Annotated in this window: 112 protein-coding genes and 1 tRNA gene (2 of these 113 cut by a window edge); 57 read left to right on the forward strand and 56 right to left on the reverse strand. The window is 61.7% G+C overall.

The features are described 5' to 3' along the window. Positions 1-1,297, forward strand: partial view of a monovalent cation:proton antiporter-2 (CPA2) family protein gene (locus HFC70_RS19605; protein ID WP_168474985.1) — the 3' portion only. 509 nt of this gene lie to the left of the window's left edge; only the last 1,297 of its 1,806 coding nucleotides appear in the window; its start codon lies beyond the left edge, outside the window; the stop codon is at positions 1,295-1,297. A gap of 9 nt (positions 1,298-1,306) precedes the next feature. On the opposite strand, the gene HFC70_RS19610 is transcribed toward HFC70_RS19605, so the two are convergent. The 3 genes from HFC70_RS19610 to HFC70_RS19620 are packed head-to-tail and all read right to left on the reverse strand — an operon-like array spanning position 1,307 to position 4,717. Then, complete coding sequence (locus HFC70_RS19610; protein WP_168474986.1) at positions 1,307-2,194, reverse strand: patatin-like phospholipase family protein; 888 nt, start codon at positions 2,192-2,194, stop codon at positions 1,307-1,309. 27 nt (positions 2,195-2,221) lie between these two features. Continuing rightward, positions 2,222-2,782, reverse strand: coding sequence for a 16S rRNA (guanine(966)-N(2))-methyltransferase RsmD (gene rsmD, locus HFC70_RS19615; RefSeq protein ID WP_168474987.1), 561 nt, complete (start codon positions 2,780-2,782; stop codon positions 2,222-2,224). A gap of 6 nt (positions 2,783-2,788) precedes the next feature. Next, a complete protein-coding gene (locus HFC70_RS19620; protein WP_168474988.1) occupies positions 2,789-4,717 on the reverse strand; it encodes a pseudouridine synthase in 1,929 nt (642 codons plus the stop codon). A gap of 68 nt (positions 4,718-4,785) precedes the next feature. On the opposite strand from HFC70_RS19620, the gene HFC70_RS19625 reads away from it, so the two are divergent. Further along, positions 4,786-5,238, forward strand: a complete 453-nt coding sequence (locus tag HFC70_RS19625; RefSeq protein WP_168474989.1) for a nucleoside deaminase — start codon at positions 4,786-4,788, stop codon at positions 5,236-5,238. Here HFC70_RS19625 and HFC70_RS19630 read toward each other — a convergent pair whose 3' ends face one another. The 5 genes from HFC70_RS19630 to HFC70_RS19650 all read right to left on the reverse strand — a co-directional run bounded on the left by HFC70_RS19630 (position 5,239) and on the right by HFC70_RS19650 (position 11,940). Beyond that, positions 5,239-6,027, reverse strand: coding sequence for a GGDEF domain-containing protein (locus HFC70_RS19630; protein WP_168474990.1), 789 nt, complete (start codon positions 6,025-6,027; stop codon positions 5,239-5,241). Positions 6,028-6,086: 59 nt separating this feature from the next. Continuing rightward, the gene (locus HFC70_RS19635; RefSeq protein ID WP_168474991.1) at positions 6,087-6,584 is read right to left on the reverse strand and encodes a GNAT family N-acetyltransferase; all 498 of its coding nucleotides are present in this window, start codon (positions 6,582-6,584) and stop codon (positions 6,087-6,089) included. Between the two features lie 90 nt (positions 6,585-6,674). Beyond that, complete coding sequence (locus HFC70_RS19640) at positions 6,675-7,304, reverse strand: hypothetical protein (protein WP_168474992.1); 630 nt, start codon at positions 7,302-7,304, stop codon at positions 6,675-6,677. A gap of 137 nt (positions 7,305-7,441) precedes the next feature. Further along, complete coding sequence (gene ileS / locus HFC70_RS19645) at positions 7,442-10,417, reverse strand: isoleucine--tRNA ligase (protein ID WP_168475088.1); 2,976 nt, start codon at positions 10,415-10,417, stop codon at positions 7,442-7,444. 302 nt (positions 10,418-10,719) lie between these two features. After that, positions 10,720-11,940, reverse strand: a complete 1,221-nt coding sequence (locus tag HFC70_RS19650; RefSeq protein ID WP_168474993.1) for a GGDEF domain-containing protein — start codon at positions 11,938-11,940, stop codon at positions 10,720-10,722. A 59-nt stretch (positions 11,941-11,999) separates the two neighbouring features. On the opposite strand from HFC70_RS19650, the gene HFC70_RS19655 reads away from it, so the two are divergent. Further along, positions 12,000-12,209, forward strand: a complete 210-nt coding sequence (locus HFC70_RS19655) for a hypothetical protein (protein WP_168474994.1) — start codon at positions 12,000-12,002, stop codon at positions 12,207-12,209. Here the strand turns inward: HFC70_RS19655 and HFC70_RS19660 are convergent. The 4 genes from HFC70_RS19660 to HFC70_RS19675 form a co-directional block, all read right to left on the reverse strand. After that, positions 12,162-13,142 (reverse strand): bifunctional riboflavin kinase/FAD synthetase, encoded by a 981-nt coding sequence (locus tag HFC70_RS19660; RefSeq protein WP_168474995.1) that lies wholly within the window; start codon positions 13,140-13,142, stop codon positions 12,162-12,164. The genes HFC70_RS19655 and HFC70_RS19660 overlap by 48 nt on opposite strands. 11 nt (positions 13,143-13,153) lie before the next feature. After that, positions 13,154-14,005, reverse strand: coding sequence for a TIGR01459 family HAD-type hydrolase (locus HFC70_RS19665; protein WP_168474996.1), 852 nt, complete (start codon positions 14,003-14,005; stop codon positions 13,154-13,156). Between the two features lie 107 nt (positions 14,006-14,112). Continuing rightward, positions 14,113-15,480: a chromate efflux transporter gene (gene chrA / locus HFC70_RS19670; RefSeq protein ID WP_168474997.1), complete on the reverse strand. Its 1,368-nt coding sequence runs from the start codon at positions 15,478-15,480 to the stop codon at positions 14,113-14,115. After that, positions 15,480-16,304, reverse strand: coding sequence for a sulfurtransferase/chromate resistance protein (locus HFC70_RS19675; RefSeq protein ID WP_168474998.1), 825 nt, complete (start codon positions 16,302-16,304; stop codon positions 15,480-15,482). The genes chrA and HFC70_RS19675 overlap by 1 nt, the downstream gene beginning before the upstream one ends. A 297-nt stretch (positions 16,305-16,601) precedes the next feature. Between HFC70_RS19675 and groES the strand changes: the two genes are divergently transcribed. The 4 genes from groES to HFC70_RS19695 all read left to right on the forward strand — a co-directional run bounded on the left by groES (position 16,602) and on the right by HFC70_RS19695 (position 20,716). Then, positions 16,602-16,898: a co-chaperone GroES gene (gene groES / locus HFC70_RS19680; protein ID WP_168474999.1), complete on the forward strand. Its 297-nt coding sequence runs from the start codon at positions 16,602-16,604 to the stop codon at positions 16,896-16,898. Positions 16,899-16,963: 65 nt separating this feature from the next. After that, on the forward strand, positions 16,964-18,604 hold the full coding sequence (groL, locus tag HFC70_RS19685) for a chaperonin GroEL (protein ID WP_168475000.1): 1,641 nt from the start codon (positions 16,964-16,966) through the stop codon (positions 18,602-18,604). A gap of 902 nt (positions 18,605-19,506) precedes the next feature. Beyond that, the gene (locus tag HFC70_RS19690; protein WP_168475001.1) at positions 19,507-19,953 is read left to right on the forward strand and encodes a hypothetical protein; all 447 of its coding nucleotides are present in this window, start codon (positions 19,507-19,509) and stop codon (positions 19,951-19,953) included. 319 nt (positions 19,954-20,272) lie between these two features. Further along, positions 20,273-20,716 carry a DoxX family protein gene (locus HFC70_RS19695; protein WP_168475002.1) on the forward strand — a complete coding sequence of 148 codons (444 nt, stop codon included), beginning with the start codon at positions 20,273-20,275 and terminating at the stop codon, positions 20,714-20,716. A gap of 85 nt (positions 20,717-20,801) precedes the next feature. On the opposite strand, the gene HFC70_RS19700 is transcribed toward HFC70_RS19695, so the two are convergent. From HFC70_RS19700 to hisS, 5 genes are all read right to left on the reverse strand, one after another. Next, on the reverse strand, positions 20,802-21,401 hold the full coding sequence (locus HFC70_RS19700) for a class I SAM-dependent methyltransferase (RefSeq protein ID WP_168475003.1): 600 nt from the start codon (positions 21,399-21,401) through the stop codon (positions 20,802-20,804). A 17-nt stretch (positions 21,402-21,418) separates the two neighbouring features. Continuing rightward, positions 21,419-22,114: an ATP phosphoribosyltransferase gene (hisG, locus tag HFC70_RS19705; RefSeq protein WP_168475004.1), complete on the reverse strand. Its 696-nt coding sequence runs from the start codon at positions 22,112-22,114 to the stop codon at positions 21,419-21,421. Then, on the reverse strand, positions 22,111-23,232 hold the full coding sequence (locus tag HFC70_RS19710; protein ID WP_168475005.1) for an ATP phosphoribosyltransferase regulatory subunit: 1,122 nt from the start codon (positions 23,230-23,232) through the stop codon (positions 22,111-22,113). Before HFC70_RS19710 ends, hisG begins: the two co-directional genes overlap by 4 nt. Before the next feature lie 155 nt (positions 23,233-23,387). Beyond that, positions 23,388-23,753, reverse strand: a complete 366-nt coding sequence (locus HFC70_RS19715) for a glyoxalase (protein WP_168475006.1) — start codon at positions 23,751-23,753, stop codon at positions 23,388-23,390. A gap of 434 nt (positions 23,754-24,187) precedes the next feature. Beyond that, positions 24,188-25,777 carry a histidine--tRNA ligase gene (gene hisS / locus HFC70_RS19720; protein WP_168475007.1) on the reverse strand — a complete coding sequence of 530 codons (1,590 nt, stop codon included), beginning with the start codon at positions 25,775-25,777 and terminating at the stop codon, positions 24,188-24,190. A 144-nt stretch (positions 25,778-25,921) separates the two neighbouring features. On the opposite strand from hisS, the gene HFC70_RS19725 reads away from it, so the two are divergent. The 5 genes from HFC70_RS19725 to HFC70_RS19745 all read left to right on the forward strand — a co-directional run bounded on the left by HFC70_RS19725 (position 25,922) and on the right by HFC70_RS19745 (position 28,076). Further along, on the forward strand, positions 25,922-26,155 hold the full coding sequence (locus HFC70_RS19725; RefSeq protein WP_168475008.1) for a DUF6290 family protein: 234 nt from the start codon (positions 25,922-25,924) through the stop codon (positions 26,153-26,155). Further along, positions 26,139-26,408, forward strand: a complete 270-nt coding sequence (locus HFC70_RS19730) for a type II toxin-antitoxin system RelE/ParE family toxin (RefSeq protein WP_168475009.1) — start codon at positions 26,139-26,141, stop codon at positions 26,406-26,408. Before HFC70_RS19725 ends, HFC70_RS19730 begins: the two co-directional genes overlap by 17 nt. Positions 26,409-26,412: 4 nt before the next feature. Further along, complete coding sequence (locus tag HFC70_RS19735; protein WP_168475010.1) at positions 26,413-27,168, forward strand: hypothetical protein; 756 nt, start codon at positions 26,413-26,415, stop codon at positions 27,166-27,168. A gap of 65 nt (positions 27,169-27,233) precedes the next feature. Further along, positions 27,234-27,620 (forward strand): hypothetical protein, encoded by a 387-nt coding sequence (locus tag HFC70_RS19740; RefSeq protein ID WP_168475011.1) that lies wholly within the window; start codon positions 27,234-27,236, stop codon positions 27,618-27,620. 75 nt (positions 27,621-27,695) lie between these two features. After that, positions 27,696-28,076: a DUF305 domain-containing protein gene (locus HFC70_RS19745; protein ID WP_168475012.1), complete on the forward strand. Its 381-nt coding sequence runs from the start codon at positions 27,696-27,698 to the stop codon at positions 28,074-28,076. A gap of 281 nt (positions 28,077-28,357) precedes the next feature. On the opposite strand, the gene HFC70_RS19750 is transcribed toward HFC70_RS19745, so the two are convergent. Continuing rightward, positions 28,358-29,248 carry a LysR family transcriptional regulator gene (locus HFC70_RS19750; RefSeq protein ID WP_168475013.1) on the reverse strand — a complete coding sequence of 297 codons (891 nt, stop codon included), beginning with the start codon at positions 29,246-29,248 and terminating at the stop codon, positions 28,358-28,360. Between the two features lie 101 nt (positions 29,249-29,349). On the opposite strand from HFC70_RS19750, the gene HFC70_RS19755 reads away from it, so the two are divergent. Next, positions 29,350-30,357 (forward strand): YeiH family protein, encoded by a 1,008-nt coding sequence (locus HFC70_RS19755; RefSeq protein WP_168475014.1) that lies wholly within the window; start codon positions 29,350-29,352, stop codon positions 30,355-30,357. 10 nt (positions 30,358-30,367) lie between these two features. Here the strand turns inward: HFC70_RS19755 and HFC70_RS19760 are convergent, their stop codons facing one another. After that, positions 30,368-30,625, reverse strand: a complete 258-nt coding sequence (locus HFC70_RS19760; RefSeq protein ID WP_168475015.1) for a hypothetical protein — start codon at positions 30,623-30,625, stop codon at positions 30,368-30,370. A 366-nt stretch (positions 30,626-30,991) separates the two neighbouring features. Between HFC70_RS19760 and HFC70_RS19765 the strand changes: the two genes are divergently transcribed. Further along, complete coding sequence (locus tag HFC70_RS19765; RefSeq protein ID WP_168475016.1) at positions 30,992-31,696, forward strand: HAD family hydrolase; 705 nt, start codon at positions 30,992-30,994, stop codon at positions 31,694-31,696. Here the strand turns inward: HFC70_RS19765 and HFC70_RS19770 are convergent, their stop codons facing one another. Further along, positions 31,697-32,329, reverse strand: coding sequence for a DNA-3-methyladenine glycosylase I (locus HFC70_RS19770; RefSeq protein ID WP_168475017.1), 633 nt, complete (start codon positions 32,327-32,329; stop codon positions 31,697-31,699). 196 nt (positions 32,330-32,525) lie between these two features. Between HFC70_RS19770 and HFC70_RS19775 the strand changes: the two genes are divergently transcribed. The 3 genes from HFC70_RS19775 to HFC70_RS19785 all read left to right on the forward strand — a co-directional run bounded on the left by HFC70_RS19775 (position 32,526) and on the right by HFC70_RS19785 (position 34,969). Next, a complete protein-coding gene (locus HFC70_RS19775; RefSeq protein ID WP_368669756.1) occupies positions 32,526-33,269 on the forward strand; it encodes a L,D-transpeptidase in 744 nt (247 codons plus the stop codon). Positions 33,270-33,407: 138 nt separating this feature from the next. Beyond that, positions 33,408-34,097 (forward strand): L,D-transpeptidase, encoded by a 690-nt coding sequence (locus HFC70_RS19780; protein WP_168475019.1) that lies wholly within the window; start codon positions 33,408-33,410, stop codon positions 34,095-34,097. A gap of 194 nt (positions 34,098-34,291) precedes the next feature. After that, positions 34,292-34,969, forward strand: coding sequence for an outer membrane protein (locus tag HFC70_RS19785; protein WP_168475020.1), 678 nt, complete (start codon positions 34,292-34,294; stop codon positions 34,967-34,969). A gap of 66 nt (positions 34,970-35,035) precedes the next feature. Here the strand turns inward: HFC70_RS19785 and HFC70_RS19790 are convergent, their stop codons facing one another. From HFC70_RS19790 to HFC70_RS19805, 4 genes are read right to left on the reverse strand one after another with little or no spacing between them, the layout of a single operon-like run. Further along, on the reverse strand, positions 35,036-35,497 hold the full coding sequence (locus tag HFC70_RS19790) for a hypothetical protein (RefSeq protein ID WP_168475021.1): 462 nt from the start codon (positions 35,495-35,497) through the stop codon (positions 35,036-35,038). 55 nt (positions 35,498-35,552) lie between these two features. Further along, positions 35,553-36,860 (reverse strand): glycolate oxidase subunit GlcF, encoded by a 1,308-nt coding sequence (glcF, locus tag HFC70_RS19795; protein WP_168475022.1) that lies wholly within the window; start codon positions 36,858-36,860, stop codon positions 35,553-35,555. 54 nt (positions 36,861-36,914) lie between these two features. Then, complete coding sequence (locus HFC70_RS19800) at positions 36,915-38,117, reverse strand: FAD-binding protein (protein ID WP_168475023.1); 1,203 nt, start codon at positions 38,115-38,117, stop codon at positions 36,915-36,917. After that, positions 38,114-39,565, reverse strand: coding sequence for an FAD-linked oxidase C-terminal domain-containing protein (locus HFC70_RS19805; RefSeq protein ID WP_168475024.1), 1,452 nt, complete (start codon positions 39,563-39,565; stop codon positions 38,114-38,116). The genes HFC70_RS19800 and HFC70_RS19805 overlap by 4 nt, the downstream gene beginning before the upstream one ends. 152 nt (positions 39,566-39,717) lie before the next feature. On the opposite strand from HFC70_RS19805, the gene HFC70_RS19810 reads away from it, so the two are divergent. Then, complete coding sequence (locus tag HFC70_RS19810; RefSeq protein ID WP_168475089.1) at positions 39,718-40,614, forward strand: LysR family transcriptional regulator; 897 nt, start codon at positions 39,718-39,720, stop codon at positions 40,612-40,614. Between the two features lie 3 nt (positions 40,615-40,617). Here the strand turns inward: HFC70_RS19810 and HFC70_RS19815 are convergent, their stop codons facing one another. Continuing rightward, entirely contained in the window at positions 40,618-42,030 is a 1,413-nt protein-coding gene (locus HFC70_RS19815; RefSeq protein ID WP_168475025.1) for a DUF6880 family protein, read from the reverse strand. A gap of 128 nt (positions 42,031-42,158) precedes the next feature. Between HFC70_RS19815 and HFC70_RS19820 the strand changes: the two genes are divergently transcribed. Together HFC70_RS19820 and HFC70_RS19825 are read left to right on the forward strand one after the other, a co-directional pair. After that, positions 42,159-42,413 carry a type II toxin-antitoxin system ParD family antitoxin gene (locus HFC70_RS19820; RefSeq protein WP_168475026.1) on the forward strand — a complete coding sequence of 85 codons (255 nt, stop codon included), beginning with the start codon at positions 42,159-42,161 and terminating at the stop codon, positions 42,411-42,413. A 3-nt stretch (positions 42,414-42,416) separates the two neighbouring features. Further along, a complete protein-coding gene (locus HFC70_RS19825) occupies positions 42,417-42,743 on the forward strand; it encodes a type II toxin-antitoxin system RelE/ParE family toxin (RefSeq protein ID WP_168475027.1) in 327 nt (108 codons plus the stop codon). On the opposite strand, the gene HFC70_RS19830 is transcribed toward HFC70_RS19825, so the two are convergent. After that, complete coding sequence (locus tag HFC70_RS19830) at positions 42,715-43,986, reverse strand: DUF3422 family protein (protein WP_168475028.1); 1,272 nt, start codon at positions 43,984-43,986, stop codon at positions 42,715-42,717. The two genes, HFC70_RS19825 and HFC70_RS19830, sit on opposite strands and share 29 nt — an antisense overlap. A gap of 176 nt (positions 43,987-44,162) precedes the next feature. Between HFC70_RS19830 and HFC70_RS19835 the strand changes: the two genes are divergently transcribed. The 11 genes from HFC70_RS19835 to HFC70_RS19885 all read left to right on the forward strand — a co-directional run bounded on the left by HFC70_RS19835 (position 44,163) and on the right by HFC70_RS19885 (position 55,826). Then, positions 44,163-45,005 (forward strand): FadR/GntR family transcriptional regulator, encoded by an 843-nt coding sequence (locus tag HFC70_RS19835; RefSeq protein ID WP_168475029.1) that lies wholly within the window; start codon positions 44,163-44,165, stop codon positions 45,003-45,005. Next, positions 45,002-45,781 carry a (Fe-S)-binding protein gene (locus HFC70_RS19840; protein WP_168475030.1) on the forward strand — a complete coding sequence of 260 codons (780 nt, stop codon included), beginning with the start codon at positions 45,002-45,004 and terminating at the stop codon, positions 45,779-45,781. Before HFC70_RS19835 ends, HFC70_RS19840 begins: the two co-directional genes overlap by 4 nt. Before the next feature lie 11 nt (positions 45,782-45,792). Further along, complete coding sequence (locus tag HFC70_RS19845; RefSeq protein WP_168475031.1) at positions 45,793-47,241, forward strand: LutB/LldF family L-lactate oxidation iron-sulfur protein; 1,449 nt, start codon at positions 45,793-45,795, stop codon at positions 47,239-47,241. A gap of 2 nt (positions 47,242-47,243) precedes the next feature. Further along, positions 47,244-47,915, forward strand: coding sequence for a lactate utilization protein (locus tag HFC70_RS19850; RefSeq protein WP_168475032.1), 672 nt, complete (start codon positions 47,244-47,246; stop codon positions 47,913-47,915). A gap of 129 nt (positions 47,916-48,044) precedes the next feature. After that, on the forward strand, positions 48,045-49,382 hold the full coding sequence (locus HFC70_RS19855; RefSeq protein WP_168475033.1) for a glycosyltransferase: 1,338 nt from the start codon (positions 48,045-48,047) through the stop codon (positions 49,380-49,382). Further along, entirely contained in the window at positions 49,379-50,134 is a 756-nt protein-coding gene (locus HFC70_RS19860; protein WP_168475034.1) for an HAD-IIB family hydrolase, read from the forward strand. The genes HFC70_RS19855 and HFC70_RS19860 overlap by 4 nt, the downstream gene beginning before the upstream one ends. A gap of 186 nt (positions 50,135-50,320) precedes the next feature. Then, positions 50,321-50,830, forward strand: a complete 510-nt coding sequence (locus tag HFC70_RS19865; protein ID WP_168475035.1) for an NUDIX hydrolase — start codon at positions 50,321-50,323, stop codon at positions 50,828-50,830. Positions 50,831-51,010: 180 nt separating this feature from the next. After that, the gene (locus HFC70_RS19870; protein ID WP_168475036.1) at positions 51,011-52,516 is read left to right on the forward strand and encodes an inorganic phosphate transporter; all 1,506 of its coding nucleotides are present in this window, start codon (positions 51,011-51,013) and stop codon (positions 52,514-52,516) included. Positions 52,517-52,532: 16 nt separating this feature from the next. Then, a complete protein-coding gene (locus HFC70_RS19875; RefSeq protein ID WP_168475037.1) occupies positions 52,533-53,270 on the forward strand; it encodes a 16S rRNA (uracil(1498)-N(3))-methyltransferase in 738 nt (245 codons plus the stop codon). A gap of 142 nt (positions 53,271-53,412) precedes the next feature. Continuing rightward, positions 53,413-54,786: a glutamate--cysteine ligase gene (locus tag HFC70_RS19880; protein ID WP_168475038.1), complete on the forward strand. Its 1,374-nt coding sequence runs from the start codon at positions 53,413-53,415 to the stop codon at positions 54,784-54,786. 140 nt (positions 54,787-54,926) lie between these two features. Beyond that, complete coding sequence (locus HFC70_RS19885) at positions 54,927-55,826, forward strand: DUF937 domain-containing protein (protein WP_168475039.1); 900 nt, start codon at positions 54,927-54,929, stop codon at positions 55,824-55,826. Positions 55,827-55,965: 139 nt separating this feature from the next. Here HFC70_RS19885 and HFC70_RS19890 read toward each other — a convergent pair whose 3' ends face one another. Further along, the gene (locus HFC70_RS19890) at positions 55,966-56,265 is read right to left on the reverse strand and encodes a DUF1127 domain-containing protein (protein WP_168475040.1); all 300 of its coding nucleotides are present in this window, start codon (positions 56,263-56,265) and stop codon (positions 55,966-55,968) included. Positions 56,266-56,464: 199 nt separating this feature from the next. Between HFC70_RS19890 and HFC70_RS19895 the strand changes: the two genes are divergently transcribed. Next, the gene (locus HFC70_RS19895) at positions 56,465-57,418 is read left to right on the forward strand and encodes a LysR substrate-binding domain-containing protein (RefSeq protein ID WP_168475041.1); all 954 of its coding nucleotides are present in this window, start codon (positions 56,465-56,467) and stop codon (positions 57,416-57,418) included. A gap of 16 nt (positions 57,419-57,434) precedes the next feature. Here the strand turns inward: HFC70_RS19895 and HFC70_RS19900 are convergent, their stop codons facing one another. Together HFC70_RS19900 and katG are read right to left on the reverse strand one after the other, a co-directional pair. After that, positions 57,435-58,058 (reverse strand): TetR/AcrR family transcriptional regulator, encoded by a 624-nt coding sequence (locus tag HFC70_RS19900; protein ID WP_168475042.1) that lies wholly within the window; start codon positions 58,056-58,058, stop codon positions 57,435-57,437. Between the two features lie 272 nt (positions 58,059-58,330). Beyond that, positions 58,331-60,502 (reverse strand): catalase/peroxidase HPI, encoded by a 2,172-nt coding sequence (gene katG / locus HFC70_RS19905; RefSeq protein ID WP_168475043.1) that lies wholly within the window; start codon positions 60,500-60,502, stop codon positions 58,331-58,333. Between the two features lie 110 nt (positions 60,503-60,612). Between katG and HFC70_RS19910 the strand changes: the two genes are divergently transcribed. Beyond that, the gene (locus HFC70_RS19910; RefSeq protein WP_168475044.1) at positions 60,613-61,587 is read left to right on the forward strand and encodes a hydrogen peroxide-inducible genes activator; all 975 of its coding nucleotides are present in this window, start codon (positions 60,613-60,615) and stop codon (positions 61,585-61,587) included. On the opposite strand, the gene HFC70_RS19915 is transcribed toward HFC70_RS19910, so the two are convergent. The 4 genes from HFC70_RS19915 to HFC70_RS19930 all read right to left on the reverse strand — a co-directional run bounded on the left by HFC70_RS19915 (position 61,552) and on the right by HFC70_RS19930 (position 65,760). Continuing rightward, a complete protein-coding gene (locus HFC70_RS19915; protein WP_168475045.1) occupies positions 61,552-62,334 on the reverse strand; it encodes a 3-hydroxybutyrate dehydrogenase in 783 nt (260 codons plus the stop codon). The genes HFC70_RS19910 and HFC70_RS19915 overlap by 36 nt on opposite strands. Before the next feature lie 74 nt (positions 62,335-62,408). Beyond that, positions 62,409-63,530: a patatin-like phospholipase family protein gene (locus HFC70_RS19920; RefSeq protein WP_246735880.1), complete on the reverse strand. Its 1,122-nt coding sequence runs from the start codon at positions 63,528-63,530 to the stop codon at positions 62,409-62,411. Between the two features lie 122 nt (positions 63,531-63,652). After that, positions 63,653-64,678 (reverse strand): alcohol dehydrogenase AdhP, encoded by a 1,026-nt coding sequence (gene adhP, locus HFC70_RS19925; protein ID WP_168475047.1) that lies wholly within the window; start codon positions 64,676-64,678, stop codon positions 63,653-63,655. Between the two features lie 206 nt (positions 64,679-64,884). Beyond that, positions 64,885-65,760 (reverse strand): dienelactone hydrolase family protein, encoded by an 876-nt coding sequence (locus HFC70_RS19930; protein WP_168475048.1) that lies wholly within the window; start codon positions 65,758-65,760, stop codon positions 64,885-64,887. Between the two features lie 290 nt (positions 65,761-66,050). On the opposite strand from HFC70_RS19930, the gene HFC70_RS19935 reads away from it, so the two are divergent. After that, entirely contained in the window at positions 66,051-67,337 is a 1,287-nt protein-coding gene (locus tag HFC70_RS19935) for a low temperature requirement protein A (RefSeq protein ID WP_210259351.1), read from the forward strand. Positions 67,338-67,362: 25 nt separating this feature from the next. On the opposite strand, the gene HFC70_RS19940 is transcribed toward HFC70_RS19935, so the two are convergent. Continuing rightward, positions 67,363-67,779 carry an MAPEG family protein gene (locus HFC70_RS19940; RefSeq protein WP_168475049.1) on the reverse strand — a complete coding sequence of 139 codons (417 nt, stop codon included), beginning with the start codon at positions 67,777-67,779 and terminating at the stop codon, positions 67,363-67,365. Positions 67,780-67,879: 100 nt separating this feature from the next. Continuing rightward, positions 67,880-69,370, reverse strand: coding sequence for an IMP dehydrogenase (gene guaB, locus HFC70_RS19945; protein WP_168475050.1), 1,491 nt, complete (start codon positions 69,368-69,370; stop codon positions 67,880-67,882). 401 nt (positions 69,371-69,771) lie between these two features. On the opposite strand from guaB, the gene HFC70_RS19950 reads away from it, so the two are divergent. The 3 genes from HFC70_RS19950 to HFC70_RS19960 all read left to right on the forward strand — a co-directional run bounded on the left by HFC70_RS19950 (position 69,772) and on the right by HFC70_RS19960 (position 71,410). Then, positions 69,772-70,386: a LysE family translocator gene (locus HFC70_RS19950; protein WP_168475051.1), complete on the forward strand. Its 615-nt coding sequence runs from the start codon at positions 69,772-69,774 to the stop codon at positions 70,384-70,386. Beyond that, entirely contained in the window at positions 70,386-70,859 is a 474-nt protein-coding gene (locus tag HFC70_RS19955; RefSeq protein WP_168475091.1) for a GNAT family N-acetyltransferase, read from the forward strand. The genes HFC70_RS19950 and HFC70_RS19955 overlap by 1 nt, the downstream gene beginning before the upstream one ends. Positions 70,860-71,098: 239 nt before the next feature. Beyond that, positions 71,099-71,410 carry a DUF1476 domain-containing protein gene (locus tag HFC70_RS19960; protein WP_168475052.1) on the forward strand — a complete coding sequence of 104 codons (312 nt, stop codon included), beginning with the start codon at positions 71,099-71,101 and terminating at the stop codon, positions 71,408-71,410. Positions 71,411-71,496: 86 nt separating this feature from the next. Here the strand turns inward: HFC70_RS19960 and HFC70_RS19965 are convergent, their stop codons facing one another. Beyond that, on the reverse strand, positions 71,497-72,489 hold the full coding sequence (locus HFC70_RS19965) for an MBL fold metallo-hydrolase (RefSeq protein ID WP_168475053.1): 993 nt from the start codon (positions 72,487-72,489) through the stop codon (positions 71,497-71,499). A 208-nt stretch (positions 72,490-72,697) separates the two neighbouring features. Here HFC70_RS19965 and HFC70_RS19970 point away from each other — a divergent pair, with 208 nt between their 5' ends. Further along, positions 72,698-74,104, forward strand: coding sequence for a DHA2 family efflux MFS transporter permease subunit (locus HFC70_RS19970; protein ID WP_168475054.1), 1,407 nt, complete (start codon positions 72,698-72,700; stop codon positions 74,102-74,104). Positions 74,105-74,327: 223 nt separating this feature from the next. Here the strand turns inward: HFC70_RS19970 and HFC70_RS19975 are convergent, their stop codons facing one another. Beyond that, the gene (locus HFC70_RS19975; RefSeq protein WP_168475055.1) at positions 74,328-75,224 is read right to left on the reverse strand and encodes a DMT family transporter; all 897 of its coding nucleotides are present in this window, start codon (positions 75,222-75,224) and stop codon (positions 74,328-74,330) included. A gap of 107 nt (positions 75,225-75,331) precedes the next feature. On the opposite strand from HFC70_RS19975, the gene HFC70_RS19980 reads away from it, so the two are divergent. Beyond that, positions 75,332-76,186, forward strand: coding sequence for a LysR substrate-binding domain-containing protein (locus HFC70_RS19980; RefSeq protein WP_168475056.1), 855 nt, complete (start codon positions 75,332-75,334; stop codon positions 76,184-76,186). A 331-nt stretch (positions 76,187-76,517) separates the two neighbouring features. On the opposite strand, the gene HFC70_RS19990 is transcribed toward HFC70_RS19980, so the two are convergent. The 3 genes from HFC70_RS19990 to HFC70_RS20000 are packed head-to-tail and all read right to left on the reverse strand — an operon-like array spanning position 76,518 to position 79,295. Further along, positions 76,518-76,901, reverse strand: coding sequence for a VOC family protein (locus tag HFC70_RS19990; RefSeq protein ID WP_168475057.1), 384 nt, complete (start codon positions 76,899-76,901; stop codon positions 76,518-76,520). A gap of 16 nt (positions 76,902-76,917) precedes the next feature. Continuing rightward, complete coding sequence (locus HFC70_RS19995) at positions 76,918-77,703, reverse strand: RlmE family RNA methyltransferase (RefSeq protein ID WP_168475058.1); 786 nt, start codon at positions 77,701-77,703, stop codon at positions 76,918-76,920. 14 nt (positions 77,704-77,717) lie between these two features. Beyond that, the gene (locus tag HFC70_RS20000; RefSeq protein ID WP_168475059.1) at positions 77,718-79,295 is read right to left on the reverse strand and encodes an exopolyphosphatase; all 1,578 of its coding nucleotides are present in this window, start codon (positions 79,293-79,295) and stop codon (positions 77,718-77,720) included. Positions 79,296-79,578: 283 nt separating this feature from the next. On the opposite strand from HFC70_RS20000, the gene HFC70_RS20005 reads away from it, so the two are divergent. The 5 genes from HFC70_RS20005 (at position 79,579) to HFC70_RS20025 (ending at position 83,473) form a co-directional block, all read left to right on the forward strand. After that, positions 79,579-79,652: transfer RNA gene (locus HFC70_RS20005), tRNA-Gln, on the forward strand. A gap of 88 nt (positions 79,653-79,740) precedes the next feature. Next, positions 79,741-81,471, forward strand: coding sequence for a DUF6538 domain-containing protein (locus HFC70_RS20010; RefSeq protein WP_168475060.1), 1,731 nt, complete (start codon positions 79,741-79,743; stop codon positions 81,469-81,471). A 501-nt stretch (positions 81,472-81,972) separates the two neighbouring features. Beyond that, complete coding sequence (locus HFC70_RS20015) at positions 81,973-82,251, forward strand: hypothetical protein (RefSeq protein WP_168475061.1); 279 nt, start codon at positions 81,973-81,975, stop codon at positions 82,249-82,251. 172 nt (positions 82,252-82,423) lie between these two features. Next, positions 82,424-82,732, forward strand: coding sequence for a hypothetical protein (locus tag HFC70_RS20020; protein ID WP_168475062.1), 309 nt, complete (start codon positions 82,424-82,426; stop codon positions 82,730-82,732). 330 nt (positions 82,733-83,062) lie between these two features. Then, positions 83,063-83,473: a hypothetical protein gene (locus HFC70_RS20025; RefSeq protein WP_107340618.1), complete on the forward strand. Its 411-nt coding sequence runs from the start codon at positions 83,063-83,065 to the stop codon at positions 83,471-83,473. 90 nt (positions 83,474-83,563) lie between these two features. On the opposite strand, the gene HFC70_RS20030 is transcribed toward HFC70_RS20025, so the two are convergent. Together HFC70_RS20030 and HFC70_RS20035 are read right to left on the reverse strand one after the other, a co-directional pair. Next, positions 83,564-83,782 carry a hypothetical protein gene (locus tag HFC70_RS20030; RefSeq protein ID WP_107340619.1) on the reverse strand — a complete coding sequence of 73 codons (219 nt, stop codon included), beginning with the start codon at positions 83,780-83,782 and terminating at the stop codon, positions 83,564-83,566. A gap of 12 nt (positions 83,783-83,794) precedes the next feature. Then, the gene (locus HFC70_RS20035) at positions 83,795-84,439 is read right to left on the reverse strand and encodes a hypothetical protein (RefSeq protein WP_107340620.1); all 645 of its coding nucleotides are present in this window, start codon (positions 84,437-84,439) and stop codon (positions 83,795-83,797) included. A gap of 182 nt (positions 84,440-84,621) precedes the next feature. Here HFC70_RS20035 and HFC70_RS20040 point away from each other — a divergent pair, with 182 nt between their 5' ends. Continuing rightward, positions 84,622-85,977 (forward strand): DNA cytosine methyltransferase, encoded by a 1,356-nt coding sequence (locus HFC70_RS20040; RefSeq protein WP_368669757.1) that lies wholly within the window; start codon positions 84,622-84,624, stop codon positions 85,975-85,977. A gap of 99 nt (positions 85,978-86,076) precedes the next feature. Here HFC70_RS20040 and HFC70_RS20045 read toward each other — a convergent pair whose 3' ends face one another. The 4 genes from HFC70_RS20045 to HFC70_RS20060 form a co-directional block, all read right to left on the reverse strand. Continuing rightward, positions 86,077-86,487, reverse strand: a complete 411-nt coding sequence (locus HFC70_RS20045; protein ID WP_157951580.1) for a hypothetical protein — start codon at positions 86,485-86,487, stop codon at positions 86,077-86,079. A gap of 581 nt (positions 86,488-87,068) precedes the next feature. Then, entirely contained in the window at positions 87,069-88,394 is a 1,326-nt protein-coding gene (locus tag HFC70_RS20050) for a plasmid recombination protein (protein ID WP_168475064.1), read from the reverse strand. A 6-nt stretch (positions 88,395-88,400) separates the two neighbouring features. Beyond that, entirely contained in the window at positions 88,401-88,805 is a 405-nt protein-coding gene (locus HFC70_RS20055; protein WP_168475065.1) for a hypothetical protein, read from the reverse strand. Positions 88,806-89,193: 388 nt separating this feature from the next. Beyond that, a complete protein-coding gene (locus tag HFC70_RS20060) occupies positions 89,194-90,414 on the reverse strand; it encodes a hypothetical protein (RefSeq protein ID WP_107340625.1) in 1,221 nt (406 codons plus the stop codon). Here HFC70_RS20060 and HFC70_RS26825 point away from each other — a divergent pair. From HFC70_RS26825 to HFC70_RS20085, 6 genes are all read left to right on the forward strand, one after another. Then, positions 90,406-90,660, forward strand: a complete 255-nt coding sequence (locus tag HFC70_RS26825; RefSeq protein WP_107340626.1) for a hypothetical protein — start codon at positions 90,406-90,408, stop codon at positions 90,658-90,660. The genes HFC70_RS20060 and HFC70_RS26825 overlap by 9 nt on opposite strands. A gap of 214 nt (positions 90,661-90,874) precedes the next feature. After that, a complete protein-coding gene (gene dcm, locus HFC70_RS20065) occupies positions 90,875-92,119 on the forward strand; it encodes a DNA (cytosine-5-)-methyltransferase (protein ID WP_368669754.1) in 1,245 nt (414 codons plus the stop codon). 1 nt (position 92,120) lies between these two features. Further along, positions 92,121-92,597: a very short patch repair endonuclease gene (locus tag HFC70_RS20070; protein ID WP_107340627.1), complete on the forward strand. Its 477-nt coding sequence runs from the start codon at positions 92,121-92,123 to the stop codon at positions 92,595-92,597. After that, on the forward strand, positions 92,569-93,816 hold the full coding sequence (locus tag HFC70_RS20075) for a type II restriction endonuclease (RefSeq protein WP_107340628.1): 1,248 nt from the start codon (positions 92,569-92,571) through the stop codon (positions 93,814-93,816). Before HFC70_RS20070 ends, HFC70_RS20075 begins: the two co-directional genes overlap by 29 nt. Before the next feature lie 91 nt (positions 93,817-93,907). Beyond that, a complete protein-coding gene (locus tag HFC70_RS20080) occupies positions 93,908-94,954 on the forward strand; it encodes a DUF262 domain-containing protein (RefSeq protein WP_107340629.1) in 1,047 nt (348 codons plus the stop codon). A 989-nt stretch (positions 94,955-95,943) separates the two neighbouring features. Continuing rightward, a complete protein-coding gene (locus HFC70_RS20085) occupies positions 95,944-96,606 on the forward strand; it encodes a DUF4145 domain-containing protein (RefSeq protein WP_168475067.1) in 663 nt (220 codons plus the stop codon). Positions 96,607-96,920: 314 nt separating this feature from the next. Here HFC70_RS20085 and HFC70_RS20090 read toward each other — a convergent pair whose 3' ends face one another. The 3 genes from HFC70_RS20090 to HFC70_RS20100 form a co-directional block, all read right to left on the reverse strand. After that, positions 96,921-97,580, reverse strand: coding sequence for a hypothetical protein (locus tag HFC70_RS20090; RefSeq protein WP_168475068.1), 660 nt, complete (start codon positions 97,578-97,580; stop codon positions 96,921-96,923). Between the two features lie 223 nt (positions 97,581-97,803). Continuing rightward, positions 97,804-98,196 carry a GFA family protein gene (locus tag HFC70_RS20095; RefSeq protein WP_168475069.1) on the reverse strand — a complete coding sequence of 131 codons (393 nt, stop codon included), beginning with the start codon at positions 98,194-98,196 and terminating at the stop codon, positions 97,804-97,806. A 309-nt stretch (positions 98,197-98,505) separates the two neighbouring features. Next, positions 98,506-99,039, reverse strand: a complete 534-nt coding sequence (locus tag HFC70_RS20100; protein WP_246735881.1) for a DUF992 domain-containing protein — start codon at positions 99,037-99,039, stop codon at positions 98,506-98,508. 317 nt (positions 99,040-99,356) lie between these two features. Here HFC70_RS20100 and HFC70_RS20105 point away from each other — a divergent pair, with 317 nt between their 5' ends. Continuing rightward, on the forward strand, positions 99,357-99,545 hold the full coding sequence (locus HFC70_RS20105; protein ID WP_168475070.1) for a hypothetical protein: 189 nt from the start codon (positions 99,357-99,359) through the stop codon (positions 99,543-99,545). A 204-nt stretch (positions 99,546-99,749) separates the two neighbouring features. On the opposite strand, the gene HFC70_RS20110 is transcribed toward HFC70_RS20105, so the two are convergent. Next, the gene (locus tag HFC70_RS20110) at positions 99,750-99,917 is read right to left on the reverse strand and encodes a hypothetical protein (protein ID WP_168475071.1); all 168 of its coding nucleotides are present in this window, start codon (positions 99,915-99,917) and stop codon (positions 99,750-99,752) included. Between the two features lie 177 nt (positions 99,918-100,094). On the opposite strand from HFC70_RS20110, the gene HFC70_RS20115 reads away from it, so the two are divergent. From HFC70_RS20115 to aguB, 4 genes are all read left to right on the forward strand, one after another. Beyond that, complete coding sequence (locus HFC70_RS20115; RefSeq protein WP_168475072.1) at positions 100,095-101,348, forward strand: FAD-binding oxidoreductase; 1,254 nt, start codon at positions 100,095-100,097, stop codon at positions 101,346-101,348. 284 nt (positions 101,349-101,632) lie between these two features. Next, positions 101,633-102,991, forward strand: coding sequence for a glutamine synthetase family protein (locus HFC70_RS20120; RefSeq protein WP_168475073.1), 1,359 nt, complete (start codon positions 101,633-101,635; stop codon positions 102,989-102,991). A 1-nt stretch (position 102,992) separates the two neighbouring features. Then, positions 102,993-104,300 carry an FAD-binding oxidoreductase gene (locus tag HFC70_RS20125; RefSeq protein WP_168475074.1) on the forward strand — a complete coding sequence of 436 codons (1,308 nt, stop codon included), beginning with the start codon at positions 102,993-102,995 and terminating at the stop codon, positions 104,298-104,300. Positions 104,301-104,315: 15 nt separating this feature from the next. After that, complete coding sequence (aguB, locus tag HFC70_RS20130) at positions 104,316-105,188, forward strand: N-carbamoylputrescine amidase (RefSeq protein WP_168475075.1); 873 nt, start codon at positions 104,316-104,318, stop codon at positions 105,186-105,188. Between the two features lie 8 nt (positions 105,189-105,196). Here aguB and HFC70_RS20135 read toward each other — a convergent pair whose 3' ends face one another. From HFC70_RS20135 to rirA, 6 genes are all read right to left on the reverse strand, one after another. Beyond that, complete coding sequence (locus HFC70_RS20135; protein ID WP_246735882.1) at positions 105,197-105,856, reverse strand: TetR/AcrR family transcriptional regulator; 660 nt, start codon at positions 105,854-105,856, stop codon at positions 105,197-105,199. 19 nt (positions 105,857-105,875) lie between these two features. Beyond that, positions 105,876-106,532 carry a TetR/AcrR family transcriptional regulator gene (locus HFC70_RS20140; protein WP_168475076.1) on the reverse strand — a complete coding sequence of 219 codons (657 nt, stop codon included), beginning with the start codon at positions 106,530-106,532 and terminating at the stop codon, positions 105,876-105,878. A gap of 268 nt (positions 106,533-106,800) precedes the next feature. Beyond that, entirely contained in the window at positions 106,801-107,334 is a 534-nt protein-coding gene (locus tag HFC70_RS20145) for a gluconokinase (protein ID WP_168475077.1), read from the reverse strand. Between the two features lie 31 nt (positions 107,335-107,365). Continuing rightward, complete coding sequence (locus tag HFC70_RS20150; protein ID WP_168475095.1) at positions 107,366-108,403, reverse strand: AbrB family transcriptional regulator; 1,038 nt, start codon at positions 108,401-108,403, stop codon at positions 107,366-107,368. 110 nt (positions 108,404-108,513) lie between these two features. Then, positions 108,514-110,124 (reverse strand): GMC family oxidoreductase, encoded by a 1,611-nt coding sequence (locus tag HFC70_RS20155; RefSeq protein WP_168475078.1) that lies wholly within the window; start codon positions 110,122-110,124, stop codon positions 108,514-108,516. Positions 110,125-110,364: 240 nt separating this feature from the next. Further along, positions 110,365-110,847, reverse strand: a complete 483-nt coding sequence (rirA, locus tag HFC70_RS20160; protein ID WP_168475079.1) for an iron-responsive transcriptional regulator RirA — start codon at positions 110,845-110,847, stop codon at positions 110,365-110,367. A gap of 187 nt (positions 110,848-111,034) precedes the next feature. Here rirA and HFC70_RS20165 point away from each other — a divergent pair, with 187 nt between their 5' ends. Further along, positions 111,035-111,788 carry the 5' portion of a Fe(3+) ABC transporter substrate-binding protein gene (locus tag HFC70_RS20165; RefSeq protein ID WP_168475080.1) on the forward strand. The gene runs 290 nt beyond the window's last position, so 754 of the gene's 1,044 nt are visible here — the first part of the coding sequence; it begins with the start codon at positions 111,035-111,037; its stop codon lies off the right edge, out of view.

Below are 111,788 nucleotides of genomic sequence, written 5' to 3' on the forward strand. Positions count from 1 at the left end.
TCTCGGCAATCGGCAGGATCCACAGGCCGGATCGGTGCTGATCGACATTGCGATTGCCGCCGCCACCGTGTTCGGCATGGTGATGGTGGGGCGCTACCTGCTGACACCGATGTTCCAGATCATCGCCCGTACCGGGGCGCGGGAGGTGATGATCGCCGCCGCGCTGTTCATCGTGCTCGGTTCGGCCATGCTGATGCAGGCCAGCGGCATGTCGATGGCGATGGGCGCCTTTCTGTCGGGCGTGATGCTGGCCGAATCCTCCTATCGCCACGAGCTCGAGGCGGATATCGAACCGTTCCGCGGCATTCTGCTGGCGTTGTTCTTCATGGCCGTGGGACTGTCCGTCGAGCTTGATGTGATCGTCGAGAACCTGATGTTCATCCTGATTGCCGTTCCGACCGTGATGGCCATCAAGGCCGCCATCATCTATGTCATCTGCCGTTTGGCCGGATCTCCCCATGACGACGCCATCCGGATTGCCGCCCTTCTGCCGCAGGGCGGCGAGTTCGGCTTCGTGCTGTTCACGACCGCCGTCGCATCGGGCGTGTTTTCTACCGGCACGGCCTCGCTGCTGATCTCCATCGTGACGCTGACCATGGCGCTGACGCCGATCGCGGCGGCCCTTGCCTCGCGGGTCATGTCGAGCGAAAGCCGCGAGGAACTGGACGAGGATTTCGAAGGAGCCGGCGCCGACGTGCTGATGATCGGCTTTTCGCGTTTTGCGCAGATCGCCGCGCAGATCCTTCTGGCGAGCGGCCGCGAGGTGACGATCATCGACGACAGCGCCGACCGCATCCGACAGGCGGCGAACTTCGGCTTCCGCATCTATTTCGGCGATGGCACTCGGCTCGACGTGCTGCGGGCGGCCGGCATAGAGCGGGCGAAGATCGTCGCGGTCTGCACCCAGAAACGGGAGGTGACCGACCGCATCGTCGATCTGGTGGCCGCCGAGTTTCCCGAAGCGCGCCTGTTCGTGCGCGCTTACGACCGCATCCACAGCCTGTCGCTCCGGGCCCGCAATGTCGAATACGAGCTCCGGGAAACGCTGGAATCCGGCCTGCTGTTCGGCCAGAAGACCATCGAGGCGCTCGGGGTGGCTGAAGACAGGGCCATCGCCATCAGCGGCGATATCCGCCGGCGCGACGAGGAACGGTTGCAGATCCAGGCGGTGGACGGACTTGCCGCCGGCCGGCACATGCTGCACAACCGGCCGGTCAGGCCGGAACCGCTGATGAAGCCGAAGCGCGGTGCCGCTCCGGTCGAGGAAGCCAGCGAGGACACGGCGGAAGGCGTTTAGAAGCTGACATCAATCCATCTTCGACAGCAGCGCGAATTGCGCGTCGAGGGCGTGCTTGAGGTCGTCCTTGACCCCTTCGGAATGATCGAGGATCTGGCGCGCTTTGAGGAAATCCAGCACGCCGAAGCCATTGACGGCGGGGCGAAGGAAGATGGCCGGCGCGCCGAGCTTCAATTTCAGGGCAATATGGGACTGCATCATCAGTTGCGAGGCGCCGAACAGGCTGTCGAAACGGGCCGGCACGTTCTGGCCATCGCCATCCGGCGCTCCGACCACGTCGATGCCGATGACGATATCGGCAAGGCCGAGCAGATGCTCGTAAGGGACAGGATTGAAGATGCCGCCGTCGATCATGATCCGCCCATGCAGCTTGACCGGCATGAACAGGGCGGGAATGGCCGCCGATGCCGCCAGCGCCTCGTTGAGATCGCCCTCTTCGCAGACCACCTCGGCCTGTCCGTAATAGTCGGTGGCCATCACTTTCAGCGGGATCTTCAGCCCGGAGAATTCGGCCGGGATCTGCGGCGGCAGGAAGGCCTTGAGGATGCGTTCCAGATTGAACTGGCCAAGACGGAAGCCGCCGAGCTTGTCGCGCATGGTGTTGGGGCCGAGGCTCCACAGCCGGTTGGCGACCGTCGCCCGCTTGCCGACCGTTTCCAGCGCATAATCGCGGATTTCCGCGCCGCTCATGCCGGCCGCCATGCCCGCCCCCATGATGGCACCGATCGACGAGCCGGCAATGGCCACCGGCTCGATGCCCAGTTCGTTCAGAACCTCGATGACATGGATATGGGCGAAGCCACGGGCACCGCCGGCGCCGAAGGCCACGGCGACCGTGGGCTCGGATCGGTCGGAGCGCACCAGGGCGGCGGCAGTGGAGGCTCTTGCATCTTGCATGTCTGACGAACTTTCAATCGAAGGATGTCAAACTGGCCTATAGGAAAAGAAGTACATTTTCGTGTCACCGAACAGGCGATCTTCCAGCAAGGTGAAATTGCGGTCGACCTGGACGATGACATCGGCGCGCTCTTCGAGAATGGCCAGCGCACCCTGAACCAGCCAGCCGCCCTCATGGGCTGCTGCAAAGGCCTTTTCGCCAAGGCCCTGGCCGTAGGGCGGATCGGCAAACAGCAGATGGAAGGGCTCGATGGTGTTGCTGCTGCCCAGCGACGTGGCGTCGCGGCGCAGGATGCGCGCCCGGCCATGCAGGCCGAGGCTGTCGATGTTCTCCCACAGCAGGCTGCGGCCCTCGACGCTGTTTTCGACGAACAGCGCCGACCGGCAGCCGCGCGACAGGGCCTCGAGCCCGACTGCGCCGGTGCCGGCAAACAGATCGAGCACCCGCGTACCATCCAGACAGTCCGGATGGGCATGGGTCAGGATGTTGAACAGGCTCTCGCGCGTCCGGTCGATGGTCGGCCGGATAGCGTTGGATTTTGGCGCGGCCAAAGGCCGGCCGCGAAATTCACCGCCGACGATCCGCATTGCGCGTCAGCCCCTGCCCTTGCCGCCGCCGCGCGGACCGGATGGCTTACCGCCGCCTGGTCGATCACTGCTCGGCCGGCCCGAATAGGGCCGTGCACCGCCCGGTTTCGCCCCACCGGGCTTGGATCCGCCAGGCTTGCCGCCGAACGACTTTCCGCCGCCGGGCTTTGCCCCGAAGGGTTTTGCACCGGCCGGCTTGTCGCCGAAAGCGCGTGCGCCAGCCGGCTTGCCATAGGGCTTGCCGCCGGCGGGCCGGCTATCGGCCGAGCGATCGCCGCGCGGCTTGTCGCCCCAGGTCTTTTCGCCCCGTGGCCGGTCTTCGCGCGGCCGGTCATCCCGTGGACGGTCGCTGCGTGGCCTGTCGTCTCTCGGCCGATCACTGCGCGGCCTGTCGCCAAACGAGCGGGCTTCGCGCGGGCGGTCATCGCGCGGCGGACGGTCGCCGAAGGATTTCTTGTGGCCGAAGCCTTCGCCGTCGCCGCGTGGCTTGCTGGTGTCCGGGCCGTCGGCGCGGATCCAGTCGCGGTCTTCGGCTGCCCGATTGACCACGACGCGCGGACCTGGATCGGGACGGGCAAAGCCCGCGCCGCCTGAGCTGCGATCCGGATCGAATTTCTTGAAGCTCTTGGTCGGCGTGCCGTCCTTGCTGCGACCGTAGCGCTTGGTCTGCGGCGCACCTTCCGGCCGGGGCCGCGGCGTACGCTTCTCGGTCTCGTCCTTCTTGGCGGCTGTCTTTTCCGAGACCGGACGAGCGCCGGGCGCCATCCAGACATTGGCGGTGCGGGACTTGCCCATGGGCGGACGGCTTGGACGGTCGGCGCCGAAGGATGCGCCCTTGCGGTCGCCGTCGCGCTCACCGCTGCGCGGGGGCCGTGTCTTGGTGTCGTCGCGGCGGGTGTCGAGACGGCCAAGCGCCCGTTCGCGCTTGTCTTCCGGCTTGCTCCACTTTGGCCGTTCGGCGCGCTCAGGCGCGCGCTGCGAGGGCTTGGCAGTTGCTTCTTCTTCCTCGTCGTCGGGCGAATTGGTGAAGATCGGCGCGTCGAAATTGGCCTTGGAATCCTCGATCAGGCGAGGCCCGAGCTGGTCGCGCAGCATGCGGCCGCGCACTTCGACGACCTTGGTCTCGGGCAGGTCGCCGAGCTGGAACGGACCGTAGGAAATGCGGATCAGGCGGTTGACCTCGAGACCCAGCGCGCCGAGCACGTTCTTGATTTCGCGGTTCTTGCCTTCGCGCAGGCCCATGGTGATCCACACATTGTGGCCCTGGGTGCGGTCGAGCGTCGCCTCGATGGAGCCGTACAGCACACCGTCGACGGCAATGCCGTCCTTCAGCTTGTCGAGGCCGGCCTGATCGATCTCGCCATAGGCGCGGACGCGATAGCGGCGCAGCCAGCCGGTGGTCGGCAGTTCGAGAACGCGGGCAAGGCCGCCGTCATTGGTCAGCAGCAGCAGGCCTTCGGTGTTGATGTCGAGACGGCCGATCGACATGACGCGCGGCAACTCGTCCGGCAGGTTGTCGAATACGGTCTGGCGGCCTTCCGGATCGGAATTGGTGGTCACCAGGCCGGCCGGCTTGTGGTAGAGCCACAGGCGCGTGCGCTCGATACCGCGGATGGCAACTTCGTCAACCTCGATCTTGTCGGCCATCGTGACGTTGACCACCGGGGTATCAAGCACCTTGCCGTTCAGCTTGACGCGACCTTCCATGATCATGCGCTCGATATCGCGGCGCGAGGCCACGCCGACGCGGGCGAGCAGTTTGGAGATGCGCTCCGGCTTCATGGCGTCTTCGCCCGAGGTCGAGGGCTCGGCCCGCTTGCGGGGCGCTTCCGACGCGGATTTGTCCGCCGTCCGTGGCGATTTCGCCGGGGACGGCTTTCTGTCGCGATCGAACGGCTTGCCGGCGGGTCGCGTGGGCTTGTCTTTGGATGTCATTTTTGTTTGCCTGTCGTTTGGCGTGTCGTATCAGTTCGCGCGGCAAGGGTTAAGAGGAAAAGTGTCATATGCCGGAGACAAATCGCTTCATGGATGCAGCGCTTGACGCCGCGAGGGCGGCAGGCGCGCGGGGCGAAGTGCCGATCGGCGCCGTTCTGGTGCTGGAAGGCGAGATCATCGCCTCGGCCGGCAACGAGACGCGGGCGGCAAACGACATCACGGCGCATGCCGAAATCCTCGCCATCCGCCGGGCCGCCGAACGGCTTGGCCAGGAACGGCTGACCAGCGCCGATCTCTATGTGACGCTCGAGCCCTGCACCATGTGCGCGGCGGCCATCTCGTTTGCGCGGCTGCGGCGGCTCTACTACGGCGCCGAAGACCCGAAGGGCGGTGGGGTGGACAATGGCGTGCGCTTCTACGGTCAGCCGACCTGCCATCACGCGCCGGAGGTCTATTCCGGCATTGGTGAAACGGAGGCGGCCCGCCTTCTCAGGGATTTTTTCGGACAACGACGCGGCTGATCAGGCCGCGTCCACGCGGCCGATAACGACCCGGTTGCGGCCGGCGTTCTTGGCCTCGTAAAGCCGGCGGTCGGCGATGCCGAACAGCGTCTCGGGGCTAAAGACATCGTCGGCGCAGGCGATGCCGAAGCTCATGCTGACGGGCACGCGGCGGTCGGCGACCATCAGCGCGATGTCCAGAACCGCGCGGCGGATGCCGTCGGCGATCGACAGGGCCGTATCCGAATCCGCGCCGTCGAGAAAGATAATGAACTCCTCACCGCCGATGCGACCCCAGAAATCCTGCGGCCGGATTGATGCGGCAATCGCCGCCGCGATGGCGCGCAGAGCCCGATCGCCGGTTTGGTGGCCGAACGTGTCGTTGATGTTCTTGAAGTGATCGGCATCGCCGATCAGCAGGGCGCAGGGGCGTGGCGGTCGGCAACAGGCCTCGGCCAGGCGGGCAAAGACCGTCTCGCGGTTGAGGCCGCCGGTCAGGCTATCCGTGGAGGCTTTTTCCTGCAAAGCGGCATGCAGCGATGTCAACTCCCGATGGGCCTGGTGAAGCTCGCCATGCATGCGCAGGATCTGGTCGCGCGCGATGCTGATCTGTTCCTTCTGATGGAATTGATAGGCGCTGGCAGGGGCTGCGATCAGCAGCGGGCAGAGCACGCTCATCCAGAAGCCGGGACCATCCGGATGGCCGCCGAGAAAGGGCACAAGCAGCAGGACGATCGCCACGGACACCACAACGGAGAGCCCGGTTGCGATAGCGGCCTTGACGACGGTTTTCTGACTGAGCCCAAACATGGCCGGCAGTTAACCGACCGCCCGTTAACAGGGCGTAACGGGCGCCATATTGTTTTTCGTCAGCCAGAGCTGCCTGGTTTATCCTGCGCAAAGTCCTTCAGCGCATCGCCGGCCATGCGGTAGCGGATCCATTCGGTCTGCGGTGCGGCGCCGATGGCGTCGTAGACGCGGATGGCGGGCGTGTTCCAATCCAGCACGCTCCATTCGAAGCGGCCGCAGCCTTCCTTAAGCGCGCGCCTTGCCAGGTAACGCAGCATCAGCTTGCCGGCGCCGGAGCCGCGATATTCGGGGGCGATGTAGAGATCTTCGAGATAGAGCCCCTTGCGGGCCTGCCAGGTGGAGTAGTTGTAGAACCAGATGGCAAAGCCGGCAGCCGCCCCATCCTTTTCCAGAATGACGGAGCCGGTGACCGAGCCCGGGCCGAACAAGGTTTCGGTCAGGCTTTCGACCGTTGCCTCGACCTCATGCTCGGCCTTCTCGAAAATGGCCAGATCGGTGATGAAGCGCAGGATGGTGGCGGCATCGTCGGGGCGGGCGTCGCGGATGGTGAATGTCATTGGCTCTACCCAAGAGAACGGAGTCTTTGCCCAAAAAGAGAGGCAGGCCGCTGCCGGCCTGCCCTGATGTTCTTCAATCTGTCAGAATGCTTATTGGAAGGGCATCCACCAGGACGACGTCTGGCTGGCAGCCTTGGCTTCCTTCTTGCGGCGCTTGGCCTTCTTGTCCTCGGGCTCGCCCAGATCGTCGAGTACAGCCGGATCGCCGGCCTGACGGTATTCGGTCGGCGGCTCGGACAGGAAACGGCGTTGGTCGAGATAGGCGCCCTTCTGAATCTTGCGGGCGTCGCGGAAAGCTTCCCATTTCTGCGTTTCGGTCATGGTGCCATTGCTGCCATAACCGGCCAGCAGCGGCGAACGGTAGCGCGGATTATCGGCATTGGCGTCGGCTTCGGCGACCAGGCGCTTGCGGGTTTCTTCCGGCGATTCCAGCCATTCCGGATTGTCCTTGCTGGCCAGCGTCTGCTGTGGCGCCACCAGGTCGGCCTTGGCGGTTTCCGGCGGCATGACCAGGTCTGGTCGGGGATTCTGCTTGATATCGCCGCCCTTGTTGGGATTGGAGCCGATCGACGCCATCGAACCGACGTCATCCACCAACTGTTCGGCGGCGGTCTTGTCCGTGCCGTAAGTCGGGCTGCCGACGCAACCGCTCAAGCCCAGGCAAGCGATGAGAATGCCTGCCGCACCGGCACCAACTCGAAACATATCTGCCCTAATCATCAAAACCTTCCAGCCTCGCCGGTCATTCCATCATGTTTCGACCACGTCTTGCCATCGCCTGACAGAGAACTTCGGCCAATTTCAGGCAGGTTTTACCGGATGGCGCGCAAAAGCGCAAACCATCCGGTCATATTTCGTTAATCAGCCAGACCGAGCTCGCGAAGCGCTGCCGCATCGCGGGCCGATACATCCGGAAAGGCCGGATCGGAGCCGACATCGGTGGTGATCCGCCACGAGCGGGCGCATTTCGTGCCCTCCGCCAGCTTCGGCTCGACAGCGACATTGGCGACGTCGTCGAGGCGGAAGGCATCCGCCGGGCCGGCACCAGTGACAATGGTGATGGCGGAGGTGATGCAGATCTCCTCGAAGTCCTGACCTTCCAGCGCCTTGGCCAGGTCCGGATCGGCGATATGGACGACGGGGGCAGCCTCCAGCGACGAGCCGATGCGCTTGTCCTTGCGCTCGATTTCCAGCGCGCCGGTGACGACGCGGCGCACGGTGCGGATCTTCTTCCACTTTTCGACCAGGGCGTCGTTCTTCCAGTCAGCCGGAATGGTCGGGAACTGTTCCAGATGCACGGAGACGGCGGACGGATCGCGCGACAGCCAGGCTTCTTCTGTGGTGAACGGCATCATCGGCGCGAACCACAGAACCAGGCAGTCGAACAGCTTGCGGATGACATGCAGGGCGGCGCGCCGGCGCAGCGACGACGGAGCGTCGCAGTAAAGCGCGTCCTTGCGGATATCGAAATAGAAGGCCGACAGCTCGACATTGGCAAAGTCGGTGAGCGCGCGGGCGATCTTCTTGAAGTCGAACTCGTCATAGCCGTCGCGCACGATGGCGTCGAGTTCGGCCAGGCGATGCAGGACCAGCTTTTCGAGTTCGGGCAGCTCGGCATAGGCAATCTCTTCGCCCTTGTCATGGGCGAGCGTGCCGAGCATCCAGCGCAGCGTGTTGCGGATCTTGCGGTAGGAATCGATATTGGTCTGGATGATCGTCTTGCCGACGCGCAGGTCCTCGGCATAGTCGGACGACATGACCCAGAGGCGCAGGATATCGGCACCGGCATCGTTCATGATGGTCTGCGGGGCCGTCACATTGCCCTTCGACTTCGACATCTTCTCGCCCTTCTCATCCATGATGAAACCATGGGTGACGACGGCGTTGTAGGGCGCGCGACCGCGTGTCGCGCAGCTTTCGAGCAGCGACGAATGGAACCAGCCACGGTGCTGGTCGGAGCCTTCCAGATAGACATCGGCCGGCCATTTGAGATCCGGGCGATCCTCCAGCGTGAAGGTATGGGTGCAGCCCGAGTCGAACCAGACGTCGAGGATGTCGGTGACCATGGTCCACTGTTCGGCGTCATGGGCATTGCCCAGGAAGCGTTCCTTGGCGCCTTCGGCAAACCAGGCATCGGCGCCTTCCTTCTCGAAGGCTTCGAGGATGCGCTTGTTGACTTCCTCGTCCTGCAGAACATTGCCTGATGCATCGGCAAAGACGCAGATCGGCACGCCCCAGGCGCGCTGGCGGGACAGGACCCAGTCCGGGCGGCCTTCGATCATGGCGCGCAACCGGTTCTGGCCGGCGGCGGGCACGAAGCGGGTGTCGTCGATGGCCGACAGGGCTCGACTGCGCAGCGTCGTGCCATCGCCCAGTTCCTTGTCCATATAGACGAACCATTGCGGCGTGTTGCGGAAGATGACCGGTTTCTTGGAGCGCCAGGAATGGGGATAGTCATGCTTGACGCGGCCGCGGGCAAACAGATTGCCGGCCGCGATCAGCGCATCCATCACCCGCTTGTTGGCGTCGCCCTTCTTACCGTTGTCGTCGATGACGCGAGCGGCACCGCCCTCGGCCGACGGGCCAAAGCCCGGCGCGTCCTCGGTGTAGAAACCGGCATCATCGACCGTGAAGGGGATTTTCGACGAGATGCCGCGTGCCTCGATCTCGCGGGCCTTGGCCATCCAGATGTCAAAGTCCTCGCGACCGTGGCCGGGGGCCGTGTGCACGAAGCCCGTGCCGGCATCGTCGGTGACATGGTCGCCATCGAGCAGGGGGACGAGGAAGTCGTAGCCGAGCGAGGCCAGTGGATGGGCGCAAGTGATCGCGCCGAGTTCCGCGCCGGTGACGTCGCGAAGCAGCTTGAAAGTGACCTTGGCCTTGGTGGCGCAATCCTCGGCCAGACGCTTGGCGAAGATCAGCTTTTCGCCCGGCTGCGGGCCGAAGTCGTTGGTGGCTTCCGTGACCTCGTAGAGGCCGTATTCGATCCGGGAGGAGAAAGAGATCGCGCGGCTGCCTGGGATGGTCCAGGGCGTAGTCGTCCATATGACGACACTAGCATGGGTTAGGCTACCGGCCGGAGCGATGACGGTAAAACCGTCCGGCTCGCCGCTGTCTGGGTCGATAAATTCGATAAAAGTATCCGAAGCGGAGTGCTGAATCGGAAACTTCACCCAGATCGTATCGCTTTCGACCTCGTGATATTCCACCTCGGCCTCGGCCAGCGCCGTGCGCTCGACGACCGACCACATGATCGGCTTGGAGCCGCGATAAAGCTGGCCCGACATGGCGAGCTTCAGCAGTTCGCCCGCGATGCGGGCCTCGGAATGGAAGTTCATCGTGGTGTAGGGGCGCTCGAAATCGCCCTCGATGCCGAGGCGGCGGAATTCCTCCGACTGGATGTCGATCCAGCCTTGCGCGAATTCGCGGCATTCCTGTCGGAATTCGTTGACCGGAACCTCGTCCTTGTTCTTGCCCTTGGCGCGATAGGCTTCCTCGATCTTCCATTCGATCGGCAGGCCATGGCAATCCCAGCCGGGCACGTAATTGGCGTCATAGCCACGCATCTGGAACGAGCGGGTGATGACGTCCTTCAAAACCTTGTTCAGCGCATGGCCGATATGGATATTGCCGTTGGCATAGGGAGGGCCGTCATGCAGGACGAATTTCTCGCGGCCGGCGGCAGAGGCGCGCAGCTTCTTGTAAAGCTCCATGTCCTTCCACTTCTTCGCCATTTCCGGCTCCTTCTGGGGAAGGCCGGCGCGCATCGGGAATTCGGTTTCGGGCAGATAGAGGGTCTTGGAATAGTCAAGCTTTTCAGTGCTGTCGGTCATGGTATCGCCATTGGCTGGGGCGCTGGTGGCCAGCCGCCCGATCATACGGATTGTCTTTAAAGGCAGACGCGCGGGCTTGACCCAGCGCGGAAATCCCGGACCTTCGGGCGGGCTTTTAAAAAGCGCCTCAGAAGGCCGGGCCCATAATTCGGGATAGGATCATCAACCGGTATTGGGTCATGGTGCCGGTTGTCTAAGCGTTTTTGCGAGAAAATGAAAGAGGCGGCGCCCAAGAAGTTTGCGTGTCGCTGCCGAGATGCCGCGGGTCTCCGGGCGACGCCGTCGCTCGACGCAGACAACCATCACGCCATGAGGCGCGACGGCTCCTCCATGGGTGATGCAGCTCCGGTCGCAGGCGTTGCCATCACGCACAGTGCCATCTCCGGTCTGTATGCAATCACGCAGTTGCGACCATTGTTCTTGGCGGCGTAAAGGCCCATATCGGCATCTGCCATCCACGCATCCAGGCTGCGAATGCGGCCATCTGTGACCGTGTAGCCACAGGACATGGTCAGCCCGAATTTGTGATTATCCGACCGGACCTCCATGCGCGCAATGGCGTCCCGCACGGCCTCAAGGACGCCCCGGGCCGCGTTCCGATCATGTCCAGGCAGACATATGCCAAACTCCTCGCCGCCGAGGCGGCCGAAGACGGCGCCCGCAGGCAAGTTCACTCCGACGCGGGCAACGAACTGGATCAGCGCGTCGTCACCCCCCTTGTGGCCAAAGGTGTCGTTGATCACTTTGAAATGGTCGAGATCGATGATGGCGATGGCCATCTCGCCCGCCTTTTCCAGCCTTGCCGCCTCGCGCAGGAACGTTCGTCGATTGGCGACGCCCGTCAACGCGTCTCGCTCGGCCAGTTGGCGCTGGATCTCACCGCTGCGCTCGAGCTTCAGAACCATGACCATCAGAAAGGACAGGACGTTGAAGATCAACAGCAGGATGCTGGTATAGGACATCCAGTCGGAGACCGGAATCCGACCGACGAATTGCACAGGATATAAAATCGCAAGCGGGGAAATCAGGACGTTGGCGCCGGCGTAAACGGCAAGGATGAAAACGGCCAGCCGTCCAGACGGCAAACGCTCGCCCTGCCCCGCCCGCCAGAGAACCTGTGCGCAGAGCGCCAGATTGATCGCCGAACCGAGATAGATCAGCGAGATGCGCGTTGGGCTCGGATCATCGAGAGCGCTGGCCCCGATAAGGACCGCGAGGACAGGAGCCGAGACATAGAAGGCCTCCCGCAGCTTGTGGGACTGACCATAGAATGCCTTGAATCCGAGGCACATGAAGCCGGTTTTAGTCACATAGATCGTCCCGCCGACATATCCGAGGATGTTGTAGGGCAAGAGCTCGGTCATACTGGTGCAGACCGCGCCAAGGACCATAAACCACGTGGTCAGCAACCAGTAGATGATGTCCTTCTGCTGGCGGTGACGCCACCAGGCAATGGCTGCGATGATCGCGATCACCAAGTTGATCACGGCGTTGTACGTTACGATCGTCAGCAAATCCAACATGGGGGCGAACGCTTCCTGAACACGGCCTCGACGAAGTGAATCACCCAAGTGGTCTCAGAATGATTAAAGATCGCGATATTGCCGGTATTCTGGACGATCTCGGTAAAGGTCTCGTGAATCACGCGGCCGCCGACAGGGCACAAGCCTCTGGCGGCTCTGGTCTGGTCCGCTTGACCGGCGGCTGGCAGCGTCTCGTCGATGCCGACCAACTGCCGGGGACTTCAGAACGCTATTCTGCGGTCCAGCTCGCCGATCGGCTTGACACCTGACAGAAGTGCCCTTGCCTCTTCTTCATCCCGCCTGATCTGGGCGACCAGGGCGTCGAGGCCATCGAATTTCAGTTCGGGGCGCAGATAGCCGAAGAACGAGACCGAGCAGATCTCGCCATAGAGATCGCCGGAGAAATCGAAGACGAAGGTTTCGAGCAGGGCGGCGCCGTTGTCGGTGACCGTCGGGCGATAACCGAAGCTTGCCACGCCATCATGCATGCGGCCATCGGCGCGGCGCAGCTTGACCGCGTAAATGCCGGGTTTCAGCTCGGCCTCCGGCGGTAGCGCCATGTTGGCGGTCGGATAGCCCAATGTGCGGCCGAGCTGCTGGCCCTTGATCACTTCGGCTTCCACCGTGAAGCGGTAGCCGAGCAGACCGGCGGCTTCCGCCACGTCGCCATGGGCCAGAAGGCCGCGAATGCGGCTCGAGGAGACGACATCCGTGCCCTCGTCGCGGAAAGCGTCGATCAGCGTCACGCCGAAGCCGTTCCTGCCGCCGGCCTCCATCAGGAAGGCCGGCCCGCCTTCCCTTCCCTTGCCGAAATGAAAATCGAAACCGGTGACGACCTCCGAGGCGCCGAGCCACTCGACCAGGATCGACTGGATGAACTCCTCGGCGGAGCGCTGCGAGAAGTCGCGGTCGAAGGGATATTCGATGACCGAGTGAAAACCGAGCGCCTCCAGAATGCGGGCGCGCAGCGGCGCCGGCGTCAGGCGGAAGACCGGCCGGTCGGGGTTGAACACCGAGCGCGGATGGGGCTCGAAGGTCAATACCAGCGCCGGCACGCCGCGCTCTGTGGAGATTTCCAGCGCGCGGGCCAAAACCGTCTGGTGACCGCGATGCACGCCGTCGAAATTGCCGATGGCAATCACGCCGCCCTTCAGGCTTTCCGGCAGCGGGTTCTTCTTTTCGTTGCGGTGAAAGACGGTCATCGTATTCTTCTTCAGGCCAGGCGCGGCATCCAGAAGCGGGGATCGACGCCCTCGCTTTTCAGCCAGGCATTGAGGATCGCCTCGTCCGGCTTGCCGTTGACGGTGTATTCGGCCGCATGGATGCCGCCGCTGATATAGAGCAGGTCGAGGCCGGCATCGACGGCACCGCGCACGTCGGTCGGCATGCCGTCGCCGATGGCCATGACGCGGCTGAGATCAATCTCGGTGCCACGCTGTTCACGCGCCTCGGCCAATGCGGCCTGATAGATCGGCTTATGCGGCTTGCCGGCGATGCGGATTTCGCCGCCGAGCTGCTGATAATAGGCGGCAACGGCGCCGGCGCAGGGGATCATGCGGTGGCCGCGCTCGACGATCAGGTCGGGATTGGCGCAGATCAGCGGCACGCCGCGCGTCTGGAAGGCCAGCAGCATGTCGTGATAATCTTCCGGTACCTCCGTCTCGTCATCGAACAGACCGGTGCAGACGATGGACTGGGCCGCCTCCGCTGCCACGACCTCGACCTCCAGCCCGTCGAGCAGCGGCATGTCGCGCTCGGGGCCGAGCAGGAAGACCTTGGCCGGGCCTTCGGCAATCAGCTTGCGGGTGACGTCGCCCGAGGTGACGATCCGGTCATAGGCGGTATCGGCCACGCCCATCATGCGCAGCTGGGTGATGACGCCGGGCGCCGGGCGCGGCGAATTGGTGATCAGGACGACGCTCACGCCCTTTTCGCGGGCCGCCGACAAAGCATCCGAGGCATGCTGGAACACATCGACCCCGTTGTGCAGCACACCCCAGACATCGCAGAGGAGAACGTCATAGAGCGTGCTGACGTCGCTGAGGGTGGAGATGCGCTCGGCCATGGGTGGTTCCTGTCTTCAAATTGCGTCCGGCTGACATGGCAAAGGAATGCCGGCAAAGCAAGGGTGTTTGCGCCGAGTGGCGCAAATAGCGCACCGATCCCGAACGATCAGAAGGCGGCGCGCAAGGCAAGGCCGACGATGGCGCATGTGACCAGTGTGCGCCCGACGCCCTGGTGAAACCGGAAGATCATCACCGCCGCCAGCAGGGATATGGCAAGGGCTGCGGGGTCGAGCGTCGCCCAGTCGGGGACGGAAATCGACAGGGAGAACAGCGCGGGCGCGCCGGAACCGGTGTCCGTCCGCGGCCAGAGCGCCAGCCGATCGACCCTTGCAAACAGCACATGCAGGGCAAACCAGACGGCGAGGTTCAGAATGACGCCGACCACGGCGGCGGTGATCGCCGACAGCGCGCCCGACAGCAGCCGGTTGCCGCGCAGCCGCTCGATATAGGGCGCGCCGGCAAAGATCCAGATGAAGCTCGGCACGAAAGTGGCCCAGGCCGTCAGGATGCCCCCCAGGATGCCGGCCAGAACGGGATCGAGCCCCATGGACTGGCGAAAGCTGGCCAGGAACCCGACGAAGGACAGCACCAGGACGAGCGGCCCCGGCGTGGTCTCAGCCAGCGCCAGCCCGTCCAGCATTTCGCCGGGCTTCAGCCACTGATATTGCTCGACCGCGACCTGCGCGACATAGGCCAAAACCGCATAGGCACCGCCGAAGGTCACCAGCGCCATTTTCGAGAAGAAGGCAAAAAGAGCGGTAAAGCTGCCCGGCCCAAGCGTCAGCCACAACACCAGCAACGGCGCCTGCCAGACAAGGATCCAGAAGATGAGGCTCACGAGCGAACGGCCGAGATGCGGGCGGGAAAGGATCTTTTCACCATCCTGCAGGGTAGCGGGCGGCTGATCTGTAGCCCGTTCGGACCGGGCGGCCATGTAGCCGGCAAATCCGGCCAGCAGGACGACCAGCGGAAACGGCATGGAGAGCAGGAACAGAGCGAAAAACGCCACGGCAGCGATGATCCGGTGCGTCTGCGTTTTGAGCGCCCGCTTGCCGATGCGGATCAGCGCCTCGACGACAATGGCCAGCACAGCCGCTTTCAGGCCGAAGAACAGGCCGGCGATCCAGGTGGTATCCTGGAACAGCGCATAGGCCGCCGATAGGCCGATGATCACGGCCAGACCCGGCAGGACAAAGAGCAGGCCCGCGACGATGCCGCCGCGTACGCCAAACATCAGCCAGCCGATATAGGTGGCAAGTTGCTGGGCTTCCGGCCCCGGCAGCAGCATGCAGTAATTCAGCGCATGCAGAAACCGGTCCTCCGACACCCAGCGTTTTTCATCGACGACGATGCGATGCATCAGGCCGATCTGTGCCGCCGGGCCGCCAAAACTCATCAGGCCGATATGGCCGAAGACACGGATGACCTCGGAGAAGGTGGGGGTGTCGGCGATCTCTGCCGGATGGTCCGTCATTACTTCGGCCTTTTCGGTGCGTGGGCGACCCAGTCATGCCGCTCTTCGCTCGCGTCGCGTGCCCAGCGAAACAGGCTGTCATAGAGGATCATGCCCGCATCGAGCTGTTCCAGATCCCTGGAATACATCCGCGACAGGCCAAGCGACATGGCAAGGAGGCCGGCGGCTTGCGGCGCCAGATCGAGACGATCGGTATCGGCGGCCCGCACGATGGTTGCAACGGTCTGCAAAGCCTCGATGTTCAATTGAAACTCCTCCACCATCGTATCGAAGGTACAGAACTCGCCACGGTGGCTCCAGAAGACGCCATCAACGTCAAAGGCCGTGGCGCCGAAACGCTCCGCAACGGCTTCCACCTCGGAAGGTGCTACGAACAGGAATGTCGCCTTAGGATCGATGAACCGGCGGATCAACCAGGGGCAGGCAATACGGTCGATTTTCGGCCGGCTGCGGGTCACCCAGAGAGTACCGCCATCGGGCTTGGCCGGCGGGATCGCCGACACCGGCACGAGCGGCAGGCCGGCCTGCTGCCAGGCATCCGTGCCGCCTTCCAGCACCTCGGCCTCAGTGCCGTGGTGGCGCAGATAGGCCGCCACACCTTCGCTCAGTTTCTTGCCACGCCTGCAGATAACGATCACCGACAGGTCACGATAACAGGCGGCCCAATCGGCTACGGAGGCGTGATCGCCGCGGACGGAGCCGGGCAGGATAAAGGGAAAGGCCGCAAAATCGTCCTCGTCGCGCACGTCAAGCAAGACGGGCGATCGAGGTGTTCCGAGCATGCGGGATGTCTTATCGACAGAGATCGAATTGAATGAGGCCATGACACGTCCCTTTGGTCACATTACGGACGCGAAACTGCAGCATGATGCCTCGTGGAGCATTCGCAAACTCCATGCCTCATTTAGGCAAACCGAAAAACCGATGTCAAGCCTTGCCGCCAAGGCCACGAAGAATCGAACCGGCCTGTCCGGCGCTGCAAAAAATCGCGTTTCTTCCTTGACTCAGTTCACCAGCGCCCTTATCTCAACCTCGCTAGCACTCCCCAAGGGTGAGTGCTAACAATATCGATGCGGGTCCTTATGCGATCCGCGAATGTCATTTGATCGAGGGATTAGACAATGGCAAGCACAACTTTCCGCCCGCTTCACGACCGCGTCGTCGTCCGCCGTATTGAGGCTGAAGAAAAGACCAAGGGCGGCATCATCATTCCTGACACCGCCAAGGAAAAGCCCGCTGAAGGCGAGATCATCGCAGTCGGCTCCGGCGTTCGCGACGACAAGGGCAACCTGGTCGCACTCGACGTCAAGGTTGGCGACCGCGTCCTGTTCGGCAAGTGGTCGGGCACCGAAGTCAAGCTCGACGGCGTAGACCTTCTGATCATGAAGGAAGCCGACATCATGGGCGTTATCGGCTGATCTGCCGGTTTCCCGTTTCTATCTGGACAATTCAACCAATGGGCTAAGGCCCGGGAGTTTTGAAAATGGCTGCTAAAGAAATCAAATTCGGCCGCACTGCGCGCGAAAAAATGCTGCGCGGCGTCGATATCCTCGCTGACGCTGTGAAGGTAACGCTTGGTCCTAAGGGCCGCAACGTCATCATCGACAAGTCCTTCGGCGCTCCGCGCATCACCAAGGACGGCGTATCGGTTGCCAAGGAAATCGAACTTGAAGACAAGTTCGAAAACATGGGCGCCCAGATGGTCCGCGAAGTTGCTTCGAAGACCAACGACATCGCCGGCGACGGCACCACGACGGCAACCGTTCTGGCCCAGGCCATCGTTCGCGAAGGCAACAAGGCTGTTGCTGCCGGCATGAACCCGATGGACCTGAAGCGCGGCATCGATCTGGCCGTGACCGAAGTCGTCAAGGACCTGCAGAGCAAGGCCAAGAAGATCTCGACCTCGGAAGAAGTTGCCCAGGTCGGCACGATCTCGGCAAACGGCGACGCACAGGTTGGCCGCGATATCGCTGAAGCCATGCAGAAGGTCGGCAACGAAGGTGTTATCACCGTCGAAGAAGCCAAGACTGCCGAAACCGAACTCGAAGTCGTCGAAGGCATGCAGTTCGACCGCGGTTATCTCAGCCCTTACTTCGTGACCAACCCGGAAAAGATGATCGCCGATCTCGACGACGCTTACATCCTGCTGCACGAAAAGAAGCTTTCGAACCTCCAGGCCATGCTGCCGGTTCTCGAAGCCGTCGTACAGTCGGGCAAGCCGCTCGTCATCATCGCTGAAGACGTTGAAGGTGAAGCTCTTGCGACCCTCGTCGTCAACAAGCTGCGTGGCGGCCTGAAGATCGCTGCCGTCAAGGCTCCGGGCTTCGGCGATCGCCGCAAGGCCATGCTGGAAGACATCGCCATCCTGTCGGGCGGCACCGTCATCTCCGAAGACCTCGGCATCAAGCTCGAAAATGTCACCCTCGACATGCTCGGCCGCGCCAAGAAGATCTCGATCACCAAGGAAAACACCACGATCGTCGATGGTGCCGGCCAGAAGTCGGACATCGAAGGCCGCGTTTCCCAGATCAAGGCTCAGATCGAAGAAACCACCTCTGACTACGACCGCGAAAAGCTGCAGGAACGTCTTGCCAAGCTCGCTGGCGGCGTTGCCGTGATCCGCGTTGGCGGCTCGACGGAAATCGAAGTCAAGGAACGCAAGGACCGCATCGACGACGCTCTGAACGCGACGCGCGCTGCTGTTCAGGAAGGCATCGTCCCCGGCGGCGGTACCGCCCTGCTGCGCTCTTCGGTCAAGATCACCGTCAAGGGTGCAAACGACGATCAGGAAGCCGGCATCAACATCGTTCGCAAGGCTCTTCAGTCGCTGGTTCGCCAGATCGCTGAAAACGCTGGCGACGAAGGTTCGATCATCGTTGGCAAGATCCTCGAGAGCGACACCGACAACTTCGGCTACAACGCCCAGACCGGCGAATTCGGCGACATGATTGCCATGGGTATCGTCGATCCGCTCAAGGTCGTTCGCACCGCCCTGCAGAACGCAGCTTCGGTTGCTTCGCTGCTGATCACCACCGAAGCCATGATTGCCGAACTTCCGAAGAAGGAAGCCGGCGGCATGGGCGGCGGCATGCCCGACATGGGCGGCATGGGCGGCATGATGTAATAAGGCGAAAGCCTTATTACGAATGACGACCATAAAGCTCGCCCATGATCAAAGTCTTTCAGCGCGTCAAGCGCGCTGAAATGGCGGCATGGGCGGCAGGATGGAACAAGGCGAAAGCCTTATTACGAAGCTTCCCATTCGGGAATTTTGAAAGGGCGACCCTCGGGTCGCCCTTTTTTATGGTGCCTCCATCCCGTCACCCTGGAAGGAGGCCGTCCGGCGACACAACCAAAAGACACTTTAAAGTTTCCGAACGTATAAATTGACAGATATCTAATATTTAGAATCAGGAAAACGCCGAACGGGTTGTTTCGACCAATGTGGCCCTTGATGTTGGAGCGCACCGTACTGCGGAGATGGTGCACAGGCCCCCCACCAGACCTATAGAATATTCGATAATACGAATATTAAGTCTCAAATTTCTTCAGATTTGCAACTTTGCGACATGCCATTGGCCTTGCAAAGCCTGGAGACTGGGAGATAACCTGTTAGCGAACCTGATTACCTGATGATTATTCACTTTTTCGATCATGTATCAAAAAAATACATTGCCGAGCGGGCCAAAAATTTATAACCCTGCCCATCGTGATGGTTGTTGCGGTCTCGATGGCCTGGGGTTTTGCCGATCCAGGTGCACAATGAGAAAGATCCGACGGGCCAGACGACTCGATATTAAAACCTATGCGCGATATCTGTTACCCTTGTGATCTTGTGCGATGACAGGGCGCCGGGTAAATTGGCAGCCCTTTTGATCCGCCGGAATACCGACGAAACGAAACGTGCATTTGTGACGATTGGGATGGGGTGCGTGCCTTGAGGGGTAGCGGCCATCCAGACGACAATATCCGAAACTGGTCCGAAAGTCCTGGGGCGTCTTATAGGCTTTCGATTTGGGGAACGTCTTGTTTAAGATTGCCAAAGCCGAACTTGCCGCTCCGTTTGGTCCAGGGTCCCTGGCGATGAGCGATTCCGACAGCAACCTGCTTTACCAATTCAGCTTTTCAGAAGGCTGGGCCGGTGACATGTCGAATGGCGTGATCAAGCTGGGAGAGCGCGCCACCGCGCTGCACGGGCTGGATGGGCCGGAATGCGGCTTGCTCAGCATGATGCGCTCCTACGATCCGCATGATCGCGCTCACATCCTCGAACTGTTCGAACAGGCGGCGACGTCGTCTTCGACCTTCTGCTATTCCACGACCATCGTGATGGGCACCGGCCAGCGTCAGCCGGTGTTCTGCATCGGTGAGTCCAACGGACTGGAGCAGAAATATGCCGGCAGCATGATCGGGGTGTTCGTGTTTCCCCGGTTCAAGCTGGCACCGGGCGCCCATCTGCACAGCCAGCCCTGAGCGGCGCCACGCCCTTTTGCGGCCTTGTGAAGCTGTTCAATCCCATCTGACAGGTCAACCCAATGCATCGGACCGCGCTGCGGAAACGGCCTGGATCGCCTCGCCGGTTTCCGCCAGGCAGGCCTGAACAGCGCGGATCCCACCTGCCGCTCCTCATCTGCATTTCCAAGACTCGCAGCCGTTGACTGTCTCTTATTTGTGAACGAACAGTCAAAGATCGTCCATCTATGCGCGACAATTATTTAATGACAATGATCATTTCGAAATTCGGAAACAACACCTGTCCCCATTCAGGCGTCACGCCATAGAGGAAGCTTCCATGTCCAATACCAACAATGCAATCATTCTCATCGCCCGCATCCTGCTGTCCTTCATGTTCATCATGTCGGGCTTCGACAAGCTTGTGAACCCGGCCGGCACCGCCGGCATGATCACCGGCGCCGGCCTGCCTGCCGCCGATCTGCTGGCCTATGCCGCCGGCCTGTTCGAACTCGTCGCCGGCCTGTTCGTGCTGGTCGGCTTCCAGACCAAGCTGACCGGCTGGGCGCTTGCCCTGTTCTGCGTGTTCACAGGCCTCGTCTTCCACAGCTCGGCCATCAACGTGCCTGACTTCCCGGCTGCCGCAAACGGTTGGCTGACCGTTCTCAACCAGATCATGATGATGAAGAACATCACCCTTGCCGGCGCCTATATCCTGCTCGCCACTTTCGGCCCCGGCGCCTACTCGATCGACGCCCGCCGCGGCGTGGCCGTTGCTGCCTGATATCCCTGCCCCTCAAGGGTAGAAAAACAGCCCGCCGGAGCAATCCGGCGGGCTGTTTCATGTCTGTGCCCTCGTCTCTAAACCGTCAGGCCCTGCGGGCAAGCCAGACCGTTGCACCGCCGCAGGCCGGGTCCTCGCTGATAAGGGCAAGCAGTTCGAAACCGTGGCCTTCCAGCAGGCGCTGGTAGTCATCAGGGGCAAGGCTTGCATGGTAGAGCGGTTCGCCTTCGAACGTGCCGATCGCCTCGCCCTCCGCCGGCCCCGAAGTGAACATCAGCATGGCGCCGTCCGCGGCATGGGCCGCGAACCGCGCAAACATCGCCCGCTGCTCTTCGCCAGTCAGGTGAAAGAAGCTGTGCCAGGCCAAGAGCGCATCGAAGCGCGCGTCCAGCGCCAGGCGCCGCATGTCGCCGACATGCCAGCCATGTTCGGGAAACCGTGCCCGGCACAGGCCGATCAGCGTTGCCGAGGAATCGACGCCCGTCAGGCGATAGCCGCGGGTTATCAGTTCGGCCGCCATGGGCTCGCCCGAACCGCAGCCGATATCGAGCACCGTGCTGCCGGCGGGCAGCGTTGCCGTGAACCGGTCGAGCCAGTGTTTTTCGAACAGGTCCCGGCCGCGGATGCGGTCGAAGGCAAGAGCATGGCGCTCGTACAAACCGACGACACGATCCGCGTCTTCCATGCCGTCCTCCTCACATCCTACAAGGCGCCGCGCACCGCTTCGATGATCTCCTGCACCCGCGCATTGCCCTCATGGTCCGCTTTTCGCGCCCGCACCAGGCAAGCCTGCGACCGCAGGATCACGCCGTCGGAGAGGATCTTCAGATGATTGGCCTTCAGCGTCGAGCCGGTCGAGGTGATGTCGACGATGATATCGGCCTGGCCGGCGGCGGGTGCGCCTTCGGTAGCCCCTAAGCTCTCGACGATGCGATAGAGCTGGATGCCGTGCTGGCTGGAGAAGAACTGCTGGGTGAGGCGCCAGTATTTGGTGGCGATGGCCAGCCGGCGACCGTGACGGGCGCGGAAATCGGCCGCGACGTCGCCGAGGTCGGCCATGGTATCGACATCGAGCCAGATTTCCGGCACGGCGACCACGACATCGGCATGGCCGAAGCCGAGGCGGGCGGCGATCTCGACCTTGCTGTCGGCCTCGCTCAGGCCTTCGCGGATCAGGTCTTCGCCGGTGACGCCGAAATCCACCGTGCCATTGCCGATCTCGCGCGAGATTTCCGAGGCCGACAGGAAGGCGATGTCGATATCGTCGACCCCGTCGACGCGGCCGCGATAGGAGCGATCATTGCCGACGGCGACGATCTTCATCCCGGCGCGCTCGAAGATGGCCGAGGCATCGTCCTTCATGCGACCCTTGGAAGGCAGGCCAATGGTGATGGTCATTGGGGTGCCCTCTCCTGTTCGATGCGATCCAGCCACAGCGAGAAGCCGACGGCCGGAATGCGGTCTTTTGCACCGAGCAGGGTCAGCAGCCGATCGAAACGGCCACCGCCGGCGAGCACGGCGGCTGAGCCCTCGACGGCGATTTCGAACACCAAGCCGGTGTAATAGTCGAGCGGGCGGCCGAAGGCGGCGCGATAGGTGATGCGGCCAAGATCGAGCCCGGCATTGGCCAGAGCGGCAACCCGCTCGTCGAAGCGCGACACGGCGGCCCCAAGTTTCAAGCCGGCGGCATCGGCAAAGCCGGCCAGCGCCGCCGAGGCCTCTGACAGCGGCAGTTCCAGCGACAGGAATTCGCGCAGCAGCAGCAGGGCTGCGCCATCGAGCCGGGTTTCGGCCAGTTCCAGCTTTTCCTTCAGCCGCGTGGCGATCTCGGCCGGCGTGCGGCTGGCATTGGTGGAATAGCCGGTCGCCTGCATGGTGTCGTCGATATGGGCGATCAGGGCGCGGTCGTCGCCGGAGGCCAGAAGTGCTGTCACCATCGGATCGAGGCCCTCGACCGGATGGGGCGTGGCGAGCTTTTTCAGGAGTTGATCAAGCTGGGCCGAATTGCCAAAAGCCTGGATCAGCCGCTTCTGCCATCCAGCGGGCAGGCCCAGCGCCTTGACGACCGCCTCGAACACCGCCTGATCGCCGAGCGTGACGCTGAGCGTCCGACCCGGCAGCAGGCGCGCCAGCACGGCATAGGCATCACCGATCGCCCGGCCATCGGCACTGGCAATGCCCGTGTCGCCCAGATCCTCGATGCCGGCCTGGTAGAATTCATGGGCGCCCTCGCGGCGCTGGCGAAACACCTCGCCGAGATAGGCGTAGCGCTTTGGCGTGCCGGTGGCGGTCTCGATATGGCGCAGGCAGACGGGAATGGTGAATTCCGGGCGCAGGCAGAGGCTTGTCCCCCGCTCGTTCTCGGTCAGGAAAATGCGGCGGCGCAGGTCTTCGCCGGCCATGTCGAGAAAGGGTTCGGCCGGCTGGATGACGGGCGTATCCACCCGCGTCGTGCGGCGCGCGGCAAATTCGTCCAGCAGTTCGCCGGCAAAGTCGGGCATGTTGATCAGGGGCATGAGGATCCCAGCGGATTTTCAGTCAAGCTGTTGAGGTCAGGCGATTTGGCTCAGGCATTTCGGCCAATCCGAACACCACCCTTTGGCGCCCATGTCAACGACGGGCGTGACGGGGCCGCCACTTTTTATGGCAATGGAACAGCGAAACATCCGCTTCAGACGATCACCTGCATGAATTCGATGCGGTTGCCGAACGGATCATGGGCGTAGAAGCGCTCGTAGCCTTTGAGTGGCTGATCGGCGGCGACCAGATAACCGGACCGACCGATGCGGGTTGCCAGCGCCGGGAGATTGGCGACGATGAAGGCCGGATGGGCCTTTTGGGCCGGGCGGAAATCGGGATCGACCCCCAGATGGATCTTTACCGGCCCATCCTCGAACCAGCAGCCGCCGCGGGCTTTGAGATTATCCGGCTTCTCGACCTCCGGAATGCCGAGCACGCCTGCATAAAACGCCCGCGCATCGGCTTCCCGCCCTTCCGGCATGGCAAGCTGGACATGATCGAGAAACAGGATGGCCATCGCGATGTTCTCCCCTGATGGGGCATGAGTTTAATGCGGATGGGCGGGTTTGGGTAGAGCGAGATCAACCAGCCAACCGCGGCGCAAGTTCGCCCCCCTCTGCCCTGCCGGCGTTTGTCACTGCAATCGATTCACAGGATCGATTGCTCCGCTGCGCGGACCGTTCCGCACCCCCCACAGGTGGGGATATCGAATCGCGGCGGCCGCTCGCCAGGCTGGATGACGTTGAGAGCGCTGAAACGGATTTTACGGGAGCCCTGCCGGCTGTCCTCGGCCCTTTGTCCAGGCGAGCCGGCAGCGATCTGGGCTCCACCTCCCCCTTGAGGGGGGAGGTCGCGCGGAACGCGCGGGTGGGGGTGATCGTTCAGCGGTTGCGGCGGGTCACCCCACTCCGGAGCTTTGCTCCGACCCTCCCCCTCAAGGGGAGGGTAAGCTCAGAGGCCGGCCTGCTTTGCCCGCAGGCGATCTTCCGCCTGGGCGTCGAGGATCTGCCGGACTTTTGCGACCAGATCGGCCTCTGTCACCAGTTCCTGGGCGACGCGGGCTTCGCGCCATTCGGTGTTGTCGGTGATCTCGCCCGACAGGCGCTTGCCCTCGATCAGGTCCTTGATCTGCACCATGCCCTCTGCCCGCTCGTCGCCGCCCTGGATGATGGCGATGGGGCAACCTCTCCGGTCGGCATATTTCAGCTGGTTGCCGAATTTCTTCCAGTTGCCCTGGTACATTTCGGCGCGGATGCCTGCGTTGCGAAGGTCCTGCGTAAACCGCTGGTAACGGCCCATGCTCTCGACATCGCCATCCATGACGGTGACCAGGACAGGCGCGATGATATCGTCGGCACCGAGCTTGCCGAGATTTTTCAAGGCCGTCATCAGGCGCGACACGCCGATGGAGAAACCGGTGGCCGGGACCGGCTGGCCCATGAAGCGCGACACGAGACCATCATAACGACCACCGCCGCCGACCGAGCCAAAGACGACCTTTTCGCCCTTTTCGTTGGTGACGTCGAAGGTCAGTTCGGCCTCATAGACGGGGCCGGTATAGTATTCGAGGCCGCGGACGACGGAGGGGTCGATCACGATTCGACCGTCGTCATATCCGGCAGCTCCGACCAACGTCGCGATCGTTTCGAGCTCCTTTACGCCTTCACCGCCCGGTCCATTCGGCACTACGAAGCTCGAAAGTTCAGAGATCGCTGCTGCGACGAGTTTCTCGTTTCCTGAGTAACCGGTGTTCTTCGAATACACTTTGGCGAGCTTCGCGATCTCTATTCCCTTTTCAACGAAGCCGAGAATCTTGGTTGCCTGAAATTCATCCAGCCCTGCGCCCTTGGTGAAATCGCCGCTCTCATCCTTGCGGCCTTGGCCAAGCAACAGCTTCACACCCTCAGGCCCAAACTTATCCAGCTTATCAATCGCCCGCAGCACATTCAGCCGCCGGCCGGCATTTTCCTCGCCGCCGAGGCCGATCGCCTCCATCACGCCGTCCAGAACCTTGCGGTTGTTGACCCGGATCACGTAATCCCCGCGCTTGATGCCGAGCGCTTCCATCGTATCCGCCATCATCATGCACATCTCAGCATCGGACTGGACACCCGGCGCGCCGACCGTATCGGCGTCGAACTGCATGAACTGGCGGAAGCGGCCGGGGCCGGGCTTTTCGTTGCGGAAGACGTAGCCGGCGCGGTAGGTGCGGTAGGGCAGCTGGATCTCGTTGAAATTCTCCGCGACATGGCGGGCAAGCGGCGCGGTCAGATCGTAGCGCAGGCTCATCCACTGGTCGTCATCGTCCTGCAGGGAGAAGACGCCTTCGTTGGGGCGGTCGCTGTCGGGCAGGAATTTTCCCAGCGCATCGGTATATTCAAACAGCGGCGTCTCGACCGGATCGAAACCGTAGCGCTCGTAGACCTCGCGGATCTTGGCGGTCATCTCGTTGACGGCGCGGATATCGCCGGCCTCGCGGTCCACGAAGCCGCGCGGCAGGCGGGCTCTCAGTTTCTGCGGCTTCTTGGTCTTGTCGCTCATGATACGGGCACCGGATCTTTTCGAATTTCAAGTGCCGGTGTCTTAGAGGATCAGGGTTTTGGCGGCAAGGGCGAAGCGATGGGCAAGGCTTTAAGGCAGGCCCGACAGGTGCTATATTGGCCCCGCATAATCAGGACAGAAGCCATGAACACGCGCGTCACGCTCGACATGCCGGAAGAAATGCACCGCCTGGTGCTGAAATATGCCGCCGAAGCCGGGGCGGACCCCAATGCCTTTATGCTCGAAATCATCGAGGAGCGGCTGGAGGACGCCTATTTCGTAAAGCAGGCCGAGGAGGTGCTGGCGGCACGGGCGCGCGGCGAAAGCCGGACCTATTCGCTGGAAGAAGTGAAGCGCGAACTTGGCTTGGACGATTGACCTAGATGACAAGGCGGGCAAGCAGCTCGCGAAGGTCGGCAAACCGACGGCTGCTCGCTTGATCGCCTATCTCGAGAAGCGAATAGCCCCTCTCGACGATCCACGCCAACAAGGTCGCGCGTTACAAGGACCCGAATTCCCGCATCTCTGGCGCTACAAGGTCGGCGATTACCGGATCATCTGCGATATCCAGGACCAGAAGCTGATTGTGCTCGTGATCGAGATCGGCCATCGCAGCTCCGTCTACCGGTGACATCATGATCCTCGAAGCGCTGAACTATGCCGCGACCTGGCCGCTGACAGCCAAGGCGAACCGTGGGGCGATCCGGTATTCCGTCAATCTATGGTCGCGCGCCGGGCGCTGCGCGAAGGTGTGGCGCGAGCATGAAGAGAATTGCCAGGCGGCGGTGCGGCTTGCCTTTGCGGATCTGAAGCAAAGGCGCACGGCCGTGGTGCTCGGCTCCGGCCTGCTGCGCGACGTGCCGATCCTCGAGCTTGGTGGCACCTTCGACACGGTGGTGCTGGTCGACCTGGTGCATCTGGCCAGCGTCAGGCTGTGGCTGCTCGCCAAGGGCATCCGGAACGTGCGGCTGATCGAACGGGATCTGTCGGGCTACGACGATCTGGCCGGCGGGCGGCGGCCGGAGCCGCTGGCCTTCCTGCGGCAAGTGCCCTACCTCGACTTCGTGGTCTCGGCCAATCTGCTATCGCAGATCGGTCGCGGCGCGGGCCGACAGCTGGCGGCGGAGCCGGCCGGCCGCATGCCGGCGGATGCGCTGACCCACTTGATCCAGGCCCATCTCGACGGGCTTGCGGCAATCGCCGCCAAGACCTGCCTGATCACCGATACCGACTATACAGTGATCGACCGGATGGGCGAAGTGCGTGAAACCTTCGACCTGATGCATGGCGTGGTCATTCCTCATGTCAGGCAAAGCTGGGAGTGGCCGGTGGCGCCACTCGGCGAGGAAAGCCCGGACTATCGCATCGTGCACAAGGTGGTTGCCGTCTAGGCGCGGAGGGTGAAAACGAAGCGACACGCCTTGCTTTCGCCGGAATGGGGATTACCTTCGGGATCATGCGCTGTTTCCTCCGGATCATGGCCGTGCTTGCCGCCATCGCCTATGGCGCGATGCCGTATACCGGCATGGCCGTGACGATGCCGGTTACGGCTGTCATGGTCGTTCCGACGGCGGTTGCCTCACATGCAGACCATGGGCATGGGGCGATCAATCATGGCGATGCCGGCCGGATGATGCCGGCAACGGTGGCAGAATCCGATGACGGCTGTCCGCATCAGCCGCAGACGATGGCCAAGGGCCATTGCGCCGCCTGCCTGACGCTGGCCGCCGATATCCGCATCCACGATGCCGGCAAACCGGCGCGGAGGGCCGAGGCGCCGACTGTTGCAACCCGCCTCATCTCGCTGACGGCCGCGCCGCTCGACCCGCCTCCCCGCGCCTGACGTTCACCGACAGATATCGCATTCGTCGCGCCATTGCGCACAACAAGATTCTGCAGAGTCAGAAAGGGTAATCCCATGTTTTTGAAATCCATTCTCGCCACCGCCGCACTGCTGGCCGCAACGGTTGTCCAGGCCCAGGATGCACCGCCCCACGCGGGCCACACAACCGGCATGGACATGAGCCAGCCGGCCGGCGACCAGGGGCCGTCCAGCATGGCGTTTGCCGGGGCCAATGCCAAAATGCATACGGACATGGCCATCGCCTATTCCGGTGATGCCGATGTCGATTTCGTGCGCGGCATGATCCCCCATCACCAGGGCGCCATCGACATGGCGAAGATCGAGCTGCAATACGGCAAGGATCCGGAGATCCGCAAAGTTGCTGAAGAGGTGATCAAGGCCCAGGAGGCCGAAATCGCCATGATGAAGGCCTGGCTCGCGTCGAAGGGCAAGTAGGCGTTTCCGAAACGCGGGCGGCTATTGCATATAAGAAAAAACCCTCTCTGGCCTGCCGGCGCTTGTCACTGCAATCGATTCACAGGATCGATTGCTCCGCTACGCGGATCGTTCCGCACCCCACCACAAGGGGGGAGAAGACCCGCGGAAACCGCTCGGATCTAATCGCCGGTGGTGCGACTGGGTTAAGCCCTCCCCCTTGTGGGGAGGGTAGGGAGGGGTCTTTTCATTCGCATTGCACCCGCTGCTGGGAAGAGCCGGCCTGATGAGCAACAACCCCATCAGGCGCCCGCTGCATCGCGGCTCAGGCGTTCCAGCATGGCGGCCGCAATCGTGATACGGCGTTCCTTGTGGCGCAGGACGGAGAACTGGCGGGACGGCAGGTCGAAGCCGGCTTTTCTGAGCAGGCCCTCGCGCAATTGCGTCTCGGCGGCGATGCCGGAGACCACGGCGGCGCAGGGCCCGGCCCGCACGGCCGACAGCACCGCCTCATTGGACGGCAGTTCGAGAACCACATGCAGCGCTGCCGGATCGACATCCAGGCCGGCGAGTGCCGCCTCGAAGGCACTGCGGGTGCCGGAGCCCGGTTCGCGCATCACCCAGCCCGAGGTGGCCAGATCGCTGCCTTCCAGGCGCCGGCCATCGGCCCAGGGGTGATCGGGGCCGGTGACGATCAGGATATCGTCGTCGGTCAGCTTCGACACCGACAGAGCCGGCTCGTCGATGGCTCCTTCGACGAAGCCGATATCGGCCGTGCCCTGCAGGACCGCACTCGCCACCGAACGAGTATTGCCGATGGAAAGCGTCAGGGCGACGCCTGGATAATCTCGGTGGAAGCGCATCAGTACCGGCGGCAGCCAGTAGCTGGCGATGGTCTGGCTGGCATGGACCGACAGCGTGCCGCGCATCAGGCCGCCCATGTCGGCCAGCATCTGCTCGGCGGCGCGCACCCGCGCCAGAACCGCCCTCGCCTCACCCAAAAAGACGCGGCCCTCCTGCGTCAGCTCGATGCGCCGGCCGACCCGGTCGAACAGGGCGACGCCGTAAAACCCCTCCAGTGTCTTGATGGCGGAACTGACCGCCGAGGGCGTCAGGCCGATCGCCGCTGCGGCCTGGGTCAGGTGCTCGCACTCGGCAACAGCGACAAAGATGGAAAGCTGCTCGAAGGTCATCGGCCATTCATTCGATTTTACCGAATGAAATGTGACATACTATTCGATGGATGTCGATGATCGCGGATGACAGGTTGGGCTATATCCACACAGGTTGTCCGATGCTCTGTCCGCCCCGCCTTCTCGCTATTTTTCCCGGCCTCGCGCTTGCCGGCGCGGTGACGCTGGCCGCGCTGCTGATCGAACGGCTAGAGATCGTCGCCACCGGTGGCCATTTCATCGAGAGCCTGGTGCTGGCCATCCTGCTCGGCACCGCCATCCGCTCGGCGCTGCCGCTTGGACCCCGCTTCGAGCCGGGCATCGAGTTCAGCGCCCGGACGATTCTGGAGAGTGCCGTGGTGCTGCTGGGCGCCTCGATCAGCGTCGCTGATATCGGCGAGGCGGGTTTTGGCCTGGTGGCCGGCATCGCCGGTCTGGTTTGCCTGTCGCTGCTGTTCAGCTTCGGCATCGGACTGGCCCTTGGCCTGCCGGCCAAGCTTGCCACGCTGGTGGCCTGCGGCAACTCGATCTGCGGCAATTCGGCGATTGCCGCCGCCGCCCCGGTCATCGCGGCCGAGCCGCGCGATGTGGCCGCCTCGATCGCCTTTACCGCCATTCTCGGCGTCGGCGCCGTGCTGCTGATGCCGCTGGTGCAAACCGTCGCCGGGCTGAGCGCCCTGCAATACGGCACCTTTGCCGGGCTGACGGTCTATGCCGTGCCGCAGGTGCTGGCCGCGACCGCACCGGCCGGGCTGGTCAGCATGCAGACCGGAACGCTGGTCAAGTTGATCCGCGTGCTGATGCTCGGCCCCGTCCTGCTGATGCTCGGCATCATCAACGGCCGCCGCGGCCGGCAGGTGTCGCTGCAGCATGTGCTGCCGTGGTTCATCGCCGGCTTCGCTCTGATGATGGCGCTGCGCTCGCTCGGCCTCATTCCCGAAATAGCTCTGCAACCGATCGCCGGCCTGTCCAACCTGCTGACCGTGATGGCGATGGCCGGCCTCGGGCTCTCGGTCGATATCCGCAGTGCAACGCGGGCCGGCGGGCGAGTGATCCTTGCCGCCTGCCTGTCGCTTGCAGCGCTCGGGGGTGCGAGCCTCATGCTGATCCATATGCTGCAGATCGCCTGATCTCCCTGATCTATTCGTTCTGCATGACCTGCGTCATCTTCTCCCGGCATGGCGCCGAGACGCTGTCGCCTTTTGCCTGCAGGCACATGGCAATGCGGCCCTCACCGGGTTTGACGCCCGGGCAGAGGCTGCGGATATCGGCCATGCAGACCTTGGCAATCTCGCGGGCCACCGCCTTTTGCTCGGGCGTGACCTGGGCCTGGGCGCTGGCGATGGCGGGTGCCAGCAGAAGGGCTGCAAGAAGAATGGAATGTTTGAAGGCGAGCATTGTCTGGTCCTTTGGTTCTGATCGTCTGCGACTAAGGTCGGCGCCGGCAGGGCGGGCAGGGTATGGAGAGCCGCACCGCCGACGCCTCGGACACTCGCTTGGAGGTCCTTCCCAGTAAACCGCATGGGCCCCTTTACCGGGGGCGGTGGGTCGGGCACCCATGCGGCGAACGTGTGCTGCAGGCCTGGTTTGGGGGCAAGGCCTGCCGCACGAAGGCCAAGCTATGGCGGAGATTTGCCCGGCATATCGTCGGACAACCGCATTTTTTCCCAAATTCCATCGGACAGGTAACGCTGTGTAACAGGCTTGCCCTTTGCCGGCCGATCGGCACAATAAACGGCAGACCACGCCTAAGAGGATGGGATGATGATCGGCCGCGCCCTGACCACTATCGGCCTCGATGCCGACGACACGCTCTGGCAAAACGAGCAATATTACCGGCTGACCGAGGATCACTTCAAAGGCCTGCTGGCCGACTTCGCCGAACCCGACCATATCTCGGCCCGGCTGTTGGAGGCCGAGAGGCGCAATCTCGATCACTATGGCTTCGGCATCAAGGGCTTTACCCTGTCGATGATCGAGACGGCGCTGGAGATCACCGATGGCCGGGCGCCGGGCCGGGTGATCGGCGAGATCCTGTCGATCGGCCGCGATCTGCTCAGCCACCCCGTCGAGACCATGCCGCATGTGCACGAGGCGCTGGAGGCGCTCAGCGGCTCCTATTTCCTGGTGCTGATCACCAAGGGCGACCTGTTCGACCAGGAGCGCAAGCTCGCCCAATCGGGCCTTGGCGACTTTTTCGATGCGGTGGAGATCGTCTCGGACAAGAACGCGACCACCTATCGCCGGATATTTTCGAAGAATGGGGAGAGCCCGGATCGGGCGATGATGGTCGGCAATTCGCTGAAATCCGACGTGGTGCCGGCGATTGCGGTCGGCGCATGGGGCGTGTTCGTGCCGCATGAACTGACCTGGATTCTCGAGCATGTGGAAAAGCCCGCCGAGGCGCCGCGCTTTCGCGAGCTTTCCCATCTCGGCGCGCTGCCGGACTTGGTCGAATCGATCGGCTGATCAGCGCGGCCGCTGAAACGAGGCCCGGAGCTTTTCGACGCTGTCGCGGCACAGGCAGCCTTCGATGTGATCATTGACCAGGCCCATGGCCTGCATGAAGGCGTAGACGGTGGTGGGGCCGACAAAAGTCCAGCCGCGCTTCTTCAGGTCCTTCGACAGGCGGATCGAGGTCGGCGATGTCGGATTGGCCCTCAGCGTCGCATAATCCATGCGGACCGGGCGTTCGTCGGCACCGGGCTCGAAACTCCAGAAATAGCGGGCCAGCGACCCGAATTCGGCCTCCAGATCCACGGCGCGGCGGGCATTGTTGATGGTCGAGACGATCTTGCCACGGTGGCGGATGATGCCGGTATCGGCCAGGCAACGGGCGATATCGTCGTCGCCGAAGAGTGCCACCTTGTGGCAGTCGAAATCGGCAAAGGCGGCGCGGAAATTGTCGCGCTTGCGCAGGATCGTCAGCCAGGACAGGCCCGACTGGAACCCTTCCAGACAGATCTTTTCAAACAACCGCGCATCGTCCGTCACCGGACGGCCCCATTCCTCGTCGTGATAGCGGCGGTAGTCGTCCAGGTTGCCGTACCAGGAGCAGCGCACCTGCCCGTCGTCGCCCGTCACAAGACCGGTTTTTTCCATGGATCGTGATTCCCTCTGATCATCGATCGCCGTTTACCATTTGTTCACTATTTTTCCAAACGCGGCGCTAACCCTGATGAAAGGTTTACAGGGTCCACGGCCTTTTAGCGGAGCGGCGTTTACCATTTGGCGGCGGGCGCGATGCCACGATCACGGTATCCCTAGTCTCGGTAAAATGTAGCGAGTCCGTCCGATGATCCCAAAAACTCTCCTGCTCACAGCCAGCCTGCTGTTGTCCTTTAGCCCCGCCACCTTTGCCGCTGAGCGCTATCAGTCCCGCCCACCGGTCATCGTCAGCCCGGATCTGACCGCCCCCTGGGTCATGCAGCTCGGCGGCAGTGCGACACGGCCGGTGGTCTATGCCAATCCGCAGCCTGCCCCGCGCGTCTACCAGCGCCAGGTGATCCGCCGCGGCCAGACCAACCGCCCGCTGGTACAGCAGGTGGTGACGGTGCGGCCGAACGCGCCGGTCAAATCGCAGATCGAGCCGATGTACCTGCCGCAGATGGTGTCCTACGAGACAAAGCACAAACCCGGCACGATCGTCATCGACACCAACAATCGCTTCCTCTACCTCGTCATGGAGGGCGGCCAGGCGCGGCGCTATGGCGTGGGCGTCGGCAAGCCCGGCTTCGAATGGGCCGGTGCCCATAAGATCACCCGCAAGGCCGAGTGGCCGAACTGGACGCCGCCCCAGGAAATGATCACCCGCGAGGCGGCCAAGGGCCATTACCTGCCGACCCATATGGCGGGCGGGCCGGAAAATCCGCTCGGGGCGCGGGCCATGTATCTCGGCTCGACGCTGTACCGAATCCACGGAACCAATGCGCCCTGGACGATCGGCAGCGGCGTTTCGTCCGGCTGCATCCGCATGCGCAACGAGGATGTGGTCGATCTTTACGAGCGGGTCAACGTCGGAACCACGGTGATTGTGATCTAAATCACAGATCGAGAGCCCTTTTGCATGGCTTTTCTTGGCAGAAGGCTCAAATCTGCTTTACCTGGTCGTTTCACCAGTTGAAACGGCCGTAAACTTCGATACCCTCCCGCCGGGACGTGATTTGAGAGGGACCATCGAATGTCGAGACATCGGATTGCAATGGCGGCCTGCGCCATTGCGGCTATGAGCCTGCTGGCGCCGCTTCCGGCCGCAGCATTCAGCGGCGCTGCGGCGCCCAATGCGCCAAACAACGCCATTCTCGTGGCGCAACAGCCCAAGCAGCCAGCGGAAAAGTTCAAGCGCCGTGTGGTGCGCCTGAAGACCAACGAGGCGCCGGGCACCATCATCATCGATACCAACAACAAGTTTCTCTATTATGTCGAAGGCAATAACCGCGCGACGCGCTATGGCGTCGGCGTCGGTCGCGACGGCTTCGGCTGGTCGGGCGTGGTGAAGATCGGCCGCAAACAGGAATGGCCGGAATGGCGCCCGCCGGCGGAAATGCGCCGCCGAGAAGCTGCCAAGGGCCATATCCTTCCCGTCGTGCAGGAAGGCGGCATCGACAATCCGCTCGGCGCGCGCGCCATGTATCTCTACAAGGGCGGCCGCGACACGATCTTCCGCATCCATGGCACCAACCAGCCCTGGACGATCGGCCTCAACATGTCGTCGGGCTGCATCCGCATGATGAACAAGGATGTCGAGCATCTCTACGAGCGGGCCGGCGTCGGTACCAAGGTGATCGTCGTCGGTCCGGGCAACCGCCAGGGCGAAGTGAGCTTCGACGACAAGGGCATCGATATCCTGCGCACCATCTTCGGCGGCTGACCGCCCGTTTTCGTCCGGACGGACGGAGGGCAACCCATCGGGTCGAGTGTGCTCGAAACTGACATGACGAAAGGCGCGCGGGTTATCCGCGCGCCTTTTCGCTTTCAGGTCTTTGTCAGGTTCATTGTCAACATAATGCAATATAAGCCTGTTACGGCAAATATTGATCGCACTCGATGAACCGGATGCCTTGTATGTCGAAAAAGCTTTCCCTCCTGTCCGGGTCGATTGGCGCTGCGGCGATCGTTTTCCTGCCAGCAGCCGCCGCCCACGCCGAAATGGCGATTTCCATCTATGGCGGCGCGCAGACGGCGCCCCATAGTGACGTGACGGTGAGCGGTCCGACGGCACCGACATCGTTTAATGCCGGCTGGGAAGGCAAGTCGTTTTCCGCACCGCCCTATTACGGCGCCCGCGCCACCTGGTGGCTGGACAATCTCAACCGGCCCAACCTCGGCGTGTCGCTCGATTTCACCCATGCCAAGGTCTATGCCGACGACGAAACCCTGGCAGAGGCCGGCTGGGATCATTTCGAATTTTCCGACGGCATCAATCTGCTGACACTGAACGCGCTCTACCGCATGCCAATGGAAAATTCGAAATTCGTGCCTTATGTCGGGGCCGGCGTCGGCATCAACATTCCCCATGTCGAAGTGATCCGGCCGAGCGGGCGGACCTGGGATTACCAGGTCGGCGGCATGACGCTGCAGGCCCAGGCCGGCGTCTCCTACCAGATGACCGAGCGCTGGTCGGTGTTTGCCGAATACAAGGGCAACTATTCCTTCGTGGATGTCGATATCGACAGCGGCGACCGGCTGGAGACCGATATCATCACCAATGCCGTCAATCTCGGCGTCAGCTACCACTGGTAGCCGTGCACTCTTATACCAAGTGTCGATGACAGGAACCTATAAGTTTTTTATCATCGACACTTGGTATTACCGTAGCGAACAGAGCAGCTTGCCGTTGCGGGTGACCGGTGGTGGCGGGCTTCTCGTCGAGCTGGCAGCCTGCATGACGGCGGTGTAATTTCCCTCGAAACGACCGGAGCCACGTTTGGTGCGTTTGGTCTCGATCATCAGATCAAGCGATGCGGCCGCATTGTCCGGGCCGGTCTTGAAATAGGCCCGCAACCGCATCTCTTCGCCATCCATCCAGTGCTGCGACAGCATGGCCGAGGTCAGCCGGGCTTCCACGACCGGGGTTGGGCCCTTGTCCTGATTGAAGGCGACAATGCCGCGAAAATGGTTGAGTTCCTGGCCGTCCGTGTTGAGGAACCCGCTTTCGACCGACAGCTTCACCGCGCCGTCATCGACAGCGCAGTAGAAACGGTCTGCCGCGCTCGCCTGACTGCCGGATGCGGCGATCATCAGACACAGTAACCAGAACTTCGTCCGCATGGTCTGCCTCCCATAGGGATTATGTCACCTTGCGCTTATTGATAGACCCGGAAGATTAGGACTTGTTTAATTTTGCCGGCCTCTCGCCGCCATAGGCCCAGTCGAGCAATTCGACTGTGTGGACGATCGGAATGGCGGTGCCAGAGCCGATCTGCGTCATGCAGCCGATATTGCCGGTGGCGATCAGGTCAGGGCGCGTCGCCTCGAGGTGCTTGACCTTGCGGGCCTTCAGCCGCGCCGAGATCTCCGGCTGCATGATATTGTAGGTGCCGGCCGAGCCGCAGCACAGATGCCCTTCCGCGGGGTCCTTGACGGTGAAGCCCGCCGCTTTGAGCAGGAGCTTTGGCAGCGTGGTAATCTTCTGGCCATGCTGCATGGAACAGGCCGAATGATAGGTAACGGTCATGCCGCGGCTTGGTTGGGCTGGCAGGTCCAGCGTCGAGAGATATTCCGTCACGTCCTTGGCCAGCCCCGAAATGCGCGCCGCCTTGTCGGCATAGGCCGGATCGAGGCGCAGCATGTAGCCGTAATCCTTGATCGTCGTGCCGCAGCCGGACGCCGTGATGATGATCGCATCGAGCCCGCCGGCCTCGACCTCGCGGGTCCAGACATCGACATTGTTGCGGGCGGCGGTGAGCGCCTGCTCCTCGCGGCCCATGTGATGGACCAGTGCCCCGCAACAGCCCTCTCCCTTAGGCACCACGACCTCGACTCCAAGCCGGGTGAGCAGGCGCACCGTGGCGGCATTGATGCCGGGATCAAGCACCGGCTGCGCGCAGCCCGACAGGATGGCGACGCGGCCACGTTTTTGGGCCTGTTGGCTCTCGAAGGTGCCGGGCCGGTCGTAGCGTGAAGGCGCCGGCGTGGTCGAAGGCGCCAGATCGAACATGGCGCCGAAAGATTTGAGTGCGGGGACGCGTTTGATCAGTCCAGAGAACGGACGCCCAAGCCGTGCGAGGCTAAGGGCGAAGCGGAAGCGGCTCGGATAGGGCAGAACCATGGCCAGAACGGCGCGCGTCAGCCTGTTCATGACCGGGCGCCGATAGGTCTTTTCGATATGCACGCGGGCATGATCGACCAGATGCATGTAATCGACGCCGGAGGGACAGGTGGTCGCACAGGCAAGGCAGGAGAGACAGCGGTCGATATGCTTGACCACCTGCGCATCGGCCGGCCGGTCGTTTTCCAGCATGTCCTTGATCAGGTAGATGCGGCCGCGCGGACTGTCGAGCTCATCGCCCAGCGTCACATAGGTCGGACAGGTGGCGGTGCAGAAGCCGCAATGCACGCATTTGCGCAAGATCGCCTCGGAGGCTGCGACATGCGGATCGGCAAGCTGCTCGGCGGTGAAATTGGTTTGCATTAAACGCGTCTCCGTACCGCCCTGTTGCGTGCGAGGTTTACCAGCATGCCGCCCTCACCCCATCTTGCCCGGATTGAAAATGCCGCGCGGGTCGAGCTTGGCCTTGACCCGTTGCGACAGCAAGGCGACGGCGGGGGCGAGCGGCTCGAAGGCGGCAACGGCTGAGCGCGCGGCATCGGAAGCGCGCACCAGCACGGCATGGCCGCCGCCGAGCGCCTTGATATAGCGCCGCAGGATCTCGGCCTCGGGATCGGCCTCCATGCGCATCCAGACCAGGCCGCCCTGCCAATCGTAGAAGGCATCGATGCCGGCCTCAAGCCGCAGGGCTGCCACCAGCTGATGGCCTTGCGAGGGGGCGACAGACACCCGCCAGAGCGGCCGCGGCGTGCCGTCGGCATAGGGTTTCACGTCGCGGATCTCGCGCCAGAGAAGGCCGGTCTGTTCCGCGTCCAGATGGGTGACCGGCCCGAAACGGCTCATGGCGGCGATCAGTTTCTCGACGCGAACCGATACGGAGGCCGGCAGGCCTTCCAGCCGCAGCACGGTGGCCGGGCCATCGGCCAGGGCGCCGTGCAGGAAGCGGCCGCGCACGCTTTCCGGCAGATGGGCGGCCCCGGAGACCTCGACCGGCAGGGCCATGGCGGCGGCCATGGCGGCCGTTGCTTCGGCATCGTCGAGACCGGAGAGCACGATGGTGGCTGACGTCTTCGGCTGCGGCCAGACCTTGAACGTCACCTCGGTCAGGAAACCGAGCGTGCCGAAGGAGCCGGCCATCAGCTTGACCAGATCGAGGCCGGTGACATTCTTCATCACACGGCCGCCGGCCTTGACGACCTCGCCATGGCCATTGACGAAGCGCACGCCGAGCAGGTGATCGCGGGCAGCCCCTGCCGTCAGCCGGCGCGGGCCGGAGGCATTGCTGGCAAAGACGCCGCCGATGGTCGGCTCGCCCGACGTGCCCATGACGCCGCGATGATCGGCCGGCTCGAAGGCCATCATCTGGCCATTGGCATCGAGCGCTGCCTGGATCTCGGAGACATGGGTGCCGGCCTTGGCGGTCAGCACCATTTCGGCCGGGTTGTAGGCGACGATGCCGGAGAGCGACGTGGACCGCAGGCTCGACGTGGCGGCCACGGCATTGCCGAAGCCGATGCGCGTGCGGCCGCCGGCAATCGACAGGGCGACGCCCCGTTCGGCACAATCGCGGATGATGCCGGCCGCATCGTTTTCGGAAAAGGGCGTGAAGAAATCACTCATGCGGCACTCCCGAGCGGACTTCTGCCCTCCAGCGGAAAGACTTTTGACGGGTTCAGCGTCCAGTTGGGATCGAAGGCGGCGCGTATGGCCATCTGCTGGTCCAGGTCGACCTGCGCATACTGGTGCAGCATCAGGTCGCGCTTCTCGATGCCGACGCCGTGTTCGCCGGTCAGGCAGCCGCCAGCGTCGACGCAGAGTTTCAGGATCTCGTTGCCGGCCGCTTCGGCGCGGGCGGCATCCTCGGGGTCGTTGATATTGTAGAGGATCAGCGGATGCATGTTGCCATCGCCAGCGTGGAAGACATTGGCGACGCGCAGGCCGTAGCGATCGGTGATTTCCGAGGTCTTTTTCAGCACATAGGCGAGCTGGCTCAGCGGCACGGTGCCGTCCATGCAGATATAGTCGGCAATGCGGCCGGTGGCGCCGAAGGCCGATTTGCGGCCCTTCCAGATCAGCGCCGATTCCAGCGCCGACTGGCTTTCGCGCACCGTCTTCACATCATGCCTGCGGGCGATATCGCAGATGCTGGCAAGCATGGCCTCCATCTCTGCCTCCGAGCCCTCGACCTCGACGATCAGCAGCGCCTCGACATCGAGCGGATAGCCGGCATGGGCAAAGGCCTCGCAGATCTCGATGGCCGGCTTGTCCATGAATTCAATCGCCACCGGCACGATGCCGGCGCCGATGACATCGGCCACGCAGGAGCCGGCCGCCTCGGCGCTGTCGAAGCCGAACAGGACGGGACGTGCCCCTTCCGGCTTGGCGATCAGCCGGACGGTCGCTTCCGTCACCACGCCGAGCTGACCTTCCGAGCCGCAGACGAGGCCCAGCAGGTCATAGCCCTCGGCATCCAGCGCCTTGCCGCCGAGATCGATGATCGTGCCATCGACCAGCACCAGCTTGACGCCCAGAAGGTTGTTGGTGGTGACGCCGTATTTCAGACAGTGGGCGCCGCCGGAATTCATGCCGATATTGCCGCCGATGGTGCAGGCCAGCTGCGAACTCGGATCGGGCGCATAGAAAAACCCGTCGGCGCTGACGGCTTCGGAAATGTTGAGATTGGTGACACCGGCCTGCACGGTGGCGGTGCGGTTGGCATAGTCGACATCGAGAATCCTCGACATGGCCGAGAGGCCGAGAACGACGGCATCTTCCTGCGGAATGGCGCCGCCCGACAGCGATGTGCCGGCACCGCGCGGCACGACGGGAATGCCGTATTTGTGGCAATATTTGAGGATGGCCGCGACCTGCGCCGTGGTCTCGGGAAGGGCGACCGCCAGGGGACGACGGCGATAGGCGATGAAACCGTCGGTCTCGAAAGGCACCAGCTCGACCGGTTCGTGAATCAGGCGATTGGGCGGCACAAGCTCCTTCAGATCGTCCACGATCTCCCGGCGGCGCGCCATGATGGCCGCATCAGGCACCAGAAACTGGATGGCTTCCGACATGCATGTCTCCCCTCACCGCATGGAACCCGCATACACTCCCGCCGCATGCGCTTCAACTGGTATTGTTTCTTTACCACTTTGACGAAAGTCATGCAAATGTTATGGACTTATGACGATTTCGGAAAGAATGCATGTATGGAGGCCCGGCCGGCATGACCAATCTCGGCGATCTCGAAGTGTTTGTCCGGGTGATCGCGGCGGGCAGCATGTCGACCGCGGCGCGGGCGCTCGGGCTGTCGCCGGCGGTCGTCTCGAAGCGCATCAAGCGGCTGGAAGACCGGCTCGGCACGCGGCTTCTGCAGCGCACGACGCGGCAATTGTCGCTGACCGAGGCCGGCCAGGGTTTTTACGACCGGGTGGTGGCGGTTCTCTCCGGCCTGGAAGAGGCCGAATCCTATGCTTCCGGACGCTCCTCCGATGTCACCGGCACCCTGAAGATCTCCGCGCCGACCTCGTTCGGGCGATTGCACATCGCCCCGCATCTGAAGGGCTTCATGTCCGCCCATCCGGACCTTACCCTGCATCTGGTGCTGTCGGACGAATTCACCGATATCGTCGGCGGCGGCTTCGATCTGGCGATCCGCATTGCGGAATTGACCGATTCGACACTGGTAGCCCGGCGGCTGGCGCCGGTGCGCCGCATTCTGTGCGCCTCCCCCGACTATATCGCGGCCCATGGCATGCCGGAGAGTCTCGACGACCTGAAGCGGCATGTCTGCCTGCCGGCCCACAATTACGATGCCTGGCGGCTGGAAGGGCCGCAGGGCAGTCTTGTGCTGAAGCCGGAAGGGGCGCTGATCACCAATTCCAGCGAGGTAATCCGCGAGGCGGTGATCGCCGGACTGGGGATCGCGCTGCGCTCCACATGGGATATCGGCCCCGAGTTGAACAGCGGCCGGCTGGTGCAGGTGCTGCCGGGCTATGAGGGATCGCGCAATGTGGCGCTCTCGGCGGTCTATCCGAGCCGGCAGTTCCTGCCCGCCAAGGTGCGGCTGTTCATCGATTATCTTTCCGGACTCTACGGCCCGGTGCCCTATTGGGAGGGGTGACGGTCACCCCCGCAGCCCGCCTGGAACCGCACTCCAGAAGCTGTATTTCTTCGGATGGATGCGGCGCAGGTCGTCCATGAAATCGTCGTGGTGTTTCAACCGGGCATCCTCCGGCAGATGCGGAAGCAGGTGCTCAAGCTCCGTCAGGTACAGAGCCGCGGAGGGATAGGCGACGCCGATGCCGCGGCGCAGGATATCGTTGATCAGCACACGATAAAGAACCGTGGCGGCCAGCGGCTGCTGTTCGGACAGAGCATCGGCGGCGGGCGCCAGATCCTCGTAATAGCGGCCTTCCCAGCTGGATTCATGGCGCAGCACCAGCGCCGCGGCGCGGTCGAACTTGGGCCAGGAGATGAAGAAATCCAGCGCCGCATAAATGTCGCTGGCATCGTCGACCAGCGCGAAGGCCCGGTCCATCTCGTCGAATTCGGCGAAATCGTCGAGCTTCGACAGATAGAGCCGGAGCACGGCGGGATCGTAGGTCTCGGCGAATTCGCGCCAGCGCAGGGCCTGGGCATCCTCGCGCCGTTTCAGGCGCTCGAGGATTTCGGCCTCCAGCAGGCGACGCTCGCGGGCGCCATATTCCGGGCCGACGGACATGATCTCGCCATTGACGGGGAGAAGCCGCATGCCGCTTGGCCGCATGCGCACCCATTCCAGCGCGTCCTCATGGCGGCCGGCGGCATGAAGCAGCGTGGCAACGGCCAGGGTATCGCGGCGGTTTTCCGGCTTGTCACTCTCAAGTTTCAGGAAGGCATCCATGTCGTTTTGATGCAGCGCCAGGGCCTGGAGCAGATCCAGCGCCCGCAGCTTCAGCGGCTCGGTGGGCAGGACGCCGGTCAAAACCGCTTTCCAGGCATCGGCGGCCGGCCTTGCCAGGACACCCGTCAAGGCGCGCAGGAAGCCGGTCTGCTCGGCGTAGCGATCCCGCTGGCGCAGCATTTCGATCTGCGGCACCAGCAGTACCTGATCCTGCTGCGGCACGGCGGCGATCAACTCGATTGCTGCCGCCTCGGCGTCGTCAAAGACCTTCCATAGGCGGGAACTGTCGGCGACCAGCCGGGCCGACAGCGAAAAGCGCAGCGCCAGGAACCGCAGGATGCGATCGGCAGCGCCTGCCGGATCGGCGGCGCCGAGTTCCGAGAGGATGTTGCGGGCAAGGCCGGCATATTCGGCAGCAAGATCCTTGGCGCGGGCGCTGTTGATGCGTGTCGTGGCACGATCCGAGCTGTCCAGGCGCTTGTCGATCAGCCGGCCCATTTCTTGCGGCCCGACCTCTCCGGCCAAAGCCGTCTGCAGGCGGGCCTTCAGAGCCTTGTTGGCCGTGGCCTCATCGAGCAGGATATCGACCAGTTTGTCGAGGCCGAGGCTGCTCAAACCTTTCTTGTCGAGCTTTGCACGTGTCTGCCGGACCATCTGCTTTCGTCACGCCGTTGTTTGATATGCGCAATCTTATCGGCTGGATGCGCAAGCGGGGCAAGGGCTTCAAGCTCAGATTGCGATCGGACTGTTCTTGTCTTACACTACCGTTCAGGAGGTTGACGATGACCGTTACCGTATCCCTCAGTGCCGAATTGGCCGAATTCGTTGAAAGCAAGGTCGCATCCGGCGAGTTTGCCTCGCAATCGGATGTCCTTGCGGAAGCCCTGAAGCTCTTGCAGCAGAGGGACGCGCACAACGAACCCTCCCTCACCTCGCTTCAGGACGCCTGGAAGAGCGGATTGGAGAGCGGGGATTTTCAAGCTCTGGACTTCTCAGCATTGAAAGCCGAAGCCCGTACGCGTCTGTCCAAAGGCTAACGGATGGCGACTATCCTCTGGTCGTCAAAAGCCCGGAGAGATGTCGAAGACATCTGGTTGTGGATTGCCAAAGCCAGCAGCCCCGACATGGCCGACACCCTGCTCGATCGCATCGAGACAAGGGTCGAAAGGCTGGCTCGACATCCTCAATTGGGACCGGTCCGCCAGGACATCGCGGAGAATGCACGCATGCTCGTCTGCGAGCGATGGCTGGTTCTCTATTTCATCGATCCCCAGGGAGACGTTCGCATTGTGCGGGTGATGGACGGCGCTCAAGACCCGGACGCAAGCCGTCCGGATTTCAATGCCCCTCCGCATGGCTCTGCCTGATGCGGCGAACAACGAACCAGACGCCGAGCACCGCAAAGGGCACCGAAATGCCGGTGATGACTCCTGGGTCGACCGGCAGCAGGTCATGGCTGATCGCCTTGGCGAGATAACCGACGAGACCGACGATGTAATAGGAAATCGCCGCCACAGAGAGGCCCTCGACCGTCTGCTGCAGGCGCAGCTGCATTTCGGCGCGGCGGTTCATGGTGGAGAGCAGGTCGCCGTTCTGGCGTTCCAGTTCCACGTCGATCCAGGAGCGGACGAGGCCGGTGGCGCGCGACAGCTTGCGCGACAGGTTGGCCTGGCGCTCCTCGACCGACTGGCAGGTGCGCATGGCCGGCGCCAGGCGCCGCTCGAGGAAGGAGCCCAGCGTCTCGTAGCCCGGCACCGGTGTCTCATCCAGCGTCTTGATGCGCTCGCGCACGATGCCGTCATAGGCACGGCTGGCGCCGAAGCGGTAGAGGCTGAGCGCGTCATTGGCCTCCAGTTCGGCCGCGAGCCGGGTGATTTCGCCGAGCATGGCATCCGCCTCGTCGCGCGCATGAGCCTTCATGCGCTGGGTGACGCCGGTCAATCCATCCTCGATGCGGCGGATATCGGGCGACAGGGTCTGAGCGAGCGGCAGGCCGAGCATGGCAAAGGTGCGATAGGTCTCGATATCGAGCAGGCGCTGCACGAGGGCGCCGCGGCCGGCTTCGCTGAGCCCCCGGTCGATGACGAGGATCTGGGTGAGCCCATCGCCATCCTGGCGGAAGTCGGTCAGGACAGCCGCCTGGCGGTTCTTGACCTCGCTATAACAGAGGCTGGCCGGATCGAAGACGTTCATCGCATCGGCGACCGGTTGGCCGTCGGGGCGGATTTCAAGCCTTATGCCCGACATCAGCGGGCCGGGCGGCGAAAAGCTGTCACCGAAGGGATGCACCGCCACCTCCCCGCCGAACTGCTCGGGCAGAGGCCCATCCCAGAACCAGGTGGAAAATTCCGTGTGGCGCTCCCAGCGCAGCGTACCCTGCCCCCAGGCCAGTGCATGATAGCGGGCATTGCGATCGGGCGGCGATACGCCACGGCTGCGCGACAGCTCGGCAATTGCCGCGTGATGTACGGCCGAGCCGCCATCCATCATGAAGGCGAGCTGGAAGATGACCCGCGCCGATTTCACCAGCGCATAGGGCCGCGCATGGATTTCGCCCAGCGCCAGCGCCCGGTCCGGGGCCACCGGAAATGCAAACGACCGTTTCACCACGTCTTCAGTCTCCCCGTTACAGGCGGCGATCTTAACAAAAGCGAAGCAATGGGGAAGTCACACCTTTGCCGCAGTCCCCTCCCTATCAGCTGCCTAGCCTCATCATTGCGACAAGTGGACAAGTTTATTGACCAATTGTGCCGTCGCTTGCTAGAAAGAGCCCACAGGAGGATCGCGTGACCGACAAGGATGCCGGGCTTTTCGCCCAGATCACCCATAGCCGCACGGCCAGCGAAGTGGTTCGGCAGATCGAACTGCTGATCCTGCAGGGCGTGTTGCGCGACGGCGACCGGCTGCCGGGCGAACGGGATCTGGCGCTCGACTTCGACGTGTCACGGCCGATCCTGCGCGAGGCGCTGAAAGAGCTGGAGCAGCGCGGCCTGCTGGTCAGCCAGCATGGCGGCGGCACCTATGTCGCCGATATCATCGGCCAGGTGTTTTCCAAGCCGATCATCGACCTCATCTCCCGCCATGAACGCGCCACGCGCGACTATCTCGAATATCGCCGCGAGCTGGAGGGCTTGACGGCCGAGCTTGCCGCCCGCCGGGCCAGCGAAACCGACCTGGCGCTTCTGGCGCGCATCGTCGAGGACATGAAGGCCGCCCACGGCCGCGGCCGTCCGGAAGACGAGCTGGCGGCCGATGTGGAATTCCACAACGCCATCGGCGAAGCGGCCCACAACATCATTCTCCTGCACACCATGCGCGCCTGCTACCGGCTGCTCAGCGAAGGCATCTTCTTCAACCGACGCGCCGTCTTTGCCTTTGCCGATGCCCGCGACCGGCTGCTGGCCCAGCATATCGCCATCTACGAGGCAATCGCGGCAGGTGATCCGGACGGCGCCAAACAGGCAGCCCAGGCCCATATCGATTTCGTCATGCAGGCTGTCGACAGCGCGGCGCGGGCCGACGAATGGGGTCGCGTGGCGCGCCTGCGGCTGCTGCAGCGCGACAGCCAGCCGGGCACGCCCCGCGTCGCCTCCCATGAGACCAACGAGAAAACGGACACATCGACATGACCACCGAACCGCAGACGCCAAGGCCCCGGGTCGGCCTGTTCGCCACCTGTCTTGTCGATCTGTTTCGCCCGAGCGTCGGCTTTGCCAGCGCCCAACTGATCGAGGATGCGGGCTGCACGGTGATCGTGCCGATGGCGCAGACCTGCTGCGGCCAGCCGGCCTACAATACCGGCGACCGCAAGGACAGCCGCGCCATTGCCGAGCAGGTGATCGAGCAATTCGAGGGTTTCGACTATGTGGTGGCACCGTCCGGTTCCTGCGCCGCGATGCTGAAGAAGCATTATCCCGGCCTGTTCAAGGGCGACGTGAAATGGGAGGAGCGCTGTCGGCGCTTTTCCGAGAAGGTCTTCGAGCTGGTGTCCTTCCTGACCGACGTGAGGGGCGTTCCGGCGGTCAACGCGAAACACGTCGCCACCGCCACCTATCACGACAGCTGTTCGGGGCTTCGCGAACTGGGCGTGCAGACGCAGCCGCGCCAGTTGCTGGCCTCCGTCGAAGGGCTTGAGCTCAAGGAAATGGCGACGAGCGATGTCTGTTGCGGTTTCGGCGGCACGTTCTGCGTCAAATATTCCGATATTTCCGGCGCCATGGTCACCAAGAAGACCGCCGACATCACCGCGACCGGCGCCGACCTGCTGCTGGCCGGCGACATGGGCTGTCTGATGAACATGGCCGGCAAGCTGAAGCGCGAGGGCTCGCCGATTGCGGTGCGCCACGTCGCCGAAGTGCTGGCAGGGATGACCGACAAGCCGCCGATCGCCGGCAGCGGCAAGTGAAGGACTGATCCATGCAGATGACCTCGACGCAGTTCAAGTCCAATGCCGCGGGTGCGCTTGCCGACCGGCAATTGCAGAAGGCGCTCAAGAATGTCGAGACCGGCTTTATCGCCAAGCGCGCGACGGCGGCCGCAGCGCTGCCGGAATTTGACGCGCTCCGGGACCGGGCCCGCGACATCAAGAACCACACGCTGGCTCATCTCGATCTTTACCTGGAAGCCTATGAAGCCAAGGTGACGGCCTCGGGCGGGCATGTGCACTGGGCGGAAAGTGCGGCGGACGCACGCCAGATCATCAAGGACATCTGCCAGCGGGTCGGCGCCAAGACCGTGACCAAGGGCAAGTCGATGATCACCGAGGAGATCAATCTCAACGAATTCCTCGAGGCGAACGGCATCGAGCCGGTGGAGACCGATCTCGGCGAATATATCATCCAGCTGCGCGGCGAGCATCCAAGCCATATCATTGCGCCGGCCGTGCATCTCAACAAGGAACAGGTGGAGGAGGATTTCCGCCGGGTTCACACCCATCTCGACGCGGACCGGGACCTCAGAGCGCCGGAACTGCTGCTGGCGGAGGCCCGCGAGGTGCTGCGCCAGCGCTATTTCCAGGCCGATGTCGGCATTACCGGCGCCAATTTCCTGATTGCCGAGACCGGCTCCTCGGTGATCGTCACGAACGAAGGCAATGGCGACCTGACCCAGACGCTCGGCAAGGTGCATGTGGTGGTCGCCTCGATCGAGAAGATCGTGCCGACGCTGGAGGACTGTTCGCAGATCCTGCGGCTGCTGGCCCGCTCCGCGACCGGGCAGGACATGTCGGTCTACACGACCTTCTCCACCGGGCCGAAGCGGCCGGAGGATCCTGACGGACCGGAGGAATATCATGTCGTGCTGCTCGACAATGGCCGCACCGCCATGCTCGGCACCGAATTCGAGGAAATGCTGCGCTGCATTCGCTGCGGGGCCTGCATCAACCACTGTCCGGTCTACCATGCGATCGGCGGCCATGCCTACGGCTCGGTCTATCCCGGGCCGATGGGGTCGGTGCTGACGCCGTCGCTGTTCGGCATTGACCAGTCCGGCCATCTGCCGAATGCCTCAACATTCTGCGGACGCTGCGAAAGCGTCTGTCCGATGCGCATACCGCTGCCGAAGATGATGCGGCATTGGCGCGAACGGGAGTTCGAACGGCACCTGACGCCGGCCGCCAGCCGTTATGGCATCACGTTGTGGGCCTTTTTCGCCAAGCGGCCGAAGCTCTACCGCCTGGCCGCCTCAATCGGCAGGACGGCGCTCGTGCTGCTCGGCGGCAAAAGCCGGCGGATCCGGTCGCTGCCGCTTGCCTCCGGCTGGACGAAACATCGCGACATGCCGGCACCGGAGGGGCCCTCCTTCCTAGAGCAATGGGCGGCACGGCAATCGGCCAAGCAGTCCTCCGCCAAAAACCGGGGAGCCTGATCATGCAGGGCAGAGCCGCCATTCTCCTGAAAATCCGCTCGGCGCTGAAGGCCTCGCCGCACGACAGCGAGCGCCAATCAGTGGCGTCCGCCCGGCTGGACACGCCACCGGTCGGCATCATTCCGGCGCGCGGGCAATTGCCGCTGGACGAGCGGATCGCGCTGTTTACCCAGATGGCGGAGAAATACAGTGCCAGCGTAGCCCGTATCGACAGTCTCGATACCCTGCCGGCCGCCGTCAGCACCTATCTGAAATCGCGCAACCTGCCAGCGTCGATCAGGATCGGCGCGGACCCTCGCCTGACCACGGCACCGTGGAGCCGGGAAGGCACGCTCGATGTTCGCCATGGCGCTTCGGACGGCCATGACCTGACCGCCGTCAGCCATGCCTTCGGTGGCATTGCCGAGTCCGGAACGCTGGCGCTGCTATCGGGGCCGGAGAACCCCGTGACCCTGACCTTCCTGCCGGAACACCATATCGTCGCGGTGAATACCGCAGACATTGCCGGCGACATCGAAACGATCTGGGCGCGACTACGGGAGGCCAAGGGCAAAAGCACCATGCCGCGCACGGTCAATTTCGTGACCGGCCCGTCGCGCTCGGGCGATATCGAGCAGACCCTGCTGCTAGGGGCGCATGGTCCAAGAGCACTGCATATCCTGCTGGTCGGTTGAGAGCGTACCATCCTAAAACCGTCACTCCGAGACAACGAAGGAAATTATTTCCCGCACAATGGAACTTTTCCGATCTCAAGGCATTCATTCCTTGCCTTTTAAGAACGAAATTTCTATTGCGTGAGGGTTATGGTTACAGTTACGGACATCTCAGAGACACCGCGGATCGCACTGATTTCCACCCATGGCTATGTCGCGGCCCACCCGCCGCTCGGCGCTGCCGACACCGGTGGCCAGGTGGTCTATGTCATTGAACTGGCAAAGAAACTGGCGCAGCTCGGCCACAAGGTGGATATCTATACCCGCCGCTTCGAGGACCAGCCGGAGATCGACATCGTCGACGATGACGTGCGCGTCGTGCGCATTCCCTGCGGCGGTCGCGACTTTATCCCGAAGGAATATCTGCACCGCCATCTGACGGAATGGTGCGAGAAGGCGCTGCGTTATATCAAGCGCGAAGGCCTCTCCTATCTTTTCATCAACAGTCATTACTGGGATGCCGGCGTCGCCGGCCAGCGGCTTTCGGAGGCGCTGTCCGTGCCGCATATCCATACGCCCCATTCGCTGGGATTGTGGAAGAAGCGGCAGATGGAGACTGACTATCCGGAGCGCGCCGACAAGTTCGAGGCGGAATTCAATTTCAAGGAACGCATCCAGCATGAGCTGATCGTCTATCGCAGCTGCCAGCTGGTGGTGGCAACGACGCCAATCCAGCTCGATATGCTGCTGGACGACTACGGTATGGCGCGCAACCGCGTCCACATGATCCCGCCGGGTTATGACGACAACCGCTTCTATCCGGTGTCCAACGCATCGCGGCAGATGATCCGCAACAAGCTGGGATTCGAGGGCACCGTGGTTCTGGCACTTGGCCGGCTGGCGACCAACAAGGGCTATGACCTGCTGATCGACGGCTTTGCGGTGATGGCCAGCCGCGTGCCCGATGCAAGGCTGCACCTGGCGCTGGGCGGTGAGAATCTCGACAGCCAAGAACAGAAGATCCTCGATGAGCTGCATGCCAAGGTGAGAGAGCATGGGCTTGAGGATCGGGTCGATTTCTCCGGCTTCATCGCCGACGAGGAACTGCCGGACTACTATCGTGCTGCTGATATGTTCGTGCTGTCCAGCCGCTACGAGCCCTTCGGCATGACGGCAATCGAGGCGATGGCCAGCGGCACGCCGACGGTGATTACCGTGCATGGCGGACTGTTCCGGGCGGTGAGCTATGGGCGGCATGCGCTGTTTGCCGATCCCTTCGACAAGGAAGATCTCGGCATCACCATGATGAAGCCGTTCAAGCATCCGCGGCTTTACGGCCGGCTGTCGCGCATGGGCGCTCACAAGGCCCGCAGCCTGTTCACCTGGACCGGCATCGCGCAACAACTGGTGGCCATGGTCGAAGGCCGTCCGATCCCGCAGGCGCTCGACGATACGGAATGGGCCGAACCGTGGAACGATGGCGATTGAAACCGATCCGACTGTTTTCCTCCGATCTGGACGGCACGCTGGCCGGCAATCGCGACGCCTCGAAGCGTTTTACAGAGTCCTGGGCCAGTCTTGACGACGCAAGCCGTCCTTTGCTGGTTTATAATAGCGGCCGACTGGTCGACGACATTCTGGCCTTTACCGAGGAAGAAGGCCTGCCCAGAGCCGATATCGTGATCGGCGGCGTCGGCACCATGCTGGCCTCGCCAATCCATGCCGACCTCTCCGAGCATTACGGCGAAACGCTCGGCGCGAATTATGATGCCGATCGCATCGCTGCCATCATGACCGGTCTGCCCGGCATAAAACGGCAACCGGAACGATACCAGCATGCCCGCAAATCGAGCTGGTTCCTACACGATGCCTCGACGGTTGAGGTGGAAGCGCTTGAACGGCGACTGGTCGATGCCGGCATGGCGGTCAAGCTCGTCTATTCCAGCAATCGCGATCTGGACGTGCTGCCCGGCAATGCCGACAAGGGACAGGCGCTCCTCTGGCTGTGTGACAGGCTGGGCATCGGGCTCGACGAGGTTCTGGTGGCCGGCGACACGGGCAACGATCGGGCGATGTTCGAGCTGGACCATGTGCGTGGCGTGATTCCCGCCAACGGCCATGCCGAACTGTTGAAGCTGACCGAGGGCAACCCGCGGATCTGCCTCGCCGACAGGCCGGAAGCCGACGGCGTACTGCAGGGATTGCGCCACTGGGGCGTCCTGCCGTCACGCAGCGGTTGAAAACCGGACCGCGATCTCTGATAGACCAAAAGTGGTCGCTTTCAGCGCTTGACGTCGCTCGCCATAGTTTCATGATCAACGGTCATACCGGCGATGCAATTGATTCGGTTTTTCTCGCGTCAAGCATCACAAAATTTACGTTCCTCCCTATATATTCAAGATAGATCAGATAAGGATCGCCCGAAATTGACGATTGTTAGCCGCATTGCTTCCGAAGTGCACTTGATGTTGCGGCGCCCGCCGCGGCAGCAGTATGCCGCGCTGTGCTATCGCCAGCGCAAGAAGCAGGAGCAGGTGGAAGTTCTGCTGATCACCAGCCGGGATACCGGACGGTGGGTCATCCCGAAGGGCTGGCCTATGGAAGGCAAAAAATCCCATGCAGTGGCCGAGCGCGAGGCTTTCGAAGAAGCCGGCGTCAAGGGCAAGGTGGCGCGCGATCCCATCGGCCACTACTCCTATGCCAAAGGCATGGAAGGTGGCTTAAAGATCAGCTGCAAAGTGCAGGTCTATCCCCTTGAGGTGAAAGACATGCTGAAGGACTTTCCGGAAAAGGGAACGCGGCGGGCCGAATGGGTCAGCTGCGAGGAAGCAGCGGCCCGTGTCCAGGAGCCGGAGTTGAAGGTGCTGTTTCATCGCTTCTCGCAGATGATGATCAACGGTGGCGCCATCACCCCGGCCTCTGGCGAGGCGCGGTGATGTCATCCCGTGCCGCGTTGTCGTATTGAATGCACAGAGATTTGGTATTAAGGCCTGTCGCGGGAGCGCGGATAGTCGTTTCCGTGCGCCATGTCCCACAGGCCGCGTTTCTCCCGAACCGTCTACAATAGTCCCGGACGCCAGAACCCACGGCGTTTCCGGAGGGAGACAGCACGAGCCATGACCAAGGCGACGCCGAAGCTCGTCAAACCGACACTCGACAAGGATCTGGACAAGGTCAGCTATGTCGAGGAAGCCGCCCAACTCGTCTCGCGCGGCTATGCACCCGTCGGCATGGGGCTGATCTTCCTTGTCGTAGCGATGATCTTTGCCGGTGCGTCCGTCATGGACCGACCGGGAGCGGTGATCGTCATCGCGGCGGCCTCGATTGCGGCCTACATGGCCATGAACATCGGCGCCAACGACGTGACCAACAATGTCGGTGCGGCCGTCGGGGCGCGGGCGCTGACCATGGGCTCCGCCCTGGTGCTGGCAGCGGTATTTGAAATCGCCGGCGCCGTGATTGCCGGAGGCGATGTCGTCTCGACCATTTCGGAAGGCATATTGCATCCGGCCTCGGCGCCGGATCCGACCATATTCTCCTGGACGATGATGGCAGCCCTGATGGCCGCGGCCCTATGGATCAATTTCGCGACCTGGGTCAATGCGCCGGTCTCGACGACCCATTCCATCGTCGGCGGTGTGATGGGGGCGGGCCTGGCGGCGCTCGGCGTCGATGCGGTCCAGTGGCACGTCATGGCCGGCATTACGCTCAGCTGGATCCTGTCGCCGCTGCTGGGTGGAGCGTTGGCCATCCTGTTCCTGGCCTTCATCAAGGAATTCATCATCTATCGCGAGGACAAGATCGCCGCAGCCCGGCGCTGGGTGCCGGTGCTGAACGGAGTGATGGTCGGAGCATTCTGCGCCTATCTCACCATGAAGGGCGCAGGCCATATCATCGTCATCGGCGCGCCGATGGCGCTGCTTGGCGGCCTTGTCATTGGCCTTACGGTGTGGCTGGCCAGCATTCCCTTCATCCGGCTGCAATCGGCGGGGCTTGAAAACCGCAACCAGTCGCTGCGCAAGCTGTTCCGCCTGCCGCTGATCTTCTCGGCGGCACTGCTGTCCTTTGCCCATGGCGCCAACGATGTGGCCAACGCAATCGGCCCGCTGACGGCGATCGTCAACGCGACTCAGGCGGCAAATATAGACGCCGTGGCGAGAGCGCCGTTCTGGGTAACGATCATTGGCGCCTTCGGCATTTCGGCCGGGTTGCTGCTGTTCGGCCCGCGACTCATCCGCCTGGTCGGCAGCCAGATCACCAAGCTCAATCCGATGCGGGCCTATTGCGTCGCGCTGTCGGCCGCCGTCACCGTCATCCTGGCGTCATGGCTCGGTCTCCCGGTCAGCACGACCCATATCGCTGTCGGGGCCGTTTTCGGGGTGGGCTTCTTTCGCGAATGGTATACCCGCAATTCCAGGCGGCGCATCGAATACATGCGGATGAAGGCCGAGGCCTGGGAGATCGAGGACAGCGGCGAGCACAATCCCGACGAGGTCGGACGACGCTATCTGGTCCGTCGTTCGCATTTCATGACGATCATCGGTGCCTGGATCATTACCGTTCCAGCCTCCGCAGGGCTTGCGGCGCTGCTGTACTGGGCTATGTTCCAGCTCTTTGTCTGACACCGGATTTGCACCCATGCGCGCCAACTATCGAATGCAGCGGCTGTTTACCGATGCGCCGCTTCAACCTGGAACGGGCATTGAGGCCAATGGCGAGCAATTCAACTATCTGGCCAATGTGCTGCGCCTGACGGAGGGGGCCGAGCTGCTGCTGTTCAACGGCCGCGATGGCGAATGGAAGGCAAGCCTGTCCTTTCCGACACGCAAGCGGATCATCCTGACACCGATAGAGCTCACCCGCCCGCAGCCGGCCGGTTGCGACCTGCATTTCCTGTTCGCACCGCTCAAGGTCGGCCGGCTCGACTATCTGGTGCAGAAGGCGGTCGAAATGGGCGCCGGCCTGCTGCAACCTGTCATGACCCAGCATGTGCAGGGCAAGATCACCAATCTCGACCGGCTGCAGGCCAATGCCGTGGAGGCCGCCGAACAATGCGGGGTGCTGGCCATCCCGACCGTGCAGCCGCCGAAGAAGCTGACCGACCTGCTGGAGGGCTGGGACATGAGCCGCCGCATCATCTTCTGCGACGAGGACAGTTCAACGCAGAACCCGATCTCCGCCCTTTCCGCAGTTAGCGAGCGGTCGCTGGCCCTGCTGGTCGGGCCGGAGGGCGGTTTTTCGGACGAGGAACGTGCTTTGCTGCGCGGCCTGCCTTACGTGACCGCCATTCCGCTTGGGCCGCGTATCCTGCGTGCAGACACGGCCGCGGTGGCGGCGCTGGCTGTGGTACAGGCGACGATCGGCGACTGGCATTGACGGGACCATTTGAAATGCACCCGACCTTCGGATTAATTGAGGTGGTCTTGAAAGAAATTCACTTGCGCCACGCTTAAAACCGGTTCAATCACCCTTCCGTTTGCCTGCCCGTCCGGCAGGCTCTTCCCAAAAGGTAGTCTTCATGGCTCGCGACACCACCGACGATACGCCGCTCACCTCGGTGCAGGAACTGGCCGATTACATGGCTGATGGCTCCAAGCCGAAAGACGCCTTTCGCATCGGCACGGAACACGAGAAATTCGCCTTCTTTCGGGCTGACAACAGCCCCGTGCCCTATGCCGGCGATGCCAGCATTTCGGCGCTGCTGAAGGGCATGCAAGCCAAGCTCGGCTGGGAACCGATCATGGACCGGGACAACATCATCGGTCTGGCCGAAGCCCACGGTCAGGGCGCCATCTCGATCGAGCCGGGCGGCCAGTTCGAACTGTCGGGCGCCCCGGTAGAGACGCTGCACGACACCTGCCGGGAATCCAACCAGCATCTGGCGACCCTGCGCGAAGTCGCCGAGCCGATGGGCATCCGATTTCTCGGCATCGGCGGCAGCCCGCAATGGACGCTGGCCGAAACGCCGCGCATGCCGAAATCGCGCTACGACATCATGACCCGCTACATGCCGAAGGTCGGCACCAAGGGTCTCGACATGATGTACCGCACCTGCACCATCCAGGTGAACCTCGACTTTTCCTCCGAAGAGGACATGCGCACCAAGATGCGCGTTTCGATGAAGCTTCAGTCGATCGCCACCGCGCTGTTTGCCTCCTCGCCGTTTACCGAAGGCAAGCCGAACGGCCTTTTGTCATGGCGGGGCGAGATCTGGCGCGACACCGACAACCAGCGTTCGGGCGTTCTGCCCTTCTCGCTGAAGGACGATTTCCGCTTTACCGACTATGTGGAATGGGCGCTGGATGTGCCGATGTATTTTGTGGTGCGCGACGGGCGCTATCACGACTGCACCCATGTGACCTTCCGCCAGTTCATGGCCGGTGCCCTGAAGGGCGAGATCGCCGCATTCGAGCCGACCATGGGCGACTGGACGAACCATCTCTCCACCCTGTTTCCGGACGTGCGCCTGAAGCGGTTCCTCGAAATGCGCGGCGCCGATGGCGGCCCATGGCGGCGGATCTGTGCCCTGCCGGCCTTCTGGGTCGGCCTGCTCTATGACGATGCGGCGCTGGCATCCGCCGATGCATTGACCCGCGACTGGACCTTCGAGGACGTGCAGGCGATGCGCGACACGGTGCCGTCGCAGGGGTTGAAGGCCAAGGTTGCGGGCCGCGATGTCAGCGATGTGGCGCGCGAGGTGGTGGCGATGTCCCATTCGGGCCTCAAGTCCCGCGCACGGCTTAACGGCGACGGGCAGGACGAAACTGTGTTCCTCGCCTCGGTCGACGAAATCCTGGCCAAGAATGCGACGCTCGCCGACGATCTGCTGATGCTCTATCACGGTCGCTGGAAGGGTTCCGTTCAGCCCGTATTCGAAGAATATCAATACTAAAGCAATTTTTACGCGAACATCGGGACGGGGCACATTTGCTGCGTCGCACCCTGCCCCGATGTTAAAAAGCGGTTTGCGATCAATCTTTTCCGGCTATAGTGCGAGCAAGATGCGTTGCGAGGACTGGGAAAGGGACGTCGATGCTGCCACTTTTTGATATGATGATGCGGGCGCAGAACGGCATGGCGATGGAGGCCATGGCCAAGCAGTTCGGCCTTGCCCAGGATAAGGCGGCGCAGGCGATGGCGGCGCTGATGCCGGCGTTTTCCTCAGGCCTCAAGCGCAATGCCAGCAACCCCTACGACATGTCGGCGCTGTTTGGCAGCATGTCATCCGGCAATTACGCCAAATATTTCGAAGACATGGGCAAGGCCTTCACGCCGCAGGGCATTGCCGATGGCAATTCGGCGCTGGAACAGCTGTTCGGTTCCAAGGAGGTGTCGCGGGCCGTGGCCGCGCAGGCCGCGCAGCTGACGGGCATCGGCCAGGACATCTTGAAGCAGATGCTGCCGGCCATGGCCGACACGATCATGGGCGGGCTGTTCAAGCAGGGCATGGGCCAGATGCAGGAGGCCAGCAATCCCTTTGCCAATTCGCCGATGGCGTCGATGATGCAGCAATGGCTGGAAAGCACCGGCTTTGCGCCGAAGCCGGCGCCGAAGGAAGCGAGCCTGTTCGACAATCCCTTCGCCAACGCCTTCCGCGACATGATGGGCGGCGCCCAGGCGACAAAACCTGCGGCCGGCGCCAATCCCTTCATGGACAATCCCTTTGCCAAGGCCTTCCAGGATATGATGGGGGGTAATTTCGGCCAGGGCGCTGCGGCGGAACCCGCGCCCGCGCCAAAGGGAACGGCCAAGAGCACCGGCGAAACCGAACCGGCCCAGGCGATGGTCTCCATGATCAACTCGATGTTCGACAGCGGCCTGGAGGTTCAGAAGAACTACCAGAAGAGCATGGAACAGATTTTCGAAACCTATATGGCGAAGGCCGAACCCAAAGAAGCGCCCGAGCCGCCGCCCGAAGACGACAAGGCCTGAGGACGATCGGCGGGCGGCCACTGTCTGGCGGCGTCCCGGCCAAATTCAAGTTCGCACAAAAAAAGCCCGGCAACAGGCGGACTGTCACCGGGCCAAGCAGCAGGGCTCATTGGCTATCACCCTGCGGGGATTGGGACGCTCAGAGGCGCGAGGCGCCTGGGAGCAAGTAGCGGGTGCGCTTGAAGGCGGCCCAGGTCAGCTGCTGCGAAGGATCGTCCGCGATGCCCGTGTCTCTCAGGATGCGGTCGATATCGGACCGGGTGAGCCCGATATCGTCCAGCAGGTAGTCGTCAAGATCGGCAAGGCGGTTCGCAACATGGCGGTTTCGCACGGCACGCCAGACGGATTTCACCGAGGTCCAAAGACCGGCAAGACGCGTCGTCATGGCCGGGCCGGAAGCGGGAATATCAAGTTCGATCATCCGTTCTGTCGTGCGCATGGGAATATCCTTTCGATGTCGGCACGAGTAAAGGCATGCCGTTCCGATACCCGGAACGGATCAGCCAAAATCCGCGGGAGCAGCCCTGAGGCCACTCCCTGTTCGTAGTGATTTGCAGGATCAGGATGCCAAAAGGCTATTGATCAGTCCAACGAATGTTTCTAATGGTAATCATCAAACAATCTGATGGACGTTTCCCATGGTGGCTCCTCTCGATATCGACCAGCTTCAGACTTTCATTGCAATCGTGGATACCGGCAGTTTCACCAAGGCGGCCGGCCGCGTGTTCAAGACGCAATCGGCGGTGTCCATGCAGATGCGCCGGCTGGAGGAGCGGATCGGCAAGCAGCTGTTCATCAAGGACGGCCGCGGCAACCGCCTGACGGCCGAGGGCGAAAAGCTTCTGAACTATGCGCGGCGCATCATCCGCCTCAACAGCGAGGCGATCGCAGCCTTCGACGACAATCGGCTTGAGGGCACGCTGCGGATCGGCACGCCGGACGATTATGCCGACCGCTACATGCCGGAAATCATCGGCCGCTTTGCCAAGACCCATCCGAGCGTCGAGCTTTACATCATCTGTGAACCGTCGGTGAGCCTGGCCGAAAAGATGGCGCGTGGCGAGTTGGACATCGCGCTGGTGACCCATAATCCGCAGGCGCGCTCGTCCGACGTGGTCCGGACCGAGCCGCTCTGCTGGGTGGGATCCGCCAACCATCCGCTGAAGGACGATGCACCGGTGCCGCTGGCAGTCGGCCGGCGCGACTGCAACTGGCGCCAGCTTGCCTGCTCGGCGCTTGATGCCGACGGAAGAGAATACCAGGTCCTGTTTACCAGTTGGTCGTCGACGGTCGTGGCCGCCGCGGTGCTGGCCGGCATGGCCGTGTCGGTCCTGCCGGAGTCGGCGCTGCGCACCGGCATGAAGGTGCTGACCCAGAGTGACGGCTTTCCGCCGCTGCCGCCGGTACAGATCGGCATCATGAAGCGGCCGGGTCTGTCGCCATCGCTGATGAATGCCATTACCGATCACATCACCGCCTGCCTCGACAACATCACGCCGGCGGCCGTGGACGACGATCTCGATGGCGATGTGAAGGGAATGCCGCGCCATTTTCCACGCCTGCGCACCGGACATATGATCCCGGGCTGGTGACCAGCCAGAGGCGCAATTAGCGGAACAGTTGTTCGCGGATGACGGTTTTCCATTCGTCCAGGATGCGGCGCGCCATCTGCTCGTCCTGGGTTACCGCTAGCCGGAGGGCGGCGCCACCCAGATGCGTGAACAGAATCGAACGAGCCTCCATCCGTCGGGCAACGTCCTCCGGCAGCAGATGCTCGACGGCCTCGCGAAAGATCCGGGCAATATCGACATTGTGGTCGCGATGCAGTTCCATGAGGTCGCGATCCATCATGCTGGCGGCCCAGAGTGCCATCCAGAGGGGATCCTGCCGATATTGCTCATAGTACCAGTCGACCGAGGAAAGGGCGACCTCCAGCATGTCTTCGAGCGAGGATATGTTTGAGAACATCTCGTTGACGCGGATTTTGCTGATGGATGTCCGGCGGTCGAACAGGGCGCGCACGACGGCAGCCTTCTCCGGAAAGAATTGGTATAGTGAGCCAATGGGCACCTTGGCGCGAGCCGCCAGATCAGTCATCTTCATGTTGATGACGCCCTGCTCGACGATCATCACTGCTGCTGCTTCCAGAATAGTATCCAGCCGCTGAATACTTCGCTCTTGCTGAGGTTTCTTTCGCAGAATGGTGCGTTTTGTGTCCAGTGACTTGGGCATTCCCGTCCATTCCTCCCGCAGTCCGGATCAGTCGGTAATATATCTGACCTTCGGGATTGGGTATCTAGAGGACAGCCCTTGAACTTTGCTGAAGAAAATCGCTCAATTTGTAGCGAAGCGGGAATGCGAACAGGTGACCGGAGAGTATATCTCCGATCACCTGTGTCATATTGCGACAGCTAAACCCCAAAGGGGCGGCTTTGACGCTGCAGATCGTCTTTACCTGATAACCAATATCAGGGTTTCAGGTGAAAACGATGGTCCGCCAACGATCAGAGCAGGTCGAACCGGTCGGCGTTCATCACCTTGGTCCAGGCCGCGACGAAATCCTTCACGAACTTCTCCTTGTTGTCGTCCTGGGCATAGACTTCGGCATAGGAGCGCAGGATCGAGTTCGAGCCGAGCACGAGGTCGACGCGGGTCGCCGTGTACTTGGTCGCACCAGACTTGCGCTCGCGGATGTCATAGCTGTTGCTGCCGGTCGGGACCCAGGTATAGGCCATGTCCGTCAGGGTATTGAAGAAGTCGGTGGTGAGTGCGCCGACGCGGTCGGTGAACACGCCATGCGCCGTGCCGCCATAGTTGGTTCCGAGCACGCGCAGGCCACCGATCAACACGGTCAGTTCCGGAGCGGTGAGCCCCATCAGCTGGGCGCGGTCGAGCAGCATTTCCTCGGGGCTGACGACATAGTCGGTCTTCTGCCAGTTGCGGAAGCCGTCGGCGAGCGGTTCGAGGACGGCAAAACCGTCCACATCGGTCTGCTCGGCGGTGGCGTCACCCCGGCCCGGCGCGAAGGGCACTGCGATATCGAAGCCTGCGGCCTTTGCCGCCTGTTCGACGCCGACATTGCCGGCCAGAACGATGACGTCGGCAAGGCTTGCGCCGGTTTCCGCGGCAATGCCTTGAAGAACCGCCAGAACCTTGGCCAGACGCTGCGGCTCGTTGCCTTCCCAGTCCTTCTGCGGGGCCAGGCGAATGCGGGCACCGTTGGCGCCGCCGCGCTTGTCGGAACCGCGGAAGGTGCGGGCGCTATCCCAGGCGGTGGCCACCATCTCGCCGGTGGTCAGGCCGCTGTTGATGATCTTGGCCTTGACCGCGACGACATCGTAGTCAGTGCGGCCGGCGGGGATCGGATCCTGCCAGATCAGGTCTTCGGCCGGAACATCCGGGCCGAAATAGCGGGACTTCGGGCCGACGTCGCGATGGGTCAGCTTGAACCAGGCGCGGGCGAAGGCGTCCGAGAAGGCCGCGAAGTCGTTCATGAAACGCAGCGAGATTTCGCGGTAGATCGGGTCGACCTTCAGCGCCATGTCCGCATCGGTCATCATCGGCATGACGCGGATCGAGGGATCCTCGACGTCGACCGGCTTGTCCTGATCGGCAATGGTAATCGGCGCCCACTGCGACGCCCCGGCCGGGCTGTGGGTCAGCGTCCATTCATGCTTGAACAGCATTTCGAAGAAGCCGTTGTCCCACTTGGTCGGCTCGGCGGTCCAGGCGCCCTCGATGCCGGAGACGACCGTGTCGCGGCCAATGCCGCGGCCCTTGGTGTTCATCCAGCCGAGACCCTGGAATTCCGGGCCTGCGGCTTCCGGGTCCGCGCTGAGATTGGCAGCACTGCCGTTGCCATGGGACTTGCCGATGGTGTGGCCGCCGGCGGTCAACGCGACGGTTTCCTCGTCGTTCATGCCCATGCGGGCGAAGGTTTCGCGCATCTGGGCAGCCGTTGCCAGCGGATCGGACTTGCCGTTGACGCCTTCCGGATTGACGTAGATCAGACCCATCTGCACGGCGGCGAGCGGGTTTTCCAGCGTTTCCGGCTTGGTCACGTCAGCGTAGCGGCCATCGCTCGGCGCCAGCCATTCCTTCTCGTTGCCCCAATAGGTGTCCTTTTCCGGATGCCAGATGTCTTCGCGGCCAAAGGCGAAGCCAAAAGTCTTCAGGCCGGCGACGTCATAGGCCATCGTGCCGGCGAGCGCGATCAGATCGGCCCAGGAGAGCTTGTTGCCGTACTTCTTCTTGATCGGCCAGAGCAGGCGGCGGCCCTTGTCGGTGTTGACGTTGTCCGGCCAGGAGTTGAGCGGCGCGAAGCGCTGGTTGCCGGAATTGGCGCCGCCACGACCGTCGGTGATGCGGTAGGAGCCGGCGGCGTGCCAGGTGACGCGGGCCATCATGCCGACATAGGAGCCCCAGTCGGCCGGCCACCATTCCTGGCTGTCCAGCATCAACGCGCGCAGATCGGCCTTCAGCCCTTCGACGTCAAGCTTCTTCAGCTCTTCGCGATAGTTGAAGCTCGGGCCCAGCGGATTGGTCTTGGCGTCATGCTGATGCAGGATGTCGAGGTTCAACGCATTCGGCCACCAGTCCATGACAGACTTGCCCATGGCGGTATTGCCGCCATGCATCACCGGACATTTGCCGGTGGATTTCACGTGCTCGTTCATATTGGCCTCCTGTTTTTTTTGAAAAAGCTGTTGTTGTGGAGGCAACTTCCTCCAAAAGCTTCATAATTTCCAATTGTATTTATTGGGCATATCGATAGGATATTCCTATCATGATTACCATTCGTCAAATGCGCTATTTCGATGCTCTCGCCACCACGCTGCATTTCGGCCGGGCGGCCGAGATGGTGCATGTCAGCCAGCCGGCCCTCTCAGCACAGATCATGGAGATGGAAAGACACCTGAATGTGACATTGGTCGAACGCACTCGCAACAACACGCTGCTGACCGCCAAGGGGCATGAGGTGCTGGGCCACATCAGAGGGATCCTGGCCGGGGTCGACCACCTGGAAGAGGCGGCCCGCCGCAGCAGCGGCATGCTCGAAGGGCTGCTTCGCCTCGGCCTCATCCCCACCGTCGCGCCCTATCTGGTGCCACAGATGGTGCCGCATCTGCGGCGCAGCCATCCGCTGATCGAGATCGAGCTGAAGGAAGCCGTTACCGACCGGCTGATCGCCGATCTGAGCGACGGCAGGCTGGATGCCGTGATCGCCGCCTTGCCGATCGAAGGGGACAATCTGATGCAGCGCAGCCTGTTCATCGACACGTTCTACATGGCAATGGCCGACAATGACAGCGACGTGCTGCTGTCGCCGATGACCGAAACGCAGGTCGACCCGGAGCGGCTGCTGCTGCTGGAGGAAGGCCATTGCCTGCGCGAGCAGGCGCTTTCGGTGTGCAAGGCGGCCAACCGGCGCAGCCTGGTGAATTTCGGTGCGACGTCGATGACGACCTTGCTGCAGATGGTGTCGCACGACATGGGCATGACGCTGATCCCGCAAATGGCGATCGCCACCGAGACGGCCCGCACCTCGATCCGCATCGTGCCCTTCGCCGAGCCGGCGCCGTGTCGCGAGATCGGCCTGATCTGGCGCCGCTCCAGCGCACGGCGACAGGATATGGAGGCTTTGGCGCAGTCGATCATCGAAAGCGCCGGCAGCCTGCGTGAGGATTGGCGGGGTATCGACCCGACCGCCAACCCCAAGTCAGGCTCAGTTCATGAACCAGCCGTGGCTGACCACCAGTGACTGGCCGGTCAGGGCATTGGTCTTGAAATCGGCAAACATCAGCGCGACCTCGGCGACATCCTCGACCGTGGTGAATTCGCCATCCACGGTTTCGCCGAGCATGACCTTCTTGATCACCTCATCCTCGGAAATGCCGAGTTCCTTGGCCTGTTCCGGGATCTGCTTGTCGACCAGGGGCGTGCGCACGAAACCGGGGCAGATGACATTGGCGCGAACGCCGGACGGGCCGCCTTCCTTGGCGACGACGCGCGCCAGACCCAGCAAGCCGTGCTTGGCCGTGACATAGGCCGATTTCAAAGGTGACGCCTCGTGGGAATGCACGGATCCCATATAGATGATGGCGCCACCGCCCTGGCTCTTCATATGCGGCATGCAGGCCTTGGTGGTCAGGAAGGCGCCGTCGAGATGGATCGACAGCATCTTCTTCCAGTCGGCAAAGGGAAAATCCTCTATCCTGTGAACGATCTGGATACCGGCGTTCGAGACGAGGACATCGACGCGTCCCCATTTTGCCACCGTGCTGGCGACGCCTGAATTGACCGCCCCCTCGTCTGTGACATCCATGGCGATGCCGAAGGCTTCACCCGGACCCAGTGCCGTCAGGGCATCGGCCGCGGCCTCAGCCTGGTCTTGCCTTAGATCGGCGATGACGACCTTGGCACCCTCTTCGACATAACGCTTGGCGATCGCATTTCCGATGCCGCTGGCCGAGCCGGTGATGATGCAGACTTTATCCTTGAGTTTCATGGTCATTCTCCGTGTTACCAGTCTCGAGGCCGAGCGTCCTTAGGGCGCCGATGAGGGACGGCGAGGCTTGGGGGTTAGCTCTTTGCACGGCCTTGCTGGGCAAGGTCGAAAATCTGGATGCCGTCGCGCGGACGGCCCCGGTTTTTCCACTTGTTGTGATTGAGCGTGTGCATGACGTCGTCATAGCCGGCCGCCCAATGTTCCGTGATCGAGGCACGGGAAAACTCGGCATCCATGGCATGGGTGGCATAGGCGGCGCGGCGGTGGATGAGATGGACGATCGTCACGTCGAATTCGATGCCGATGGATCTCAGCAGCTTGGCATCCTCGTCATCGGCAAATTCCGGCGGCAGCTTTTCCAGCAGCCGCTTGGCGGCGCGGCGAACGACCTGCTTGCGGGCAAATTCGTCAGTGTTCATGCGCGTGCGGCTGGAATAGCGGATCTCCTTGACGCGGCTTTCCGCCTCGAAATGATCCCTCGGCATGGTGCCGCGGGCGCTGAACAGGTCGATCTGGAAAATCTCCAGGTCGCGCTCGGAGGCATTGGTGGACAGAACATGCTGCAAAGGCGTGTTGGAGACCAGGCCGCCGTCCCAGTAGAAGCGTCCGTCGATCTCGACCGGCGCAAAGCCTGGCGGCAAGGCGCCTGATGCGGCGATGTGCCGGGCATCCAGCGTGTGGCGGCGATTGTCGAAATAGGCAAAATTGCCGGACACCACTTCGACCGCGCCGAGAGAAATGCGGGTCTCGCAATCGTTGAGCAGATCGAAATCGACAAGCTCTTCCAGCGTTTTCAACAAGGGCTCGGTATCGTAATAGCTGATCATCGCATCCGGGTTGAACAGCAACTGGTAGGGGGTGTAGAGGCGCGGCGAAAAGAACCCGGGGATTCCGGTGATGGCGCCTGCCATGGCCGAAATCTCGTTGGAGATCCGGCGAAAATCGGAGCCGTCATGCTCCTGGCCGAAGGTCAGGTTGGAGGAGACCTTGTCCCAGAAGGCCCGAAGATTTTCGACCCGGTGCTCCTTGGGGCTTCCGGCAATCAACGAGGCGTTGATCGCGCCGATCGAAATGCCGGCCAGCCAGTCGGGATCGATCCCGTGGGCATGAAGGGCCTCATAGGCGCCGGCCTGATAGGCGCCCAGTGCGCCGCCGCCCTGAAAGACGAAGATATGGTCGCAATCCGAATTCGACATGATGCGTTGCATCCATAATGTTGCACTGCACCAGAAGATAGGAAGTCGTCTGCCTATTGCCAGGGGGCAAGGGGCCGCATTTGCCGCCCCTTGCAGTCACATTTTGTTGTATGGATCCCGGCTCAGTTGAGGTCGAGGACGATACGGCCGTCGATCTTGCCTTCTTCCATGCGCTTGAAGATGGCGTTGATGTTCTCGATCTTGTCCCAGGAGTAATGGGCGGCCACCTTGCCCTCGCCGGCAAACACCAGCGATTCCTCAAGATCCTGGCGGGTGCCGACGATCGAGCCGCGCACGGTGATGCGTTTCAGGACCGTCTCGAAGACCGGCAGCGAAATGAAGCCCGGCGGCAGGCCGACCAGCGCCATGGTGCCCTTGGAGCGCAGGAAGCCATAGGCCTGTTCCATGGCCTTCGGCGACACGGCGGTGACCAGCGCGCCATGCACGCCGCCGGTTGCCTTCTGCACCTGCTCGATGGCGTCCTTGGCCGTGCCATCGACGACCATATCGGCGCCGAGGTCCTTGGCGAGCTTCAGCTTGTCGGCATGGATATCGGCGGCGACCACATGCATGCCCATCGCCTTGGCGTATTGCACCGCCATGTGGCCGAGACCGCCGATGCCTGATATCACGACCCATTCGCCGGGGCGCACTTCGGTTTCCTTCAGGCCCTTGTAGACCGTGACGCCGGCGCACAGCACGGGTGCTGCCGCGCCGAATTCGAGATTGTTCGGCAGGCGGCCGACAAAATCCGGATCGGCGAGGCCATATTGGGCGAACGTGCCGTTGACCGAATAACCGGTGTTCTGCTGGCTGCCGCAGAGCGTTTCCCATCCGGTGCGGCAGGGCGAGCAGCAACCGCAGGCGGTGTGCAGCCACGGCACGCCGACGCGGTCGCCTTCCTTGATGCGGGCAACGCCGGCGCCGAGCTTGGCGACGTAACCGACACCCTCGTGGCCGGGAATGAAGGGCGGATTGGGCTTGACCGGCCAATCGCCATTGGCGGCGTGAAGATCGGTGTGGCAGACGCCGGTTGCCTCATACTTGACGAGGATCTGGCCGGGGCCTGGCTCCGGGATGGGCATGTCTTCAATCGTCAGCGGCTTGCCGAATTCCCGCACCACGGCGGCTTTCATCATCGATGCCATAAATGTCTCCCTTGAAAATTGACGTCGTGCCAATCAATCCCACGCTGCACCCTGTTCGGAATTGCGAACGCGACCGGAACCTACCTGAAATGCAGGGGTGTTCTTTGATACAAGTCAACTTCAGCGACATTTGCGCGACCGCAAGCGTCGCGCATTTGCGACAATGCAGCCGCCGGGGAACCGCCCGGCGGCGTGCCGACGTTGGATCAAGCCAGGTGTTTCTTGAGGAACGCGACCGTGCGCGTCCAGGCAAGCTCGGCCGCCGCCTTGTCATAACGGGCTGCCGAGGTGTCGTTGTTGAAGGCGTGATTGACGCCATCGTAGACGAAGATCTCGAACGTCTTGCCGCCGGCCTCAAGCGCCGCCTTGTAGGCGTCGATGCCGGCATTGATGCGCTCGTCCAGCCCGCCATAGTGCAGCATCAGCGGTGCCTTGATGGAGGGAACCTGATCGGCGGGCGGCTGGGCTCCGTAGTAAGCGACACCGGCGCCAAGCTCCGGCGAGGCAACCGCCAGGCGATTGACCAGACCGCCGCCCCAGCAGAAGCCGATGGCGCCGACCTTGCCATTCGCGCCGTCGAGGCTCGCCAGGTAGGCCCGCGTCGCTTCGCCATTGTTGACCGTTGCGGCCATGTCCAGCGTCGAGAACATCTCGCGCGCCTTGTCTTCGTCCGCGGGCGTACCGCCGGCTGGCGACAGGAAGTCGGGCGCCAGCGCCACGAAACCTTCGAGCGCCATGCGGCGGGCGACATCGCGGATATGCGGATTGAGACCACGATTTTCATGAATGACGATGACCGCCGGAAGGGGGCCAGAGGCCTCCTTCGGCGTGACCAGATAACCCTTCATCTCGCCGGCAGCACCGGGATAGGTGATATCCCTGGCATCGAGACGGCTATCCGTTTCCTCGACGATCGCGGCCTGCGCACCGCTGGCCGCCAGCATCGGCGCGATGGCCGCTGCCGCCGCTCCCGAGCCGGCCAGCATGGTCAGCTTTTCCATGAAGCGACGGCGATCGAGCGTCAGATGGGTGTATTCGTCATAGGCGTTGATCATCGCCTGGGTAATTCTCGGCTTTTCCATGATGTTTCCCTCCGTGATTGCCCTTTACGACTGGAGGAGAAGATAGAGGAGCCGTGCCGCCTGCCTATGGCAGTGCGGAGCGTCGCAGGACACATTTGCGTTATCCGGCCTGTCGCGGCTCATGCAGCCTCCCGGTAGCCGCCAACCGGGCACGAGACCGAACGCCAAAGGCAGGGGCCAAACCGACTTTTGCGGCCGGCCGACTTGACCATTCTTTGCTGAATCGGACAATTGACAAAAGGCAGGGGAGCCGGTTCCGTTTGCCGCCGTGATCGAGAGAGCCTGTTCAGATGTCCAAGGAAACCGCGCGCCATTTGCCCCACCATCGTGCCGCCGCCATGCGGGGGCGCGATCCGCACGAGGAGCACCGGGTGGCGACGCCGCTCGAACTGCTGTTCGACCTGACCTTCGTCATCGCCTTCAGCGCGGCGGCCTCGCCGTTTGCCCATCTGCTGGCGGAAGGCCATTACGCCGTGGGTCTCGGAAGCTTTGCCTTTGCAATGTTCGCCATTTGCCTGGCCTGGATCAATTTCTCCTGGTTCGCCTCCGCCTTCGATACGGACGACTGGATCTACCGCCTGACGACCATGATTCAGATGATCGGCGTGCTGATCCTGGCGGTCGGATTGCCGCGCATGTTTACGTCGCTCGACCATGGCGAATACATCGACAACGCGGTCATGGTCATGGGGTACGTGATCATGCGGGTGGCGATGATATTCCAATGGCTGCGCGCCGCGCGGCAGTATCCGGGCGGCCGAGCGGCCTGCCTGTTCTACGCCGGCTGGATCTTTACAGCCCAGATCGGCTGGACCGCCCTGATCTTTCTCGACATGCCGCTCTTGCCGACGGCGGCCTGCATCGTCACGCTTGGCATCTTCGAGCTGGCCGGCCCGATCGTTGCCGAGCGCCTGGGCAACGGCACACCGTGGCATGCCCATCACATTGCCGAGCGTTACGGACTGCTGGCCATCATTGCGCTCGGCGAAGGCGTGATCGGCACGGTCGCGTCGATCTCGGCCATCGTCGAGAACCAGGGATGGAATATCGACACTGTGCTGATGTGCGTGGCCGGGACCGGCCTGACCTTCGGCATGTGGTGGCTCTATTTCATGCTGCCATCCGCAAAGGTCCTGCATATCAGGCGGGACCGCGCCTTCGTCTGGGGCTATGGCCATTTCCTGATCTTCGCGGCGATTGCCGCCACCGGTGCCGGCCTGCATACCGCCGCCTACTATATAGAGCACGAGGCCCATATCGGCCCGGTGGCCACACTGCTGACCGTCGCCTTCCCGGTCGGCCTCTATATCCTGACGATCTTCGCGCTCTACACGTATCTGCTGGGCGAAGGCGACCGGTTCCATGTCTGGCTGCTGGCCGGCACCGGCCTGTTCATCGTTCTGCCGGTCGTCTGCGCCGGCTTCGGCGTCAGTATGACGGTCTGCCTGACGCTGCTGATGTTTGCGCCGGTCGTCTCGGTGATCGGTTACGAGGTCGTCGGCCACCGGCATGGCGACGAGGCCCTCGAACGGATGCTGGGCGCGTCACATTCGACAGATAGCCAAGCGCCGCATTAAAGCAAAACAAGAAGCGGCCGCGACCTCAGGACACGGCCATCCAGGCGGCCAGCCAGATCCACATGGCAAAGAGCGCAACGAAGCCCGCCATGAACAAGGGCCGGCGCAACTTGAGCCGATTTCCGGTCACGTGCACAAAGGCATGGGCGCAGCGCGTAACGACAAACAGCCAGGCCAGAGCGACCGCCACGACATTGTCGGCATCGACGATATAGAGCAGGATTGAGACCGCGTAGAACAACACCGGCAGTTCGAACTGGTTGGCAATGGCTCTGTTGACCACCCGGCTTTCGGCCGGCTCATCGCGATTGTCGCGGAACGCCTCTCGCTCGACCAGACCCGATTTGACCACGCTTGCCCGCCGGAGCGTCAACAGGCCATAGAGGCAGAAGACCAGAAAGGCATGGACGACCAGAGGCCAAAACAGTCCAAAACCGGTCATCTCGTTGTCCTTTCTTCACCAGCGCCAAGCCATAAGAAAAAGGCCCGAACATCGCAATCGACTTCGGGCCTCCTATTCATAAGGTTGGCGAATTAGCGGCTTATGCGCCGCCGGGATAGTTGGGGCTCTCGCGGGTTATCGTCACGCCATGCGGATGGCTTTCGCGCAAGCCCGCGCCGGAAATGCGCACGAAAGTGGCCTTTTCCTGGAAGTCCTTGATGTCCTTGCCGCCGACATAGCCCATGGCGGCCTTGAGGCCGCCGGCCAGCTGATGAAGCACGGCGGATACCGGACCCTTGTAGGGAACCTGGCCTTCAATGCCTTCCGGCACCAGCTTCAGCGTATCCCGCACTTCCGCCTGGAAATAACGATCGGCCGAACCGCGCGCCATGGCGCCCACCGAGCCCATGCCGCGATAGGCTTTGAAGGAGCGGCCCTGATAGAGATAGACCTCGCCGGGGCTTTCGTCGGTGCCGGCCAGCAGCGAACCGACCATGACGGCAGAAGCGCCGGCGGCAATCGCCTTGGCGACGTCGCCGGAAAACTTGATGCCGCCATCGGCGATGACCGGAATGCCGTGCTTGTTGGCCTCTTCGACCGCCGCCATCACGGCGGCGAGCTGCGGAACGCCGACGCCGGCAACGATGCGGGTGGTGCAGATCGAGCCGGGGCCGATGCCGACCTTGATGCAGTCGGCACCGGCGTCGATCAGGGCGCGGGTGCCTTCGCTGGTGGCGACATTGCCGGCGATGATGCGAATGGCATTCGACATCTTCTTCACTTCGGCCACGGCGTCCAGCACCTTCTGGGAATGACCGTGGGCGGTATCGACGACGATGACGTCGACGCCGGCTTCGATCAGGCGTTCGGCGCGCTCGCGGCCGTCCTCACCGGTGGAAATAGCGGCTGCAACCCGCAGTCTCCCTTGCGCATCCTTGGCGGCATTCGGATTGAGCTGCGACTTCTCGATGTCCTTGACGGTGATCAGGCCGACGCAACGGCCTTCATTGTCGACGACCACCAGCTTTTCGATGCGATGGGTATGCAGCAGGCGCTTGGCTTCGCCCTGCTCGACACCATCCCTGACGGTGATCAGGTTCTGGTGGGTCATCAATTCGTGGATCTTCTGGGTGGGATCGGAGGCAAAGCGCACGTCGCGATTGGTCAGGATGCCGACCAGGCGACCGGGGCGACTGTTGCCCTCGACGACCGGGATACCGGAAATGCCATGCGACTTCATCAGCGACAGCGCTTCGGCAAGGGTGGCATCCGGGCCGATGGTGACCGGGTTGACCACCATGCCGCTTTCGAATTTCTTGACCTGGCGGACCTCTTCGGCCTGCTCGATCGGCGTCAGATTTCGGTGGATGACGCCCATGCCGCCCGATTGCGCCATGGCGATGGCGAGCCGGCTCTCGGTGACCGTGTCCATGGCGGACGACAGGATCGGCAGGGACAGATCGATGTCTTTTGAAATGCGGGTGGCGATATTGGTCTGCCCCGGCATCACTTCGGAATGTCCGGGCTGCAGGAGGACATCGTCAAAGGTGAGCGCTTCCGCTCCGGTTGCCGAAATTACGATGCGTGCCATTGCCAATTTCCTTCGTTTTGAAAATGCAAAGCCGCCCGGAACGAATCATACGCCCGGCTGCTCCTGCAAGAATTGCTTGGAAGTTGGCGAGGGCAGGTAACACGTCTATGACAGGAAGGGAATAGCAAAAAGCGGCCGGCCCTGCCCCCAAACTCAAATGGGCAACACAACTCGATGCCGGTGCCTGATCCCATCACCGCATCGACGTTCGAGCGGTCATCGTGCTGGAAATCTCTTCGCGACGCATTCTGCACACTGATCTGTCGCAGGCGCTGGTTTTGCGGCGTCGTAGATTCAAGGCCGTAAAACCGTCGCTTTGATTGGAATTTCGCGACGACATAGAAGAGCGATGAATGATCGGCTATGATTGATTTTCGAAGTCGATCTACCCGAGGACGCCCATGGAATTATTATCTGTCGCCATCTTCGCCGGTGCCCTGCTTCTGAATGCGGGGACACCCGGTCCGAGCATTGCCGCGCTGGTATCGCGCGTGATCACCAACGGTTGGCGCGACGTTATCCCCTTCGTCGCTGCCATGTGGATCGGCGAGGTGATCTGGCTCACCATGGCAATGGCAGGCCTCACCGCGCTGGCCCAGACCTTCCAGTTCGGCTTTCATGTCTTGAAATGGCTTGGCGTTGCCTATCTCTGCTGGCTGGCGTTCAAGATGTGGCATAAGCCGGTGAGCGAGGATGCCGACGATCTTCCTCGGCGGGCCTCGCCCTTGTCCATGTTCGGTGCGGGTATGGCGCTTACTTTGGGCAACCCGAAGATTATGGTATTCTACCTTGCCCTTCTGCCGTCTCTGATCGACCTTTCGAAAACGGGAGTCCGGGAATGGGCAATCCTCGCCGCCGTCACGCTGGTGACGTTGGCCGCAATTGATCTGACCTGGACCTTCCTCGCCCACAAGGCGCGGCTTCTGTTACGAACCCCTCGCGCCATACGGATTGCCAACCGGGTTGGGGCCGTTGCCCTGGGCGGGGCCGCTGCCGCAATCGCGACACGAAATTGATGATCGAAATTAGAGCAGCGGTCACTGAGGATTTGCCAGTCGTCCACTCGATCACGCAAAAGGCTTATGCGGTCTGGTTACCCGTTTTGGGCTATCCGCCCCAACCGATGACAGACGATTACGGCCCCCGCATCGAACGCGGCGACGTTCTGCTGGCTTGTGAGGGTGAAACTGTGCTCGGGCTCATTGCTGTTGAACGGGGTGATGACCATCACCTGATTTTCAGTGTGGCTGTTAATCCGGACAACGCCGGAAAAGGCATCGGACCCCGTCTGATTGCAGAGGCGGAAGATCACGCTCGCCTTGCTGGCAAGGCCCGCATGACGCTCTACACCAATGCGCTCATGAATAAGAATATCGATCTTTATCGGAAGCTCGGCTACCGTGAAACCGGACGTCGCCCGAACTCGGCGAGGCCGGGTTTTACTATCGTAGATATGGAAAAGATGCTGATGGACCCTGCTGATCTGTAATGCTCGCTTATTGGTCGTTCAGTCGGGGAAATCGACGCTTTCGCGACAGATATTTTCAACAGAACGTATTCCCCATTTCAGTTAGAGGCTGAACCTCCGGCCGAGATTTGACATTTGCCATTGAGCGATCTTTTAGCCTGTCTCCTAGCGGTTTTTAAAATCTTCGCCTGTAGAAAACCGATCATGGCCGGCCAACACATGAGTTCGGTCAGAACAGTTCAAATACAGGGGCGATAAAAATGAATTCATTGCAGCAGCGGGCTCACGCCTTCGAAGACAAATTCATGCATGATGAAGAACTGATGTTCAAGGCGCAGGCACGGCGCAATGGGTTGATCGGCCTGTGGGCCGCCGCCATCATGGGCCGGGCCGATGCAGACGCTTACGCAAAAGACCTGATCGCGGCCGACATTACCGAAAAGGACGGCGTCTTTGCTCGCCTCCGTCGGGATTTCGATGCCGCCGGCGTCACGGTTCTCGACGACGAGATCCGCCAACGCATGACCACCCTGCTGCAGGATGCGGCCCAGTCGATGTACGAAGGCCGCTGAGGGCGCTTTTCCGACCTGTCCGCAAACGAGATAATCCGCACCGCCCGGCGGGCGATGCGGATCAAGACACTGAGTTTCGGCAATGCTCAGAGATCGAACTGATAGGCCTTCGGCACGAAGCGGTAGCCGGTATCGAGCGGTTCGACATAGCCGACGGCCGGGAACGGCATGTGATAGCCTAAGAAGGCCAGCCTCTCGGTTGCCAGCATGTCGAAGACCTTCTTGCGGCTGGCGGCAGCGGCGGCCTTGTCCATGTCGAAACGCACTTCCCACTCCGGCTTCTGCAAGGACAGCACGAAATGGTTGGCGGTGTCAGCCGTCAGCACAAGCTGGCGTCCCTCCGATTGCAGCCGATAGATCATGTGGCCGGGCGAATGGCCGAAAGCCGCCATGGCGGTGACACCGGTGACGACATCGGCGCCATCGGCAATGAAGATCATCTTGTCGGCCAGCGGCTTCACATTGGCCAGAACACCCTTCTGGCCGTTTTCGGCCGGCGTGCCGGCACGGGCCGGATCGACCCAGAAATCATATTCGGCCTGGCCGGTCACGTAGCGGGCATTGGGGAAAGCCGGCTTGCCGTCTTCCATCAGCCCACCGATATGATCGCCGTGCATATGGGTAAGCACGACGATCGACACATCTTCCTGGTTATAGCCGGCGGCCGTCAGCCCTTCGATCAGGCGTCCGCCGCCCTGGGCGCGTGCAGCCGCCCCAAGGCCGGTGTCGAACAGCACGACCTCGGAACCGGTATTGACCAGGACCGGCGCAAAGCTGTTGACGAACTGGTCGGGCGGCAGGAAATTCTGCTTCAAGAGATCGGCGACCACTTCCGCCGACTGATTGGTGCCGAAGGTTTCCGCAGGCGCGCCCGATGGCCTTGCGCCGTCCTTCACCACCACCACTTCGAACGTGCCGACCTTGAACCGATGGGTTTCCGGCGGCATGGCGTGATCGATGTCCATCGTCGTGCTGGTCGCCTGCGCCTGGGCCTGGGCGCTACCGGTCATGAGATAAGGCGCGGAAAGCGCACCCAAACCGGCCGCCCCCAGCAATACGCGTCTGTTCAATGAAACCATCCTACCCTCCTGTTCGCATTCGCAGTCCTTCTGGACCGGGCACCTGCCAAGATAGAAGCACAAGCCGCGAAGAAAACCGGCCTCACGCAGACGTGAACGGATCGCGTAAACTTTGCCGATCCGGCATTGGCAGCGGGGCGTTCCGGCGGTAGAAGGATCGCGCCTTACCGTCCCGCCACAGGTCCCCCAGTTCCAGGGTTTTTACCGGATGAACCGCGTCGTTCCGCTTATCCTCGCCGTCGCGCTCTTCATGGAGCAGATGGATTCCACCGTGATTGCCACGGCGCTGCCGGCGATTGCGGCCGATCTCCATGTCGGGCCGATCACGCTGAAGCTGGCGTTGACCTCCTATATGGTGGCGCTGGCGATCTTCATCCCGGTCAGCGGCTGGATGGCCGACCGGTTCGGCGCCAAGCGCATCTTCCGGCTGGCGATCATGGTCTTCGTGCTGGGATCGGTGCTGTGCGCCGTCTCGTCCTCGCTGTTTGCCTTTGTCGGCGCCCGCTTCCTGCAGGGCATGGGCGGGGCGATGATGACACCGGTCGGGCGCTTGGTGCTGCTGCGTACCACCAAGCGCAGCGATCTCGTTTCGGCCATGGCGCTTTTGACCATTCCCGCCCTGGTCGGCCCGTTGAGCGGACCGCCGATCGGCGGCTTCATCACCACCTATTTTTCCTGGCACTGGATCTTCCTGATCAATGTGCCGATCGGCTTTCTCGGCGTCTGGCTGGCGACCGTCTACCTGCCGGAGGTGCCGGCCACCAATCCGCCGCCGGTCGACGTCAAGGGCTTTTTCTATTGCGCGCTCGCCACCGCCGGCATCGTCTTCGGCCTGTCCGTCGTCAGCCTGCCGGCGCTGCCGCCGATCATTGGCGTTGCCGCCACGGTGTCGGGCATCATCGGCGCCATACTCTTCGTGCATCACGCACGCCGCCATAAGGCGCCGCTGATCAATCTCGATCTGTTCCAGAACCGCACCTTCCGCGCCGCCTCGATCGGCGGCACGATCTTCCGGGTCTCGACCGGCGCCATCCCCTTCCTGATGCCGCTGATGCTGCAGCTCGGCTTCGGGCTGACGCCGTTTCAATCCGGCCTGATCACCTTTACCGGAGCGATCGGCGCCATCACCACGAAATTCGCCGCCAAGCGGGTGTTTGCCGCCGTCGGTTTCCGCCGCATGCTGATTGCAGCACCGCTGTTCGCCGCCGCCACCACCCTGCCATCGGCCTTCTTCACGCCGGAGACATCCTATATCCTGATTTCCACCATCCTGCTGATGGCAGGATTTGCCCGGTCGTTCTTCTTCACCGGCGTCAATGCGCTCAGCTATTCGGATATCGGCGACGACCAGGCAAGCCAGGCGACCTCGGTGGGGTCCGTCCTGCAGCAGGTGGGGCTGGCGCTCGGCGTGGCGGTGGCGGCGGCCATCCTGGAGGCCAGCACGCTGATCAGCGGCGCGCCGCTCGACCTTTCCGATTTCCATGTGGCCTTCGCCATCGTCACCGGACTGTCGATGCTGGCAGCCGTGCCGTTCCTGACGCTTTCGCCCAATGCCGGTGCCGCCGTGTCCGGCCATGGGGTGGCAAAGGCGCATGAGGAAATGCCGGTCAAGTAGCGTCGACAACCGCCTGTCATAGTCCAGAAGCCGGTTCCCACATTCGGGCCCAGCCCTGACCGAGATATGGAATCCAGGTAAATGCCGGTGCCAACTCTCCTTGTGGCATGGGTGCGTGGGGCGGTTTATCTTGCGGACAATATCTTCTTCAAGCAATCTGCGCTCTCCCCTGACGCAGAACGTTGGTTTTTGCGACTTGACGAAATTCGCGTTCCTCGGCTCCTCAAGCGGCTGAAACCGACCGGGAGCGGCGAACACCCCACTTCAGCGTCACGCCGAGGCTTGCGATCAGAATGCAACCTACCCCGGCATATTGCGCCGGCCCCAGCCGATGGCCATAGAAAATGGCATCGACAATGATCGCAGTTGCCGGATAGAGAAACAACAGCACGGCGGCCAAGGGCGTCGAGAGCTTCGGCAGTGCGTTATAGAGCAGCATGTAAACACCGCCGGTATGTACGACGCCGATAACGGCAAACCACTCCCATTGGACGGATGACACCTCCAAAAGTCCTACTGGCACCACCAGCGCCAGAAGCACTATGCCGCAAAGACACTGAACGAAGGCCAATTGAGGTCCGGTGATGCCCGTCAGTCCTTTGGCGATAATCGTAACAATTGAATAGAGAAACGCACCGCCGAGCGCGCAGCAGATCCCGAGCAGCCAGGATGCATCGGCAGCAGTCTGGCCTTTGGTGGACCCCGTGGCCAAAGCAAGCCCGATTAGCGCCACGGCAATCCATCCAAAGGTGGCGGCATGCAACTGCTCACGAAAGACCAGCGCGCCGATCACCACCACCATGAACGGCTGGACATGAAAGACGATCGTGGCAACCGCGATGCCAATATGTTGCATGGCCGTAAAGAACAAAACCCAGTTGCCGACCATCAGCAGGCCACTGGCAAGCGCAAGACCGAGCACTTTCGTCGGCAGGCGCATCACCCCGTAAAGATTGCCCCGGATGGCACCATAAAGCGCCAGGACGAGGCCGCCGAGCAAACATCGGTAGAACGTGACTGACAAAGGGTCCGCACCGCTCTCCAGAACACAGACCCCAAGGGTCCCCAACAACATCTGGGCGGCCGCCACGCCGATGAAACCCTGGATTTGCTTGGTCATGCTATGTCCGCTCCTAAAGTCCCTTCGCATGTCTCAGGATATTGCCTTGTCAATTAGATATACAATCAATATAATACAAACATATTCGTTGGAGTTTCCAAATAATCATGGAGCTTGATCATACCCTGCTCCGCACTTTCGTGGCATGTGTCGACGTGATGAGTTTCACGCGGGCCGCCTCCGCCGTGCATAAATCACCCGCCACCGTTTCCACGCAGATCGCCCGGCTCGAAGCCGAGATCGGGGCGGCGCTCTTTATCCGTGACACACGCAATCTGGCTCTGACGCAGACCGGCGAAGAACTGGATGCCTACGCCCGGCGCATTCTGAGGCTGCATGACGAGGCCGTGGAAGCCTTTCGCAAGCCCGATATTGCCGGTTCGATCACCATCGGCGCGCCTGACGACTATATCTCACATATCATGCCGCCCGTGCTGCGCCGCTTCGGCCAGTTGTTTCCCCGCGTCACCATCAAGATCATTTGTGCCCAGTCGACAGCACTTGTGCCGCAGATCGAGAGAGGGGACATCGATCTCGCCATCGTCACGCGGTCGCGGGGAGTGGAAGGACAACTCCTGCGACAAGAGCCTATGGTCTGGATCGCCTCCCGCGATCGGATTGCGCTGGAAAGGTGTCCGATGCCTGTTGCATTGTTCGAACCGGGAAGTCAGGCGCGCGCTGTTGTTCTGGCCGCGTTGGCGAAAAGCGACATCCGCTTCCAGCCCGCCTACGAGAGTTTCAGTCTGTCGGCACTTCTCACAGTGGTCGAGGCTGGGCTTGCCGTTGCCGCTGTCACGCGCATGTCGGTCCCCTCTGCCGTCGTGGAATTGGTGCAGGCTGATGGATTGCCCGTGATCGAACGCCTTGACGTTGCCCTGATACGCAGTGCTGGGTCCAACAATCCACTCTGCGATTTCATGGCGGAGGCCATTCGCAATAGTGCCGAAGGCATGACCAGGTAGGACATTGGACAGCGGTTGACACTTACGGAACACAAGCTGCCCGGCCCTTCGGGTTGGCTGAAACGGGCCGCCTGATCGCCCGGCCAGCTTGGCCGTAGGGCGTGGCTACGACGCGCGCCGGCTGGGCGATCATCCGACTCCGTTTGAGCCAACAGAATGTTTCAATCTAACCAGGAAACGCTCTAGTTAAGCTAAAAAATCGGAACCGCCGATTATTCAGGGGCGTATCTGTTGCAGAACGCATTCGCAAAAGTCGGAGTTTCGCGAAGGATATTTGCGACAGAAGGTATTCCATATTTCAGTGAGGGGCTGGACCTTCGGGCGACATGCTTTATTCCGGCTTTTCGCAGACAGCCGACAGCTTGTTGCCGTCCGGATCGCGCACGTAACAGGCATAGAAATGTGCATGATAGGGCCGCAGGCCCGGCGCGCCTTCGTCCGTTCCGCCATGGGCAAGGGCTGCGTGGTAAAAGGCATCGACCGCAGCGCGGCTCGGCGCGTCCAGAGCGGTCATCGATCCGTTGCCGACCGTCGCGCGCTCGCCATTGACAGGCGTGAGCAACCACAACCGACTGCGGCTATCGCCGGCGGCCCCATAGCCAACCTCGTCGTCCTTGCTGACCCGGCACTGGAGCCCAAGCGTTGCCAGCGCCGCATCGTAGAAGCGCTTCGAGCGGACGAGATCCGTCGAGCCGAGGGTGACATAGAGCAGCATCGCAGCCCGTGCCTCCTCAATCCTGGTTTTCGTCGGCGGGAGCGTCCTCGCGCGCATCGTGGCCCGGACCGGCTTCGCCCTCGTCGTGGTGACCGACGACCATATCGCCCTGGCGGCCCTTGAAGCCCTTGGCCAGCAGGAACATCTCGACCGATTCGGCGCGCGAGGCGCCGGGCTTGACGTGGATGACCTGCTTGAAATTCTTCTTCAGCAGGTTGAGCAGGTCCTTTTCCGTGCCGCCCTGGAAGGTTTTTGCCAGGAAATGGCCGCCTTCGGCCAGGACGTCGATGGCGAAATAGGCCGCGACCTCGCACAGATGCATGGTGCGCAGGTGATCGGTGCGCTGGTGGCCGGTGGTGGGGGCCGCCATGTCGGAAATCACCACATCTGGCATGCCGCCGACCGCCTCGATCAGCAGGCGCGGCGCATCCGCATCGAGAAAGTCGAGCTGCAGGATCTTGACGCCCGGCAGCTGGTCCATTTCGAGGAAATCGATGGCCGCGACGCGGATGTCGCTGTCGGTCGAGCCGGTGACATTGGCGGCGATCTGCGACCAGCTGCCCGGAGCAGCGCCCAGGTCGATGATGCGCTGCGCGCCTTTGAGGATCTGGTGCTTCTCGTCGATCTCGAGCAGCTTGAAGGCGGCGCGGGCGCGATAGCCCTCCAGCTTGGCGCGCTGCACATAGGGATCGTTGATATGGCGCTCCAGCCACCGCCGCGACGATGCCTTGAGCTTGCCCTTCTTGACCCTCTGGCCGAGTTTACGGCCGGTCCGGTTTCCACCGATCGATGCTTTAGCCATGATATGTCCCGTGCTCAACGCTCTCTTGGGCCGTTCGGCCGCCGCGGTCGATGGCGCCGCCAGACGCCGTCATCCGCCATCATGTCGGTCAGGAGACCTTCCCTCAAGCCCCGATCGGCGACCCGCATGCGGTTCGACGGCCAGCGCCTGCGGATCGCCTCCAGAATGGCGCAGCCGGCCAACACCAGATCGGCACGATCCGGGCCGATGCAAGGATTGGCGGCGCGGCTGGAATAGTCCCAGGACAAAAGCTTGGCCTGCATGGCCGAAACCTCGTCGTCGGTCAGCCACAGGCCATCGACGCGGCGGCGATCATAGCGCGGCAGGTCGAGATGCACGCCGGCCAGCGTCGTAACCGTACCCGATGTACCGATCAGGTGAAAATCCTCGGCCATGTCGGCCAGGCCGAGATCGGACAGCGGCGGGCAATCGAAACGATCGAGCATGGCGGCGACCTCGCCGATCATTGCCTCGAAGATCACCGGCGACACATCGCGGCCGCCATGGCGTTCCGACAATGTGACGACGCCGACCGGAAGCGAGGTCCAATGGGTGATATGGTTGGCAAGCCGGCTGGAGCGGTTGTCGGCGATACGGATCACGGCGATCTCGGAGGAGCCGCCGCCGATATCGAACAATACGACCGAGCGGGTTTCGCGGCCGACCAGCGAGGAGCAACCCGACACCGCCAGCCGCGCCTCGGTTTCGCGATCGATGATTTCCAGATCCAGCCCGGTTTCGCTGACGACGCGACGCAAAAACTCCTCGCCGTTTTCGGCGGCCCGGCAAGCCTCGGTGGCGATCAGCCGCATGCGGCGGATCTCGCGGCCGGCCAGCTTGGAGGCGCAGATGCGCAGCGCTTCGACCGCCCGGTCCATGGCATCCGACGACAGGCGGCCGCTGGCGGCGAGCCCCTCGCCGAGCCTGACGATGCGCGAAAAGGCATCGACGACACGGAACTGGCCGGGCTTGGTCGGCTGGGCGATCAACAGGCGGCAATTGTTGGTGCCGAGATCAAGCGCTGCATAGAGATCGGGGATATGGGGTGCTGCGGCCACCGTCGGGCGCGGATGCGGCTCGCCCGTGGCGGAACCGGCAGACGGCAGGACGGCAGACGCGGCAACAGCGCCCGAATGAGGCGACGGACGGAACGCAGAGGCACCAGCCTCGACGACCCGGCCGGCCGGCACGGGGGCCTTGCCGGGAACCAGCGGCCGGCCCTGCAGGCCGCGTTTGTTGCGGGATTTGCGCCGGCGCTTGCCCGCCTTGGCGATCGGCAAACCACCGGCCACCACGATTTGGGCAACGGGCTCCACTGCATGGGTCTGAGGCGCCACGCCGGGCTGGGCTGCGGGCGTGTTTTTCTTGCGTCTACGCTTGCGCTTGCGCGCCGGAGACGATCCATCCTGGTTCGGGGAACGTCCTGTCGGGTCGGCCTTGACGGACTGACCCTCGACACCAGACAATACCGGCAGGGAGGCATTCGACCCTCTCCGCTTCGACTTGCCACGCCGGGAGGAATTGCCCTCCCCGCGCTTTGTCGCAGACGCCCCTTCTGTTGGCGGCGCTGGGCCGCTTTCGGGGTCTTTCACTGACTTTTTCCGTCGCGCCGCGCAAAGCCATCAAGGCATGCCGCTGGCGTCTTTTCGATTTTCGTTGGCGCGATGATACCAGCCACCCGGCCTTTCGCCAAACGGTTTTTGGCGGCCCGGCCGGGCCTCACCCGCCAGGCCTTTCGCGGCCCTTTTGGGTGGCAAAACAGGGCTCATCATTTTCCTGCAGTTTTTTTGGTCCGGGGTATTTGCAAGTGCCGATCTTTTTGTTTATAAGCCCGCCTCACCGGCAGGCGCACTTGAGAGCGCCAAGCAGCCCAGTTGGGGAATAGTTCAACGGTAGAACGACGGACTCTGACTCCGTTAATCTTGGTTCGAATCCAGGTTCCCCAGCCACTTTCCCTGTTAATATTCAATAACTTAGCTCCATGTCGCCAGTGTCGGGAATACCCCCACACTGCACCCCCACAAGGGCGTCTTGGCGATGTCAAACTTCCTCCGGCGCGAAGCCGATTCCTTCTTCTTCCGTCGACGCGTCCCCGCGTCTCTCCAAGCCCGCCTGGGTCAGTCGGAAATATACAGGTCTTTAAAGACCACCGTGCGAAGAGTTGCACGGCAGCGATCAGCGAGCCTGTATCTTGCGACAGAGAGGCTTTTCGAGATGTTGAGTGATGACCCGCAAATCCTATCCGACGCCGACGTCCGCGCTGCCGTCCGGTACTGGCTGGATCGGGAAGAATGGCAAAATATGATCGGAAGGTACATTCGGAAAAACTCCCCGGCCAACCTCAAGAACTATGGAGGGCAGTTCCCTGACCTCTTTCCGGACCTGCTTGGAGATGAACGGGTCCCGGCCTGGGAGAAGCTCAGACGGGAAGCAGTGTGGGCGCTCGAACACGCTGGCTATGACGGCTACCATGCCAGCGAAGAAGAGCAGACGCGGACCGAGGAAGAACTCAAGAAGCAGATCCGGGAGCACGTCGACCGGCGCATGCAAGAACTTTTCGGGGAGACGACGTCGGCAGCCCACGCGTCCGTCGCAACCAGCGCTCCTGAGCTACCAACGAACATGGCTAAGCTGTCCACCTTCCTCGATGCATGGCAGAAGGACATCATTGCGGGCTACAACCATAACAAGGCTGTAAAGGACGCGGATCAGTACCTTAAAACTGTGGAGCTGTTCATCGGCCTTATGGGTGACCTCCCGGTGGGAAAGATCACGTTCGAGACGGCTGCCGAGTTTCGGGAACTGATTCTCCAGATGCCGTCTACACATGGAAAAGGCGGAGCGGTCTCGCCGAAGAAGGAACTTGCTCGCGCCCGTGCCGACAAGACCTTGCCGCGCGTCACCATGAAGACCGCCAAGCGCCACTTCTCGGGCGTGAATTCGATATGGAAATGGCTCACTTTCAAAAAGCTGGTTCCCGCCGGCTCTCAGCCCTTTTCGGGTCACTCGTTTCCTGGCACTAAGTCGAAGAAGTCCGCACGCGATGACTGGTCGCGTGAAGACCTGCATCGCCTGTTCACTTCCCGCGAATACCGTGATGCACCAGCTTCGAGCGCTCTCCACTGGCTACCTCTCATCTCCCTACACTCGGGGATGAGGTTAGAGGAGATATGTCGTCTACGGCCGGCCAGCGACATCATCGTAAAGGACGGGGCGCCGTGCTTCGACATCTCCCCTCGCGAAGGATGGGATCCGAAGACAGAGGCGGGTACGCGCATCATTCCTATACACTCTTGGCTGATCCGGCACGGCATCATGGACTTCGTGAAACAACAGCGAGCCAGAGGCGCAGAGCACCTATTCTCTCCCGAACTGGTGTTGCACAGGGGCAGTATCAGTTCGGCGTTCAGCAGAGAGTTCTCGAAGCTGAAGATCAACTTAGGCGTCGGCTCGAAGACCACGTTCCACTCGTTTAGGCATAGCTTCCGCACCGTGCTGGAATCTACCGACCTGAAGGAATCACATATCAACGCCGTCATGGGACATGAAGGCGGAGGCGGAGAGGGACGCACATACACCAAGCGCGTCAGCACCACTAAGCTCAGGCAAGTGGTCGAAGCGTTCGAGCCCCCTCTTGATCTTGCCTTCCTCGGGTCCAGGGCAACCGATGTCCCGCCACCCCCGGTGAAGATCATAGTAAAGAAGAGGAAGCTGGTACCACCGGTTCTCGATGAGAATGGCAGGGTCGTGCGACGAGGGAAGACCTAGCTCCCTCGCCTCCAAATCGAATGCCTCGACGGAGGCAGTCGGTCCCGCGTCCCGCCTCTGGCGGCGCTTTGCTGACGCTCCTGCGGCTGCCTCGGGAATCGCCGAAGCATGCGCGAATTCCCGCCGTCCCGCCGACAGCGGCGCTATGCTGACGGCTCCGATATGCTCATTGTTCTTTTGATCCTCGCGGGGGCTTCAGCCCCCCTGCCGCGCCTCTGGCTTGGCCGCCCCTACGCTCATTGGCGCGGCCTAGTCCGATAATGGGCTTTTCAAGTCCATCACCGGGGGCAACAGGATTTGGGTCGCTGCGGTCCGTCAAGGGTTCGCTTCGCGCCGTCCTCGCCATGCTCGCCCTGCGGCCTGCGCGTGGCTCCGGGCGGCCTCTTGACTGCCCTTCCGCTCCGGCGGAGCCGTCTCCCCGCCTCGCTTCGTTAGATCCCCATTAGATCTATCTGCACACGCTTCAGGAAAGCCGGTTTCGTCCTGGGCTCCACCTCATGAATGCGCTATAAGATCATTACAAAACAATGGTTTATGGAGATTTTCATGGAGACGGCAGTCACAACGATCAAGGGCCTGGCGGTAGATGTCATCATCACCGAGACGACGCACCGTGACACGCGCGGCATTCTCTTCTACCTGGCAACTATCGTCATCCGGTCACACAGGACAGGCGTCGAGAAGATCGCGCGCCGGTCCCGCATCCCCGGAGCCGGGAAGAGCCTCGCCCGAGAAGTCCAGCGGATGGGGATCCGCGCCCTCGACAGGCTGAGCGACTGATTTTCTACCAAGGCGTGAAATATTTTTCCAAAAGGATCCGGGAACGTCGGTAAGGATTCGAGAATCGGCGGCAAGGATTCGCGTCTCTTCGAATCCTTTCGAGAACTCCTGCGGCAGGGATTCGAGGCCTTAGCCGAACGCGCGCGAAGACGTCGTTTGCGAGGCTAGTGAAATGAAATTCCACGACATCTCACCTATCATCTGGTTTCCTTCGCCCGTCATCAACGGAAGGAGCCACACGGCCATGACAACAAAATCGAGCGCCATCAAGAAGGTCATCGAGGCCTTCGACAACTTCAGGGAAGCATACGACCAATACGTGCAGACGGTGGATACCGCCTTGCCGAGCGACATCGAAGACGATGGGTTGCGCGAGCGGATTGCTTCCCTCGTCATCGGATCTGGTGACGTCGGCATCTACCTGCGCGACTACGGCTACACGGTCGATAGCCTCCGGGCGCTAGGGCGTCGTCAATACTGAGGTCGCTCCCGGCGGCATGTGCCGCTTGGAGCCATTCCAGATCCAGAAACCAACAGGAGACCGATATGCAGACATCCTACTGGCGGACGACGACGAAGACATGTGCAAACACGTGGCCTGGTGCGGATGGAGTGTGGACGTCGTGCAAAGGGCAGCTTGTCGAGTGGCAACAAGTGCACCCGCACACGGGCGTCCTCATGATGACCTGCTGGCACTGTCGAGAGTGCGGCAACGATACCTTCAGGGCAGAGCCCGCGCCCGGCAGCCTCCTTGCGCTGGCCCGCGCAGCGGCCCTTCACACCTCAGCCTCAGCAACCAACGGAGCCTGACATGAACTTGCAATACATCTACGAGACCAGGTTCCCATGGGAGCCGGACGCGGGTCTCTTCGCTGGGAGCGAGACGTCCGCCATTGGGATGACGACCGAGCTTGTCGCCGTACGGGACGGCGTGGTTGCGGACGACGAGGAGAGCGAGGCCCAGTTCGAACTCCTGATCGTGCGGCGAGGTGACGGCTGTGCATTCGCATGGGAAGTCATGGATTACGAGACCTGCAAGACTCTGGCGCAGGGCGAAGCATCGACGCTGGCGGATGCGAAAAAAGCTGCCGAGGCGTCGGCATGGCACGCTGCCGAGAGGATCGCCGGCCGTCACATCCAGCGCGCCGAGGACTGGGTGACCACAGTCGCCTCGGGAATGCTCTCGGTGATCAACGAGGCGGCTAGCCGGGGAAAACGATAACGTCCCGAATTCTGGTGTGTAAATATACCACCCCGCTCGCCGAGAACGCTGTACGGGCCATTTAAACGCCTCCAAATTTGGGCAACGGGGTCAGATGACCCCGTTTTCGTGTCCAAAGCCCGTTTTCGGGATTTCGTCGTAGAATGCCACAACGACGTCGGCCAGAGCCTCGACCTCAGCCTTGGCCGGCGCGCGGTCGCTCGACAGCAGTTCGATGTACGCGGCGTCGAGCGCGTCGAGGCGCTGCCGCTGCTCTGCCGTCAGACGACCGAGGAGCGCTCCGGCATCTGCGTGAAGTTCCAATTCCATGTCGTTCTCCTCCTACTTTCTGCCGAGCTGCGGCCCGGCATCCTCGTCGTGATCGACGTCCATTTCCGGAGCCTGGGACGACGGCGGCTGCGGCTCTTGGATGCTCTCGACGCGAGCGGCGACAAGAGCGCGCTGCACGAGCTCCGCCGGCCCCGCTCCGACCCCCAGCATTCGAAGCTGGCTATGGTCGTCGCCTTCGACCTGCCTGCGCAGCCAGTCATGACAAAGGGACGGCAAGCGCTGTTCGAGAGCGACGCGTGCGGACTCCCGACGTCGCGGCGACGGAGAGTCGAGCTCGCGGACCAAGCGCCGCCATGATTTCAGAGTCGGCCGAAGCCGTGGCACGGGTTTCTCCGTCGTCGCGAGCACGTCCGACTCCGGGTCCAGACCACGCTCGCGGGCCCAGGCATTGCGACCCAGCGTATAGCCTGACGGCGGGTCAAACCGCGTCCGGCGTTGCGGACGAGGAGTGATGGTGAACGTGGGCTCGCTCGGCTGCGCGAGAGCAAGCACGGCGGAGAGCAGCGCCAGGAGTTGCAGTAGCGTCTTCGTCGCCGGGTCGCTCCGACGCTCGCGATGTCGAGCAAGATCGCGCCGCCATTCGTCCGCGCATGTCCGACGTCGCTGCTTTCTCCTGTCTTCTGACTCCTCTCTCATGCCCTTGCCTCCCGCTCATGATGACAGCATGCGCGCCGGCTAAAGTCCGAGCAAACCCTTCTAGGCAATACGACGTGGGTACGTGCGGAGGCTCGGAGGCGTTTAGAATTTCGAAAGCCTTGATGGACCAGTTTCCTAACGTGAAATCAAGTTAGGCAAATTCGGGGGGTTTCGTGCGAGTAGTGGAACTGTTTTGCGGAGCTGGCGGGATGTCCCTCGGCCTGACGCAAGCGGGATGCGATGTCGTCGCGGCATATGATGCGTGGCCTGTGGCGGTGGAAAACTACAATCACAACCTTGGTGGCAATGTTGCACGAGTGGCAGATCTGACGGACCTCCTCGGCATCGTGCCTGACCTTTTGAAGCTCGCGCCGGACATGATCGCGGGCGGGCCTCCTTGCCAAGACTATTCCAGCGCCGGCCGCCGCGAGGAGGCGGAAAATGCGCGACTGACCCTCGCCTTCGCTCTGATCATCGCGACAGTTCGCCCTCGGTGGTTCCTTATGGAGAACGTGACGACAGCGGCCAAGTCGGCAACTTGGAGGGAAGCGCGGACGGTTCTGAAACGGGCAGGATATGGCCTGACCGAATCGAAGATTGATGCGAGCCGCTACGGCGTTCCCCAGAGCCGTCGACGCCTGTTCGTCGTCGGACGGCAGGGCGAGCGCGACGGCTTCCTAGCCTCGGCGATCGCGGTAGCGGCAGCACCCACGCCGATGACGATCCGCGATCTGTTCGGCGCTACCACGCCGGCCGCCGTGTATTTCCCTTCGACCTCAGAAGCGCGGCGTTCGATCTGGTCCCCGGATGAACCCGCGCCGACGATTCGCGAGCGGAGCATTCGCCCCCTTCCGGATTCCTACAAACCGCACCCCGACGATGCCGCCCTAGTTGCGAACGGCTTTATTTATTCCCGGCCTGTCCGGGCCGGCCGAGGCGTCCGAACGGTGGACGAACCTTTTCCGACCATCACCAGGACGGCATGGGAAAGGCCGACGGCGCGCTACCTGTCGTCTCCGCATCCCGCTGACCCTGTAGCGGCATCCGAAACCGCGGTCCTTTCCATTCCTCAGATTTCGAGGATTCAAGGTTTCCCGGTATGGTGGGAATGGCGAGCGACGGCGAAGAGAGATATCCTACAGATGATCGCCAACGCGGTTCCCGCATCCGTCGCTGCCTCGATCGGTCGCGTAATCCTTGATCGCGAATCCGGTAAGACGACCCCGGCGATCGAAGGGCGGTTTGTCCGCTGGCTGACCACGACACGCGGACGATCGCCGCAATCCGCATGGAACGTCAAGTCTCTGGCCGGCCGCGCTCGGCATCTGCTCGGCGGTCGAACGTTCGCGGTCCCAGCGCTGGAGCTGGCCGCGCTCGAATCCGTCGAGGAATTCTGGGCGCTGAAGAAGAACGCGCAATCCGATCTCCGGCAAGCGCTCCGGCTTCTGGCCGAATACCAGGCCGAAGGCCACCTGCGCCACCAGAAGCCGCGCCAGATGACGACCACGGACGCGCAGCCGTTGGCGGATGCCGCATAGAATACCCCCGCTGGGAACACTCAGCGAGGGATTGGGTCAACTGTGTCGGGATGGAAGCCGATGCCCTTCTATCGTCGTCGCCGGCGGCGCGACGGTCAATCAGGCGGCTTTCGGCCAGCACCGTTCGCAGAGGAACAGCGGCTGATACACAGGTTCGCGCCCGCAGCGCTCGCAATCCTCCCATAGCTGGCCGCGCATCTCTGGGACCTTGTGGGACCTTGAGGATACGGGCTTCGGCTCCGCTACAGGAGTGGTCTCCCCATAAAGGTAGGGAGCTTCCCGGCGTCTCCGCTCGTCGTTGATCGTGTGACCGCGCGAAAGCTTCAATCCAAGCTCCGCCTTCTCCATGGCCGACAGGTTCGTGTAGGCCGTGCCGGCCGCCGCGAAACTATACCGCTCGGCCAGCCATGAGAGATCGTCGTCGGTAAGGACTTTGAATCCTTGCTCGCGACACTCGGCTTCGTACTCTTCCCGCGTGGTGGGCTCCATCTTCGGCGGAATGATTGTCATCGTAGTCCCCTTGGAAAAGATCGGGGCGGCAGACCGCCGCCCCTTCATCTCGGCGTGTGCAGAGGACATTCCACCGAGAATCGAGCTCCTCTATGTAGAACGGTACATCTGCCTTCACGGCGGTAAAAGATACGACTTCATAGCCGCATGCACTTTCAGAGCCACCGGACGACGGTGTTTCAATCAACGCTCATCATGAGCGAAACCCTCCGAAGAGGAGGGAAACGGCACCGTGGAATTTCCCCTTTCGGGGATCATCCGGCGCGGTGCCAGCGCCTACCAGCATTCGGGCGAACCGGAATGCTGGCTCGGGATTTACAGCCTCTCACGGGCCTACCCTAACCCCTCAAGGGGAACGGGAACCGTTGATTGACCAAGCCGAAACCCGTTCTCTCCTACCCCCCTTGCAGGACGATAACCGTGCCAGCACGGCGCGAACATCCCTGCTTTTGCGAGGGCGCTCGTCTTACTGACCAGACCACCTTGACGCCCATCGGCGATTTTCACAAGCGTAGAACTACCCTCTTTTCCAAGAAAGTTGACGCTGGTTAATGGACTGTAATTGTTGACAATCTAGCATTCTATCGTCGTCCCGGCGCCGGCGTCATGCGCGGCCCCAGCGGCGGATTCGGACTCGGTTCCGGAGGACGGAGACGAGCGACCTCACGCCTCAAGGCATCGCGCTGCGCTTCGGTTTCGGAAAGCGAGGCATCGAGCGACGATGCCCTTTCGACGGCCTTCCTGCGAGCCGCGTCGGCCTTCGCCGCCTGTTCGAGCGCGGACGAAGCGCGCTCGCGCAGCGCGCTCATGTCGGACTCAAGAGCGGCACGAATCCGGTCGGCAACCTTGGAATGCCGCCAGCCGTCGAACACGGTCCTCAAGATCGACGGCAGCCGCTGGAGGCGAGCCGCTGCTGCCGTGACGCGGACGGCTTCCTCGCGGGCGCGGGACATCATCGAGCGGGCCTTGCGCTGCTCCCGGACAGCGGCGTCATGCGCGGCCTTGGCGGCATCCGTAGCGACCTTGGCTTCCGCCAGGCATCGGGCCGCATCGGCCTTCGCGGCGTCGGCTTCCGCGCGCAGCGCGGCGGCTTCCGTCTCTGCCGTCGAGACCAGAGACTCGACTTCCGCTTTTTTCGCGCCGATATGCGTCTCGATTTTTTCCTTCACGGCAGCGGCGCGATCGAGGGACGCGCGCAGCGCGCGGGCTTGTGTCTGCTCTGCTTGCCATTCCATCCGCGTCAGACGACGGCGCTGGGGGCCAAGGCGTGTCAGACCGCAGGGAACGCCGACGGTCGTGTGGTACGAGTCCTGCCATTCTCGCATCGCAGTTCTATAGGCCTTGTCGCCGCGTTTATTCGTCGCCTTCGAATCCTCACCGTCGGCCGGACCGGCCGCCATGATTGCGGCCTTGGCCGTTTGCCCTGGATGAAGGGCAGAGGCCCGCATTGCTGGATCGTTAGGCAGCACATAAGCATGCAGATGGTAGTGAGACTCGTCCTCGTGGCGGATCACAGACACAAGTTTGTCACCGTATTGCGCACGAAGCCACGCAACCGTTCGCTTTTCCCACTCCTCCGCTTCGCGACGCTTCTCCGGATTGGTCCGGACCTCTTCCATGGAATGGGGATGCGATGCGACGACCGCCATGAGCGTGTGCTGGGACTTCTGAACTTTGCGAGGCTTGCCGCCCTTCGGCGTCGTCGTCGCGGCCTCGGCCGTCGCATCGTGTAGCCGCTCTAGTTCCTCCACGCTCATGCCGTGCACGATGACCGGAGGCGCTGGAGTCCCGACGTGAAGAGAGGCGGAAGGATCGCGACGGGCTTCGCCGAAGACGAAGCCAGTGGAACGACCCTTGCCGTCGCCCTTGCGGCTGTACGCCGTCATGTGGACGAACTGAAAGCCCATGAGACCTCACTGCACATCAGAGGAGGCCGTGGCTGCCGCGTCGGCCCTAGTCTCGGCATCGCGCGCTCGCTCCGCATTCAGCAGAGCGTTAAGTTCGCGCGGCATGTACCCGTGGTCGCGACAGAAGTCCTCTTTCCGGCTCATGGAGTCCTCTCGCCAGCGGTCAAGCCACTCGGCAACATATCCATAGCGCGGATGTGCGATCAGGACGTCGACCGCGCTACCGACGAGATCGACCGGGAATGGCTGTGGGTCCCGATCCGGAAACAGTACCCGGAGATCGTGCTGGTTGAGGTCTCGCCAAGTCCGAGCAAGCTCTGGGTCGTCACGCTTCATCGCCTGCCAGAGTTCAAGGACGATGCCGACACGACGCGCGTCGAGATTGATGATATTTCTGAGGTCTTCGTGCATGTGGGCCTCCATCGGGGAAATCCCGGTGCAAGGATCGTGAGTGCCGGCGGAGCCTGAAACAATGGTATTTAGTGACCGACTAATGACTTTCCCTGCGGTCAAGTCGTCGGCTCTCCGAGGGCACCCGCGCGGCGCCTGGCAGGGGCCTTCTCGCCGTCCGAGAGGACGGCGCGACACAACGGGATCTCCGTCGTGTTGCTCGGTGTCGTCGTTCCGGGCATCTCAGGCGGTTACCGTGTGAGAGCGCTGCCTTGCCGCCTCTTTACGGCTGCATCCGGTGTGGACACTTCAGACGCGATGTCGAACCTCGGTGCGGTGTACAGCAGGCCGGCCGGGTTGCGGCTACCTTTTTATCTATACACCTATTTTCACTGTCGCAAAGTTGTGGTCATTGCGATTGCACAACTTCATCCCATCTGGCCGTTGCCGTGCGGACGGACACGTCCGCTTCAGCGGCCAACGCCGCCCGCGTCACGACCTTGCCCGACGCAACGAGCCGTTGGTGGGCTTCTCGCAGCCGCTGGAGCGTGCTCGCGCCCTTGGCCTTGCCCGAATACCGTCCACCCGCTGCCTGTCGCTCAGTGACCGTTTTCAGGCCATCCACGACATCGAGGATGCGGCCACGGTTCACTGCCTTGCCTTCGAGCTTCGCCGGGTCGAAGTGCGCGACCAGATAGTCGGCGACCTTGGCCGTGACATAGCTGACGGACTCGTCTGCATGACCGCTCTTGTCGGCGTAGTCCGCAAGCGCCTCATGAAGTTGGTCCGCCAGAGCGGCACGGCTGCCGTGCATCCGTGCATCAGCTCCGAAATGCCACTCGGCGAGGAGCCGCCGGCCTTCGGTCCGCAACGCGTCGAAGATCGCGTTCGATGCAGTAAGGCCAAGCCCGGATTGCGCCGCCGCAGCCCTCCGCACGAGAACCGCTCGCCCGACGCTGGTGTCCACGTAGTCTGCGTATTCCGAAAGTGTGGGCCAGATGTCCCCGTTGGGCGTCAGCGTGTGCCAGTACGGACTCGTCGGGCACTTCATGCGTCCGGTCATGGTCGGAGCTGCTGGATCAGCGCCGATAGCCAAGAGCGCCGCCGCAAGGCCACGAGCTACCGCATCGAACAACTGGATCGGCTTCTGGCGGCATCGCTTGTCGTCGCTCCGCCAGACCGCTGATCCTTGCGGCAGCAGCCAGATGAAGTGCGGGCGGGAATAGCGACCATCTTCTAGTAGGTCGCCGACGATGATGTGCGGCAGGCAAGGAATCAGGCAATTGCGCACGTATTCCGTGAGAGCGGCAAGGCAAGCAGCAGGAGTTAGGAATACCCCGTCGCAGTCCACGCGTAGTGCGGCCATGAACTCCCGGTTCAACTCGATGTACGGATAGTCCAAGGTCAGAATCTTCTGCGGACACTGGACTTCAAGATGCGCCTTGTCCCAAGATGCGCGCGCTTTTCCGCCCTTCGGCACGAGCGTCACGAAATACTTGAGTACCACGTTGTCTTCGGACCTCAGCCCGCTCTCCTGGAAGTCGCTGCGCCACCTACCGCCGACCCGACGCATCCCGCGCTGGACGTAGCCTTGAGTCAGCCGCTCGCGAACGAGCTCGCGTTGCTCCATGCGCTGTTGCGCAAACCGCGCGGCATCGAAGTCGAATTCCTTATGGGCGTCAGTTCGATCGCGCTGCTCCGCTCTCCGAATACGTTCTCGTCCGGCGAGCCGCTGGGCCTCAGCGTATCGATCCTCGAAGCCATCGAGCCAAATTTGTTGACGTTCTGCGGTGTGAAATTCCGGTGGCGTGGCTGGGGTGTGGCCCAGCCGGGCGCTCAATTCGCCGTCATCGGCGGCTTTACAATGTCATCATGATTGTTCATCATTATTGAACATCTCCTTGAGAAACCGCCGTGAGGGTTGCTGCCCGTTGACCGGCGGTTTTTCAATGCTCGGCGGATGCCGAGCATCGGTCAAGGCCCGTCGCGCAGGAGATCAAAAAATCTGCTTGTTCACGTTTTGATCTTGTTAATCTGCTGGGAAGGATTAAGACATACTGTCAAAATTCGACACAGCGATGGAGTGATTCGTGACCGCTATCGACACCGACTTCAGCGAGCTCGTCCGAAGGACAGGCCTTTCCGCAGAGCAGATTTCAGTACGCGTGGGGAAGAGCGTCCGGACCATCCACAGGTACATTGATGGCGAGGTTCGCGTGCCGGCGCTGATCGCCGAAACCGTCAGGAAGGTGGCGGACGAACGCTGCGGTGGCGAAAGGAAGAAGGATGCCTTCACGTTCGTTGACCTGTTCGCCGGGATCGGCGGGCTGCGGCGTCCGTTCGAGGAGCTTGGTGGTAAGTGCCTGTTTACTGCCGAATGGGACCGCTTTTCGCGCGAGACATACGCGGCGAACTTCCCGGAGCCCGCCGACAGCATCCACCAGTCTGTCGGCGATATACGGCCATATGCGAACGACCCGGAATCCGTTCCGGAGCATGACGTTCTTCTTGCGGGGTTCCCTTGCCAGCCCTTCTCGATTGCTGGCGTCTCTAAGAAGAACGCGCTCGGGCGCCCGCATGGTTTCCTCTGCGATACCCAAGGCACGCTGTTCTATGATCTCGCAAAGATCATTGCTCATCGTCGTCCTTCAGCATTTCTTCTGGAGAACGTCCGCAACCTTCAGTCCCATGATGGCGGAAAGACCTTCGCAACGATCATGCACGTTCTTGAGATTGAACTGGGATATAAGGTTCAGTTTCGGGTTATCAGCTCGGAACCGTGGGTGCCCCAGAAGCGTCAGCGCATTTTCATCGTCGGATTCCGTGAAGACACGGCTTTTGACTTCAGCAAGCTCGAAGTTCCGGTCGGCCGGATGCCGGTTCTGGGGGATATCCTGGAGAAGGACGTGGACCCCAAGTACACGTTGACCGCGCATATGTGGAAGTATCTTCAAGACTACAAGGACAAGCACCGGGGAGCCGGGAATGGCTTCGGTTTCGGGCTCTTCGGGCCGAATGACGTTACACGCACCTTATCCGCGCGTTACTACAAGGACGGTTCGGAGGTTCTTGTCGAGCAGCCCGGCAAGAGGCCACGGCGTCTGACGCCTCTCGAATGCTCTCGCCTGATGGGATTCAACGAACCACAGGGCACGAAATTCGTGATCCCGGTGTCTGATACGCAGGCATATCGCCAGTTCGGGAATGCCGTTGTCGTCCCTGTCGTCCGGGCGGTGGCTAACCTTATGATGCCTCATATCGAGCTCGCCCTCCAGTCCGCCGGTGCGCAGCTTCATATCCCGGAACTAGACCAGCAGCAGGGCATCGCGGCATGAAATGGTTGATGTAGTCAGCCCTGAAGTCCGGAGCCGGATGATGTCCGGCATCCGGGGGAAGGACACGAAGCCGGAACTACTGATCCGGTCAGCTCTCCATAGAGCCGGGTTCCGCTACAGGCTCCATGCAAAAGAACTGCCTGGGAAGCCCGATATGGTCTTCCCCAAGTACAACTCTGTGCTGTTCGTCCATGGGTGCTTCTGGCACGGTCACGGCCCCGACTGTAACCTTTTCCGATGGCCACAGTCGCGGGAGGGCTTCTGGCGGGAGAAGATTCACAGGAATGTCGAGCGCGACGATGCCCAGATACGGTCCCTTCTTGAAGCAGGCTACCGGGTCGGCATTATCTGGGAATGCGCGCTTAAGGGAAGACAGAGGCTTCCACTTGACGTTGTGATTGGGCTTTGCTCGGATTGGCTGAAGGCGAGCGATTCGAGACTGGACATCCATGGACATCAAACGCGGTCATCTGTCTGATTACTTCGAGGGCGTCGCGGTTAAGCGGCTGACGAAGGTGGATGCGACGCCGAAATCCAACCAGCACGAGGTCGGCACGACGCGGGCCATGGAAGCCTTTCTCGGACGCGAGAAGCGTGTCTTCGAGGTTTCCTATGTATGGCTAGGCGCAGAGCAGGACGGGTTCTCGGTGGACGGCACGGCCACGATGTATGATGCCCGAGAGCGCAAGGAACATCGGCCGGCGGAATGGCGTCTGTACTACACTTCGAATCCTGTGACGGAGGCCATGAACGAGGGTGATGCTCTCTTCCTCGCGATGGAGCCCTCCGGGCGTCTTCACTTCATCGTAACGGCTGCCGGATCAACCAACGAGACTCAGCTTCTCTGGCTATTCGGCATTGAACCGTCGGGCAAGAGCTTCATCTCCCGTGAGATCACTGCTGAAGATGATCCCGGACTCGACTTCGCAGCACGTTTCATCCTAGACGAGCTTGGCATCGAGTTCGAAGACCCCAAGGCGAACGAACTCGACACCATCATTGACAAGTTCGGGCTTAACTTCCCTACAACAGCCGTATTCTCGGATCTCGCCCGTCTCACACTCCCGGATGTCCGGGCGGAAGACGACCCAGACGCAGCACTCGTCGCCTGGCTTGATCACGAGGAGGCTCTCTTCAGACGCCTCGAACGTCGCATCGTGGCGGACCGCCTCACCAAAGGGTTCGCGAACGGCGAGGACGTAGATGTCGATGGTTTCATATCTTTCTCACTGAGTGTCCAAAACCGGAGGAAGTCCCGAATGGGACACAGCCTAGAGAACCACCTGGAGGCTGTCTTTCAGGGATGTGGAATCCAGTATGCCAGGGGAGCGATCACGGAGGCCGGCAACAAACCTGATTTCCTGTTCCCGGACGCGGAAGCGTATCAGACGGCCGCGGTCGGAGCGCCTGACCTCGTGATGCTGGCCGCGAAATCCACCTGCAAGGATCGGTGGCGTCAGGTTCTCCCGGAAGCCCTGAAGATCCCGGAGAAACATCTGATCACTCTGGAGCCGGGCATTTCGACAGCTCAGACGACACAGATGGCCGGCTCGAACCTGAGTCTCGTCGTGCCCCTTTCGATTCAGGAGAGCTATACGGTCGCACAGAGAGCCTGGCTCTGGAGCGTCCAGAGTTTCGTGAACTTCGTGAAGTCGAAGCAAAACCTACTCATGCAGAGCGGCAAGATCTCCAACTGAAGATCTGAAAATCATAAGGATTTGCGATTCCGCGCGACTTGCTTTCGAGGCACGACTGCCACTATGGTCCTTTCGAAAATTGAGGCCCGCTATGTCAAACAGTCCCCAAACTTACACCATCTCTGACTTCATCGAGTGGAATAACAAAAAGCAGCTTCGGCTCGATCCAGATTTCCAACGCGGTTCGGTTTGGACGTCAAGCGCCAAGGTGTTTTTGATAGATACGATCTTAAATGACCTTCCTATGCCGCAGGTGTATTTTCGAACGAAACTAGACACTGCGCGGCAAACCAGCATCCGAGAGGTGGTCGACGGCCAGCAGCGGCTTCGCTCCATCCTAGAGTTCGCCTCAGGGCGTCTTAAGCTGACCGGGAAAGCGGGGAGGTTCAAGGGCAAGACCTATGCGGATTTGGACCCCTCGGATCAAGAGCGTTTCCTCGCCTACAAGATCACCGCTGTGCAACTGATCAACGCATCAGATGCCGATGTCCTGGAGGTGTTCGCTCGCCTCAACTCCTATAGCGTTAAGGTGACGCCAGCCGAACTGCGTCATGCGGAATACTCTGAGCCAGTGAAGTGGGCGATATACCATACTTCTCGCGACTGGAGGGTCCTCTGGGACGAATACAAGGTAGTTTCGATCCGCGATGCCGTTCGGCTGAAGAATACTTCAGTTACGGCAGAGTTTTTTATGATTCTTGATGTGGGCTTTGGAGATGGTGGCGAGCCATCGATTACAAAGTACTACAAAGAACGGCGGGAAAAGCCTGAAGAATTCTTTACACCATTGCGCACTAAGGTTGATGAAATTATCGGCGAAATAATTGAGGAGCTTTCCGATGACTTCGATGACACAACCTTCTTCGATTCTCCGAATTTCCTGATTGTGTTCGCTGCCGTAGCATATCTGAAGGGATACATAAGCAATCGCAACATCCCTGATGACTTGGATGTGGCAGCCGGGAGTGGCGTAGATTGGGAGAATGCACGGGAGAACCTCGCTGCGATTGCGCAAGCATTCGATGACGAAGATGACGATGCTCCCTACGCTTCGTTTGTAGCTGCGACGAAGAGCACGACACATCGCCTTTCTTCTCGGAAGCAAAGGTTCAAGGCGGTCGTAGAAGCGATATCCTAATGCGGCTTGATCAGCGTCTCTGGTTGTTCAACAAGCGATTAGATGATCTCGGATCACGACTAGCCGCCTTGGATAAGGCAGAACCTCTATCCGTCGACGAAGTCTACATGCTTGAACGGCTTCTCGTGCAGTTTCAGATACTATGGGATCACCTTGTTCGATCAGTCATCCTTGATAGTGCAACGGGCATATATGTGAACTCTAACGGTGCCGTGACATCCTCGCTACCCAAGCCTCCGCGATCCAGGGAGAGCGCCGCCTACCGTCTGATTGCCCTGTACCCTCGACGCACTTATGAGCCCGATTGGTATTTACCTGGCGACGCCATCGATGCTGCGTCTCGATTACAGTTGTCTAACTTGCCAGAGATCAGTGCTTACCTTGGCACAAGTCCTTGGGTCATTTCTGACCTGAGACATATTCGCAACTTCGTTTCACACAGGACGAAACGCTCTGCTCTTGCTCTCAGAGCCGCAGTTCCGGTCGGTAGTTTAGGATCGGAAGCTATAGTGCGCCGGTGCTTCGACTATTCGCATGGAGGCTCTCAGACCTACTCGACTTGGATCGCATTCATGAAGACCGTTGCACGGGGAATAACGACCTGATTATCAAAAGTTTGACAACCCCACAATCTACCCCCACATTGTTGACGCGACCCATGCTAACTGTCTGCTTTTAAACATTTTTGGGGAAAGTGCGCCGGAATCCAGGTTCCCCAGCCATGACTTCTTTTCTCAATAAAATTAACAACTTAGCGAAAATTAGAAAACACTAAGTGTTACAGTCTTGTGGATGCTCCACACGTATCATCGTGCATCCGGCAGCAAGCGCACGATGCGGCGAAGGGTTGAGGATTCAATTCGGCGAGTTAATATTGACGTTGTGATGTGCGATATTTTGGGACAAGACGGCGATGTCCACAGGCTGCTACTGTTGTTCCGCCTTCACCAAGTGATAAACTCGCCATACCCAACCGATTAGGTTTAACAATGACAGTAATTACAACGCGCGACTGCGTTCGATGTGGAACGGCTAAAGTTCAGCTTACGTCTGTTGGGCTGGTGTCGGATAATGCTAGTTATGAGATCGCTTTTTCATGCAACAACTGCCGCAAATTGAGCATTTATAAAGCCCAATGCAGCATTGACTTGAAATCGAACAACGTAAACATTGACGCGACTGGTTACGGGAACTGTGAGCGTGAGCCTGTCCTTAATATAGTATCTGTTGCTCCATTAAGTGATGACATTCCCCCGCGTATAGCTGAGCTTTTCATGCAGGCAGCTAAATCTCGCCGAATGCAAATGTTTGATGCGTCAGGTGCGATGTTTCGAAAAGCCATCGATGTCTCAACCAAACATATATTTGGAAGCGATCCTCGTCTGGCAGGAAGAAATGCTGCTGACGCATTGCGAGTGCGGATCAAAGCACTTGGCGAGCTGAAAATCCTCGAAGACGATATTGTAGAGCTTGCTGATGTCGTCGCGGTCGATGGAAACGACGCGGTCCATGAAATAGACCCATATACCGCCGAAGAAGCTGAGGCACTTGAAGACCTCACGCTAGACCTACTGGATCGGCTGTTTGTGCGTCCGGCTCGAGTTGCTCGGGTGAAGGCGAAACAAGTGGCTGCCGGACAGCGAAAGGCCTGACGGTTAGCCGCGCTGAAACTTCGGTTTCCAACCGCGCACTAGGCCGGGGCTTATCAGCGCCGACGTGATTTCGAGTTGCCCATAAAGGAAAGCGGGGTCGGCAGTGACAGCGCGGAGGGCGGCGAGCGCATCGCCGCCGTGAGCGGCAAGGACGGCTTCTGCTAGGTCTGGTCTTCATCGCCGGGCATGGGTTCGGACTGGCGAGCTTCGGTAGACATGGGCGGGCCCCAGAAAATCAGATTTATTTCTATTTTGTTCTCATGGCGAAGTGAGTCACCCCCGCCTGCGTGCAACCATCGTGAGGGCAGGCAGAATTAGAACCATCCCTTGAGCTTTTCGATCAAACCTGGAACAAAAGCGCCAATCACTAGGGCAACTACGCCAGTGAGTGCTGAGACAGCGATGGTGTCAAAGTTTCTCTTAAGGAAGCTGTCTTTCACTTCGTAAAACACGGCGTTTCGAAAAAATATGGAATACCCATCCCACAAATGCTTCACAGTAAGCGCCGAAAAATACGCAATGTAAGCGAATGTAATGGTAAAACTTATGTAATCTGGAATATTGAATTTTTCCGAGCTTACATTATAAAAAAAGTATACAAAAATTATCGTCAATACATAAAAAGTCCTGAATATTTTTAGCTCCGCAAATCTGTCGACAAATGATTTGTGCCTAACAATATCGTGATAAATTGATTTTACTATACTGAAATTATTACTTCCCCATATTGGAGAAACGGACGCCCAATTTCTTTCAAATGAAATAATTGCGTTTTCAGTGTATATTTTTGGCTGGCCAGCGAAGAGAGTTTTATGTGCTTTGATATCCTCCAAACTCTCGAATTCTACGTCACCATTCTTCGCAGTAAGCTTCAACTCGCCCTTCGATTCCAGGATACGAATAACGTCATCGACGGAAATTGAAAGGTGACCTAATTCATATCGGACATTCTCACGGGAGATATCTTTGATCACAATAGTCTCGTTAAGCTAGAGCTAAGGTTAGCGCCACAACTTCAAAGGCAACAGCTTGCCCTTATCGAAGGCATCGCATATAAATAGCCAACAATCTAGGGAAGCTGACGGGTTACCAATTGCAGGACGTTAGGCCGCCCGAATGTTCGCCTCATCCGGCTGGCGGCGTGCCGCAAACCAGCGACAAGCTCTGAAACCCGACACGCCTTACATGGTCACCCCCCTACCCCTCAGACCGCCCAGCACCCTCTCGATTTCGCTCGTATCGCCTCGCGAGCCCAAAATCCGGCAGCCAGGATTCGCGGCGGATGGTCCAGAGTTCGTAGGTTGGGGTGAACTGGTCGGGGGCGTCCAAGGCGCCGAGGTTCACTTCGACTTCGTCGGCGCTGCGGCCGAAGACCGGTGAGCCGCAGCGGGGGCAGAAAAAGCGGCCGGCGTAGTCGCGTGTTTCGCCTTCCACCGTCACCGCAGCTTCGGGAAAGATCGCGGATGCGTGGAAAAGAGCGCCGTGATGCTTGCGGCAATCGAGACAATGGCAGATGCCGACCCTATAGGGGCGTCCCGACGCCACGAACCTGACATTGCCGCACAGGCAGCCGCCGGTGAACTGGTCCATGCTGCGTCCCCTTCCTTGTTCGCTGGCCGTATCCTTGCCATCCTCTGGCCGTGTCCGTTGGCCGTATCCGTCGGCCTGATCAGATGGGGGGATTGTTGCAACGAATGGCTTTGATTGCAATTGCGCCGGTCGAAGGGCGGGCATGCGTCACGCTTGCGACGGGCAGCGGGGGTCACGCGTCGACGCGAACAGAGCTGTCAGCTGACGCAGGGGCGGACTTGCGTCAGCGGCCATTGGAGCTGCTTTTAACGACTGCAGAGCAGATCTTCCCCTTCCGCTCAATGCGCAAGGGGAAGGGTTTTCAAGGGGTCAGTTGGCGGGCGTCAGGGTCATCGAGGCGCTGCCGGCTGCGACGTTGAGGCCAAGCTGGCCGGTGACGCTGACGGCCTGGAGGTGGATTGAGCCGGAGGTGCCGCCCACCAGAACATTGGCGCCGACGCCGGCGCCGACGGTGGCTTCGGCAGAGGCGCCGACATAGAGGCCGGCCAGCGAGCCGCGGTGATAGCCGGCGGTCGGCGCAAAGACCGCCCAGACGAGGCGGCTGCGCGTCGTGAAGCCGAGGTCGACGCCGAGCTTGCGGATCTCGCCGGTGTAATTGTCGAGAAGCTCGCTGCCGACCGTCGAGCGGAAGACGCAATCGGCTTCCTTGGCGGAACCGATGACATACCCCGTGCCACCGCCGATGTCGCAGGTGAGATTGCCGATCTTCACGCCGCCCTCTGCATCCTGGTCATAGGCCGCCGGCGGCGTGTAGCCCGGCGTCATGTCGGCGGCGGAGGCTGTCTGGGCGCCTGCCAGCGCGAGTGTAGCAACGGTGAGTGCCATCCCAAAATTCTTCATCATATCAGTCTCCTTGTCATATCGTGACGGTGCATGGCACCGGGCTGTCCATCCGGCTAAGGCCGCAAGGAATCCTGCGCGCAATCGACCATCGATGCCGATCGGCGAACCTGCTGCGGCGCCTATGAAGACTCAAAAGCGACGGACGAAGTTACCCTTTCAACCCTAAAGGGGCATTTCGAAGGCACCGGCGCCGTTTGGCCTTGGAGCTCAGGATTGTTGACCAGTGAGGCCTGTTTGCGGAACCATCGGCCGTTCTGCCCCGTTGTCGTGACAAGAGAGACACATTCGATACCAACGCAACGAGGAGGAGACATCTCATGCCGACCACCATTCCCAACAGCCCGCAGCCCGACCTGGAAACCCCGCGCGGCCCGAGCCGCACGCCGGGTGTGCCCGATCGTTCGCAGGAAGAGGCCCCGAAGCCGCCGGTGCAAAAGCCGGACGACAGCCGCAACCCGAACGATCCGGCATTGTTGCCGATCGGCGATCCGGCGGGCATGGCGTGATGGAGAAAAGCTTGAGCAGTTAGGCTGCATCCCTTCTCCTTGCGGGGAGAAGGTGGCCCGGTGGGTCGGGCGCAGCGTGCTGCACCGGGGATGAGGCGGACCGACAGCCACAACCACATCCCGCCTTAAAAGACCTGGCCCGCCTCTAAAGACATCGCCAAGGCAATCACCTGGCAGAGTTTATGACCAGCCTCAGCCCTGCCTTTAGAGCAGGGTTTCTTCTGTGTCGTCTTTGGTGGTGTCCTTGCGGCCGCGCTTTTTGGAGACGGGCTTGGCAAGCGAGGCGTAATCGACAGCGCTTTCGGCGGGCTTCGCCTTCTTAGGGGCCTCGTCCGGAAGGGTGGGCTCGGGCTTCTTCTCGAAACGGATCATCGGGGCGTCCTTCGGTGGGAGGGGTCAGGGGAGTGCTATAGCACCGATGCCGACCACCATGACCACATTTTTGCAACGCTCACCGCTATTTCGTTGCCGCCTGCATTTTTTGTTTGCGCCGCAACAATGGCGATTGCATCTTTACATGTCATCCAGTCCCAAAACGGAATTCAGTGAATGTCAGCAGATGCCATCGTTCTTGGCGCCGGGATTATCGGCGTTTCCACAGCCGTCCATTTGGCGCGTCGCGGAAAATCGGTGGTGCTGCTTGACCGCCGCGGTGCCGGCGAGGAAACCTCGTTCGGCAATGCCGGCCTGATCCAGCGCGAAGGCGTGGTGCCCTACGGTTTTCCGCAGAACCTCGATCTCCTGGTGCGCTACAGCTTCAACAACCGCATCGACGCCCATTACCATCCACGGGCCGTGCCCAGTGTCATGTCGTTCCTCGCCAAATACTGGTGGCATTCCAACCATCGTCGCCATCTCGATATCGCCCGTTCCTATGCACCGCTGATCGAGCATTCGGTCAGTGAGCACAGCGAGATGGTGGAGGCGGCTGGTGCCGGCCATCTGATCCGCAAGAACGGCTGGATGGAGATTTTCCGCAGCAATGCCAAGCGCGATTCCGAATATGCGGAGGCGGCACGGCTCGCCCGCGACTATGGCATCGGCTATACCGAGCTTTCGTCCGCCGATCTTGCCAAGGAAGAACCGCATCTGCGCGGGACGTTCACCGGCGCGCTGAAATGGTCGGATCCGTGGTCGGTGCTCGACCCGCATGCCCTGACAATGGCCTATCTGAAGCTGTTCGAGAGCCTTGGCGGCCGCTTCGTCAAGGGCGACGCGACGACGCTCACCGAAAACCCGTCTGCCAAGAGCTGGACGGTGAAATCCGACGAGGGCGCGATCGAGGCCAGCCAAGTCGTCGTCGCCATGGGGCCGTGGTCGGACGACGTCACCAAGCGGATTGGCTATCGTTTCCCGCTCGGCGTCAAGCGCGGCTATCACATGCATTATGGAACGACCGGCAATGCGACGCTCAACAACTGGACCATGGATAACGAGCGCGGCTATTTCCTGGCGCCGATGAACCAGGGCATAAGGCTGACGACCGGCGCCGAATTCGCCTTTCGCGATGCGCCGAAGACACCGGTACAGCTGGAGCGCGCCGAAAAGGTCGCCCGCGACATCTTCCCGCTCGGCGAACGGCTGGATGCCGAACCCTGGATGGGCGCCCGCCCCTGCACGCCGGATATGATGCCGATCATCGGCAAGGCGCCACGCCACGCGAATGTCTGGTTCGCCTTCGGCCACGCCCATCACGGCCTGACGCTCGGGCCCGTCACCGGCCGGCTGATTGCCGAGGCAATGGACGGAGAGAAGCCCTTCCTCAATATCGAGCCCTACAGGCCGGAACGCTTCAAGCCCTGATCGCAAAGGGCTGGCTGGCTTTGCGGCAAAAGCAGTGCTAGGATAGAAACTGGTCATTCGACCAGTTTTTTAGTCCTTCCCTCCGGAAGGCACTCAGCCCTGATGCAGCGCTGCATTTTCCAGCAGCCTCTTGCCTCACGGGCGGACCAGTGGGTGACGGGCAGACGCATGGCACGGTTTTTGATCTACAACGCAAAGAGCGCCCACCGTTAGCAGTGTTTCTTTCGCGTGCGGCGTGGTGTCATGCCGATCGATCAAGACCAACGAGCAACTGCCGGTGCCTTATGGATATTGAAAGCCAAGCCAAAGCCTTTTTCGACGTCAATCCCGATATCGAGGTTCTCGAAGCCTTCGTCATCGATGTCAACGGCGTGCCGCGCGGCAAGTGGATCCCGCGCGAGCGGGCGCTTGACGTGCTGACCAAGGGCATGGCCATTCCCCGTTCAGTCTATGCGCTGGATGTCTGGGGCCGCGACGTCAATGCCGCCGGCTTGGCCGAAGGCACGGGCGACCCGGATGGCATCTGTTTCCCGGTTCCAGGCACCTTGTCGCGCGTCACCTGGCTGTCGCGGCCGACCGCACAGGTTCTGCTCGAAATGAAGAATCCGGACGGCAGCGGCTTTTATGGCGACCCGCGCCAGGTGCTGGCCGCGGTCCTCGAGCGTTACAAGAAGCTGAAGCTGACGCCGGTTGTCGCCACCGAACTGGAATTCTACCTGATCGACCCGGTGCGCTCGGCGCTCGATCCGGTGCGGCCGCCCAATACGCGCGACGGGCGCTGGCACACCGGCCAGACGCAGGTTCTGTCGATTTCGGAATTGCAGGATTTCGAAGAGGTGTTCTACGGCATTTCGTCTGCGGCCCGGGCGCAAGGCGTTCCGGCCGACACGACGCTGCGCGAAAACGGTCCGGGCCAATATGAAATCAACCTCAACCATGTGCCCGACGCGCTGGCGGCGGCCGATTACGCGGTGCTGCTGAAGCGCATCGTCAAGGGCGTGGCGCGCTGCCACGATCTGGATGCCACGTTCATGGCCAAGCCCTACGGCACCCAGGCCGGCAGCGGCATGCATGTGCATTTCTCCATCCTCGACGAGGAAGGCCGCAATATCTTCGTCGGCGAGGACGGTCCGGCCGACGTGCTGATGCACTGCGTCGGCGGGCTTCTCGACAACATGGGCGAGAGCATGGCGGTGTTTGCGCCGCACCAGAATTCCTATCGCCGGCTGCGCCCCTCCGAGCATGCGCCGACCTATGCCTCCTGGGGTTTCGACAACCGTTCGGCGGCGGTGCGCGTCATTACCGCATCCAGGCCCGCTACCCGCATCGAACACCGCGTCGCGGGTTCGGACACCAACCCCTATCTGGTCCTGGCGATGATCCTGGGTGCGGCCCTTGCCGGCATGCGGGAAAAGACCCAGCCGGGCGGCGCGATCAGCGGCGACGAGCATGCGATCGGCCACGAACCGCTGCCGACCAACTGGGACTATGCCATCCAGCGCTTTGCCAAGTCGAGTTTCGCCTATGCGGCGCTCGGCCCGAAATATCGCGGGCTCTACACGGCCTGCAAGCAGCAGGAGCAGGCGGAATTCTCGCTGCGCGTGACCGATGTCGAATATGACGCCTATATCAGGACGGTGTGAGATGAGCGACCAGATCAGAACCAACACCCACAATCCCGGCCATGCCAATTCCTGGTATGCGGCGTCGGCCAACGACAGGCGCATCCGCCCGGTGCTGGAAGGCGAAGAGGTTGCCGATGTCTGCGTGATCGGCGCCGGGTTCACCGGCATATCGGCGGCGCTACAACTGGCGGAGAACGGCTTTTCGGTGATCGTGCTGGAGGGCGAGCGCATCGGCTTTGGCGCCTCGGGGCGCAATGGCGGGCAGATCGTCAACGGCTATAGCCGGGATCTCGAAACCATCGCCCGGCGATACGGCCCCGACAAGGCGCTAAAGCTTGGGCAGATGTCGCTGGAAGGCGGCCAGATCATCCGCGATCGGGTGGCGAAATACGGCATCCGCTGCGGTCTGGTCGATGGCGGGTTCTTTGCCGCCTTCACCGACAAGCAGGTGCGCGAAATGGCGGGCGTGAAGGCCCATTGGGAAAAGCACGGCCACACCGGCCTCGAGATGGTGTCCAAGGCCGAGGTTGGACAATATGTGAAAGCCGACCGCTATGTCGGCGGCATGATCGACAGACTTGGCGGCCATATCCATCCTCTCAACCTGGTGCTGGGCGAAGCCGCTGCCGTCGAAAGCCTGGGCGGCCGGATTTTTGAGAACTCCCGCGTCACCGGCCTCGACATGGGGGCCAATCCCGTGGTGCGCACGGCCAAGGGTTCGGTCAAGGCCAAGTATGTGCTGGTCTGCGGCAATGCCTATCTCGGACAATTGCTGCCGAAGATCACCGACAAGATGATGCCGGTCTCCAGCCAGGTGATGGCGACCGAACCGCTCGACGCCCAGCTGATCGAGGAACTGCTGCCGGCCAATTACTGCGTCGAGGATGCCAATTACGTGCTCGACTATTATCGTCGCACCGCGGACAACCGCCTGCTCTATGGCGGCGGCATCGGCTATGGCGGGCAGGATCCGGCCGATCTCACCGGCGTGATCCGGCCGAATATGCTAAAGACCTTCCCGCAGCTGGCCGGCGCCAAGATCGACTTTGCCTGGAGCGGCAATTTCGCTCTGACGCTGACCCGCATCCCGCATATGGGCAAACTGTCGGACACCGTCTATTTCTCCCATGGCGACAGCGGCCATGGGGTGACCACCACCCACCTGCTCGGCAAGATCCTCGGCGAGGCGGTGGCCGGCCATGCCGGACGCTTCGACGTCTGGTCGTCGCTGCCGGCCCTGCCCTTCCCCGGCGGCAAGACGTTCCGCGTGCCGCTGACCCTGCTTGGCGCCTGGTGGTATGGCCTGCGCGACAGGCTCGGCATCTAACAAAGGAAACCGACCATGCGCACCGTGACCGTCGCCGCCACGCAGATGGCCTGCAGCTGGGACAGGGAGAATACGCTTGCACGGGCGGAAGCGCTGGTGCGCGAGGCCGCAAGCCAAGGGGCGCAGGTGATCCTGCTGCAGGAACTGTTTGAGACGCCCTATTTCTGCCAGGACCAGCGGCCGGAGTTCTTCGAGCTGGCAAAGCCCTTTGAAGGTAACCCGCTGATTGCGCATTTTGCGACGCTGGCGGCCGAGCTTGCGGTGGTGCTGCCCATCAGCTTTTTCGAGAAGGCGGGACAGGCCTTCTTCAACAGCGTGGCGATCGTCGATGCCGACGGCTCGGTGCTCGGGCACTATCGCAAGAGCCATATCCCGGATGGACCCGGCTATACGGAGAAATACTATTTCTCGCCCGGCGACAGCGGTTTCAAGGTCTGGCAGACGCGCTATGCGAAGATCGGCGTCGGCATCTGCTGGGACCAGTGGTTTCCGGAAGCGGCGCGCAGCATGGCTCTGAAGGGTGCCGAACTGCTGTTCTATCCGACCGCCATCGGCTCGGAACCGCAGTATCCGACGATCGATTCGGCAGCCCATTGGCAGCGCGTCATGCAGGGCCATGCGAGCGCCAATATCGTGCCGGTCATCGCGTCCAACCGCATCGGCACCGAACCCGGCAAGGCGGGCACCGAGATCGCCTTCTACGGCTCGTCCTTCATTACGGGCCAGACCGGGGACATGGTCTGCGAGGCCGACCGCATCAGCGAAACGGTGCTGACAGCCACCTTCGATCTTGACGGCATTGCACGGCAACGGCAGGCCTGGGGCCTGTTCCGCGACAGGCGGCCGGATCTCTACGGCACGATTGCCAGCCTCGACGGTGGCATCTGAACGGGCTTTCAGTCTGCGTCGTTGGTCGCGTCGTCTGCCTTGAAAAGCTGCAGCTGACGGCGGATCATCGCCTTGAAATCCCCTGATATGTCGATCGTCTGGTCGTTGCGGAGCATCAGCGCCAGGCGAACGGCGCCGGCCGCCATATAGAACATCAGAAAAACCGTGCGATTGTACTGCATCCGGCGCGGCGCGGGGACAAACCTTGCCGTGGCGGCTGAAAACATATCGGCATGCAGGCGAGTTTCGGCGACATCGGCGCTTTTCAGGTTGTTGTCGGCCTGGATGGCGTTCAGCAGGTCCTGGGTCGGCGGATGTTCGGATACCAGCTTGAAATAGGCGTCGAATACGGTTTCAGCCGCCGCACCGACATCCTCCCAGTTGTCGATATGGGTCAACTTATCGGCGACCAGCGCCCGGATATTCAGCGCATAACACTCGTAGAGCGTGGCGATGATGGCCGACTTGTTGGGGAAATATTGATAGACGGAGGCGATAGGACCGCCGGCATTGGTGGCGATCTCCTTCATCGTTACGGCATCCAGCCCCTTTGAGCCGATCAACTCCATGGCAACTTTCAGGATTTCGTCGAGCCGTTCGCGGCTGCGTTCCTGCTTGGGTTGTCGGCGCAGGGCAGAGCCCTCGCTTGCGTCCATTCGGCTGTGCATCGGGGGATCCTCCGGCTTGTCAGGCATTGATCGACGTGTCGACACGCCCCAACAGCCGCATCTGGCCGCACATCATAGCGACAAAATCGTCCATGACATCGCCGGACTCCTCCGGCGGAACGACCAGGGCCAGACGGATGGCATTGTTGACAAGCTGAAACATCAAAAAGACCGTCCGCCGAAATTCGTCGCGATTGACCTCGGGAATGAACCGCGCCGTGGCCTGCAAGAAAAAGTCGGCCTCGATCCGACGCTCGTTGATGTCGAGATTGGTCAACGACTTATCGGCCTGGATGGCGACCTGCAATTGCCGCAAGGCGGGGTTGGCATAAAACAAGCCATAATAGGCCCTGATCGTCTGCTCGATCGCAACGATCGCCTCGTCCAGAGTTTCAAGGCTGCTGAACCGCTGTGCCAACAAGGATCGAACCGACTGCGCATGATGCTCGAAAAGCGTGGCGATGATGGCCGACTTGTTGGGAAAATACTGGTAGACGGAAGAAAGGGGACCACCGGAGCCAGCCGCGATTTCCTTCATGGTCACGGCATCCACGCCTTTTTCCCCTAACAGGCGCATGGCGGTCTTCAGGATAGCTTCGATCCGTTCCTTCGCTCTTTCCTGCTTCGGCTTGCGCCGTAGAACCGGGCTGATTGGTGCCCGCTCACCCCTTGCCATCAGTCAGCTTTCCTTCGCCTGCCATTTCATTGTCGTCCAAGCAAAAAGTAGGTAGGGCCAGTGACGGTTAGGGCAAGGGCATCATGACAGACGGAGTGTCCTTTTTGAGCGATTTCTAATTGCATGAAGGACCTTTTCCGGCCGCGCCGACGAGGTGAACAATCATCACAATCGTTTGAAAGCCAGTCGTCCAATCTGAGACTTTTGCAGACCTGTCGCACGGATGCGACACAAACAGGAGACAACTGGCGGACAGAAGGACTGCTGCTCAGCGGATTTTGCTCAAGCCGGACAGGGCATCATCGACGATCGCTTCCAGATCCTGGTCTATGCTGACCGTCACCACTCCTGCCTCACCGCTCGGACTTTCCAGTGTCTGCAACTGGCTGGTCAACAGCGATGTCGGCATGAAGTGGCCTTCCCTGGCGCCCATTCGCTGGGCCAGAAGCTCCGGCGTGCCCTCCAGGAACACGAAGGCCGTCTGGCCGTTGCCGGCACGCCGCAGGATGTCGCGATAGGATTTTCGCAGTGCCGAGCAGGACACGACGATGGACTGACCACGCGCCAGCGCCTCGGCGAGCCGCGCACCGATCAGTTCCAGCCAAGGAAACCTGTCGTCATCGGTCAGCGGAATGCCCTTGGCCATCTTCTCGACATTGGCCGGCGGGTGAAGGCTGTCGCCTTCCAGGAACGGCGTGCCGAGGCGAAGAGCCAAGCTCGCGCCGACCGACGACTTGCCACAGCCGCTGACCCCCATCACGACAATGGCCCGGCCGGGGCCGACGTTGCGCTGTTCGTTCATGGTCATTCTCCCTTTGTCGTCCCCGCAGTGCTCATTCTTTGACCTCGCCTTTGCCACGCCGCAGCACAAAAGGCATGAAGACGGTCAGGAACAGGATACGCAGGACGTGATGGGCGCCGACATAGGTGGCATCAGCATGCATCATCACCGCCATGGCCGCCATGGTCTCCAGTCCGCCGGGCGCAAAGGCGATCACCGTGGCATTGAGCGGCAGGCCGGTCATCGAGGTCACAAAGATGGCGATGACCGCGGCGATGGCCACGACCACGACGGTAACCACGGCACCGGCGACAAAGGCCTTCTTCATCCGGCCGATCGGCACGCCGGAAAAGCGCGAACCGATCAGGCAGCCGAGCGTTACGTAGGCCGGGATCAGAAGCCATTGCGGCACGGAGCCCGACACCACGCCGCTCAGATGGGTTGCGACCGAAACGGCGACGCCGCCGAGCAGGAACGCTGCCGGCATGTTGATCCGCAGGAAGAGAAAGCCGACGCCGGCCGAGGCGGCAATCACAAGGGCAATCACCGGCGCGCTCATCGCGACGGCCGGGGCGCCAGGCGTCACGGCGACCAGATCCAGGAACTCGACGATCAGCGGCACGGTCAGCGTCAGGGCGAGAACGCGAACACTCTGGATGATGCTGATGCTGGCGATATCGCCGCCGATATCGGCGCCAAGGCTGACGATATAGCTCAGATGGCCAGGCGAAGAGGCGAGCATGGCGGTCTTGTGATCGTAGCCGAAGCCGATCTTCAGCACGAAATAGGCGGCATAGAGCAGGATGACGACCGCGACAAAAACCATGGCGAAGCTGAGCGGCCAGCTCTTGGCCGCCTCGATCACCTGCAGGGTCACCGCGGTGCCCATGGAAATGCCGACCAGCACGAAGCAGACCGTGCGCAGCCAAAGCGGGATGATGAGCTTCAGACCGGCAAGGCCGGCCAGCGTCACCACCAGTGCCGGGCCAATCAGAAAAGGTGCGGGAAACGCCAGGTAAAATGCTACCGCGGCGCCTAAGCCACCCAGCAGAACGGTCAAAATCAGGGAGCGGATTTCCGGCAGGGACATGGAGGGCTGGATCGTCTTGATGGACAGGAAACGCTGCGGGCGAAGCGGTGCCCGCACTGCCGGTTCCTTTTAGAGCAACATCCCGTCAGGTCAACATGGGCCTTCAGGCTTCAAGGATTTCCCTGTCCAAGGATTTCCGCCGCCAGCTTTTCGGCCATCATGATGACGGGAGCATTGGTATTGCCGCCGATCAGCGTCGGCATGACGGAGGCATCGATGACACGCAAGCCCTCGACGCCGTGCACCCGCAGATGCGGATCGACGACGGCCGAACTGTCGGTTCCCATCCGGCAGGTTCCGGCCGGATGATAGATCGTATCGGCGCGCTTGCGAAGCTGATCGGTCAGCGCGGCGTCGTCCAGGCCGGCGATCGGATAGAGTTCGGACTTACGGTAGGCATCGAACGCTGGCGCCTCCATGATCGAACGCATCAGCTTAACGCCGGCGAGCAGGTCCTGCATGTCGCGCGGGTCGGACAGATAGGCCGGATCGATCAACGGCGGCATCATCGGATCGGCGCTACGCAAGGTGACACGGCCGCGCGAATGGGGCCTGAGCACGCAGACATGGCAGGAATAGCCATAGCCCAGATGCAGTTTGCGGGCGTGATCATCGACCATGGCGACGACGAAATGCAGCTGGATATCCGGCCGGTCGAGTGCCGGGTCGGTTTTCAGGAATCCGCCCGATTCGGCAAAGGTCGAGCGCAGGTGGCCAGCGCCTCCGTTTCGCCACTGGCGGGCCGAGCGGGCGATATCCATGGCACCGGATGGGCCGATGCCGATCATGTCGCGGTCGGACGAGCGATAGATTGCCGTGAAATCCAGGTGATCCTGAAGGTTGGCGCCGACATCAGGCAGATCGGCTGCAACCTTGATACCATGCCGCCCCAGCTCTTCTGCCGGGCCGATGCCGGACAGCATCAGCAGCTGCGGCGACTGGAACGCGCCGGCACAGCACAGCACTTCGCGCGCCGCGAGGGCCCGGCCTTCGCTGCGGCCCTGGCGATAGGCAATGCCGGTGGCCCGTTCATTTTCCAGAAGGATCCGGGTTGCATGGGCGCCGGTCAGGATCGTCAGGTTCGGCCGGTCGACATGGTCGTGAAGATAGGCGGCCGCGGCCGAGCAGCGCTCACCTTTGCGCGGTCCCTTCCAGAACTGCGTGGTCTGGTAGAGGCCGACGCCCTCCTGGGTCTCGCCGTTGAAATCGGCGTTGTGGGCAAAGCCCCGTTGTTCGGCAGCCTGCAGGAAGGCCTGGTTGACCGGCCGAGCCCAGTCGGCATCGCAGACCTGCAAGGGGCCGTCCGCGCCGTGCTGCGGCCCGGCGCCGCGGGCATTGCCCTCCGCCTTGCGAAACCAGGGGAGCACATCGGCAAAGCTCCAGCCCGCGCAACCGGCCGCCGCCCAATCGTCATAATCGCCGGGATGGCCGCGCACATAGAGCATGGCATTGATGGCGCTGGACCCGCCCAGGCCGCGGCCGCGCGGTTGAAAACCGCGTCGCCCATGAAGGCCGGCTTGCGGCTCGGTCTCGAAGGCCCAGTTGGCGGACCGCAGATGGCCGGGCACGATGGCGGCAGCCCCTGATGGTACCCGCATCAAGAGATCTCGGCCATTGCCACCAGCCTCGAGCAGGCAGACCCGGACATCGGCATTTTCGCTCAGCCGACCGGCCAGAACGGCGCCTGCCGATCCGCCCCCGACCACCACATAATCGAACATCCCTTCCCCCCGCCCCGATATATCTGCGGCGATAGGCTGCCCGTCATTCCTCCCAGGGCATTTCCTATTCCGTTTACGTAAACGTAGCTCGATGGAGCGACAATCTCAAGAGCCAAGAAATTCAGCATCAGGGGCTGATCAGGGTTGGCGAGGTGACGGGACAAATCGACGCGACACGACACCAAAAAGCCCGCGGACAGGGTCCACGGGCTCTGAAAAAAGCGGTCTAGCTGTGACGCGTCAGGCAGCCGGCGCTGTAACCGCCGAGCCGCGTGGAACGGCGAATTCGTTGATGCCAAGCAGGAAGTTGATCTGCGGGCGGGCCTTGACCAGATCGTCGATGGAATATTCCATCAGCACGCCGAAGAAGGCGTTGAGTGCCTTGCGCAGGGCCGAGTTCAAGCCGCAGCTGTCGACCAGCGGACAATCCACCTCGCCATCGTCCTCGAAGCATTCGGCCATCGCGAAACTGTCTTCGGTGACGCGCACGACATCGAACAGGCTGATGTCGGTCGCCGGGCGACCGAGGCGCACGCCGCCATTGCGGCCCCGTACGGTTTCGACCAGTCCGGCCTTGTTCAGGGGCTGCAGAATCTTGAAAAGGAAGAGTTCCGAAACGCCATAAGCCTTTGCAATTTCAGGGATCCGGCTCAGGCCTTCATTGTTGGCCGCGCAATACATCAGCATGCGAACCGCGTAATTTGTCTGCTTCGTCAAACGCATGCTTAACTCCCTGAATCAAGTTTTATCCGTATATAATGCCTTTTGCAGTTTTGAACAATTCCAAAATAGCAAAAATACACAAGGTCGTGATAACAGCCATAGCACGCCTGCGTTGACATGCCGAACAAATATCATGATATCCTTACTCAAGTAAAAGTCACCTATTGGAATGAAGGGGGGAAGTCCCATGTCACGCATCAGGACAACGGTCGTCGGATTGGCCGCAACGACCGCATTTTTCGCAATCGGCAGCCAGGCATTTGCCGATGGCGAGGTCAATATCTACTCCTACCGCCAGCCGGAACTGATCCAGCCCGTTCTTGATGCCTTCACCAAGGAAACCGGCATTGCGACCAATGTTCTCTTCCTCGACAAGGGACTTGTGGAGCGCATCAGCGCCGAGGGCGTCAATTCGCCGGCCGACGTCATCCTGACCGTGGATATCGGACGGCTGGTCGAGGCGCGGGACGGCGGCGTCACGCAGCCGGTCAGCAACGAGATCATCAACAAGGACATCCCGGCTCATTACCGCGATCCGGCCGGCGAATGGTTCGGCCTGACGACGCGCGGCCGCGTGGTCTATGCCTCCAAGGAGCGCGTATCGGACACGGCGATCACCTATGAGGAGCTGGCCGACCCGAAATGGAAGGGCCGGATCTGCATTCGCGACGGCCAGCATTCCTACAATATCGGCCTGTTCGCCTCGATGATCGCCCATCACGGCGTCGACTACACCGAGACATGGCTGCGTGGCTTCAAGGACAATCTGGCCCGCAAGCCGGACGGCAACGACCGCAGCCAGGCCAAGGCGATCATGGCCGGCGAATGCGATATCGCGCTCGGCAATACCTATTATGTCGGTCTGATGATGACCAATGAAAAGGACCCGGAAGAAAAGGAATGGGCGGCTGCCATCAAGGTGCTGTTTCCCAATAGCGCGG

The organism is Agrobacterium sp. a22-2 (genome assembly GCF_012276985.1).
Taxonomy (GTDB): Bacteria; Pseudomonadota; Alphaproteobacteria; order Rhizobiales; family Rhizobiaceae; genus Allorhizobium.

What these genes read in the sequence shown, in the direction of transcription:
- HFC70_RS19660 (WP_168474995.1), bottom strand. Translation starts at nt 13,142, where the DNA reads ATGACCGTCTTTCACCGCAACGAAAAGAAGAACCCGCTGCCGGAAAGC.
- HFC70_RS19875 (WP_168475037.1), top strand. Translation starts at nt 52,533, where the DNA reads ATGCGCGCCAACTATCGAATGCAGCGGCTGTTTACCGATGCGCCGCTT.
- HFC70_RS19895 (WP_168475041.1), top strand. Translation starts at nt 56,465, where the DNA reads ATGGTGGCTCCTCTCGATATCGACCAGCTTCAGACTTTCATTGCAATC.
- rsmD (WP_168474987.1), bottom strand. Translation starts at nt 2,782, where the DNA reads ATGCGGATCGTCGGCGGTGAATTTCGCGGCCGGCCTTTGGCCGCGCCA.
- groES (WP_168474999.1), top strand. Translation starts at nt 16,602, where the DNA reads ATGGCAAGCACAACTTTCCGCCCGCTTCACGACCGCGTCGTCGTCCGC.
- HFC70_RS19620 (WP_168474988.1), bottom strand. Translation starts at nt 4,717, where the DNA reads ATGACATCCAAAGACAAGCCCACGCGACCCGCCGGCAAGCCGTTCGAT.
- HFC70_RS19740 (WP_168475011.1), top strand. Translation starts at nt 27,234, where the DNA reads ATGCGCTGTTTCCTCCGGATCATGGCCGTGCTTGCCGCCATCGCCTAT.
- HFC70_RS19890 (WP_168475040.1), bottom strand. Translation starts at nt 56,265, where the DNA reads ATGCGCACGACAGAACGGATGATCGAACTTGATATTCCCGCTTCCGGC.
- HFC70_RS19920 (WP_246735880.1), bottom strand. Translation starts at nt 63,530, where the DNA reads ATGTCGAATTCGGATTGCGACCATATCTTCGTCTTTCAGGGCGGCGGC.
- HFC70_RS19995 (WP_168475058.1), bottom strand. Translation starts at nt 77,703, where the DNA reads ATGGCTAAAGCATCGATCGGTGGAAACCGGACCGGCCGTAAACTCGGC.
- HFC70_RS19955 (WP_168475091.1), top strand. Translation starts at nt 70,386, where the DNA reads ATGATCGAAATTAGAGCAGCGGTCACTGAGGATTTGCCAGTCGTCCAC.
- adhP (WP_168475047.1), bottom strand. Translation starts at nt 64,678, where the DNA reads ATGGCATCGATGATGAAAGCCGCCGTGGTGCGGGAATTCGGCAAGCCG.
- HFC70_RS19825 (WP_168475027.1), top strand. Translation starts at nt 42,417, where the DNA reads ATGGCGACTATCCTCTGGTCGTCAAAAGCCCGGAGAGATGTCGAAGAC.
- HFC70_RS20075 (WP_107340628.1), top strand. Translation starts at nt 92,569, where the DNA reads ATGGACATCAAACGCGGTCATCTGTCTGATTACTTCGAGGGCGTCGCG.
- HFC70_RS20010 (WP_168475060.1), top strand. Translation starts at nt 79,741, where the DNA reads ATGTCAAACTTCCTCCGGCGCGAAGCCGATTCCTTCTTCTTCCGTCGA.
- chrA (WP_168474997.1), bottom strand. Translation starts at nt 15,480, where the DNA reads ATGACGGACCATCCGGCAGAGATCGCCGACACCCCCACCTTCTCCGAG.
- hisS (WP_168475007.1), bottom strand. Translation starts at nt 25,777, where the DNA reads ATGAGCGACAAGACCAAGAAGCCGCAGAAACTGAGAGCCCGCCTGCCG.
- HFC70_RS19700 (WP_168475003.1), bottom strand. Translation starts at nt 21,401, where the DNA reads ATGGAAGACGCGGATCGTGTCGTCGGTTTGTACGAGCGCCATGCTCTT.
- HFC70_RS20155 (WP_168475078.1), bottom strand. Translation starts at nt 110,124, where the DNA reads ATGTTCGATTATGTGGTGGTCGGGGGCGGATCGGCAGGCGCCGTTCTG.
- HFC70_RS19800 (WP_168475023.1), bottom strand. Translation starts at nt 38,117, where the DNA reads ATGAGTGATTTCTTCACGCCCTTTTCCGAAAACGATGCGGCCGGCATC.
- HFC70_RS19665 (WP_168474996.1), bottom strand. Translation starts at nt 14,005, where the DNA reads ATGGCCGAGCGCATCTCCACCCTCAGCGACGTCAGCACGCTCTATGAC.
- HFC70_RS20025 (WP_107340618.1), top strand. Translation starts at nt 83,063, where the DNA reads ATGAACTTGCAATACATCTACGAGACCAGGTTCCCATGGGAGCCGGAC.
- HFC70_RS19840 (WP_168475030.1), top strand. Translation starts at nt 45,002, where the DNA reads ATGACCACCGAACCGCAGACGCCAAGGCCCCGGGTCGGCCTGTTCGCC.
- HFC70_RS19965 (WP_168475053.1), bottom strand. Translation starts at nt 72,489, where the DNA reads ATGGTTTCATTGAACAGACGCGTATTGCTGGGGGCGGCCGGTTTGGGT.
- HFC70_RS20035 (WP_107340620.1), bottom strand. Translation starts at nt 84,439, where the DNA reads ATGAGAGAGGAGTCAGAAGACAGGAGAAAGCAGCGACGTCGGACATGC.
- HFC70_RS20070 (WP_107340627.1), top strand. Translation starts at nt 92,121, where the DNA reads ATGGTTGATGTAGTCAGCCCTGAAGTCCGGAGCCGGATGATGTCCGGC.
- HFC70_RS19815 (WP_168475025.1), bottom strand. Translation starts at nt 42,030, where the DNA reads ATGGTCCGGCAGACACGTGCAAAGCTCGACAAGAAAGGTTTGAGCAGC.
- HFC70_RS19770 (WP_168475017.1), bottom strand. Translation starts at nt 32,329, where the DNA reads ATGGAAAAAACCGGTCTTGTGACGGGCGACGACGGGCAGGTGCGCTGC.
- aguB (WP_168475075.1), top strand. Translation starts at nt 104,316, where the DNA reads ATGCGCACCGTGACCGTCGCCGCCACGCAGATGGCCTGCAGCTGGGAC.
- HFC70_RS19960 (WP_168475052.1), top strand. Translation starts at nt 71,099, where the DNA reads ATGAATTCATTGCAGCAGCGGGCTCACGCCTTCGAAGACAAATTCATG.
- ileS (WP_168475088.1), bottom strand. Translation starts at nt 10,417, where the DNA reads ATGACCGACAGCACTGAAAAGCTTGACTATTCCAAGACCCTCTATCTG.
- HFC70_RS19990 (WP_168475057.1), bottom strand. Translation starts at nt 76,901, where the DNA reads ATGCTGCTCTATGTCACCCTCGGCTCGACGGATCTCGTCCGCTCGAAG.
- HFC70_RS20055 (WP_168475065.1), bottom strand. Translation starts at nt 88,805, where the DNA reads ATGCACGAAGACCTCAGAAATATCATCAATCTCGACGCGCGTCGTGTC.
- HFC70_RS20125 (WP_168475074.1), top strand. Translation starts at nt 102,993, where the DNA reads ATGAGCGACCAGATCAGAACCAACACCCACAATCCCGGCCATGCCAAT.
- HFC70_RS19695 (WP_168475002.1), top strand. Translation starts at nt 20,273, where the DNA reads ATGTCCAATACCAACAATGCAATCATTCTCATCGCCCGCATCCTGCTG.
- HFC70_RS19755 (WP_168475014.1), top strand. Translation starts at nt 29,350, where the DNA reads ATGCTCTGTCCGCCCCGCCTTCTCGCTATTTTTCCCGGCCTCGCGCTT.
- HFC70_RS19655 (WP_168474994.1), top strand. Translation starts at nt 12,000, where the DNA reads ATGATTAAAGATCGCGATATTGCCGGTATTCTGGACGATCTCGGTAAA.
- HFC70_RS19805 (WP_168475024.1), bottom strand. Translation starts at nt 39,565, where the DNA reads ATGTCGGAAGCCATCCAGTTTCTGGTGCCTGATGCGGCCATCATGGCG.
- HFC70_RS19915 (WP_168475045.1), bottom strand. Translation starts at nt 62,334, where the DNA reads ATGAAACTCAAGGATAAAGTCTGCATCATCACCGGCTCGGCCAGCGGC.
- HFC70_RS19785 (WP_168475020.1), top strand. Translation starts at nt 34,292, where the DNA reads ATGTCGAAAAAGCTTTCCCTCCTGTCCGGGTCGATTGGCGCTGCGGCG.
- HFC70_RS19610 (WP_168474986.1), bottom strand. Translation starts at nt 2,194, where the DNA reads ATGCAAGATGCAAGAGCCTCCACTGCCGCCGCCCTGGTGCGCTCCGAC.
- HFC70_RS19625 (WP_168474989.1), top strand. Translation starts at nt 4,786, where the DNA reads ATGCCGGAGACAAATCGCTTCATGGATGCAGCGCTTGACGCCGCGAGG.
- HFC70_RS20030 (WP_107340619.1), bottom strand. Translation starts at nt 83,782, where the DNA reads ATGGAATTGGAACTTCACGCAGATGCCGGAGCGCTCCTCGGTCGTCTG.
- HFC70_RS20135 (WP_246735882.1), bottom strand. Translation starts at nt 105,856, where the DNA reads ATGCACAGCCGAATGGACGCAAGCGAGGGCTCTGCCCTGCGCCGACAA.
- HFC70_RS19870 (WP_168475036.1), top strand. Translation starts at nt 51,011, where the DNA reads ATGACCAAGGCGACGCCGAAGCTCGTCAAACCGACACTCGACAAGGAT.
- HFC70_RS19750 (WP_168475013.1), bottom strand. Translation starts at nt 29,248, where the DNA reads ATGACCTTCGAGCAGCTTTCCATCTTTGTCGCTGTTGCCGAGTGCGAG.
- HFC70_RS19780 (WP_168475019.1), top strand. Translation starts at nt 33,408, where the DNA reads ATGTCGAGACATCGGATTGCAATGGCGGCCTGCGCCATTGCGGCTATG.
- rirA (WP_168475079.1), bottom strand. Translation starts at nt 110,847, where the DNA reads ATGCGTTTGACGAAGCAGACAAATTACGCGGTTCGCATGCTGATGTAT.
- HFC70_RS19810 (WP_168475089.1), top strand. Translation starts at nt 39,718, where the DNA reads ATGACCAATCTCGGCGATCTCGAAGTGTTTGTCCGGGTGATCGCGGCG.
- HFC70_RS19735 (WP_168475010.1), top strand. Translation starts at nt 26,413, where the DNA reads ATGATCCTCGAAGCGCTGAACTATGCCGCGACCTGGCCGCTGACAGCC.
- HFC70_RS19880 (WP_168475038.1), top strand. Translation starts at nt 53,413, where the DNA reads ATGGCTCGCGACACCACCGACGATACGCCGCTCACCTCGGTGCAGGAA.
- HFC70_RS20095 (WP_168475069.1), bottom strand. Translation starts at nt 98,196, where the DNA reads ATGGACCAGTTCACCGGCGGCTGCCTGTGCGGCAATGTCAGGTTCGTG.
- HFC70_RS19850 (WP_168475032.1), top strand. Translation starts at nt 47,244, where the DNA reads ATGCAGGGCAGAGCCGCCATTCTCCTGAAAATCCGCTCGGCGCTGAAG.
- HFC70_RS19675 (WP_168474998.1), bottom strand. Translation starts at nt 16,304, where the DNA reads ATGGCCTCATTCAATTCGATCTCTGTCGATAAGACATCCCGCATGCTC.
- katG (WP_168475043.1), bottom strand. Translation starts at nt 60,502, where the DNA reads ATGAACGAGCACGTGAAATCCACCGGCAAATGTCCGGTGATGCATGGC.
- guaB (WP_168475050.1), bottom strand. Translation starts at nt 69,370, where the DNA reads ATGGCACGCATCGTAATTTCGGCAACCGGAGCGGAAGCGCTCACCTTT.
- HFC70_RS20105 (WP_168475070.1), top strand. Translation starts at nt 99,357, where the DNA reads ATGCCGACCACCATTCCCAACAGCCCGCAGCCCGACCTGGAAACCCCG.
- HFC70_RS19950 (WP_168475051.1), top strand. Translation starts at nt 69,772, where the DNA reads ATGGAATTATTATCTGTCGCCATCTTCGCCGGTGCCCTGCTTCTGAAT.
- HFC70_RS20050 (WP_168475064.1), bottom strand. Translation starts at nt 88,394, where the DNA reads ATGGGCTTTCAGTTCGTCCACATGACGGCGTACAGCCGCAAGGGCGAC.
- HFC70_RS20120 (WP_168475073.1), top strand. Translation starts at nt 101,633, where the DNA reads ATGGATATTGAAAGCCAAGCCAAAGCCTTTTTCGACGTCAATCCCGAT.
- HFC70_RS19855 (WP_168475033.1), top strand. Translation starts at nt 48,045, where the DNA reads ATGGTTACAGTTACGGACATCTCAGAGACACCGCGGATCGCACTGATT.
- HFC70_RS19640 (WP_168474992.1), bottom strand. Translation starts at nt 7,304, where the DNA reads ATGATTAGGGCAGATATGTTTCGAGTTGGTGCCGGTGCGGCAGGCATT.
- HFC70_RS19760 (WP_168475015.1), bottom strand. Translation starts at nt 30,625, where the DNA reads ATGCTCGCCTTCAAACATTCCATTCTTCTTGCAGCCCTTCTGCTGGCA.
- HFC70_RS19820 (WP_168475026.1), top strand. Translation starts at nt 42,159, where the DNA reads ATGACCGTTACCGTATCCCTCAGTGCCGAATTGGCCGAATTCGTTGAA.
- HFC70_RS19845 (WP_168475031.1), top strand. Translation starts at nt 45,793, where the DNA reads ATGCAGATGACCTCGACGCAGTTCAAGTCCAATGCCGCGGGTGCGCTT.
- HFC70_RS19970 (WP_168475054.1), top strand. Translation starts at nt 72,698, where the DNA reads ATGAACCGCGTCGTTCCGCTTATCCTCGCCGTCGCGCTCTTCATGGAG.
- HFC70_RS19900 (WP_168475042.1), bottom strand. Translation starts at nt 58,058, where the DNA reads ATGCCCAAGTCACTGGACACAAAACGCACCATTCTGCGAAAGAAACCT.
- HFC70_RS19715 (WP_168475006.1), bottom strand. Translation starts at nt 23,753, where the DNA reads ATGGCCATCCTGTTTCTCGATCATGTCCAGCTTGCCATGCCGGAAGGG.
- HFC70_RS19710 (WP_168475005.1), bottom strand. Translation starts at nt 23,232, where the DNA reads ATGCCCCTGATCAACATGCCCGACTTTGCCGGCGAACTGCTGGACGAA.
- HFC70_RS20140 (WP_168475076.1), bottom strand. Translation starts at nt 106,532, where the DNA reads ATGGCAAGGGGTGAGCGGGCACCAATCAGCCCGGTTCTACGGCGCAAG.
- HFC70_RS20110 (WP_168475071.1), bottom strand. Translation starts at nt 99,917, where the DNA reads ATGATCCGTTTCGAGAAGAAGCCCGAGCCCACCCTTCCGGACGAGGCC.
- HFC70_RS20115 (WP_168475072.1), top strand. Translation starts at nt 100,095, where the DNA reads ATGTCAGCAGATGCCATCGTTCTTGGCGCCGGGATTATCGGCGTTTCC.
- HFC70_RS20100 (WP_246735881.1), bottom strand. Translation starts at nt 99,039, where the DNA reads ATGATGAAGAATTTTGGGATGGCACTCACCGTTGCTACACTCGCGCTG.
- HFC70_RS19745 (WP_168475012.1), top strand. Translation starts at nt 27,696, where the DNA reads ATGTTTTTGAAATCCATTCTCGCCACCGCCGCACTGCTGGCCGCAACG.
- HFC70_RS19885 (WP_168475039.1), top strand. Translation starts at nt 54,927, where the DNA reads ATGCTGCCACTTTTTGATATGATGATGCGGGCGCAGAACGGCATGGCG.
- HFC70_RS19630 (WP_168474990.1), bottom strand. Translation starts at nt 6,027, where the DNA reads ATGTTTGGGCTCAGTCAGAAAACCGTCGTCAAGGCCGCTATCGCAACC.
- HFC70_RS19650 (WP_168474993.1), bottom strand. Translation starts at nt 11,940, where the DNA reads ATGTTGGATTTGCTGACGATCGTAACGTACAACGCCGTGATCAACTTG.
- HFC70_RS19975 (WP_168475055.1), bottom strand. Translation starts at nt 75,224, where the DNA reads ATGACCAAGCAAATCCAGGGTTTCATCGGCGTGGCGGCCGCCCAGATG.
- hisG (WP_168475004.1), bottom strand. Translation starts at nt 22,114, where the DNA reads ATGACCATCACCATTGGCCTGCCTTCCAAGGGTCGCATGAAGGACGAT.
- HFC70_RS20145 (WP_168475077.1), bottom strand. Translation starts at nt 107,334, where the DNA reads ATGAACGAACAGCGCAACGTCGGCCCCGGCCGGGCCATTGTCGTGATG.
- glcF (WP_168475022.1), bottom strand. Translation starts at nt 36,860, where the DNA reads ATGCAAACCAATTTCACCGCCGAGCAGCTTGCCGATCCGCATGTCGCA.
- groL (WP_168475000.1), top strand. Translation starts at nt 16,964, where the DNA reads ATGGCTGCTAAAGAAATCAAATTCGGCCGCACTGCGCGCGAAAAAATG.
- HFC70_RS20085 (WP_168475067.1), top strand. Translation starts at nt 95,944, where the DNA reads ATGACAGTAATTACAACGCGCGACTGCGTTCGATGTGGAACGGCTAAA.
- HFC70_RS19725 (WP_168475008.1), top strand. Translation starts at nt 25,922, where the DNA reads ATGAACACGCGCGTCACGCTCGACATGCCGGAAGAAATGCACCGCCTG.
- HFC70_RS20045 (WP_157951580.1), bottom strand. Translation starts at nt 86,487, where the DNA reads ATGACAATCATTCCGCCGAAGATGGAGCCCACCACGCGGGAAGAGTAC.
- HFC70_RS20060 (WP_107340625.1), bottom strand. Translation starts at nt 90,414, where the DNA reads ATGGAGCAACGCGAGCTCGTTCGCGAGCGGCTGACTCAAGGCTACGTC.
- HFC70_RS19635 (WP_168474991.1), bottom strand. Translation starts at nt 6,584, where the DNA reads ATGACATTCACCATCCGCGACGCCCGCCCCGACGATGCCGCCACCATC.
- HFC70_RS19980 (WP_168475056.1), top strand. Translation starts at nt 75,332, where the DNA reads ATGGAGCTTGATCATACCCTGCTCCGCACTTTCGTGGCATGTGTCGAC.
- HFC70_RS20015 (WP_168475061.1), top strand. Translation starts at nt 81,973, where the DNA reads ATGCGCTATAAGATCATTACAAAACAATGGTTTATGGAGATTTTCATG.
- HFC70_RS20020 (WP_168475062.1), top strand. Translation starts at nt 82,424, where the DNA reads ATGAAATTCCACGACATCTCACCTATCATCTGGTTTCCTTCGCCCGTC.
- HFC70_RS19910 (WP_168475044.1), top strand. Translation starts at nt 60,613, where the DNA reads ATGATTACCATTCGTCAAATGCGCTATTTCGATGCTCTCGCCACCACG.
- HFC70_RS20150 (WP_168475095.1), bottom strand. Translation starts at nt 108,403, where the DNA reads ATGTCCCTGCCGGAAATCCGCTCCCTGATTTTGACCGTTCTGCTGGGT.
- HFC70_RS19935 (WP_210259351.1), top strand. Translation starts at nt 66,051, where the DNA reads ATGTCCAAGGAAACCGCGCGCCATTTGCCCCACCATCGTGCCGCCGCC.
- HFC70_RS19790 (WP_168475021.1), bottom strand. Translation starts at nt 35,497, where the DNA reads ATGCGGACGAAGTTCTGGTTACTGTGTCTGATGATCGCCGCATCCGGC.
- HFC70_RS19940 (WP_168475049.1), bottom strand. Translation starts at nt 67,779, where the DNA reads ATGACCGGTTTTGGACTGTTTTGGCCTCTGGTCGTCCATGCCTTTCTG.
- HFC70_RS20080 (WP_107340629.1), top strand. Translation starts at nt 93,908, where the DNA reads ATGTCAAACAGTCCCCAAACTTACACCATCTCTGACTTCATCGAGTGG.
- HFC70_RS19765 (WP_168475016.1), top strand. Translation starts at nt 30,992, where the DNA reads ATGATCGGCCGCGCCCTGACCACTATCGGCCTCGATGCCGACGACACG.
- HFC70_RS19930 (WP_168475048.1), bottom strand. Translation starts at nt 65,760, where the DNA reads ATGGAAAAGCCGAGAATTACCCAGGCGATGATCAACGCCTATGACGAA.